This is a genomic window from Nocardia ninae NBRC 108245, assembly GCF_007990755.1.
GTDB lineage: Bacteria > Actinomycetota > Actinomycetes > Mycobacteriales > Mycobacteriaceae > Nocardia > Nocardia ninae.
On record NZ_BJXA01000016.1, the window covers coordinates 57,361 to 140,531 of the forward strand.

The following is an 83,171-nucleotide window of genomic DNA, read 5'->3' on the forward strand; positions in this document are numbered from 1 at the left end:
GTGTCCGAAGGCGTCGACCCGGCAGCGGCCGCGGTGGTGTCCATTCGTAATGGACGCAGGCGCGCGGTGCTCTCCGGCACGCCCGCCCAGCTGGAGCGAGTGCGCCAGCGCTGCGCGCAGATTCACGACGAGCAGTCCCGCGAACGCGACGCCAAGGTGCGCGGTGGCGCCATCTTCGCGCCGGTCTTCGAGGACGTGTCCGTCGATGTCGCGTTCCACCACCCGGCGCTGGCCGACACCGTGGACCTGGTCACCGGATGGGCCAACCAGTGTGGCCTGGATGCCGCGCTGGCCGGTTCGCTCGCGCAGGAGATTCTGGTCGACCCGATCGACTGGGTGGAGATCGTCGACGGCATGGTTGCCGCTGGCGCGCAATGGATTCTGGATCTGGGCCCCGGCGACCTGCTGTCCAGGCTGACCGGCGGTTCGCTCAAGGGCACCGGCGTCGGCATGGTCGCCGCCGCGACCCGGGCCGGGCAGCGCAGCCTGCTCACCCCGGGTGCCGCGCCGGAGCGCTCCACGCCGTGGACGGCGTTCGCGCCCAAGCCGGTCCGGCTGCCGAACGGCCGGATCGTGGTGGAGACCGCGTTCACCCGGCTGACCGGTCGTTCGCCGATTCTGCTGGCGGGCATGACGCCGACCACCGTCGACGCGAAAATCGTTGCGGCAGCGGCGAACGCGGGCCACTGGGCCGAGCTGGCCGGTGGCGGCCAGGTGACCGAGCAGATCTTCGCCGATCGCGTCGCGGAGCTGAAGACGTTGTTGCAGCCGGGCCGCGCGGTCCAGTTCAACTCGCTGTTCCTCGACCCCTACCTGTGGAAGCTGCAGCTGGGCGGCAAGCGACTGGTGCAGAAGGCTCGTACCGCGGGCGCTCCGTTCGACGGAGTCATTGTCACGGCGGGCATTCCGGAGCTCGAAGAGTCCGTCGCGCTCATCAACGAACTCACCGAGGTCGGCATCTCGCATGTCGCGTTCAAGCCGGGCACCGTCGCGCAGATCCGCGCGGTGCTGCGGATCGCCACCGAGGTGCCGGACTACCCGGTGATCATGCACATCGAGGGCGGCAAGGCCGGCGGGCATCACTCCTGGGAAGACCTGGACGACCTGCTGCTGGAGACCTACGCCGAGCTGCGCAACCACGAGAACGTGGTGGTCTGCGTCGGCGGCGGCATCGGAACCCCCGAGCGCGCAACGGAATACCTGACCGGTGAGTGGGCCACCGCGCACGGCTACCCGGTGATGCCGCTGGACGGCGTGCTGGTCGGCACGGCCGCCATGGCGACGCTGGAGGCCACCACCGCGGCCGAGGTCAAGCAGCTGCTGGTGGACACCCCCGGCACCCCCGACTGGGTCGGCGCGGGCACCGCGTCCGGCGGAATGGCCTCGGGCCGTAGCCAATTGGGCGCCGATATCCACGAGATCGACAACGCCGCCTCGCGCACCGGCCGCCTGCTCGACGAGGTCGCCGGCGACGCCGAGGCGGTCGCCGCGCGGCGCGCGGAGATCATCGAGGCGCTGAACGCCACGGCCAAGCCGTATTTCGGTGACGTCGCGACGATGACCTACCTGGACTGGCTGGAGCGCTACATCGAGCTCGCGGTCGGCCTGGACCGCCGCAAGGACTTCGACTGCGGCAGCGACATCGGCGATGCGATCACCGACGCCACCCGCTCGGTCTGGCTCGACATCACCTGGCGCGACCGTTTCGCGGAAATGATGCGCCGCACCGAATCTCGGCTGCACCCGGCCGACCGCGGCGAGATCCCGACGCTGTTCGCCTCGGACGAGGACTTCGAGAACCCGGTCAACGCGCTCTGCGCGCTGAAGGCGCAGTACCCGGCCGCCGAGCAGACCCTGCTGCACCCGGCCGACGTCCCGTTCTTCGTGACCCTGTGCAAGACCCCGGGCAAGCCGGTGAACTTCGTGCCGGTCGTCGACGGCGACGTGCGCCGCTGGTGGCGCTCGGATTCGCTGTGGCAGGCCCATGATCCGCGCTACTCGGCCGACCAGGTCTGCGTCATCCCCGGCACCGTCTCCGTCGCGGGCATCACCCGCGTCGATGAGCCCGTCGGCGAACTGCTCGATCGCTTCGAGCAGGACACCGCGTACTCGCTGGTGCGTGCGGGCGTCGTGCCGGTGGCGATCGACGCGCGCCGGGTGGCGGGCGTGACCACCGGCCCGATCGACACGGTGCTCGCCGCGCCGGACATCGAATGGTCCGGCCGTACCACCGTCAATCCGGTACACCGGCTCGGCGACGTGTCCGACTGGACGGTGGACGGCAAGGGCGCCGTGCACCCGCCCAGTGGTGCCACACTCACCGAGACCACCGGCCCGGACGCCGACGACTCCTACGTCGAGCTGACCGTTCCGCTGTTGGGCAGCAACGTCGTCCGCATCCGCATCACCGTGCCGACCACCACCTACAACGGTGGCGCTCCGGTGGTCACCGAGGCCGACGCGCACGACGCCATGACCGCGATGCTCGCCGTCGCCGCCGGGCAGGCGCTGCCCGAGGTGAAGGGCAAGGTCGCGCACCTGAACATCGCGTGGTCGCCGGATCTCGTGGCCGACCACGCGGGCGTGACCGGCTCGGGTCTGCCTTCGGCACTGAGCACGCTCGGCCGCACCGTCCCCGACGTGCTGGTCGGCGCCTGCTGGCCCGCCGTGTTCGCCGTGCTGGGTGCGGCCAGGGCCGCCGACGGCGCGAGCGTCATCGAGGGCATGCTCGACCTGGTCCACCTGGACCACCAGATCGAGCTGGCGGGCGAACTGCCCACCAGCCCAAGCGTTCTCGCGGTGCGGGCGGAGGCGGGCGAGACGCTCGACACCGACCTCGGCCGCGTCGTCGAGGTGCGGGTGCGCATCGCGGGCATGCTGGACCGTCCGGAGACCGGGCTGTCCATGCCGACCGTCGCCACCCTCACCGAACGGTTCGCCATCCGCGGCCGCAACGGCGCGGGCGAGCTCACCGATCCGCCGCGCGCGGCGGGCACGGTGTCCGACGCGGCCAGCGACACCCCGCGGCGTCGTCGTCGCGACGTCACGATCGTCGCGCCGCGCACCATGCACGCGTTCGCCGCTGTCTCCGGTGACCACAACCCGATCCACACCAGCGATTCCGCCGCCAAGCTGGCCGGTCTCGGCAGCCCGATCGTGCACGGCATGTGGCTCTCGGCCGCGGCCCAGCACGCGGTCTCGGCGATCGATCCGGAAAGCGCGATTCCGGCCCGGACCGTGACGGCATGGACCACCCGTTTCCTCGGCATGGTTCGCCCCGGCGCGGAGATCGACGTGCGCGTCGAGCGGATCGCGGTCGACGCGGGCAGCGAGATCGTCGAGGTGTCCTGCCGGACCGCGGGCGATCTGGTGATGACCGCGACCGGACGGACCGCGGCACCCAGGACGGTCTACGCCTTCCCCGGCCAGGGTATTCAGCGCAAGGGCATGGGCCTGGACGCGCGCACCCGTTCCAAGGCCGCCAAGGCGATCTGGGACCGCGCCGACAAGCACACCCGCGACGCGCTCGGCTTCTCCATCCTCGCGGTGGTCCGGGACAACCCGACCTACCTCAAGGCACGCGGTGTGGAACACCGGCACCCCGACGGCGTGCTGCACCTGACCCAGTTCACCCAGGTCGCGATGGCCGTCCTCGGCGTCGCCCAGGTGGCCGAGCTGCGCGAGGCCGGTGCGTTCGTCGAGGGCGCGATGCTGGCCGGGCACTCGGTCGGTGAGTACAACGCGCTCGCCGCGGTGGCCGGGGTGCTGCCGTTGGAGGCGGTGCTGGAGGTCGTGTTCCAGCGCGGCTCCGCGATGCACGAGCTGGTGCCGCGGGATGCGCAGGGCCGCAGCGACTACCGGATGGCCGCGATCCGGCCCTCGCAGATCGGTCTGCCCGACGACGAGGTGATCGACTTCGTCACCGGGATCGGCGCGCAGAACGGGGAGTTCCTCGAGGTCGTCAACCTGAACCTGCGCGGCTCGCAGTACGCCATCGCGGGCACGGTCGCCGGGCTGGAGGCGTTGGAGACCGAGATCGACCGGCGCCGTGCGGAATTCGGCGGCAAGCGGGCGTTCATTCTGGTGCCCGGCATCGACGTGCCGTTCCACTCCACGGTGCTGCGCAAGGGTGTGCCGGAGTTCCGGCACAAACTCGAGCAGCTGCTGCCCGCCGACCTGCACCCGGAAATCCTGATCGGCCGCTACATCCCGAACCTGGTGTCGCGCCCGTTCTCGCTGGAACGCGAATTCATCCAGGAGATCGCGGATCTGGTGCCGTCCGAGCCCTTGGCCGCAGTGCTCGCCGACTTCGACAGCTGGGCGGCGCGCCCCGTCGAGTTGTGCCGTGTCGTGCTGGTCGAGCTGCTGGCTTGGCAGTTCGCCAGCCCGGTGCGCTGGATCGAGACCCAGGACCTGCTGTTCACCGACACCGCGCACGGCGGCCTCGGGGTGGAGCGGTTCGTCGAAATCGGTTTGGGCGCAACGCCGACCGTGGCGAACCTGGCCAGTCAGACGCTGAAGCTGCCCGCGTTCAGCGGCGCGACGGTCGAGGTGCTCAACATCGAGCGCGAGGCGGGCATCGTCTACTCGACCGACACCGATCCCGCCCCCGTCGACGAGCCCATCGAGGAATCCGTCGAAACCGCCTCTGCCGCAACAACTGCCGCACCGGTGGTGGCCGCCGCGCCGGTGGCCAGCTCGGGTGGACCGCGCCCGGACGACATCGCGTTCACCGCGGCCGACGCCACCCGCGTGCTCATCGCGCTGTGGACCAAGCTGCGGCTGGACCAGATCGGCCCGGTCGACACCATCGAGGGCCTGTGCGACGGCGTCTCCTCCCGTCGCAACCAGCTGCTCGTCGACCTCGGCACGGAGCTCTCGCTCGGCGCCATCGACGGTGCCGCCGACGCGGACATGGGTGCGCTCTCGGTCACCGTCGAGCGCCTCGCCCGTACCTACAAGCCCTTCGGCTCGGTGCTGTCCGATTCGATCGGTGACCACTTGCGCAAGGTGTTCGGTCCGTCCGGCAAGCGCCCGGCCGCGATCGGCGAGCGGGTGAAGAAGGTCTGGGAGCTCGGCGACGGCTGGGCCAGCCACGTCACCGCCGAGGTCTCCCTCGGCACCAGGGAAGGCGCCAGCGTCCGCGGTGGCGACCTCGGCGGGTTGGTCAACGGCTCGCTGGGCGACGCCGCCTCGGTCGACGCGGCCATCGACGCCGCCGTGCAGGCGGTCGCCGCCCGCCGCGGTGTCGCGGTTTCGCTGCCGTCCACCGGTGGTGGTGGCGGAGCCACCGTCGACGCGGCCGCCCTCGGCGAATTCACCGAGCAGATCACCGGCCGCGACGGCGTGCTCGCTACCGCCGCCCGGGTGGTGCTCGAACAGCTCGGCCTGACTGAGCAGGTGTCCGCGCCAGAGGCGACCGACACCTCGCTGGTCGACCTGGTCTCGGCCGAATTGGGTTCGGACTGGCCGCGTTTGGTCGCTCCCGCGTTCGATGCCCGCAAGGCCGTGCTGCTCGACGACCGCTGGGCCACGGCCCGTGAGGACCTGGCCAAGCTGTGGCTCGGCGACGACGCCGAGTCCGCGCAGCTGCCGGTCGACGGCTACCTCGGCGCGGGTGAAGCCGTTGCCACGCAGGCGAACTGGTGGCGCGAACGGGCCAAGCACGAGGCCCGCTCGGTGCTGGCCGGCGTGTACGAGCGGATCGCCACGGCGGCGCTGACCGCCGACGATCGCGGGATCTGGTCCGCGGACATCGCGGTGATCACCGGCGCCAGCAAGGGTTCCATCGCGGCGGCCGTCACCGGGCAGCTGCTCGGCGGTGGCGCGACCGTGGTGGTCACCACGTCGAGCCTCAACGACGACCGGCTGAGCTTCTACCGGAAGCTGTACCGGGACAACGCCCGCCACGGTGCCGCCCTCTGGGTGGTGCCCGCGAACATGGCCTCCTACCAGGACATCGACGCGCTGATCGAGTGGGTCGGCACCGAACAGGTCGACAACGCCGGCGGCGCGAAGGTCAAGACCAAGGACGCGATGACGCCGACCATGCTGCTGCCGTTCGCGGCGCCGCGGGTGGCCGGTGACCTCGCCGACGCGGGCGCCCGCGCGGAGATGGAAATGCGCGTGCTGCTCTGGTCGGTGGAACGGCTGATCGGTGGCCTGTCCACCCTCGGTGCCGACCACGACGTGGACGCGAAACTGCATGTGGTGCTGCCGGGTTCGCCCAACCGCGGCCTCTTCGGTGGTGACGGTGCCTACGGCGAGTCGAAGGCCGCGCTCGACGCGGTGGTGGCCAAGTGGCGCGCCGAGAAGTCGTGGTCGACCCGGGTCACCCTGGTGCACGCGATGATCGGCTGGGTGCGTGGCACCGGGCTGATGGGCCACAACGACCCGATGGTCGAGGCCGTGGAGCAGGCTGGCGTGCAGACCTGGTCCACCGCCGAGATGGCCGACGAGCTGCTCAAGTGGTGCACCTCGCGCGCTCGCCAGGTGACCCTGGCCGGGCCGCAGCAGATCGACCTGACCGGCGGACTCGCCAAGGCCAAGCTCGATCTGCCCGCGCTGGCCAAGCAGGCCGCGGAGCAGGCAGCCGAGGAGACCGTGGAAGCCGATGCGGCAGCCACGATTTCGGCACTGCCCGCGCCGCCGACCATGTCCTCGGTGCTGCCGGTACCCGAATGGGGCACGGTCACCACCGATCTCGCCGACATGGTGGTGATCGTCGGAGCGGGCGAGCTCGGCCCGTACGGCTCCGCGCGCACCCGGTTCGAGATGGAGGTCGAGGATCAGCTCTCGGCCGCGGGCGTGCTCGAACTCGCCTGGACCACCGGCCTGGTCACCTGGGAGAACGACCCCAAGCCCGGCTGGTACGACGCCGAATCCGGTGACTACGTCCCCGAATCCGAGATCGCCGACAAGTACCACGACGTGGTCGTCGCCCGCTGCGGCGTGCGCCGCTACGGCGACGACGGCGCCATGATCGACAACAGCGCGCCGCTGATGACCTCGGTGTTCCTGGATCAGGACCTGACGTTCACCGTCGGCGGCGAGGCCGAGGCCCGCGCCTTCCACGAGGCCGATCCCGAGCACACGGTCATCGCACCGGTGCCGGACGCGGCGGACTGGACGGTGACGCGCAAGGCGGGCACCGAGATTCGGGTGCCGCGCCGGGCCAAGCTGTCGCGCACCGTCGGCGGCCAGATCCCCACCGGCTGGGATCCGACCATCTGGGGCATCTCCGCGGAGATGGCGAACTCGGTTGACCGCGTTGCCCTCTGGAACGTCGTCTGCACGGTGGACGCGTTCGTCAGCTCCGGCTTCAGTCCGGCCGAGCTGATGAGCTGGGTGCACCCGAGCCTGGTCGCCAACACCCAGGGCACCGGCATGGGTGGCATGTCCTCGATGCGCTCGCTCTACGTCGACAACCTGCTCGGCGAGTCGCGGCCCAACGACATCCTGCAGGAGGCGCTGCCGAACGTGGCCCTCGCGCACGTGGTGCAGTCCTACGTGGGCAGCTACGGCGCCATGGTGCACCCGGTGGCGGCGTGCGCCACCGCCGCGGTGTCGGTGGAAGAGGGCGTCGACAAGATCCGTCTCGGCAAGGCCGAGCTGGTGGTGGCGGGCGGCTTCGACGATCTGGGCATCGAGGGCATCGTCGGCTTCGGTGACATGTCGGCCACCGCGGACTCGGCGGCCATGAGCGCCAAGGGCATCAGCGACCGGTACTTCTCCCGCGCCAACGACCGCCGTCGCGGCGGATTCGTGGAATCGCAGGGCGGCGGCACCGTGCTGCTGGCCCGCGGTGACGTGGCGGTGGAGATGGGCCTGCCGGTGCTCGGTGTGGTCGCCTTCGCGCAGTCCTTCGCCGACGGCGTGCACACCTCCATCCCGGCGCCCGGTCTCGGTGCGCTCGGTGCGGGGCGTGGCGGGCGCGAGTCCCGGTTCGCCGCCGAGCTGCGCAAGCTCGGGGTCGGGCCGGACGACATCGCGGTGGTGTCCAAGCACGACACCTCCACCGCGGCCAACGATCCGAACGAGTCCGAGCTGCACACCCGGCTGGCCACCGCCATCGGGCGTTCCGAGGGCGCACCGCTGTTCGTCATCTCGCAGAAGAGCCTGACCGGGCACGCCAAGGGCGGCGCGGCCGCGTTCCAGCTGATCGGCCTGTGCCAGGTGCTGGAAACCGGTGTGGTGCCGCCGAACCGGAGCCTGGACTGTGTCGACGAGAAGATGCAGGCGTACCCGCACCTGGTGTGGGCGCGCGAGCCGCTGCGCTTCGGCGAGCGGTTCCCGCTCAAGGCAGGCCTGCTGACCTCGCTCGGGTTCGGGCACGTCAACGGTCTGCTCGCGGTGGTGCATCCGGAGGCGTTCATCCAGGCGATCGACCCGCAGCGGCGCGAGGCCTACCAGCGGCAGGCGCAGCAGCGTCAGCTGGCCGGGCGGCAGCGGTTCACCGAGGCCATGTGCGGCGGCGCTCCGTTGTACGAGCGTCCGGCGGACCGTCGCATGGGTGGTGACGGCACGCCTGCCAAGCAGTCGCGCCAGCTGGAGGCGGATGTGTTGCTGTCCACCGAGGCTCGCCTCAACGCCGACGGCGCCTACCGGGCCGACGGGTTCGGGTGCGGCACCGGCCACACTGCGGCCGGTTCGGGCACGGACCGCCAGAGCAGGTCGTAGGCTCCCGGCATATGACGATCCTCGGTATCGGCCTGGACTTGGTGACCATCTCCGAGTTCGCCGAACAGCTCGAACGCGCCGGAACCACCATGCTCCGGGAAAGTTTCACCGCGGGCGAGCGGCGCTACTGTCAGAGCAAGGGGACCGATCCGGCGCGTAGTTACGCGGTGCGCTGGGCGGCGAAGGAAGCGGTGATCAAGGCCTGGGCCTCATCCCGCTTCGCGCGCCGCCCACAGATCGGCGACAATCCGTACCCGCTGATCGAGGTGGTCAACGACGCGTGGGGCAGGCCGAGCATCAAGCTGCACGGCCTCGCCGCCGAATTCCTGCCTCGTGCAAGGGTTCACCTGTCGCTGACGCACGACGGCGACACCGCCGCCGCGATGGTGGTGCTGGAAGATCCGGGTGAACTGGTCGACCTGATCGAAGGCCGGGAAACCCCCGCCTGAGCGTCAAACCTGTACAGCCGCACACCAACTGATGTCCCGCAGCCGAAATCGCCTGCGGTGTAGGACATCAGGAGGTGTGCGGCTTTTCAGCGTTCCCGGCTGAGGCGGCGACGCTGCAAAGCCCACCATGCTTCGAGGGCGCGGTCGGGGTCGGTGAGATCGATACCGGTCAGGTCTTGGAAGCGGCGGAGGCGGTAGCGCACGGTGTTGGTGTGCAGGCCCATCTCCTTGGCGGTGTTGTCCACCCGCATGCCGTTGCCCAGATAGTGCGCGACGGTGTCGAGCAGCGCCGCGGCACTGTCGTTGCGGCCCAGCGGGGTCAGGTAGCGGCGGACGAGTTCGTCGCCGACCTCGGTATCGGCGAGCACCGCGGGTAGCAGCCCGAGATCGGCCAGCTCGTAGACGCCGGTGCGTTCGAAGGCCTCGGCGGTGGCCATGGCCCGGGTGGCGCTGCGAAACGACGGCTCCATCCGATCCAGCCGGGCGGGCGGGCCGATGCCGACCGCGGTCTCGATCTCCCTGGCGGGCATGTGGTCCACCACGCCGGCGATGTCGCCGTCGACGAGGGCGAGCAGGCCGTGCGGACGATCGCCGGACGGTGTGTGCTCGAGCTGCCGCGCCACCTGGTCCGCGGGCAGTTCGGGGTGCGGGCGGGCGCGGATCGCACGGTATTCGCGATCGGAATCCAAGCCGTATCGCTCGACCTGGACGCGGATCTCGGCAGGGCCGAGGGTGCCGAACAAGATGCCGCGGACCAGGTCGGCGCGGCGCTGCTGGTCGTGGCGGGTTCGTTCGAAATCGGCGTCGATATGTCCGCGGGCCACCGCGAGGATCGCGGTATCGGTGAGCGCGAGCAACTCGTTGGTCAGGCCGAGCAGCTGACTGTCGCCGATGCCGAGCCTGCGGCCCGTGGCGACCACCTGATCGATGGCGATCCGCACGGCCAGCCGCCAGCCGCGGAACATCTCGGTCACCGGAATCCCTTGGCGGCCCCGAGTTTCGCCATGCGCGGTGAACACGGCGAGTTCGTCGGCGGTCAGGTCACGCCCCTCGGCGAGCACTCGCATCAGCTGATCGATGGTGCGGCGGGTGGCCGGCGCCAGCGTCTCCGGGTCCAGCTGCGCATAGGCGGGGATTTCCGCGCGCAGTCGCTTGATGGCCAGCGCGGTCAGTTCTGCGGACCGCGCGGACATCTGAGCAAACAGCACGCGGCGATTAGTTGACGGCCCTGGGCTGGACATACTCCTGGAGGATAGCCCCTGTTTCGGATTCAGCAACTAGGCGGCTATGTGGGCTCAGCGTCCGCTGGCCGAGCGGGATTCCTTCTCCGCGACCAGCAGATACGCCACCATCAGGCGCTTGAGCTCGGAGACCGCCTCGGCGTGGCTCTGCTCGTCCTGCACCGAGAAGTTCAGCATCGAGTAGACGACGTGCACCAGCACCTCGGCCATCATGGTGCGCCGCGCCCGCGGGGTGCGCGGCGTCAGCGGCCGCAGCATCTGCGAGACGACCTCGGCGAACTCCTTCTCGTGGATCGCGCCCGTCGCCCGCGTCGAGGGCGTGGATTGCATGGCGAGCCACACCTCGCGCCGGGACGGGTCGTTCATCCACAGGTTCGCCAGATGGTCGACCAACTGGTTCATGTGCCGCAGCCAGTCCAGCGACGGGATCTCGCCGTGGAAATCGGCGAGCTCCTGCGAAACGGCCACCAGGTCTTGCCGATTCAGTTCGCAGACGATGACGTACTTGTTGGCGAAGAATTGGTACAGCGTGCCGATCGGCACCTCGGCGCGCGCCGCCACCTCTTCACAGGTGAACGATTCGAAACCGACCTCGACGAGCAGTTCGCGCGACGCCTGCAACAGCGCGTCGAACTTGCGTTTACTGCGCTCCTGCGTCGGCCGTCGCCGCGGCATGAGCTCCTGTGGGTCGTCCTGCAGCTCCAACGCAGGGTCCAGACGTTGGTGCTTCGACCTGGTCTCTGCGCGTACTTCCACGTATCCAGGCTAACGGTACGGACACACCCACGACACGCGCACGGCTTCTGCGTGTTCATCTTCTGTCCGATTTCACTACCCATCCAGATCGAATGTGGCGCCGAACACATACCGAGCGCGCGTGGCTTCTGACGCGCGAACGGACCAGGAGGGCGCGACCTGTGGTAGCTCGATCAGTGGTAACTCTCGGCGTTTCCACCGAACGTGGCGCCGTGCACGCGGTAGCTTTCGCCGACACCGGCGCACGGCTACCCGAGCGCGTGCTGCTGCATCGGGTGAAACGGACGCTCGGTGACGGCAAAGCGGACTTGGCGGAAGCGGTCGAGACGGCGTTGGACGAACTCGCCGCCGAACTCGGCCAGGACCACGAGATCGTGGGCGCGGCCGTCACCTACCGGGACGCTGCCGAGCGGCGCGCCATCGTCACCAGGCTGGCGTCCGGGCAGTGGCACACGGCGTCCCTGGTGTCGGCCAAGTCCGCGCATCTCAGCGTGGCCGGAATGATGACCTGGCTCGACGAATTCGATGATCTGCTGATCTGCGAGGTGGTGCCCGGCCACCAGGCCTTCACCCTCGTCGACCGCGGCCGCCGCCGGGTGCTCGCCTCGATCAGCCAGGCGGGCGGCGCGACGGCGGACTCGATGGGCGCCGCCGTGACGGCCGCCTGGGACCAGTTCGAGGCGGCGGCGGTGCGGCCGGATGCGGTGGTGCTGATCGGTTCGGCCGCAGGCAAACCCGCGGTCATCGCGGCCGTGGACGCCTTCGGTGCGCCGGTGATCCCGTGCAAGACTTCGGCCGCCGCGTCGGCCGCCGGTGCCGCGCTGTACGCGATGGCCGACGTGGACGGCGTCGGCGAGACGGAAGAACGGGTGCGCCGGGTGCGTGGCGGCGCCGCGGTGTTCGCCGCGGCCAGCGTGCTCGCGGGCGGGCTGGTGGTCGGCGGCGTGTACGTCGCGGGCGGCTCGTCGCGGACGTTGCCGGGTGCGGTGGTGAAGGACGCGCACGTCACCGCCGAATCGAAGGTGGTCGTCAGCGGGTCGGACGCGGACAAGCCGGACCGGATCCGGGTCGACACGCCTCGGGTCGAGGGGCCCGTGCTGGACCGGCGCGCACCCGTCGTCGCGGCCGAGCCGGAAATTACGGTCGTCACTCTCGATCCCGTCGAATCCGAGCCGCAGTACTCCGCCCAGTTGTGGGGGAGCACGCCGCAGGATCGCACGGAATCGCTGATCCCCGCCGAACCCGCGCGCGACTCCGAAGCGAAAGCCACGACGCCGCTGACGTCGGGCTCGGGCGTCCCGGCGGCCACCAACAAGGTCGGCGCCCCGAACGGGTCGCTGCTCTTCCCCGGCGAGTCACCGCCCCCGCCGGCGTTCACCGCGGAGTCGTATACGTGGTGGGACAACCACTTCCGGATGATGGTGCAGTGGGCGGCTCAGCAGATCATGTCCACCTGAGCCGAAATGACCTGCGGCGTAAGGTCCGTCCCCTCCCGATTCGGACCTTACGCCGGCCGGTCAGTTCTTGGTCCTGCGCCGGAACAGCGCGACCGCAGCGAGGTAGCCCGCCAGGCCGATGCCCGCGCACCACAGCACGGCCAGCAGCGCGCTGTTGCCGATCGGGGTGCCCATCAGCAGACCGCGCAGGGTTTCGATCACCGGCGTGACCGGCTGGTGCTCGGCGAACCAGTGCAACCCGCTCGGCATCGACTGCGGCGGGACGAACGCGCTGCTCACGTACGGCAGGAACATGAAGAAGAAGGTGGACCCGTTGGCGGCTTCCGGATTCTTCGCCAGCAACCCGAGCGCGGCCGCGACCCAGGACAGCGCGAGGACGAACATCGCGATGATGCCGTAGGCGGCGAGCCAGCGCAGCGGATCACCGGTCGGCCGGAAGCCGATCGCCACGGCCACCAGGATCACCAGCGTGGTGGTGATCAGATTGCGCAGCACGCTCTCCACCACATGCCCGGTCAGCACCGACGGCCGCGCGATGGCCATGCTGCGGAACCGATCGATGATGCCGTTGGTCAGATCGGTGGACACACTCACCGCGGTCGTGGCCGAACCGAAGCCGGCACACAGCAGGATGATGCCGGGCACCACATAGTCGATGTACGCGCCGCCGACGTTCATCGCTCCGCCGAACACGTAGGCGAACATCAGCAGGATCGCGATCGGCACCGCGACGGTCATCAGCATCGTGTCGGGACTGCGCACCGTGTGGCGCAGGTTGCGGCTCAGCATGGTGGCCGAATCCTGCACGGCCAGCCGGGTATTCATGATCGTCACAGCACTGCTGCTTTCTGCGTGGTGGGGTGCCCGGTGAGGGCGAAGAACACGTCGTCGAGGTCGGGGGTGTGGATGGTCAGCCCGTCGATGGTGATCGCCTGATCCTCGAACTGGTCGAGCAGCTGTTTGAGCATGCCGACGCTGCCGTCCGAGGGCACTTGCAGCGCCAACTGTTCGGCGTCGATCTCAGCGCCGGGCACGGCGCGGGACGCGGCGGCCAGGCCGTGCTGATCGGCGAAGCGCAGCTGGATGTGCCCGCCGGGGGCGAGCCGCTTCAAGTCGCCCGGTGTGCCCTCGGCCACGATCTTTCCGTTGTGCAGCACCGCGATTCGATCCGCCAGCTGATCGGCCTCCTCCAGGTATTGCGTGGTGAGGAAGATCGTCACGCCGTCGGCCACCAGGTTCCGGATCACCTGCCAGAGTTCACGGCGGCTGCGCGGATCCAGCCCGGTGGTTGGTTCGTCGAGGAAGATGATCCGCGGCGCACCCATCAGGCTCATGGCCAGATCGAGCCGTCGGCGCATGCCGCCGGAGTAGGTCGCGACGCGGACATCGGCGGCGCCGGTCAGCTCGAATCGGTCGAGTAGAGCGGCGGTGCGATCGGCGATCTGCTGCTTGCCCAGATGCAGCAGCCTGCCCATCAGCCGGAGATTTTCGGCGCCGGTCAGCACCTCGTCCACCGCGGAGTACTGGCCGGTGACGCCGATGAGGCGGCGCACGGTGTCGGCCTCGTGCGCGAGATCGTGGCCGCCGACCCGGATCGCACCACTGTCGGCGCCGGTCAATGTGGCCAGGATGCGCACCATCGTCGTCTTGCCCGCCCCGTTCGGGCCGAGCAGCGAAAAGACCGTGCCCGCCGCGACTTCCAGGTCGATCCCGGCGAGCACCGTTTGATCGCCGAAGGTTTTGGTCAACCCGCTGATGCTGACAGCGGGTGTAGATGGGACTGTCATGTGGTTCCTCGAGTCAAAACTGTGTATGGGTTAAACTTAGTTTAGACGGTACACAGTTTTTGGCCCGAGGGAAGAGGCGACGAGAAAAAGGGGTCGACAGTGGTGAACACGCCGGAGGCGGACAGCGGCGGGGCGGCGCGGGCCAAGTCCTTCGCCTTGATGTGGGGTCTGGACGAGCAGGGCACGCGGGGGCCGAAGCGCGGACTGAGTCTCGAGCAGGTGATCGACGCGGCGATCGAGGTGGCCGATGCCGAGGGGGTCGCGGCACTGTCGATGAGCCGGGTCGCCAAGCGGCTCGGCTTCACCACCATGTCGCTCTACCGCTACGTGGACAGCAAGGACACCCTGCTCGTCCTGATCTCGGATCGCGCGCTCGGGTTACCGCCGGAGCTGCCGGTCGGCGTCGGGTGGCGGGCCGGCATCGAGGCCTGGGCCGCGGGCGTATCCGAGTCGCTGCGACGGCACCCGTGGTTCGTCGATCTGCCGCTGGCCGCGCCGCCGACGGGGCCGTGCAATATGGCCTGGCTGGACGCCGGCCTGGGGATGTTCGCCGAAACCGCCGTGCCCGAGCCGATCAAACTGCAACTCGTCATGAATGTTTCGTTGTATCTGATCGGCCGGATGCGCGTCGCCAAGGAGCTGGCGGCGAGCGGGGACAACGCCGAGTACCCGGCCATGTTGAGCCGGGTACTCGACCCGCAGCGCTACCCGGCGCTGACCCGCGCCCTCGCCGCCCAGGTGTTCGACGATGACGACGTGGAATGGGACGACGGGGGACTGCGGTTCGGTCTGGCCCGACTGCTGGACGGATACGAGCAGTTCGTCCGATCCTTCGAGCAGCAGCCCTAGACCGACAGATCGCGGCGCAGCTTGGCGACGTGACCGGTGGCCTTCACGTTGTACTGGGCGACCTCGATCTTGCCTGCCTCGTCCACCAGGAAGGTGGAGCGGATGACCCCGGTGACGGTCTTGCCGTACATGGTCTTTTCGCCGAACGCGCCCCACGCGGTGAGCACGGCCTTGTCCGGATCGGACAGCAGCGGGAAGGTGAGCTGCTCGGCGTCGCGGAATTTGGCCAGCTTCGCGGGCTTGTCGGGCGAGACGCCGAGCACGGTGATGCCCGCGCCGTCGAGCTCGGCCAGGTTGTCGCGGAAGTCGCAGGCCTGTTTGGTGCAGCCGGGGGTGCTGGCGGCGGGGTAGAAGTACACGATCACCTTGCGGCCGCGGTAGTCGGCGAGCGACACGTCCTTGCCGTCGGCGTCGGGCAGCGTGAAATCGGGGGCGGTATCGCCGGGGGAGAGTCGTTGGTTGTCGGTCACGTCCTGCACGGTAACCGACGGCTCGGACACGCTGCCGACGGACGGAACGACACTGTGCGGACCGACAGAACCGTGCCGCGCACACCTCGGCAGCACTGTGCGGATCTATAGAACGCCGCGTGCCCCGGGTCGGCGCCGCGCGGACCGATACACTCGGCCGGGAGCTGAGGGTGACCCGCGAAGGCCGAACACGCACCGCGATTCGAGCCCCGGCGCGGCACATCAAACACAGGAGGCCTGAACGTGGCGAAGGATACCGAGCGGATCGAGCAGGAGATCGAGGCCGCGCGCACGCGGCTGGCGAGCACGCTCGACGAACTCGCCGTGCGCGCGGATCCGCAGCGGATCGCGAGCGACAGCAAGCAGATCGTGCTGCGGAAGCTGAACGAGCCCAAGGTGAAGTACAGCCTGATCGGCGCGGCCGTCGTGGTGGTCGGGCTGGTGCTGGTCAAGATCTTCCGCTGAATCGGCGCCGAACAGCAGAACACCCGGTGTGCCTGGCACACCGGGTGTTCTTATTTCACGGGTATCAGACCGTGGGGCAGGCGAACCCGTCACCGTCCGGATCCAGGTGCGGGCCGTAGCCCGGTTCACCACGAAACAGTGGTGCCCGGTTGGCGCGCTTGGCGTCTTCACAGTTGGCAAAGGCGCCGCCGGCCGAACCGGTCTGCGTCAGACCAGCCGAACCGGTTGCGGCCGAGCCGGTGTCGACGGCCGACGATCCGGTTCCGGAGGAACCTGAGGGAGGCTGAGCCAGCGCGGTCGGCGCCGCAAGGAGGGTCAGTCCCGCGACGGCAGCGCTGAGGGTAAGCCGGCGAACGTTCATGTATTCCTCTAAATAGTTGCTGCGATGGATAGGCGTCCGACCGGACGCCGCATCCACTGTTGTGACGCCTCGCCCGCTTGTCAACCGCGTCGGCCGAGAACTAGGGCATTAGGGGATGCCCTAGTCGGGACGTTCACTCGCCCAGGCGATGGCCCGCCACGTGCTCGGCGGGGATGTTTCCCATGCGTCCTGCCTGGTAGTCGTCCATGGCCTGGATGATTTCGGCGCGAGTGTTCATCACGAAGGGCCCGTATTGCACGACGGGTTCCTTGATCGGTTGGCCGCCGAGCAACAACACCTCCAAGTCGCCGGTCCGATTGTGTTGGCGTGCATCGGCACTCACCGTGATCGCGTCGCCGGGACCGAAGACGGCCAGCTGTCCCTCGCGCAGTGGCCTGCGTTCGGCGCCGACCGTGCCGCTGCCGGACAGCACGTACGCCATCGCCGTGAAGTGTTGCGGCCACGGCGTTTCCAGCTGTCCGCCGGGGCTGATCGAGGCGTGGGCGTAGGCGATCGGGGTGTAGGTCGAGCCTGGCCCGTCGAAGCCGCCGACCGAACCCGCGATGAGCCGGACCAGCGCGCCACCGTCGTGCGAGCTGACCAGGGTCAGTTCACCGGCACGCAGATCCTGGTAGCGCGGTGCGGCGAACTTGAGCGCGCGCGGCAGGTTCACCCACAGTTGGATGCCGTGGAACCAGCCGCCCGCCATGACCAGCTGCTCGGTGGGCAGCTCGTCGTGCAGGATGCCGGAGCCCGCGGTCATCCACTGCGTGTCGCCCTCGCCGATCACGCCACCGCCGCCGTTGGAGTCGTGGTGCACCATGGCGCCGTCCATGACGTAGGTGACGGTCTCGAAGCCGCGGTGCGGATGCCACGGCGCGCCCTTCGCCTCGTGCGGTTCGTAGGCGACCGGGCCCATCTGGTCGAGCAGGATGAACGGGTCGGCGGTGCGCAGGTCCACGCTCGGGAACGGCCTGCGAACCTCGAACCCCGCGCCCTCGCGCTGTTTCGGCGCGCTGACCACGGTGCGCACCGGGCGTTCGCGCATGGTCTCGGTGGGCTGGGGCAGGCGCGGCAGGATCATGAGGTCGGGGACGGTGATGGCGGGCATCGGAACCTCCTGGGAGGAAAGTTGGTGTCCATGTCAACCAAATGTGAGTAGACTTCATTCCCATGGAGTGGCTGAGTGACGACGAGCAGGCGACGTGGTCGGCCTACATCCGCCTGCGCCAGCGGCTGGACGCGGCGATGGCGGAGGGATTGACCCGGGATGGGCTGTCCGCGGCGGACTACGAACTGATGGTCGCGCTCTCGGCCGCACCGGGTGACTGTCTGCGAGCCAAGGATCTCGCGGCCGAGGTCTGCTGGGAAAAGAGCAGGTTGTCCAAGCATCTCGCCCGGATGGACGCGCGCGGGCTGGTCGACCGGCAGCCGGTGGCGGAGGACGCGCGCGGGGTGCTGGTCAAGCTCACGGCCGAAGGTCGCCGGTTACTCGAACGCGCTGCCCCGAACCACGTCCGGCTGGTCCGCGAGGTCTTCATCGACTGCATCACCCCCGACGAAGCCCGCGCCCTTCAGTCGCTCTCCGACAAAGTACTTGTCGCAGTAGAGGAATCAACCCACTCCGCGCTGGGTGCGTGAGTGCTTTCAGGATCCGGGGGAATTGAGGTCGGCATTTCCCGGGAAGCGACTTACCTCAGTTCCCCCTGATCTTGAAACGGTCGCTCAGTGGCGGCTGCTCCGCTGAGCCGGGTGGAATATTCGGCTGGCCCGGGACAGCGGCTGTGAGATCAGTTGCTGGGCGCGGCGTTGGGGTTGCGGAATAGGCGCCGCCACCATGAGGTGGTGTCCGGGGCTGGTTTGGGGGCGACCACAGATGTGTCCGGCGATCGCTTCGGCCTGCGCTCGGCACGCCATTGCTCGACGATCTCCTCGGTATCGACCGGGGCGATGCGGACGTAAGGCCCGTGCGGCAGGCGCAGCCAGTCGACCACCCGCTTGTTGAGCTCGCGCACGGTCTCGCGGACCGCGCGCTCGGAGGTCAATTCGCGCACAGTCTCGGGCAGTCGCTCGATATCCCGGCGCAGCAGCAGCGACGGTGGCAGGAGCGCGTCACCGCTCACTCCTTCTTTCCGGAGGTAGCCCTTCAGCCACCAGTTCTCGTCGTCGCTGCCGCGCGGAATCGGTTTGCCCGCACCGGGCAGATTCTCGAATTCACCGCGTGCTGTTGCCTCGCGGATCTGCTTGTCGATCCACGATTCGAAGTCCAGTTTCGCTGGTTTGCGCTCGGTCATCGCGTCACCTTTGACGGCGGGTGCATTGCCACCATGCTACCGAATGGGCCCGTGTGGGCGCCGAAGCCGGTGTCCGGCAAGGGATCACGACCAGGGCGTGATCGGCGGCTTCACCCACATCAGCTTGTCGTCGGTGTGCTCGCGCCGCGCCGCCGGATGGCCGGGATGCCGGGCGGCCCAGTCGTCCTTCTCGGTCAGCAACTGCGCCACCGTCGCCCAGGTCTCCTCGGTGCTCGGTGGGTTCGTGTCGGCCGCCCTGGCGAGCTTGCGCCGGGTCGTCGCGGGCATCGCCAGCAGTTCGGGTCCGGTGATGCCCAGGTGCCAGACGTAGCCCGCGAGGCGCCGGGCCTTCTCGGCGCGGCTCTTGGCCGCCGTGTCGCTGTGCGCGTAATCGGTCATCGCGGAATTCCAAAGGTCGGTGGTGCACGACCCTATCCCGGAGGCGGGGCGAGATGCGACGACGCCTCCCCGCGGTCGGGCGGGGAGGCATCGTCGTTGCGTGGCCAGGCGTCGTTGCGTGGCCGGACGGGGCGGCGTCGTGGCCGCGTGGGTCAGTACGCGCCGTTGACGTTGTCCATCGAGCCGTACGTGCGCGCGGCGTAGTTGCAGGCGGCGACGATGTTGGCGACCGGGTCGTAGATGTCCCAGGAGGTGCCCTCGACGTGGTACGCGCTGAAGGTCGGGTCGATCACCTGGAGCAGGCCCTTGGACGGGATGCCCGCGGCGGCGTTGGAGTCCCACAGGTTGATCGCCTGCGGGTTACCGGTCGACTCGCGCATCACGTTGCGGAAGATGCCGTCGTAGCTGCCGGGGATGTTGTTGGCCGCCATGACGTCGAGGGCCTGGCGGATCCAGCCGTCGAGGTTGTCCGGGTAGCTGGGGGCCGGTGCGGGCAGCGGCGCCGGGATCGGCTCGGGCACGGGGATCGGGATCGGCAGCGGCGCGGGCATGGGTGCGGGGGCGGCGACGGGCTCGGCGGCCGGGTGCTGCTCGGCGACCATCGCGATGCGAGACGGGACGCTGTCGTCGGCCACCGAGACCGCGGACGAGGCGGCAACGGCCACGACGCCTGCGGCGGCGATGGCAAAGGTCATGCCCTCGCGAAGCGTCGAGCGGCGGAGCGGGAAAAAGCGTCTGTCAGGCATGACGAAATCGGTTCCTTTGTCGGGGACTGGTTTCGATCCGGGCGCGCGCAGGCAGCACGGATCCAAGGCGGGCACGCGGTGGGCGCTCGCCGGTACGGCTGTGTGCTGTTGTCGGGTTTTGTTGTGGGGGACGCGGTGGTCCCCGGAACGCGACGGTTCAGTGGTGCGGTGCCGGGGCGCTCACTGCGAGCCCGGCCGCGATGTCGCGCGGGACTCCGCATCCTCGATGCGGAGAGAAAGACGGCCTCTCGGCGCGCCCATTCGGCGGAAGGTTGGGGTTAGCGGGTCCATTGCCGGATCCCGATCCGCCGACCGCGGCTGGCATGGGGCCTGCCGTTGCGGTCGTTTTCCGAATGCGTGTGAACAACTCCTCGGTGTAACCAAACTCCAGGTCGCTTTATGACCTGATCGCAGAATGGTCACGCTAGGTGAACGCACGGTAAACGAATAGCAAATGAAAGGGGCTACCGATCTTGGAACACCTCCCTGGTAGTTGCCGAACCGTTACCTACGCAGGGAGTTTGCTGCTAAACCGAATGTGCGACACGTCACAGAAATTTTCGGCTGACAAACCGGACTTCTGCTGCCGGACCGGGATGTTCGTCCGGATTGAGACCGGTGAGACGGCGGCCAAAACGTCTCGATCACGGCGTTTCCGTCGGAAGATCCGATCCGGTCGGTCTGCGGGACCGAATACAGGGGAGCCGCTAGCCGCCGACCCCCCGCGACCGGGGAGACAGGGAACCGCCGTCCATGAAATCGAACAGCCTGGCGTGCCGCACCGGCGTCCTTGCCGCCGGGACCGTGCTCGCAGTGCTGCCACCCCTCGGCGTCGCAGCCATGACACTCGGCACCATGACGGCGGTGGATATGCCCGAGGGGACCGGGCGCGATATCGCCGCCCGGCAGTACGCGGTGGTGCCGATCGAGGCGCGCTCGGACTTCTGCGACGGCAAGAGTGCGGGACATTACGTCGATCCGGCCGACCGAGCCGTGTTCTATCGGTGCGTGAGTTCCCGAACTCAACCCATGACGACGTATCAGTTCCGCTGTGCGGAGGGCGGGTGGTACGACGAGCGGCGACTGGTCTGTGTGGGCCGAACTCCCCGCTGAAATCCCCGGCGCTGAAGTGTTGCGCCGAACACCATGTGCGAAGCCGACATTCGAGAGGACAACTGGTTGTCCTGCGAATTCTCGGCACGTCACCAGATCGCCGCTGCGACACTGGCGGTGCCGGACCTGTTCAGCGTTTCCGGGTCGCGGTGTGGGTGCCGTTCGGGTGGACAGGAGCGTGATCGCATGTCGCAGAGGTCGAATCAGCGCGGATCCCGGGGTGAGGACGCGGTACTCCTGGCGGCGGGGCTGGCGGATCTGGCGCTCAGCCGGGTAGGCCCGGTGGTGAACCGGGCACTGGGATTTCTACGGCGGTCCGACTTACCCGGCATGGCCGGCGAGGCGGAGAGCGATCTGAAAGCGCGTGGACGGTTAGCGCTGGACCGGACCTCGCTGCTGCCGCCCGCCCACCTCGAGATCCTCGCGCAGCATGTCGTCGCGCGCGAAACCGGTTCCGGTGCGCCCTGATCGACACGACGCCTGCGCTTTCAAGGCACGCGTCGACGACATCCTGGAGGAGTTCGTCGGACAGGAACGCGACCAGCTGCTCGCCATCGATCCGCGACTACGTCCGGTGGCCGATCAGCTGGTAGCGGCTAGCGCGCAGGGGAAACGGCTGCGGGCGGCGTTCTGCTACTGGGGTTGGCGCGCGGCCGGGCAACCGGACAGTAGTGCCTTCGTCCGGGCCGCGGCCGCACTGGAATTGGTGCACGCGGCGGCGAGTGTGCACGACGACATCATCGATGACAGTCCGTTGCGGCACGGCTTACCCACCGCGCAGATCGCCCTGCACGAACCACTGCGCAGCGCACCGGAGTTCGCGCAGACCGGTAAGGCGCTCGCCATGCTGGTCGGGGATCTGCTGATGGCGTTGGCCGGGCAATTGTTCGTGACCAGTGGTCTGCCCGCGGCCTACCTGTCGCGGGCACGCCCGCTGTGGGCGGTGCTGGCCCGGGAACTGATCGCCGGTGAGTGCCTCGAAATCCTTTGCACCGGTGCGGTTCCGGATGTGGCCGAGTCGCTGAAGGTGGTTCGGTACAAGACGGCCAAATACACCGTCGAACAACCGTTGCTCATCGGCGGCGCGCTCGGCGGCGCGAGTGACGCGCTGCGGAAAGCGTTCTCCGCGTATGGCTTACCGCTGGGCGAAGCCTTTCAGCTGCGCGACGACCTGCTCGGACTCTTCGGCGACCAGGACCGTACCGGAAAGGCGAATCTCGATGATCTGCGCGCCCGCCGCCCCACCGCTCTGCTCGCCGAAACCTGGCAGGCGGTCGACCGCCCGCAGCGCGAACAGCTGACCCGGCTACTGGAGCAGGGCGAACCCGACGAGGCCGTCCTGTGCGAGGTGCGCGACCTGATGACGAGGGTCGGCGCACCGGCACGCATCGAGCAGATGATCACCGACCGAGTCGAGGAGGCCACGCACGCCCTGGCCGACGTGCCCGCACCCGCCGCCCGCGCGCTGACCGAACTGGCCACCGCGGCTACCGCGCGCCGCTACTGACCAACGCCATTTCGCCACCGACACAAGGAGTCTCGATGACCCGGACACAAACGTCGATGGACGCGCTGCGCCTGCACGGTGACGAACTCGCCGATGCCACCGTGGCCACCCTGTTCGAGCGCGGGGAGGTGGGCAAGTTCAACACCCTCATGCGCTACGTCTCCACCGCCGGTTCGCCGCTGCCCGACGACCTGCCCGAGGTCGCCCGCGAATACCTGCACACGACCGCAGCCCCGCCCGCCTGGGTGGACTGGGACGAAATGGAGAAGGCCAGGCTGTTCTTCATCGACAACAACGTGCACATCTCCACCGCGCTGTCCTTCGCCGCCATGCCCGCCTGTTACGTCATCCCACAGGTCGCAAAGCTGTTGTCGGCCACCCACTCCCTGGAGTACCCATCCAAGCGGATGGCCGAGACCGGACAGTTCACCGTCTACCTGATGCAGCCCGACGCCTTCGAGGCCGGTAGTCGTTTCATCCCCGCCGTGCAGAAGGTGCGGCTGCTGCACGCCGCGATCCGCCACCACCTCTCCCGCGAAAACCGTTGGGACACAGCCAAATGGGGGACACCGATCTGCCAGGAGGACATGATCGGCGGCCAGCTCCTGTTCTCGATGCTGGTCCTGGACAGCCTGCACCGCTTGAACATCCACATGAGCGTCGACGGCGCCGAAGCCTACTTCTACGCCTGGCGCGTGGTCGGCGCGATGCTCGGCGTCGACCAGGAACACGCGCCGAAAGACATCGACTCCGCCCGAGAATTCCTCGACCTCTACATGATTCGCCACATGGGGCCTAGCCAGGAAGGTGTGAACCTCACCCGCCAGCTCATCGACCTCTACGAAGAGGTCGTCCCCGGCACGCTCTTCGACCCCGTCGTCTCCGCCCTCATCCGCTACCTCATCGGCGACACCTGCGCCGACTGGCTCGAGGTGCCGCGCACCGCCTGGGACACCGCCATCAAAACCGTCCCCGCATTACTCGGCATCCTCGAAACCATCGAAGACAGTTCCCCTTTGGGCGAATGGGCCCTCGACCGCCTCGGCCACCTCACCACCTGGTTCGAACTCAGCTCCCTCACCCGAGGTCGTGTCATGCAATACGCCATCCCCGAAGAGCTCAAACACGACTTCGGATTCGCGTCATCGGCTGCACGCAGCAGCCGCTGGATTCCCCCGGACCCCACCTTCACCACCGAATAGCGGGGACCGGGCAATTCGCCCTTCCCGTCGGCTGCGCTTTCATGGCGCGGAGTGGCATTTGTACTCGGCGAAACACCGCGGCCGCGCCGAGGTCGGCGAGGTGCCGCCCAGCGGCTTGGCGCCGGTCGGGTAGTTGCGGGCAGTTGCGGTCCATCCACAGGGGTCGCCGCACCGAATCATCTCTGTTCGAACAACGAGGCACCGGCCGCGCGTCGGCTTCGCTGTCGTCGGAGGGTCTCGGGATCGGCCGCAACTAGGAGGACAAGCTGTGCTCGCTGCGTGGATAGGTGCACGCTCACCGCTGATTGCTGGACTGCACGCGGGGACGAAGGGCCGGGCAGCGTGACGTCGATGGCTGACTCCGCGGAAGCGACAGGTCTCACTACACCCGGATTCTCGCGTCGCTCGCTGATCCGTGGGGCGGGCAGCCTCGTGGCAGCCGCGGCCGCGGGAACGCTGTACTCGGGGACGGCGGCGGCAACCGTGGACTCCACCGCGTGGACCGACTTGCGCAGTCGATTGCGTGGCAAGCTCGTGCTGCCCGAGGACAGCGAATACGGCGAGGTCAAAGCACTTTTCGACCGGCGGTTCGACGGCAACGCACCACTCGGGGTGGTCGAGGTGGCGCAGCCACAGGATGTACAGGCGGCGGTGTCCTTCGCGCGCGACCACGGCCTGCCCATCGCCGCCAGATCGGGCGGCCACTCGTTTGTCGGCGCGTCCGCCTCCACCGGAGCACTGGTGATCGATGTACGCGGACTCGACCACATCAATGTCGACGCCGACCAGGTCACCGTCGGTGCCGGGGTGACCAGTCTCGCGGCGGTGACCCGGCTGGCCGAGTCGGACCTGGCACTCCCGATCGGCGTCTGCGCCAGCGTCGGGCTCACCGGTCTGACGGTCGGCGGCGGTCTCGGGGCCGATGCGCGCCGCTACGGAATGACCTGCGACCGGCTGGTCGCGGCCGAACTCGTGCTGCCGAACGGCGACACGATACGAGCCGACGCGACCACCGCGCCGGACCTGTTCTGGGCACTGCGCGGTGCGGGCGGCACGACCGGCATCCTCACCTCCTCGACCTACCGCACCATCCGTGCAACGGCGAAAGACATGGTGCGACTGACCTTTCCGGGTGACAAGGCAGCCCGCGTGCTCAACGGCTGGGCGCAGTGGATGCCTACGGCCGATCGTGGCGTGTATGCCAGCGTCCTTATCTCGGCGGACGACGGCCTGCGATGTCTGGTCCGGATGGTGTGCCCGGCAGGTACCGGAGCGGCTGCCGCCGCCGACCTGAGCGCCGCGGCTGGAGTCGAGCCGTCCGCCGCGGACCATCGCACGCTCGACCACTTGGCCGCCGTACACGATCTCGACAGTGGGCGGCCGCGGCCGGGATCGATCAGGGTCGCCGGCTCCGACGTCGTCGCCCAGCTTTCACCGGCCGCTGTCGACACCATCGTCGATGTCATCACCGCCCGTTCGCACAGTGGCGGATCGGGTCTGGTTGTGGCCGAACCCCTCGACGGCGCCATCCAGGAGACCGCTCCCGACGCCACGGCTTTCCCCTGGCGTGCGCACGCCGCGGCATTGGAGTGGGTAGTCCGGACCCCCAACCCGGTCGACGAAGCCCATGACTGGATCCTCAGCGCAAACCGCGCCGTAGCTGCCTTCTCCTCCGGCGCGTACCTCAATCACGTGCAACCCACCGACACGATGCTGCGCTGCTTTGCCCACAACTTCCCCCGATTGCAGCTCGTCCGCCAGACCACAGACCCGGACCGTCGACTGCGGTGGGGGATCAACGGGTAGTCGCCGGCCGCTATGGCACAGCCACGCGATCGGCGCGCCAGTTCACCCGGTCGCTGATCGCCTGGACCGCGGGACCAGGCTTCGGACTTACTCGTCCAGGTGGAAAGCCCGGCTCACTTGCCGAATCGTCGCTGACGACTTGCATACGATCGCAGTGCACGCAAAAAGTCGATACGGCGGAAGGCCGGCCAGTAGCAGTCCAGCCAGTGCATCTCGGCATAGGCCGACTGCCACAGCAGAAACCCTGATAGCCGCTGCTCCCCTGAGGTGCGGATGATGAAGTCGGTGTTCTCGCCATTGGGTGAGTAGAGGTGCTGTGAGATGTCATCGACATCGAATTGCTCGATCAGCTCGAGCAGGTCGCCGCCGTCCGCGACGCGTTGCCGGAACGCGCGCTTCACTGCGTCCACAATCTCGCGGCGGCCGCCGTACCCGACCGCGACGTCGACCCTGGGGCCGCCACGTCCGACCGTTTCGGCGACCGCTTCCTTGAGCACTCGAGCGGTGTCGCCGGGAAGTAGGTCGAGTGATCCGATCACCTGGACGTCCCAATCCCTGTTGGTGGCGGTGATGTCTCGTATGGTTGCTTCGATGATCTCGATCAGCGGCTCGAGCTCCGCTGCCGGGCGGCTGAGGTTGTCGTCGGACAGCATGAAGAGGGTCACGTGCGCGATGCCGGCGGCGGTGCTCCATTCGAGGAACTCCGTGACCTTGGCGCCGCCGGCACGATATCCCTCCCGGACATCGTCGTGGCCGGCTTCTCTCGCCCAGCGGCGATTACCGTCGAGCACGATGCCGATGTGCTGCGGTCTCGGCAGTCCGCTCAGCGTCGTAGCCAGCCGACGCTCGTAGATGGCCTCCAGCGGCTGACGCAAGAACAAGGGCAGAAGTCTCATCAACTCTTCTTAGGTGAGGGTTCGTCACGGCACCTGGAACCGAGGCAGTATATCGGGCCGCCCGCTCAGGCGGCGAGATTCGGTTGAGGCCGGCGTCAGAATCCGCCGAGGTGCCGCTGCAGCGCGGCCCGGATGGGTGACAACATAGGCAGGGCGGCCAGCTGCGAGGTGGCTATCCAGGCCGAGGCGTCTACCCCGCCGTCCCCGGTGTGGGTGAGCTCGCCCCCGATGACTTTCACCTCGAAGAGAGCAAAGACAGCGTGGAGGTCGATGCCGGTACTCAGTAATCGATGTTCGGCATCGATATCGAGCAGTCGGACTACCGCTACATCGAACCCTGTTTCTTCCTTGAACTCCCGGACCACGGTTTCCCGCGGGTGTTCGCCGTGCTCTATCCGGCCACCTGGCAGCATCCACCGTCCGTGGTCATCCTTCGACGAGGAACCGAGTCGGACCATGAGCACGCGGTCCGAATCCAGCACGAGTCCGTAGGAAGCGAATCTTTGCATGGCACTTCCGGACTCAGCCAATCCAGGTACTCCAGTTCGTTGCGGGCCGCACTAGGTCCAATGAACGCGCTCTCGGTTCATGGGGAAGCGCCACAAGGCCATGGCGAGGAAGAACGCGGTGAAGGCGAGGAGCGCCGCCAGCTGCGGGAGGACACCCACGAGGCTGGAGCCGTCCAGCACGACTCGTCGGAACCCGCTGACGGCCCAGTAGACCGGGGTCGATTTTGCGATCCATTCGACCCATGTTGGCAGGAAGTCGGTCGGCACCAAAGCGCCGCCTACCAATGTCCAGCTCAAGGTGGTTACTCGTTCCATCGCGAATGCTTGCCGCCTGGAAGCTGATATCGCGCAAAGGAACAGTGCGAACGATGAGACACAGGCGGAGAGGACGCACATCATCGCGACAAGCGCGACTCCTGAACCCTCCACCCGCAGGTCGAGGACTGCCCAGCCCAGCGCGAACAGAAACAAGGTCTGGGTCAGCGCGAGAACCGCGCACAAAGCCGACTTGCCCAGGAGAACCTCCCAGGTACGCACCGGCGACATCCGCAAGCGTTGCCAGGTCTGCAGGCCGTGCTCACGGAAATACGAGTCGGTGACCAAGCCGGTCAGGAAGAACGAGAACATCGCCGCGATTCCCGGCACGGCCAGCTGTACACCGTCGCCCTGGTGGTATCCGAGCCGGGTCACGGCGTCGGCGTACATCGGTTTGATGAAAAGAACGAGCATTGCGGGCGTGATCAAGATGGTGATCAACGGTGCCGGCTCTCGGCTCAGCCAGACGGCATCATGCCGAAACAGGAGCAGTGCGCGAATCACGAGTGTTCTCCTCGGCGAGGATATTGAAATAGGCACGTTCCAGGTCGGCCTGGATGATCTCCAGTCCACGAAGCCGATCTCGGTGCTCGGCAACAGCTTCGAGCGCTTTGACAAGATCGACGGCGGGATTCGTCGTGGGCAGGAGAAGGGTGTCGGTGCGAATCCGAGCACCCGGCCAGTCGATCGGGGGTAGCTCCCCATCGAAGCGAAGCGCGAGTTCGCTTCTGGCATGAGCGGTGATCAGCTTGTCGACGGGTCCATCGACAGCGATCCGACCCCGGGCGAGAACCGCCACCCGAGCACGCAACTCCTCGACCTCGGCAAGATAGTGGGTGGTGTAGACGACGAGGGCGCCACGGGCCGCCTGCTGCCGCACAATGTGCAGCAACTGCAGCCGAGTCTCTGGATCTGCCCCGGCTGTCGGCTCGTCCAGCAGCAAGACGTCCGGTCGGTACACGAGGGTGCAGCCGACGTGGAGGCGTCGACGCTGGCCACCGGAGAGCTTTCCGGCGCGGGTCCGGCGTTGGTCGCCGAGATCCAGGAGCCCGAGCAACTCGTCGACAGAGTGTGTGAGCTCCCGGCTCCGCAGTCCGTTGAGCGAGCCGAAGAACCGAAGATTCTCCTCCGCGGTATGGGCGGGATAGACCGCGATATCTTGGCCGGCCAGCCCAACTCGTCCGTGGTGGATCTTGTGCCGGCGGATCGAATCCACGCCGAGAACCCGTGCGGTGCCACCATCGGGCGGTAGCAGCCCGGCGATGATCGACATGAGTGTCGTCTTCCCCGCACCATTCGGCCCGAGGATGGTCAGCACCTCGCCGCGATCAGCGGTCAGCGCTACCCGAGAAAGGACCTCATTCCCGTCGAAGGACTTCCGCAGATTGTCGAGTTCGAGTGCGAATCCCACGCGTAGGTAATCCTCTGATCGTCCGATGCCACCTGCTACCGGCCGTGCACGACCTACAGCGGCCTGGTCCAGTCGGACGGCAGTAATGCGGGAAGCTGTAGTGGATTGATGAGTTCGTCCCATGCGCGGACCAGCCGGATCGCGCCGAACATCCCTTCCGGTGAACGCAGTTCCGGAAGGAAATCCGGCAGCCCGAAACTGCTTTCGACGCCGGAGACCCACGTGCGCACCTGCTCGAGCCAGGCCTGTGCTTCCGCCGGTTCGGGGGCGGTGCGAGAAAATTCTTCGGCCTGGTGCAGCAGGTGCTGCCCGCCCTGCCACACGTCCGGGGGCACATGGGTATACGGGTCGAGCGCCCCGCCGTCTTCAGCGACGTACGGTTCGGCGCCGAACTCCAATCCGCGTGCCTGGCAACAGATGAGTACCAGATAGCGAGTCTGCGCCAATACCAGCATCCACTGGCCGCAGTCCACGCCGCCCGCCACGTCCTGGAGCGCCGATTGAGCGCCGACCACCAGCATCACCGAACCATGGCTGACATGAGTGACATGTCGTCGTAGGTCGGGCCTCGAATGGACACTCATGACTTCTCCACTCCCATCCATAGGACGTCTTCAGCGAACAACCCAGCGATCTCGTCGTCCCAGGTATCCGTTATCCCGTAGGTCCATTCCGCTCTCCCGCTCGTCGGCCCGTCCGCGGGAACGGAAACCGTGCGTAGCCCCCAGCGGCTGAAGAGCTCGGTGCCGCCGAAGGCATACCGGTCGGTGCCGTACGCGGGCTTCACTGTGATACGCCACTGATCGCTGTCGACTCCGGTGAGGTAGTGGTCGACCAGTGCGCCGACTTCTTCCAGGTACGCAGGCACGCCATCGGGTGACAGGGGAGGGCACGAAGCCAGCCGGAATGCGTCGAGGCCCGCACGATCGTCGAGCCTTCGCAGCTTTTCACCCAACCACTTGGGCTTGAAGTACCACTCGCCGTGGAGCGCGGCATGTCGCTCGAGCGCCGCCCAGAGCGCTTCGCCCATGCGCAGCGCCGCGACGATAGGCTTCCGCGGCGCGAAAGTACGTGCGGAAACCTGCTTTCGGACAGCTTCGACGGCGTACCACGAGGTTATCCACTGAACGACCTCACCACCGAGCTGCTGTTTCCAGGCCAGCCATTCGGGGGTGCCCGCCAAGGCCAAGCCGAGCGCGAACCTGCTGAGGCTATCCAGGTGCAAACGTCTGGACGCGAGGTCGCCAGGGCCGACTTCAGCGGGCGGCCACTCGTCTGCGGTGAGTTCGCGATGACGAGTCATGACCGGATCGGCTCCGTGCAGCACGACTTCGATCAGCGCGCCATTGACGTACGCGGTCAGGGGAAGGGTGCTGGACACGGTCTCGGGTACTACTGAATAGACGTCGAGGTCGCTACCCGAATTCCCGAACCCGGCCATGACGGAGCCGGTGGCCACCGTGAGCAGCGGCTCTCCGAACGAGGTATCGACCTGCTGGACGACTTGGCTTCTGGTCAAGCTCCGTGCAGCCAGGTGTGCATCCAGGCGGCGATCCAGTGTGGCCGATAACTCGGTATCGGATGCCGTAGCAGTCATTCCTGGAAATCCCCTCGTAGTCGGGCCGAATGGAAAGTTTGCGTGATATTCACCAGCGAGTTTGTGTCGGTCGTGCGCACATCGGCAATTCTTCCTCGGCTGATCACGGCAACCTCGACTGGATAGTCACGACCCCCGTCGTGCCGGATCGCAGTTAATTTTGGTAGCTCGACCGTGCCACCGCAGACCCCCTGACGATTGCGCTCCAAAGTAGCAGAGGCTGCGGGTGCTGACAACAAGAAGATCAGCCGTTCTATCGGGCAAGTCTGTTGCGCGAACCAGGCCTGTCCGGTAGCGTGGCGGCAGCAGCGCAATATTCGCTGCAGGGGATGTGCAAAGCGTTGACGAGACGGCATTCGGCCGGTTGAAATCGGCTACGGTCTATTGTCCGCAATCGCATTCGGGGACAATCGAGGTGGGATATTGAATGACGTCGATATCGGGGACGCCGGGGGCTTGCGAGCGGTCCAGTCGGAACCTTCTGTAGATTATATTGAATTGGAGCTCGTCGACTCGGTCGGGAATGCTGTAGGTACCGCTGAGAAACTCGCCGCACATCAGCCTCCTGGCCGCCTTCATCGTGCGTTCTCGGTATTCTTGCTCGATGTCGACGGGCGATTGATCCTGCAGCGCAGGGCATTGACCAAATATCATTTCCCCGGAGTATGGTCGAATTCTTGTTGCGGCCATCCGCGGCCCGGCGAACAGCCTTTTCTCGCCGCCGCGCGACGCGTTCGAGAAGAGCTGGGCACCTGCCCGGCGCTCCTGATGGAGGCGGGCACAGTGACCTATCGCCATCGTGACCCGCAATCGGGCCTGGTCGAGCACGAGTACAACCACCTCTTCGCCGGCGTTCTCACCGCAGAGCTGCGACCGGACCCCGAGGAGGTCGCCGAAACCGCTCGGGTGCATCCGGGTGAACTCCGCCGCAGGCGAGAAATAGATCAATTTTCCGGATGGTTCGGCGATGTCTTCGATGCGGTGTTGCCGGTATTGGGAAGATTGGATGTGGCGGATGCGTGGCGAATTCTGGCATCGGATGGTCTGCAGCGTGACGCAAAGGCGGAGATCACATGACCCGGGATAGCGAAGTGCAGAACTGGGTCAGCAGTGAAGTATTCATTGATTGGACTGATCTTCGGTCTGCACATGCGCAATGCAGGTCGGTGCTGACGAGGCTGGCCGCGGATCGAGATCTGCTGACCCTGCTGGTCGATCGTATCGCCGATGACGAAGATCTTTTCCGGGATGCGGACCACCATCCGGTCATGGACCGGCTCACCCTCTGGCGCGATATGGAACGGGGAATCTACCTGCGGCTGCACGTATCGCCCGGGAACAACGAACTGATTCCGCATGATCACAAGTATTCTTTCACCACCTACATTCTGCGCGGATCCTATACGCACGTTTGGCGGCGCCGTACCGCCCCATATCGAGGGAAATTCAGTTCGGAGCACGTGCCATTGGGCTTGGTCACCTGTGAACGTGTCGGATCCTGCTATACGCTCGGGTATTCGCTCGTACATCAGACAATGATGGAAGCGGATACTGTCACGCTATTCATGCGGGGCCCTGGGGAACAAGGAAGTTCATACGCTGCCCAGGACATGTTGGACCGGGTCGACGGGGGGAATCGTGCGGACGGCGATCAGAGTGCACCCGCCACCACGGCGGCGCGGAAGCACACCGACGGACAACGTCCTCTGGAACTCAACGAATATCGCCGACTCCGGCATCGACTGATGACGCTGGGAGCTCTAGGCCCTGTGTCGAAGTCCCGTCCGGCGCCTCCGGGGGCGGGATCCGGCCTGACGTCCACGCAGGGCCGGGGACCGGCGCCTCGGCCGGATCAACGCGCGAGATAGGTCTCCACAATGTCAGTACTGAACGATGTCGATGGCATCACCCGTGAACTGCAGGACAGAATTTCGGGATACCAGGATAGCTTCGCGCGAATATTCGAACGCTATTTCGAAGAACTCCGGGAAAACTTCGACGGCCCGGCTGACAGCCGATTCACCGCGCGCTCCCTCGAACTCCTCGGCGACCTATCGCTCAGAGGAGGCAAACGCCAGCGAGTGGCGTTCATGTACGAGGCGGCGCGGCTGGTGACCGACCAACCTGTCGCGGGCCTCGATGAAGCGGCCCTGAGCATCGAGCTGTTGCAGACCCACCTCCTCGTGCACGACGACATCATCGATGATGCGCCGACCCGACGTGGTGGCCCCTCAACGTACTTCGCGTATCGGGCGGAGTTTCCTGGACATCCGCAGACGGCGCTGGGTCTGGCGTTGCTGGCCGGCGACCTCGCCGCATTCCTGTCCCTTCGGGTCCTCATCGATTCGGGCCTGCCGGTTCCGCTCAAACACGCGCTTGTCGATGTTCAGACACGGGCCGCCGAAGCAACTTTCGTCGGACAGATGTTCGATCTCGAACGCGACTTTCCGGAGATACCGAGCATCGAGCTGTTGAACTCGGTCTCCGATTTCAAGGCCTCGCGCTCATCGGCGCTGGCGCCGATGCAGCTCGGGCTCTTGGTAGCGGGAGAAGATCCTGCCGAGCACGCGGTGACACTCCGTCGCTACGCGCTGATGTTCGGCATCTCCGGGCAGATGTGCGACGACTACCTGAGCCTCTTCGGGGATGAGCGTGTCACGGGCAAGCCGAATACCGCCGACGTCCGAGACGGCCGGCGTACCTACCTGATCTCGGCGCTATTGACCGCGGCAACGCGGACGGAGCGAACGCGCATCGAGTCGATCCTGGGCCGGCCGGACTGCACCGCCGCGGATGTGGACAGCTTGCGTGAAATTGCCTGCCGACACGGTGTGGACCGCACTCTCCGGGCGGAAATGCACCGATACGCGGGCCTGGCCTCGAAGGAAGCCTCCGAATGGCGGGATCGATGGCGGGCAGACGCAGTGACCTTCTTCGAGAGGGTGCCGATCTGGGGTGTGGAGCGGACGCTTTGAATCCGGGAAATCGGTCCGTGTCGGACTATTCCGTCGATGGACAGTCGGCCGATGTCTCGATCGTGCCGACACACGTGGGATTCATCCTCGACGGGAATCGCCGGTGGGCGCACTCTCGCGGCATGAAGGCATCTGCCGGTCACTTGGCGGGCTTTTCCCGGATACCGGAGGTCTTGACCTGGTGCAGGGCCGTGGGGATCCAAGCGGTGACCCTATGGATGCTGTCTACGGACAATCTGAAGCGCAGCCCGGTCGAGGTCGACTCTCTCGTGAAGATCATCGAAGCAACGGTGAAGACTGTCAGTGCCTCGGAAATCGGGCAAATTCGTCATATCGGGTCGCGTTCGGCGGTTCGCAAACCACTCCTCGATATCATCGACCGGGCGGTCGAGCAAACTGCCGAGACCCAGGGAATGCGTATCAATTTGGGGGTATGTTACGGCGGGCGAGAAGAAATAATCGATGCGTGCCGGAGCATTTTGGCACGATGCGTTGCGGATGGGATGTCGATCCCAGAGGCTATCGACAGAGTCACCGTTTCGTCGATATCGCAAGAAATACTGGCGGGCTCGATCGCACCGGAGTTGATCGTCAGAACGTCCGGTGAGCAGCGTTCGTCCGGTTTCATGCTGTGGTCGGGCATGTATTCCACGATGTGCATCGTCCCCGCTTACTGGCCCGACTTCCGCTTCGCGGACTTCCGTGAGGTTTTGCTCGCATACCGGGAGGCAGACCGGGAGACCCGATATGCCGACAGCGGCGAGCCGTGCGAGGTGAGTGTCCGGTGAGCGCGGGGCAGCCGTTGCGAGGATGCGCCGTAGGGCTGATCGGCATCGATGGTGCCGGCAAGACAACTCTCGCCGGAGAACTCGAGCGGCGATTGTCCGATCAGGGCGTGGATGCGGTACGGGTATCTCGCCGTGGGTATCTCAAATCCAGTCCGCCGGATTTCGCCGGGAGTACGATCACCGCGCTGTACGAAGGCGCTCTGCGGACACTCTACGGCTTCGCCGGGCTCGCCGATGGCAGAGTGCTGGGCGAGGACTTTCCACCGCTCGCAGGCGAGATCATGTCAGACGAATTCGAGAAACTCTTGAACACGTCGGAGATCGTCGGGAACAATCCTTCCGCACTGGTCGCATCGATGCTGTCGGAGATCGCCGGATCTCTGGCGTTCCGTGAATCAATAATTCGACCGCATCTTGCCGCAGGTCGGGTTGTCATCGAAGACACCCACGCTATCAAGATGGTGATCAAGCTCTATCTGCTCGGATCGTCGGTGAGTGGGGATGAAACTCAACTGCAAGGCGAGCTCGACGCAGCCCTGCGAGCCGGGATCGATATCCTCCGGCCGGCGGACAGGACATTTTTACCGGTCTTCGTCCGGACCGATCCGGAAGTCGCATATCGGCGAAGGTTACTGCAGCACGGCCAAGTGGGCGGGATGGAACACTATGGTCCGGTCGGCCGGGCGATCGGGGCTGATTCATACCTCGAGCTCCAGACCCGTAGTCAACAGATCTTCGAGGACATCGCGGATCGCTGGGCATGCGTGCGGATCGATCTTTCTGCCGACGATCGGGAATACGCGCTGACAACTGCCGCGGAACATATTTCCTCGGCTCTGCACGACCGCGGGAAGTGGTGAGCACACATGACGAAAAGTCGAGCACTGGATTCCGAACTGCACTGGATCGATCACTTGCCCCCGCTGGATTGGTCCGACCTGCGGTCCGGCCACCGTCAAGCGCGCCTCGTGCTCTCGCGGCTGGCCGAAGACAAGGACCTGCTCACCAGGCTGGTGCACGAGATCGAGTTCGATCACGAGCGGTTGTCGAAGAGCGAAGTCCATCCACTGATCAACCGGCTGATCTTGTACCAAGACGATTCGCGTGCGTTTCAAATTCGTTTACACATGTCGCCCGGCTCGCGCGAGCTCGTCCCGCACGACCACAAGTATTCGTTCACCGCGTACGTGCTTCGCGGCGCCTACCTGCACGTATGGCGGAGGCGCGTCGACCGGAGAGAGGGTGAGTTCACCGGGGCGGACATCTTGCCCGGCATCGTGACCATTGAACGTCCCGGCACGTGTTACACGTTCGGGCACCCGTTGATCCATCAAACGATCATGGTGCCGGGAACAGTGACGTTGTTCATGCGAGGCCCGCGCGTCAAGGGCCGGTCGCACGCGGCGTTGGACATGCTCCCACAGGCCGAGCAATGGCCGCCGCCCGCCGAAGCGGGAAAGCCGACACATGCCAACGGGCAACGCCCCGTGACAATGGCCGAGTATCAGGCGATGCGTGCGCGTCTCGTGGCCGAGGGCTTGATCGACGACATTTCCGCTGCGCACGGAGCAACACCGTGACTCCCGGACATGTCGGAGTGGTTCTCGGCGGGAGTGCTCGGTGGGCCGAGTCCTCCGGAAGGTCGGTCGTCGAGGCCTACCAGCGGACCTGCGCCAAGCAACTGGAGATTGTGGAATGGTGCTGGGCTGCCGGCGTTGCCGAACTCACGCTGCAGGTCGTATCACCGGAGCCGGCTCATGGCGACGGCACGGCCCGGGAGGCCTGGGGCAATGTACTCGACCGATTGTTTCGGGGTTGGCCGGCCGTTCCGGTCGCCGCACTGAATCTTGTCGGTAATTCAGATATTGTCCCCGAAAATCTGGCTTCTGAATTTGGTGCGCCGGCGAGTGCGAGTTCTCGCAGCGGCGACGGAATTGTCCTAAACCTGGTTCTCGGTTACGAGGGGCGCCAGGAAATCGTGGACGGGGTCCGAACCATGTTGGCGACGGCGCACCGGGCCGGTGCCGGCCTCTCCGAGGTGGTTGCGCGATTGGACAGCGAATATCTGGACGGATTTCTTGCCACCGGCACCTTGTCGCCCATAGATTTCGTGATCAGGACGTCGGCGGACAAACATGTTCTGGGCTTCTTGCCGTGGAAATCAGCGTACGCAGAATTCTATGTCACCGGGGTATCGGCACCGGACCTCTCTGTCGGAGATTTCACGGCAGCTTTGAAAGACTACTCACACAGGAAGCGGAGGTTCGGTCGATGATCTCTGGCAAACCGGAAAAATCCCCCAATGCTCCGTTCGACCTGGGTGCCGCCTGTTCGGCTGTCGAATGGGAGGATCCACGCCGCGCGTGCCGACAAGCCCGGACAATCCTTGGTCGCCTGGTATCCGATCGAGCACTTTTCTCGGAAACGGTGTTCGGAATCGAAGCGGATCCAGCGCGGCTCGCGCGATCGGAAAGTCATCCGCTGCTACACAGACTGTCGCTGTACGAAGACCCGCAGCGGCGCTGTCAGTTACGCCTGCACGTCTTTTCCGGCCGTGAAAGAGACCTGGTTCCGCACGATCACAAATACCCCTTCAGTGTTTACGTAGTGGCCGGAGGATATCTGCACGTGTGGAACCGAAGGGTAGGTGAAAGTCAATCCGGCGAGTTCCTATCGACCGATATTTCACCCGGTATCGTCTCGGTGGAGCGTCCGGGTTCCTGCTATACGTTTCAAAATTCGCTCGTGCACCAGACCATCGTGATGCCCGGTACGGTTTCGCTGTTTCTGCGTGGCCCGAAGCGTCAGGATCGCTGGCATGCGGCGGGCGACATGCTTCATCTTCTCGAAGGCTATGAAGCGCCGCGTTCGGACAGAGCCGAGCACCAGGGAGCGCAGCCGATGACCCTGGAAGATCTCCATCGTATTCGGCGTGGCTTGGTACGTAGTGGAATTATTGCCGATCAGAGGTCATCACATGTCATTGCCTGAATTCTTTATTCATCCCGTCGTCAAACTGCTGGGCCAGACCCAGTCGCCCTATGATGTGCCTGCCGATCCGGCGATCTTCGATGGCGATTGGCTGACGCCCACGAGATCACGAGTCCTCGACCTCCTGCGAGACATCGACCCGGAGACTCAGGCACAGAATTCGGTAACCGGTCTCGGCTTGACGTATCTGTTCATCGCCGCAGACCTGGAACGGGATTACTCCGTGTATCTCAGGTTGGCGGGAGATGGGACGGTGGCCCCTCGCAGCCCTGAGGAGAAGGCGGTGGTGCTCACCCTCGCCGGCGTCATGGAGCTGGAGGCATATCGACACGAGGGTGACGTGTCCGCGGACACGCCGTGGTACGTCCGGCAGTTTTCGGCAGGACAGATCTACGCCGGCCATCCGGGAACTATTCACTCGGTTGCGCAGTCCCCGGACGCGGTGCAACTGGTTGTTTCGCGGGGAGCCGTCCCGGCGATCGGACGGCAGCTGGGTAGCGACGATGTCGCAGCGCAGGTGGCACGGGCACGGGAACTGCTGCAGAACGCCGTCGCACGCGATGCGGCGCTACTGGATGTCACGGCAGCGACGGCACTGGCCGAGCCGCCCGCCCGGTGAACAGCAGGCCGAATACAAATCGACCCCCAACGAAAGGTAGCTCCGTATGCCAGTGGTCACCGTCTGCGAGCGACTGAACTCGTCGCAGGCCGCGATATGGAAACAGCTTTGCGATGTCGAATCCTATCCGGAATACATGGAGTCGATCGTCGACATAAAGATCGTTTCCAGAAAAACTCTACCGGACAATTCTATAGAGACAGTAGTGTCTTGGGAGGCGACGGTAAAAGGATCAATACTGAGATGGACCGAACGGGAATTGCGGTATGACCACGCTTATCGGCTGACGTTCGAACAGGTGTCCGGTGACCTGGAGGTCTACCGAGGATACTGGGAGGTTCGTGCGATCGACGACGATTCCGCCGAGGCCACGCTCGAGGTCGAGTTCCAGATCGGCGTGGCTGAGTTGCATCCGATGCTGGAGCCGCTGGTTATTCAGGCGATCAGGACCAATTCGACAGACATGCTGCGCGCCTTGGGCAGCCGGGCTTCCTCGGCACTCTGATGCGGCGTTGATCAGGAAACTGTGAGGATTCGAATGGCATTGGAGAGATGATGGTGCTGCACGACAGCGGCGAACGCGTTGTCCCAGAATGGGTCCGGCCGACCGACAAGATGGGGTCGATGTTGTTGGAACAGCATCGACGGCGGTACGGCATCGCGTCGGCGGACGTTCGCGGAAAGAAGGTCCTCGACCTCGGTTGTGGAGCCGGATACGGGGCCCACCTGCTGGCGGAGGCGGGGGCGGCCGAGGTGACAGCGGTGGACATCGACTCGGCCGCGCTTTCCTACGCGGCCGAGACGTACGCGCATCCAGTTGTCGAGTACATCCAGCAGGATGCTACGGAATTCGCGCCAGCGGCACAGGATTACGACTTGGTGACCTGTTTCGAAGTGCTGGAGCACGTCGGTGATCCTGCGGAGCTACTGCGAGTGATCCGCTCCGCGTTGAAGCCCGACGGGCTACTGATGATTTCCGGGTGTGTCTACCCGACTCGAGACTTCTACCGCTTCCATCTGCGTGACTACTCCAAGCTGAGTTTTCGCGATGAGTTGGCGGCTGGTGGATTCGTGGTACTGGATCAACTCGATCAGGTAGCGGTCATGTCCGCCGCCGAGGTCCGAGGAACCATACGGCGACATTGGCGGAGTTTCCCACTGGAACGGTTCAGAACCAACCCCGTCAAAGTGCTACGTGCGATCGTCTCGACTCAACTGATCAACGGCGTAACGCACGAGGAAGCGATGTTCACCTGTGCGGTCAAGCCTGACTCCGGCTAGACCTGGCCCGACGAAACGTTGAACGAGTGTCCCCGCGTGAGTACCCGACGGGTAGCGATGCGCTTAATTGAGTAGGTATATTGTGCAGTTCGAGTCCTCGACCCAGCTCTCCGACGAGGTGGACGGGCGCCGGAACAACCCGCCTGGCCCCCATTGCTCGCGCACTCGCCAAACGGTGAATTGGATGTTGCGTCCTTATCCGTATCTGCACGAGTGCCACCAGAAGTACGGTGATGTATTCACCCTTCGGCTGCACGCTCTCGGCGACGTCGTCATGCTGGCGGACCCCCGAGATGTCGACGCGGTATTCCGGATGAATCCCGATCACGGACGAACCGGCGAAGCCAATGCGTTGATGACTCCGATTGTCGGCGAGGATTCACTGTTCGTGCTCGACGGCGAGCGCCATCGAAGTCGCCGGGCGGAGATGCGGTCAGCAATCCATACTCGACCGCCGATCGACCCGGGCATCGTCGAACGGCTCACGCTCGAGGAATTGCCGGACAACGGTGGTGTTGTCGAAGTGACCGCACTCTTCCGTTGGCTCGCGATGCGGCTCATCGGCCACCGCGTTCTCGGCACCGACGACCCAGCGATTCTGCGTTCCTTCTGCACGCAGCTGCACTGGGTGGTCGGGCCACTTATTTCCCTGGGGGCGTTCTTCCCGATTCTGCAACGCAACTACGGAATCGCCTCGCCGGGCTACTGGCTCGACCGCCGGATCGCGGCGCTGGATTCGGCACTGGCGGATTCGGTCAGGGCCGCGGCGCTGAAGCCGAGCACGTCGTGTGTCGGCGAGCGAATGTCTGCGGCGCGGGGGGAGCCCTGGCCCCCCGCACACAGCGGTCCGCTCAGAGACGATCTGATCACGCTGGTCGCCGCGGGTGACGACACCGTGGCCAGCGCGCTGTCGTGGGCATTGTTCTGGGTGGCCCGGACTCCGCGCGTCGCTGGAAAGCTGCAGTCCGGGGCCGATGCGGTATTCCCGGATACCAACCGAGCCGATATTGCCGAATCGCGTTTCCTGGATGCCGTTTGTATGGAGGCATTGAGAATTGCACCCGTCGTGGATATCGTCTCCCGAAAGACTTCGGTCCCGATGGTGGTCCGCGGGTTCGACGTTCCGGTGGGTTCCTTGTTGTCACCTGCGATTTATCTGGTACACCGGCGTCCCGACGTGTTCGACGACCCGCATAGTTTCCGGCCCGAGCGATTCTTGGAGCGAAAGTTCAAGCCTTCCGAGTACTTTCCATTCGGCGGCGGGAACCGGAGATGTATCGGGGCGTCCTTGGCGCTCGCAGAGATGAAGGTAGTGCTCGGCACGATACTCGCGCACTTCGAGGTGAGCCCGGCTTCGGTCGCCGACACCGCGATCCGATATTCGAGAAGGAACGTGACGGTGGCGCCGGCGAAGTTTCGAGTCCGACTGGTACGCCGGCGGTAGGTCCTGTGTTCGGCGGGGCGGCGGCGGCCGCTGTGGTATTTCAATCTCGGCTGGCACAGCCGAGATCGTGAGAAAGTGATTGGCGGATATGGTCCATACCCTGATTAGACGACTTGCCGAGAAGGACGGGCCCAGACTGTTCGTCGAGCTCCGGAATCGAGGTATCTCTCCATTTTATCGGACGGCCGAGTCGGCGATCGGTTCGTCGGTCCATCTCGAGGGCCGGGATGTGCTCATGTTCGGTTCGAACAACTATCTCGGCCTGGCAGGTGATGAGCGGGTCAAGAATGCGGCGACCGCCGGGATTCGTCGGTACGGCAGCGCGTCGACCGGTAGCCGGCTGCTGAACGGATCGAACGAGCTGCACGTCGAGATCGAGAGCCGCATCGCGGCGTGGTTTCAAACAGCCGACGCTCTCGTCTTCACCTCCGGCTATACCGCCAATATCGGCGTGATCTCCGCCCTGGTCGGAACAGGTGACACTATTGTTGCCGATGAGTACGCGCACGCGTCGATCATCGACGGGGCTCGGCTGTCGGGCGCGCGAATGCTTCGGTTCAGCCACAACGATGTGCACAGCCTCCAAAACGTGCTTGCTTCGGTGGAACCGTCCACTGGCGAGATCTTGGTCATCGTCGACGGCTTGTACTCGATGGAGGGCAGCCTGGCACCGCTGCGCTCCATCGCGACGATGTGTAAGGACCGTGGCGCGGCGTTGATGGTGGACGAAGCTCACTCACTCGGTCTCTACGGGGCCACGCTGCGGGGATGGGCGGAGGAGTGCGGCGTTCTGGACGATATCGACGTATTGATGGGTTCGATGTCCAAGGGGCTCGGCAGCACCGGCGGTTTCATCGCCGGATCGGCCGAGTTGATCGCGGGATTGAAAGGTATGGCTCGGAGTAATTTGTTCACTACGTCAGCTACGCCGGCCAGTCTGAATGCCGCTATCGAATCGCTTCGGATCGTCGGGAGCCCCGAGGGCCGAGATATCGCCGAACGTGTGCGAGCGTCGTCTGTACGACTGGCCGGCCTGCTCCGGGATGCCGGCGTCCCGCTCAACCCGTCCGGCGAGAGCTGGTCTCCCATCCTCCCGGTGCTGATCGGCTCCGACGTGATGGCCATCGAGATCTGGAACAAGATCTTGGCCGGCGGGGTATACGTCGGTGTGGCCTTGCATCCGGCCGTCCCCCGGGGGCGCGCGCTGTTGCGTGTGTGTGTAACAGCGGACCACGGTCCCGACGACTTGGCACGCGCGGCCGAGGTCATCAGTGCCGCTGCGGTCGGCGTGCCGGCGCTATGACCACAGTTGCCGTGACCGGCGCCTCCGGCGACTTGGCGACGGTACTCGTCCGAGCGCTGGCAGGATCCGCTGCGGTCGATTCGGTGAAAGCGTTTTCGCGGCACCCGCTCCGAGTCCGGCACAAGAAAGTGACCTTCGTGCCGTACGGGGCGATCTCGGAATTGTCGGTCGAGCAACTTCGCGGAGTCGAATGCCTTGTTCATACCGCCTATGTCGTCGAGGAGCCGCGCGATAAGCGGCAGGCTCGAAAGATAAATGTCGAGGCAGTCGAATCGATCGTCGAGCTCGCGGTCGAAGCAGGTGTCGGTCACGTCATCGTGCTCTCGAGTATCAACGCCTATGGTGACACCTACCGTGCGGGGCAGTGTCTGGACGAGTCGGTTCCCGTGCAGCGGACACCCGGCAAGTTCTATTTTGACCACAAAGCAGAGATGGAGCTCCGGCTCGCGGACAGATCGCGCCGCGACGAAGCGATAGCGGAGCGGCTCTGTGTGGTGCGGCCCACGTATGTCGTGGGACCGGATATCGACAATTCAGGTATTCGAATGTTCCGGCAGCGGGTGATCGTCTATCCCGAAGCCGCAACGGCGGCGTATCAATTTCTCCATCAGGATGACTTTGCTTCCGCGATCATGAGCATCATCGAACAGAGGTGCTGCGGCATATTCAACCTCGGGCCTCGGGGATACATGACGGTCCGCGATATCGCCGAGCGCGGCGGGCACCTCTGTGTGTCCGTACCACTACCGTTCGCCGAACGAGCAGCTGATCTGCTGTACCGATTCAGGATCTCGACCTATTCCTCCGAGTGGGTGACGATCGGCGAGGCAACTGTGACATCGGAACGGCTGGAGCGGCGCACCGGCTGGCAACCGATGTGGTCCTGTGCGGAGGCAGCGTCGATCATGCTCGGTGTTGCGTGACACCAGACCGTTCGCCGCGCCGACCGTGTGGTTGCGTCGAATCATGGCGAGTATGCATTCGTAGCCGGTGGTCGCGGCCACCCGAGCTATCTCGGTGAGCTGCTCGAGCGGTATGCCCCGCCTCGTGGACGGGATGCGCGCGGGGAGCACTTCGCCGGGGTGACACCGAAGACGTTCCGCAAGACGGTGGCGTCGGTGATCACCCGCGAGTACGGCATCGGCCAGGCAGGGCTTGCAGCTGGGGCACCGGCGCGGTTAGAAGCCGACCGAGGAGCATGGCGTGGAGCGTGGATTGCTGATGCCTGACTCGTCGGCGGCGTCGGAGCGCGTCGCCGGTGAGCGCCGAACTGCGGGATGCCGCCGAGACTACGGCTGCGTCGGAACAAGCGAAGGACACCTGACATGAGGAAAGCCCTGGTAATCGATCTGCCAGGGCTTTGGATATGTGCGCTTCCTGAGGTCTCACTCCAATCTGAACAGCGCTGGTGAGGCGCTTTTAGCCCTGTTGGCGGAGGCGCGGGCCGAGGCAGATGGTGGTGTAGATCGCCCATCAGTGACTTTGCCAGCCCGAGCTCGACGGCTGACGAACCAGGAGAAAGCGGAGCTAGCGCGGGACTACCTGGGTGGCATGACGGTGTACGAAGTGGCCGAGAAGTTCTCTATCCAGCGGCAGACGGTCAGCGCTCACCTGAAGCGTATGGGTGTGCCGATGCGGCAGCAGGGATTGAGCGACGAGCAGGTGGACCAGGCCACCGAGCTATACGCCGAGGGGCTGACCCTGAAGCAGGTTGGATTGAAGCTCGGAGTGGACGCCGGCACAGTGCGCTTGGCGCTCCTGCGGCGAGGGGTGCGGATGCGGGAACCTGTGGCGAGACGCGGAGGTACACGCTGATCCCAGCGTGGTGCGCCAGCGAAGCCGATCGCGGTATCTTGATCTGTGCCACACCTCTCCCGGACAACGTTGCCGTTCATCTACGCCGTCGCGCATATTTGTCCGTCATTTGTGTTACCGGATGCGTCGACGAAGACATTCGGTTGGGGCACAGGATTTTTCGTAGGCGACGGTACTGATCCAAACTGTGCATACTTGATGACCGCCGCCCACGTTTTCGATCCCGCACGATCAAACAGCCGTTACATCGGGTTCAAACTCGACTCCGTCTACGTTCGGCAGTGGTTCAAGCGTATGGATGAAACCGATGCGCCGCTTGTCCTAAACGAATCTCGCTTTACCTCACCACAAGTCAAGTACGCACCATCACATGATGTTGCTGTCATGCGCCTAGCAACCGAAATGGCCGTGATTACTGGCAACGGGAAAATCAACTGGCTGGAAACCTCCATCCTTGCAACTGGCGCAGATTTCGAAAGCGGCCGTATCTGGCCTGGTCAGGACGTACTCATCCCGGGATACCCAGGTGCAGCGGCGAATACTCCACCGGCCAGGCCCTTTCTCTTCTCTGGCACCATCGTGACAGATCCAGCCCAGCCCGCGCATATCGATAACGGGGACCAGGACCGAACTATCGTTTGCCAAGCATTCAGCTGGGGTGGCTCGTCAGGAGCACCTGTGTTGTGTCCATTGGCCCCAGAACCCAAGATCATCGGTATCAATACGGGTCACTTCAATCTCGGTGGTGACAGCGCCGGAGTCCTAACAACTGCAGTACGTTCGGACGTCCTGATAGAACTGATTGAGTAATCGTAGTTAAAGTTGATGATGTCGATCCGGCAGAGAAACTTATAGACCGAGCTGTGGCTGCACGTAGAGGGCTCGACCGCCGAAGCGCGGTGCGCCCGGCACAGTGCGGTTGGCGCTGCAACGGCCGGGGCCGCCACATACGCGTCGATGGCGAGACGAAGATGGTCTGGATCGAGCACGCCCAACTCCAGCTTCAGGCTCGCCCAGCGCTGGCCGATCGCTGACACTGCTGATGTCGTTGACCCGGCGGGGGCTCACGATTCGGCTAATAGTCAGAACTGGCCCGCTCGCTCTGCAAGTTACCGCCAAGTAGCTGTAACGACAGCGATGCTGCGGCGGATTTATACTTCAAGTACGTTCCATGACGCACGTCCCTGTCGCTGAATGTTATACTGCCCAGAGGGGTATAAACATTAATGTCCGAAGATTTCGATAAACCAGAGTTCGATGATCTTCTCATATCAAGTGATGAGAAAGAATTTGACGTCGCAACCGGCGATCTCTCAAAACTGGAGATACGGCGCAGCTGGTCGATGGATGGTTACACTTACTTCATAGAGAAGCCGACAGGGCGTGTCGTACGAGATTTCGTACTTAACAACGGCCTACGCGTCGCGACTATCTGCTCGGTGAAAATCATCTACACCGACGGCAAGTACACTCCCCGGCTGCGGTTCTGGAAGAAAGACAAAACGAAGGCGGGCAAAGAAATACTGGAATTGCCGCTGGAGGACTTGCCGCAGTATCGCATGATCAAGGCGGCAGTCGATACGGATGATGGACACGAGAATCTTTGGAAGCTCGTCAACTATCTCCAAGCCTGCCGAGATCTCGATGTGCCGCACGATCGGTTTCGTGCGATCAGCGATGACAGCGCTGAGCTTGTTGAAGTACTGAAGGGCAAGGACAAGGCGACGGTTCTTGGGGCGATGCGCCAGTTGTTCGGCGGCAGCGTTACACAGGCAGACCTGGATCTCATCGCTGGTCGGAAGACTCAGCTCGATGTCTTTGAGCGTTTGCTAACGGACGAAGCATACTTCGCCGAGCAGATGGAACTTCGAAACAAAAAGATCGAGGGCGTATGGCAAGACTTCTTTGAGGAGAACCCATGGATCTTCGGCTATGGCCTTACTCTCATTTCATGCGAATCCTACGACAAAGAGAAGCTTGAGAGGGCGACGACGGGTAGGAGTATCTTTGGCGGGGCCGGCAAGCGTGTCGATGCGCTGCTGCGGACTCGCGGTGCGGTTAGTAGCTTGGTGTTCTGTGAAATTAAGCAGCATGGTCAGCGTTTGCTCGTTCCATACCGTACCGATGTCTACCGACCGGATATAGAGGTCGTTGGCGCTGTAAGTCAGGTTCAGAAGACTGCCGATAAGGCGATCCGTGCAATGGGTGACTACCTTCACCGCCAGTATGGACGCGATGGAACACCGGAAGGATTCGAAGTAGCCACTATCCGACCTCGGCAAGTAGTAGTTATTGGCTCGACGACGGAATTTCAAACCGAGCAGGGGTTAAATCCAGAGATGGTCTCGTCATTCGAACACTATCGGCGGTCGGTGAACGATGTTGAGATAATTACGTTTGACGAACTGCTGGCGCGGGCAAAGTTTATTGTGGCGGATGCGTAGGTCGAAAGATGGATTTAGAGAAGGCTCTGGAACATTTTGACGTCACCGAGGCCAACCTCAGGCGGCTCGAAAAGGTATGGTCGGAAATCGCTAGCTTGATTCCGCAGGGGATAGTCTTCGGAGGTGAAGAACGTTATACCGAGCTCTGCCGGGCCTATGCTGCAATAATGAAAGGGCTCCCGGCCATCGGAGGATTTAGATTGACCGAAGAGCCATGGGAGCTAAATGAGATTGCGCAGAACCGGCTCGACGCTCAGGAAGTCGGCGAAGCGCACGTAATCTTCGGGGTCGAAGAGGGTATCGAGGCTCCGGGTCGCGAGATCGATGAGTACCGATCGCGACTGGCTGCAATGCGCCGTGAACTCGTGCGTGATCACCTTATTCGTATGACGACAGAGGTTGACAGCCTCCTAGCTCAGATGACAGCGCGGATTGAAGCGAATAAGACGCCCATCGCGGACGAATTATGGGTCAACTTCTGTGAGCTTATTGCTCAGATTGAACGCCTAGGTGGTAGCCAGATTCCCCGCACCGGTCGATGGTCAGAGCTTTACCGGCACATGCGATTCGCTCAGGGCCACGATCTGCACGATATCGCGAATATGGACTGGCCGTCGGTCCGCGAAGACATTCAGGCGGGGCTGTACTCCGAACTTGAGCCTCTTCCAATGGAACTGGAAGACCTATCAGAGCTTGTGCGAGCGAAACCGACCGGCGCGGTGACAACGAAACTTAATTGGTCGGCAATCTCTGCCGATGATTTCGAGCGCCTGCTGTTCAATATCGTAGCTGATGCCCAAGACTATGTGAACCCGCTTTGGCTGATGAAAACCAATGCGCCGGATCGTGGTCGGGATATCTCGGTTGAGCGGGTAAGCCAAGATAGTTTGAGCGGCACAAAGAACCAGCGGGTTATCATCCAGGCGAAGCACTGGCAATCTAAGTCAGTTGGACCGCACGATGTTGCAGAGGCGATGAATCTGATGAAGCTATGGGAGCCGCCGCTCGTGAACATTCTGATAGTTGCAACAAGCGGGCGTTTCACGACGGACGCGGTCGCATGGATTGAGAAACACAATATCGACGGCGGGCGTCCACATATTGACATGTGGCCGGACAGCCATCTTGAGCTAATACTCGCCCAACGGCCGCACCTCGTCGCTGGATTCGAACTTCGATGATTTATTTGTGCTACCAACCTGCGTGTGGCAGCCTCTGTCTTAAAGCTTCGGAGAAGGCCGCGCGCCTCAATCAACGGCCAGTTGCGCCGTGCGTATGGCTGCGGCGAGGAGTTCAAGCAGGCTCTTGGCTGTCTTCTTGTCGGTAATCACGTATAAGATCAGCCCGTTATCCTCGCCATAGAAGCCGATAGCCCAGCCGGTTTGATCCTTTCGCATATCGCAGAGCGGTCCTTCGGGGTCGGTAATGAGGAGCTGGCTGTTAGCGATAGGGCCCACTTCAATGGCCAGGCAGCCACCACCGGTGTCGGTGATGCATGCGTCGTAGCCGTGCGCGGCGAGTAGCTGGAGCGCGTCGGCGTACTGGTCCCTTACGTATTCGAGTGGGTGGAAGGTTACGGTACTCTGTTCTCGCTTTTGCAGGCTATTCATTCGATGTTCTCCGTTTACTTATATTACTGTTCTAACTCTCTTCAGGTACTCCGATCAACCGTTTCGGCGAATAATGAGATGTAGTTATTACCTCAGCGGTGGCCTGGTGCAGATTCAGGACGCTCCTCAAACACCCATACCCCACCGCCCTCGGCCGGGACCGCGGCAATGTCGCCTTCGTGCAGCATTTCCTCCCCGATCGCCGCATAGTCGACAGAAACGAACTCCTCAAGCACTGCCGGAACTACACGTTTCAGCATGTCCTCGATATTGAGCGGTTCGAACAGCTGTCGAACATAGGCGGTCATGCTCTCGTAGTGGCCCTTGTATGCGCTGGTGAAGTGGTCGAATAGGAGTGGATCGTCCTCGTGAGCATCTGCCCATGCCGCGTATGCCGGACCGTGTTTCTCGATCCCGCGCGCCACCTGCGCCAGCAACTCAATGCTGTCGACGCCCTCTAGGTCGATCGCGCCGGTCGTCACTTCGAACGCGCCAAAACCGTCGTAGTCCCAGATGTACAGCGGGGCACCTTCGGTGGCCTCGTCTGTGGTGAGGACGGCATAGATCTCGGCGCGGATAGTTTGTGGGTCGCGGGCCATATCCACCCACGTACCGTCAGTTAGTTCGGCTCGTAGCGGTAGTCCGCGGGTGACGTAGATACGCGGATTGAGCTTCTTGTCCTGCTCGTGGCTAGCTTCTTGCTCCGTGGGCGTGGGTTCGTCTGCGAACGCTTCCGGCTCGCAGTCTTTGCGGTATTCGTTGGGTGCCTGAGGTTTTGGGAAGCGTTCATTCATGATCACCCCCTTCGAGCTCGCGTGGTTCGGCCGTCCCGATGATGAGTTGATGGCGAACCAGCTGGAGCGCGAGTGCCTCGGCGCCGCTTTGCAAATCGCTGGTGGTCAGGTCATCGTGGGCATCGGCGAGCTCGACGATCCGATCGTTGACGGTCGTTATCAGCACCGCCAGTGCCCGCTGCTGTTGGTCGCTGGTCGCGACGCCGTAGACGTGCTCGACGAGGTTGCGTGCGAGCGTGGCGGTTGCCGCGAGGGCTGGAGGGCCGGGGTGCTGGGCCAGGTCGTACACCGCCGTCAGGATGGCGTCACTGATCGCCCATCTCAGTTCCCAGTCTTGATCACTGTCAGCTTCTGCGGTCGCAGCAGAAATGGTTTCCGCTTCGTGCGGCGCCGGATTCGGTTGTTCTAGCGGCGACTGTTCATCTGGATTGTGTTGTGGGCCTGGATATTTCTCGTTCATGGTTACCTCTCTTTCGTAATAGTTGGATGTTGGCCGGTCGGATAGCGAAGAGGATCGCTCCTCGATTCGCTGTCCGCCGGCCTCTTACACCGGGACCTGAGCGAGGCTCAGCTGTCCGCCTGCTCACCTCCTGCCTTCGACCCACCACGACGGGTTCGGGACCGCGGGTTGCCTTGCGGTGGGTCGCTTTCCGCACCGCCCGCATCGTCGGCCATCACCTCGATTTCGGGGGTCTCGGATGCATCCTCCTGTTCGGGCGGAGGCGGCGGGGTGGCTGTGAACAGGTTGTCGATGGCGGCCTGCCGGGCGCGTGCCTCTTCTTCGATGGCGGCGCGTGCGGCGTTAGCCCTGGCCATCAGCTCGGGATCCTGCTTAGCGGCTTCGATGTAGGCGTCGACAGCCTTGAAGCATTCAGCCTTGAGACTGGTGCGCCGCAGTTCGGCGATCCAGGTGAGCTGGGCGTGCCTGGCAGTGTCGATACGGATGGCAAGGGTGATTTCCTTGCCTTCGGGTGTGGACATGTTCGCTCCTCCTCGGTGCGAGCGGCCGGTAAGCGCTTGGTGCGCTTACGGTTTGCGGACCGCAGGGCATCGACGAGCGGCACTCCGCGCTGACCAGCCGATGGGTGAAGTCGAGCTGGCCAAACTGCGGAGGCGTTTGGCTCCGAAAGCGGACCCGTTCCCAGTTAATGACGGTGGACCGCTGGTCTCAATCGTCCGATCGGGCGACGAGTCGAACGCTAGGACGCTCGGTCTGACACCGCTTGCTAGCGGTGCGTAGGTCCCGTTGATAGCCGCCGATGGCAACGTTTCTCACGTTGTGGAACGCACAGCAGCGGGGGATCAGCCGCCCAACAAGAAAAGCCGCCAAATTGGCGGCTAGGCGGCGAAGTATGCGTGATCAGATCAGACTGGCGTTGATATCGTCCGCCATCTGCTCGGACAGCTCCAGTGCTTTGCCTTGGTAGGCCGGATCACGGATTCCCATGAGGCCCAGCCGGAGGATCAGGAGCGGCCACAGGTATACGCCAGTCCGAACCCGGTCGCAGTGTCGACAATGAAGCGTTGCTCTGAACCCATACCCCAGGACAGGCACGGCGGCAACAAGTTCGACGTCTTCGACGTACCACGACCGCGGATGCGGATGGAACAGCAAGATCACGTCGTAGCCTCCGTCGAGGTGGCCGATCCAACTTGGTCGCTGTTCACCACCTGCTCCAGCCAAGCCACGATCCGGCGGGGCTGGTGGTTGGTGCGGAGCCCTTGATACAGACGGTAAAACATTCCGGAACGTTGGTAGTAACGATAGCTTTGATAGATCGAAAAGACATGGCCGTAGCGGGCTGGCACCTGCGTCCATTGAACATCATGGGACATCTTGAACCGGATACCGTTGAGCGTGCGCCGTTTGGCGTCGAGTTCGGCCTGTGACCGCTGAAACTCGCCTCTGCGGCTTCGTCGTAATCCGAAGTGCGGCAGGATCAGTCGCCACTCTTCGTCGGTCAAATCGGATTCGGACGGCCCGAAGAAAACTTCCCAGGCATCCAGTAATTCACCTGGTTTCAGTATGTGGACCAGGTCGTAGGGTTCGAGCGGACGCTGTGGCCAGGTGGTTGTCCAAGCTGGAATTCGCTCGAAGTACTTACTGGAGAGGATCTCGTGCCAGCTGACGTCTTCGCCGTGGACGAGCAACCAAGTTTCGGTGTCAGAACGTTCGTCTTCGGATGGCCAATCGTCGAGGTGGCCGATGAGTTCGTGCAGAGTAGGAACAGCGGCGACAGCGGCATTGTGGACAGCCAAGGCCACTTCCCAGGGTTCGAACTCAACCAGTTTGTTTACCAGCGATTCCATGCCGGTAGCCGTGAGCGACTCACCATTGCCAATATTCAGCAACCGGTCGCCGACGTCGGCCGGAAGCTCATGCAACAGGTAGTTGCGCACGACCTTACGGAGCTCATCGGTCCACCCCTGCACGTCATAACCGACGATGCCACCCTCGGGGATGTTGTACTCATAGATATTCCCAAAGCGGGGAGCGAGATGGATTGCAAGTAGTTCGAATTTATTGTATTGCTCTTCCATGTATCTCTGATTTTGGCTCGATTTGGTGATTGAGTCAAGCACTTCGATGTCGATTATTATGTAGTACGTGAAATAGCAACTGGACGCGGCCACCTGTTATTCTTGGGGTATGAATCCAACAACTTCACAGTGTCACTATCGTAGAGGCAGAAACCTGAACACTTGCGATGACGCCATCGCAAGTTTTACGCCGGATAAATGGCTGGCATGTACCGGGCAGGTCGGTCATCTGTTTGATGGCCTCTCCTATCTGTTGCAGGCCGCCCAGGAGTGGCAGTTGCAGACAGATCTTAAGCTGGAAGTTGTGGGTTATCCGGCACAAACTTACGCGATGGATTCGGTATTCCTGCGCGCTCGGTCTCTGTTTGAATTCTTCATTGGCCGAGGCGCTATGAATTATTGCCATGCTCACTGCCTTTTCGGCCTAACGAACCAATTCGGATACGCCAAGTATCAACCCGCCCAAGGCGTCGTCAGCACTACCACTGACTGGGCGGATGTGCTACACGTCGGCTCAATACATCTCAAGGATAGGGGTCGCCCCGTTCAGCTAGTCGGCCATGACGGGACTTTGAAGGATTTGAACCAGATGCCAGGTGACTTCGCCAAGGGCATATTAGATGTATGGGTCGATTTCGAGACAGAACTGCAAGCGCAGGGCCACGCGCAGCTGCACGGTATGGCAGAAGCGTGCAGGGTTAAGGCGGTAGAGGACGCCGGAAATATTTTCGACAGTGTCATGCAACGTGCGGGTGCCTACCAGATTGCATCAACGAAGAAGGTGACGAAACTATTTTAGCTGCCTACGCGGGCTAACGAAGGTGCTTGACGTCATCGCGGTTGTAACCCCAAGGACGCCAACCTCGGGTGTCCTGGCTTCCTGGCCGATTCGGCTACGATAACCACCCATACGTACCACTCATCCACCACGGAGGAAATTTCATATGGCACGCCAAGTTGTTGTCACCCTTGTCGATGACTACGACGGCAAGTCGCCAGCCGTAGAGACGGTGATCTTCGGGCTGGATGGTGTGTCCTACGAGATCGACCTGTCTTTGCTCAACGCCAGCACCCTGCGGGGCATCTTTGAGCAGTGGACGCCCCACGCCCGCAAGGTCGGTCGTGTACCGCGGGGCAAGCAGATCAACACCCGGCCGGCGACCGACCGGGATCGGAGTGCCGCCATCCGTGAGTGGGCGCGCAAGAAGGGCCATGAGGTGTCGAGCCGGGGACGGATTTCTGCCGAAGTTGTTGAGGCATATGAGAAGGCGAACTCGTAGGACCGCCGCACAATTCGAGACGCGGCGCCCGCTCACCGAATCCGCGCGGGAGCTTCCGAACGGTGAAGTAGCGGGCCTCGCATCACTTACTCGAAATCATCGTCTCGTCGGCCATCGCAACAATCTTTCGCGCTACCGGCGTCAGCACCTCGACTGGGATTGGTGGCGCGAAGCAGCGAACACCCGCCACGTCATCGTCATTGCCGTTCCAGACGGGCGTCCCGCTCGCTGCTGCCCGAAAGTAATGGCGCTTCGACTCCCACCCTGTTTCTGACCAAATGTCGAAGTAGTACTCGATGAACTCACAGACTTTGACCGGTTTGCCGACAAGCTGGAGCCCCGTCTCCTCGTGTACCTCACGCCCGAGCGCCTCGGTCAGCTCCTCGCCTGGTTCGACACCGCCGCCAGGCAGGTCCCAGAGTTCGTCGGGTCGAGAGCCGCCGCGGACCAGCACGATGCCGCTGTCATCCTGAAGCAAGGCGTATACCGACGTCCGCCTGACCAGCTCATCTTGGTGAACGATATGCGCCTCGCCGTGGATATCTCGGCAGAGGTAATGATCGACCGCCAACTGATCGCTCATTCCAGTGCCTGCCATCCCGACCACGGGCGTGCCCCGCGCTCGCCTCGGATACATGCCAGCCGGTGCTCGGCCTGTTCCCGGAGCGCCGGCTTGGTCGATGCTGCCTGCACCGCCATCGTCGTCATCCGGAACTCCCGAATGTCGCGCAGCAGTTCGAACCCGGCCCAGTTTGTGACGTCGTGGCCGTACACCTGGCAGAACTCGCCGTACTGCTCGGCGGTGATCCAGTCGAACGAACTGTGCTTGATTGCTGTGTGCACCAGATCCCATTCGGGCGGCCCGATCGAAGTGCGCTCCAGGTCGAGTAGCACGACGTGTCCGTCATCCGTGGCAGCCACATTGCCGACCCAGGCGTCACCGTGAATCACGCACCACAGCAAGCCTTTCGGTAGTTCTTTCCACCGCTGCTGCAACTCGACGAGGCGTGTACGCAGCCACTGCCGATCCTCGTCACTCCAGCCATGGGCCGCCCCGATTCGCTCCTCCAGTCGCACGAACGGCGCCACTTCGCCGAGATCGAAATCGGCCGGCGGCGGCAGGCGGTGCAGCTGCTTCAGGACCGCGGCCACCTGCGTCGGCGTGCCGTGGTGATGCGGCGGGAGCTCGCGCCAAAAGGTGACTGCACGGCCATCGATATCTACCGGCTGGTCGACATCCGGAACAACCTGAACGGCTGGGACACCGGACGCTTCAAGCCAGCGAGCGACGTTCACTTCACGCCGGGCTGCGGCCAGTTGGCCTTGTCGGCTCGCCCGAGCGACAACGCATCCCGGCAGCCGGTAGATGGCGTTCTCGCTCAACTGAATTGGCTCGGCCTGGTCGGCGTCGAGGCCAACCGCGGCGGCAGCCCTGCGGACGATCGCGAGCCAGTCCGTCTCGGCCGCCTCGCTCATGCGGGAACCAGCGTGCGGTCGATCTGGACGCGCAGCTCCTCGACCTCGGTGGAACGGATATGCGGTTCCGCGAACATTCGAAGCTCGCGGAGGTCATCGGCGGCCCGGCGGGAACGCAGATGTCCAGCATCAACCAGGGCCGCTTGGCCAAACGATGCCGCCTCGACCGGATCGCCGGTGGTCATGGTGAGCGACGCTAGCTTAATTCCTGAAATCGCCCGCGAGCGAACGAAATTGGCTGTGTGCCCAGCGACAGCTGCTTCCAATCGGTGCCTTGCTTCGCCGACGAATCGCCCGTCGAGCGCGACGTCAAACAGGGCGTGGCCGGTGTCGCCCGAGTGTTGGGCCGCGTCGTAATAGGCCATCCACGGTGGATCGTTAGCGGGCGAGGCGCCCGCGAACTCCTCATCCGCTTGCCCGACCGATCGAACTGCCTCTTCGGTCCGATGCAATTTGGCGAGCGCCCGCGCTCTGGCCGCGTGCAGCATGGCGCGTTCGGTGGCGGTCAGCCGATCGGCGCGCACCATCGCAAGCTCGATGAACGTCAAACCATCATCAGGTTGGCCGCACCAGATGGCTTGCCGGGCCATTGACGACAGCACCTTGCCGCGGAGGTGCCAGTCGCCAACCTCTTCCGCGCAGGTAAGGCCCAGTTGGAACATGCTGCGGGCATCGTTGTGGGCATAGGCGTCGAAGGCCATGAACCCGGCCGTGTGGCCAAGAAACCCGACGGCGCTATGAAGGTCCATCCGGTGCTTGTCCGCGCAACTAGCGCCAAGGAGGTTCACGGCGTAGCGCAGTTGCGCTGCCACGGCTTCGCGGACCAATCCGCCGCCGTAGGTGTGATCCCATGAGCTGAACTCCCGGGCAGCCGTCCGTACCTGTTCGATCTCGGTCAGGCCGACCATCGACGGAATCGGGGTCGGTTCGATCTTGCCCAGCAGATCGAGCAGTGGCTGCTTAGTAGCCGCCGCCATGACGCCGAGTGCCGCCCGCATGAATTCCTGGCGTTTCACAATATCGAGCGTAGCGCCGGAACCTGCTGGCAGCTTGAACCACAGCAGCTCCGGCGGGATGGCCAACGTCTCGGCCCAGCGGATGAGTTTCGAAAGTTGTTCCGGTGCTGGACCTTTTTCAATGCGGCTGAGCTGAGCCTGCGTCAACCCGAGCCAGTTGGCGACAAGTTCCTGCGGCAGCGGTCGACTGTGAAACGGATGGGTTCGGTAGGCAAAGATCACCCGACCCATGTGCCAGGTGGCGAGCGCATCCCGCATCTGGTCGGTTTGCCAGAAGGTCGGCGGCAGGAGCGGCGGTTGCTGTAGCTGATCGCGGGAAGCGGATTCGCAAGGAGCACAAAGCGATTCAAGGTTGTAGTTGTTCAACCTGGTCCCACAGCGTGCGCAGTAGCGCTGCATATGGGGTACCCGCGTCATGATGGCCGCTCCCGGTTGCCTGGGGATTGTCGCCTTCTGCCTTTGGTCGCGTGACCCTACCAGGGCTTGACACCGCCAACTATACGTTTCATACATACCCCCTATTCGCCCCTGTCGTGGCCGTTTTCGGCCCTCCGGGCCACCCTTGGCCAGTCTCGAAAAATGGCCGCTAGGAAAGGGGTAGGCCGTGGCATTGTCCCTAGTAGTCCCCATATTTGGCCCGCCAGCCGCTGGCAAAACAACCCTGACGCTGCGACTCGGATGCGATCCCGGACGCCGGATCTTTCGGTTGCGGGAGCACATATCCAAAGAAGCGCTCGCCGCGACGGCCGCCAGCAGCGAGCGGCTGGGCTGGATCGATGAGTTCACGGTGAGCGAAGCGGTGCGCTCGTACTTCGCAGGCGCCGCGTCCAACCCCGGTATCCACACCGTGCTGCTGGACAACTTCCCCGGTTCGGCGAACCAGGTCGACCAGCTGCTGGCCGCCGTCAGAGCGGCGGCACCGGCCTGCCACGTCGAGGCGATCGAACTCCTGACCGACGCCAAAACCCTGAAGCAGCGATCACGGAGCCGGAAGGTCTGCCATCGCTGTGAGCGCGATCCGATCTCCGATCCTCGGTTGCCGGCTATTCCGAGCGACGACGACCCCTGGCAGTGCGCGCATTGCCGCGGAGTGCTGCATCCGAGACGCGGGGATTCGCCTCGCCTGTTCAAGGCGCGGATGCAGCGCTATCACCAGGCGGCAGCCGGTATCCGCGCCGGATTTACCGATTCCGGTGTCGCCGTCACCCAACTCGACACCACCAACACCATTGACGGGGCGGCGAATCTGCTTGCTCCGCTGCTTATCTCCCGGAGTGTCTCGCTATGACCACTGTTGATCTGCCCGCCCCCAGCTTGAGAACGAATAGCGACGGCTACGGCCATGGCCGAATGCCACGCGGCGGCAATCTCCCCGAACCGGATCGCATCGACCGTGTGGCCTATGGCCGGTTCCGCAACGTCTACCTCTACATCACCGAAGCCTGCCAACTGCGCTGCGAGCACTGCTACATGGGGGAACGGCTGGACCGTGCGCTCAAGATGCCGCTGCCGCAGATCGTGGACACGCTCACCACCTGGCGGCGGATGGGCGGCGACAAATTGACCATCCTCGGTGGTGAACCGACCCTGCACCCGCACTACTGCGAGGTGATCCGCCTGAGTCGCAAGCTCGGCTACGGGCACGTCATCACCACCACCAATGCCCAGAAGCCGGCCCTGCGACGGTTCCGCCAACTCGAACCTGACGACTTCGCCTACATCCAGGTCAGTCTGGACGGCGGCAGCGGCGAGAGCCATGACGCGATTCGCGGTGCGGGCACCTTTACTCAGGCGCTGGAAACCACAGCCGAAGTCACCCGGCGCGGCTTCGACGCCCGCATCATCTGCACAGTCAGCAAGGCGAATGAGCGAGACGTGCTGCAACTGCTCGACATCGCCGATCACCTGGGCGTCAGTCTGGTGAAGTTCCATGTCTTTTCGACCATCGGCACGGGGCACGGCAACGCGGATATGGCGATGAATCCGCTGGAGTGGGTCACATTCTGCGACCGCCTGAATGAGGTTGCGCCGCAATACAAGACGCGCGTGTGGTACCAGCCGACCTACGCCCGGCGCGATCAGATGGAGCGTTACGCGGCCGAAGGCTACCAAGGATGCATCGGCCGGACGCTGGATCGGATTTCAATCTTTCCGGACGGCCGCTGCTATGTCTGCTCGTTCCTGTTCGACACCGAGCTGCACTTCGCCCAGATGGTCGACGGCCAGGTGCAGCTGAACCACGGCACCAATGAGTTCGATTTGTTTACGAGCGCCTTGGCCGAAAGTTCCTGCGGCGGTTGCAAAGCCAGTGCATGCCAGGGCGGCTGCCCGGCCGAGGAACTGGTGATGGGCAGCGCCTCGTGCACGGCCTACGACGACATCGTGCCGATCTGCCGGTTGTGGAAATCCAGCGCCAAGCCCGAGGAATGAGGAACCGACGTGGACGAGATGGACCGCATCGCGGAGAACCTGTGTTGGATCGACTGGAACGACATCGACGATGTTGAACTCAACTGCCGCGAAGCCTTGAATGAACTCGCTGCCGAGCCCGGAATCGTCCGTGCACGGCTGGACGATCTGCCCAACCGGCCGGACCTGATGGCTATGTGCGAGCACTACGACATCCTGGACAAGATCGTGCTGCACAGCGGCGACAATCCCGACATCCGCATCCGGCTGCACATCTTCTTGCCCGGCTACTTCGACCGGCCACACAACCACCGCTGGTCGTACGCCAGCCGCATCCTGCGCGGCCAGTACCGGCACTTTCTGTTCGGGAATGCCGAGGTGGATGAGCAGGTGGAGCCGAACAAGCTGCCAGTACTGCATGTCCGGGAGGAACCGGTCGGCACCGCCTACGCCCTGCACCACTCGATGGTCCACGCGGTAGTGGCCGAGCCCTACACCGTGAGCCTGGTGATCCGCGGCCCCGCCGTGAAGGACCGCTTCTTGGTGATGGACCGAAAGACCGGCGAGGCGTGGTGGCAGTACGGCCAGAAGGACGAGTCGGCGGAGGAGACGGCGCGCAAGCGAATGGGAGCGGAACGGCTACGGGAGGTGAGCGACCAGCTCACCGAGTGGAAGTTGTTCTAGCGCCACCAATCTCGATGCGCAGCGGCTGCTGACAGCGCGCGGCGCTCACCAGCCTGACACTGCCCTGCCACTTGGTCAGGGCCGACATGAAGGGAGGTGACACTATGGGCGGCAACGGCTTCACTGGCGGAAACGGCTAGTGCGACGTGAGTGATCGTAGAAATGGCGAGGACCCACTCGGGTCCTCGCCATTTCTTCGCTCTATGCCCGCGCGCCGCGACTTGATACAATAGTTGCGACATATATGAACGACACTCTGCACCGCTTCCAACGAACCAAGAAGATCCTCGCCGGTCTGGTGCTGGTGGTCGCTGGAGCCTCGTTCATAGCGGTCGGCAAGTCCATCCCGACAATGCGAGAGTTGGCATGGCTTGGCGTCATCCCGTGGAGTGAACTGGGCGCCGTACTGATCGGCGCCGGAGTCTTCTCCATCTGGCTCGATGCGTACTTCGAACGTGAAAAACGGGAAGCCGACGACGAACGCCTCCGGCGGTTATTCGTGGAGCAAGCGCCCGCGATGAAGGCGGCCGTGATCAAGGGGTTCGCCTTCGAAGATGAGGACTTGCGCCGCGTCGCAACGCCCGAACTGCTCGACAGCATCATCGGCAATAGCTTGGCAATGCGCCTCCAGGACAAGGACTTTGCGCGCGAGCTCTACGCCGACATTCGCGACCAAGCAGTGAAGTCTGTGGAGCGCTGGCACGATGTCAAGATTTCGATCCGGTTGAGCACCTTTGGGCCATCACCTGACGGGCCCGCGGTCGGGAAGCAGTCGACTGCTGCTCCATCGCCGATGGTCATCACTGTGCGCCACGAGTACACCACCGTGCCCTCAAGTCGGGTCAGGCGATTCGTATCCGTGTCGGACATTGATGAATACCGGGAGCTGGCGCAGGATCCCGCTTCCACCTTCGCGTGGTACTACCGTCCAACGAGCACGCTGGACGCTGGCTCGAAGGAGGCGTTCGAACTGGTGCAGTTCACGGTCGACGGTGAAGAACGGCCGATTCGCCGCAGCGCACGCAAGGGATCTCAGACGTACACGGTCAACCTCGATATCCCTGAGGATGAGCGACGGCAACCGCGAACGATCTCTTACACCTACCGTCTCCAACCAGCGCCGCAGAACCGCCTACTGCACCTCGACGTGGAGCAACCGTCCCGCGGCATCGACATCGAGCTCGACTACACCGACGCGGACGTCGCCTACGTCAATATGGTCGACTTCATCGCGAGCAGCCAAAAGGGCATCGTTACAAGGACACCGGATACGGTGCCCGGCAGAGTGGTGGGCTTGCACTTCGACGGGTGGGCGATGCCGCGCAGCGGAGTTGCCTTCGTTTGGGTGATGAACGATGACCTCGTAGAAGAACGCCAGCGCCCATGAGCAAGCCTCAAATTATTGCAGTTTCTCTACAATCTGAAACAGCTCATCCCAGGCAGCTTGGTCGTCGTCAACGTCAAGTTTGCATGCGAGGTCGAGAGCACGTGATAGCTCTGGTTCTGATTTCTCAGTAAGCCAGCCTATCTCATCATCCGCTACAACAGATGGCCATATAAGAGCACCGCATATATTCGCGGATACATCGCCACCCTTCCCGGACAGCAACTCCCGGTTCGTAAGAGCTCGTGCACGATCCATTTCTCGACGCATATATTCGATGAGGTATGGGCGCACATCCGGGGTTGACGGCTTGGCCCATACCTTTTGGCGAAGCTCAGACATATCTAAATGTTTTGGGTTGATGTGTACGGTCATGATAAATAATTCCTTGATACAAACTATTATTACAAATGTAGTGGCCGCGTGGCCCGACCAGTTACGGTCGGGCCAGCGGTTTTCACCAGCGGTGGGTACGGTCGTCGCGATGCTCGTCGTAGGTGTGAGCATCATCGATGGCCGCGGAGCCGATGGTGCTGTGCGGCGAACGATCGAAGTTGTCGCCGCGGTGGCCGTGCTTGTTGCCCGGCCGTTTGTCCATGCCCTCCGGTCCGTAGAGCGTGGTGCCGTCCGGCCGCTTCTTCTGGAAGGTGTTGGGCTGGCGATTCGTGGAACGCCGGGCCTCCTTCATCCGAGCATCGAGCGCTCGGGCTGCGTCCGGGAACTGCCGGCGGCATTTGCCGCAGAGGTAGTTGCCGGAGTCACAGCGGGGGTTCTTGCAAGCCATTGCTTTCCCTTTCGGGTTTTGGCAGAGCGCAAAGAGCGATGCCGTGGATTGCTGGCGAGATGCATAGCTTTCTCATTGCTTCGACATTGGGCCGAAACGGAAAGGATATTACGGCGAAAATTTATTGCCGCTCACGCCAGCGGTGGATTATGAGACAAGGTTGCATAAATTGCAAGCATGAGCAGAATTGGAAGCCTTATATGCAGCAGCTCAATTTTCAAGCGGAAATGATGTAACGGCTCGGCAGGCGGACCGTACATACGTTGTAGGCGGTATCGCGCCGGACCTGCTTCAACGCCGCGCTCCAGCCCGGGCTACGGGCCGGGGGAGAAGGGATAGTGCCATGTCGCACGCCGACGAGCTGGCCAACGCACTGCTCTACCTCAGTACCCGGCAGCTTCGCGACTTTGGCCCGCCTCAGGCGGGCTTGGACAAGACCGGGCTCCGCAAGACTGACCATTCCTTGGACTTCAATTTCGCGGTGATGAGCGAGCTGCTACACCTCTCGCTGCTCACCCGGGGAGCAGTGCAGGTACCAGTCGGGGAGAAGGTTAATTGGGAGCTCGAATTCTCGTGCGCTTCGGTTCCGTGCGCCATCAGACTCGCGCAGTCGGGCATCAAGCTTGCGATATGGCTACCGGAGGATTCTGGCGAGGCCGACACCGTGGCGACTGACATCGCGGCGAAGCTCGGTAGTGCTGTCAAAAATATTCAGACTCAAGTGGTCGAACCGCGGATCGAACGGAAGCGGCAGATGAACGATGTACGCGTCGTGAACCAGCACGGCCGCTACGCCGGGTTCGTGTCCTACTTCCGGGAGAAGCTTGACCAAGCACTGGACGATCGCGAAGGGCCGAAAGATGCTGCTCCGGCAGGCAAATCCGCAGCCGGTGGCGATGACCTCGAAGCTGCATTGCTCGACCTCTTCCAGCCGATTCATGGAGACAACGAGGTTGCCTACCTGACGACCGCGCTGCTGGCTGGATACTTCTCTCTCGTCCACCATCGCCTCATCCTGTTGACCGCCTTCTCGCCGGCTGCGCTGGAGCCCGGATTCTCGGTCAACGCTCTCTTCCGCGATGAGTGGGCCAACCAGTTTGCGTCCGCAACGGCGGGACGGCAATCGAGTGAGGATGCTGTCGCGAAGAGCGACCTACGCTACTTGGCCCGCGAGTACCGAAACACGCTCCTCCATGGAGGTGGCGGACGATTGGCTGACGGCATGATGGTCGAGTGGGCAGACGGTCGCCATTCGATGGTGACGGAACGCGGTAAATTCAATGGCCAGCTCATAGCATGGCTGCCTGCTCTCACACGGGCGGATGCGCGGGACGCCTTGTCAAGGATAGATCGCATCGAAGAGTGGTTCCGCTCGCTTCCCTACTACCCCTGGCTCGAAGAGGGATTGCCGGTCAACTTCAGCAAGAAGTCTGTCGAGCTGGCGCTGGAGCATCTGCGAAAGGGAACCGTCGCCGAGTACATTGAGCACGAGAGCATGATGTTTGATCGCGCGGTCAATGGCGAGTTCTGACCGCGATCCTAAATTCGCTAAATGTGCTTACCCTTCTAAAGTCCGGGCTGCCTTGATCTTATCGGCAGTCACTTTGTGTATTGGGCCGTAAAGCTTCGCATAATCCGACCATGCGTAGAGACCTTCTTCGCCGTTGTGCCACAGGGCATCAGGTAGTTGCTCGTAGCGTTCGCCGAGCTCATAGACTTCGTCGGGTGTCATCCGAATGATGTGTGTGACATCGTCACCGGGCTGGTATGCCTGGTCGCCGATAGTAGCTCCAAAGACGACAGTTTCGTTGTAGTACTCATTGCCGTCCTCATCCGTTGCCGAGGTTTCAAAGAGGACGAGCGGAGTCAAGCTGCCTGCTTCCAGCTTCACGCCAAGTTCTTCCTCCAGCTCGCGTAGAGCCGCTTGCACAAACGACTCGCCGCCATCGACGCCACCGCCAAGCAGGCGAGAAATGGTCGGCGGGTAGAAGCGCGGCTTTGCGCCAATGAGGATGTGCCCTTCGCTGTCCTGTGCCGCGATAAGGACGCACTTCCTGCGAAACAGGTTTCCAAATGGCCTCTTTACATCGAGCTTCAATACACGCTCTTCCATAGCAGCTCATGCTCCAATTCGATGCTGATCTGACGAGGTCGAAGCAATTGCCACCTGGAGATCTGCCAGGTTGGGCAGCGGCTCGGCCTGCCGCCGTGCGCACCGTAGCGCCCCGCTCGCTGATCCCAGCGTCATGCTGCGCTCCATCGGCCAACCAGCTCGCAGGCCGTAGAGCAATCCGGCCGAGAAGGCCGCACCCGCGCAGTGGGTATGAAGCACGTTGACCGGAAAGGCTGGCATGGCAACCTCTTCGGAGGAACTGACCGCCACGGCACCGAAGGACCCGGCCGTCACGATCACCCACCGCGCATCTGTCGCTGCCAGTAGGGATTTGGCTATGCCGGGTGCTTCGAGGTGATCGGCATCGTCCACGTTGGTCTGGATCAGGAGGTGCGGGTAGCCGGCGACGGCCACAGTGACGGCTTCCGAGAGATCGGAGCCACCCAGGTTGAGCAGCATGGGCACTTCGGCAGTTCGGCCGGCGTCGATCACGCGAAGCGCTGCCTGCTCGATGATCTCGTAGCAGTCGACGTAAAGGACCGAAGCCTCAACGACCGGCGCCAGATCCGCCTCCTCCAGGCTGGCAACCACGCCGGGCAGATGCGCGAACCAGGTGCGGGTGTGATCGTCATCAGCGGCCACGACGATCCGCGGTGTGACGACATCGGGACTCACGGAATCGAGCGTCACGTGACGCCCGCTCAGCCAGCGGCGGACAAACTGGCCACGCTCGTCATCACCGATGTTGTTGGCAATGAGGCGCGTTGGCGCTCCCATCGAGGCAAGCGCCGCCGCAGTCATCGGTCCGTCAGCCGCGACGGACTGCTCAATGCTTCTGATCGGTGCCCCATGGTTCACGCGCGGAAACTGAGGCACCGTCCAGAGTTCCGCATAGGCCAAGTAGCTGACGCACACCACCGGGCCGGGCGGATTGTTCATGATTACCAGCCGTAAATCGAAAAGGGCTTGCTCTCGGTGATGTGCTGCATGGCCTCGCGGCAGTAGCCGATCATGTGTTCTGGCAAGGCATCTGGAGCGAACCACTCCAGGCCGCCACACTTGTCCGGCTCCATATTGGTTGGTTCATCCTGCCAGGTGCGCACGGTGAAGAAGAACGCCATCCGGCCGCCCGATGACGCGTTGTGCATGATGTGGCTAAAGGCCACGTCGGCGGGCGCGATCACAACGCCGATCTCTTCCTCTGCCTCGCGGACCAGGGCGTCGATGACGGACTCGTCAGCTTCCAGATGACCGCTCGGCAGGTGCCAGGCTCCATCCTCAAAGCCGGTGTTTTTGCGCTGACCAAAGAGCACCTCGTTGCCGCGGCGGAGCAGCAGGTGAACGTCGCCAGTGACTTTGTGGCGTTGGGGCTTGGATTGCTGTGGGGACTCGACGGTCACGCTCATGGAGCGAATGTTCCTTTCACCTCAATTATATCGTTTACCAGGGCTTTTCCGAAGAACGGATGAAACGAACCGAGCCTACTGCGCGTGTGTGGGGTGGGCTATACGCCGAACGCATAGCGGCGCGGGTGAACGCGGTATACCCCCTTCCGCCCACCTGGCCAAAGCTGGACTTGGGCACCGGTACCGGATAACGCCGTACCGCACGACTATGCACCGCGCATCGGTATCGAATGCCGCTCACGAACGACCGCCACGAAAGGTGTGCTCCGACATGGATTCTCTCGCCATATACCGGCTCCTCGCACTGTGCGGTGAGGAAGCCCACCAGGCACCGACTGCGCCCCTCACCGTTGCCCAGGCCCACGATGCTATGCAGATCCATGTGGACTGCCGAGCAAAACATTGCCCGAGAAAGGCTGCCGCACTCCAAGTTCTGATCGCCGCCGGCCGGGTGAGGCCCTCCCTGAGCAAACCGCGGTGATGCAGGATGGAACCGCCTCGGCGTATCCGGCACATCCACATCGAGTCGGGTGCGCTTTGTCTGGACTACAAGGCGAGTGCTGAACAGGCACAGAACGTGGCTGATGAACTGGCGCAGGGGGTTCCGGAGTTCACGGTTACCATCGACGATGACGTACGGGCGGATCTTCAGGTGCTGCCGTGCGGCGGGTTGTGGGAGTGATGGACTCAGAGGTCGATTAGATCCACAACAACATCGGAGATTTCTCGCGACTCGCGGCCACTGCATTAGCCAACTCGAATCTATCTGTACGGCCGATCTGCATTAGCGCCGAGCGCGCGGTCGAACGAGCTTCATGGATGGTCTCCTCGGGAACGTTGGCAATTAGTGACGCCGCGTAAATTGTATTCAGAGCGTCTGCATGCCAATAGTTAGAACTGAATTGTTTGAAGAGAGATACTAGCTGAATCAACTCTTCGATGCAGACCAGTAAATCACGGCTATCCGCGACGGCAAGCTTCATCTTTATCACCGAAAGTCTACATATTGCTGCGCCAACCTGAACTTGCATATCTACGAGATCCTGATGGATATTCATTATCGCGTTACAAATCTGCTCCTGCGGTATACCCCCATATGCGCCAGCCTTGATCCTCATGAACTTAGTCTCCAGGGTTTGTAAACCCATGCCCAGTTCCTCAAATGTGGACACCGTGTCAGAAAAGTCATCGATCACAGTTTGCAAATCTGCTCTGTCTGCTGGATCTGTTGCTGTCGGGTGATAATCCAGCTCCAAAGTCGCAAGCATTCCTACTCGCTCGAACCTATGGAGTAGCACTCGATCGAAAAAGACGTCTTCATTCAGATCGGGATCATCAACTAGCTTCATGCCACTTACGATGAAATCACGACATAGCTGATAGTTGCCTGAATAGATACCGAGTTCGATGAGCCTCTCATGGCAGGCCAGTCGGAGGCTAATAGCCTCCGGCCATTCATTCTCTAGGTCATGACACATGGCCAAGCATTTCCTAAACCAGTCTTCGGCGTACTGCCAATGAGCCTGTTCGAGATTGTAGACGCCAGCGTAGAATGCTGCGTGCAATCTCATTCCGGGGCCTGTGGCATGCGCGAGACGAGAGATCGCGACCACTTGCTCAATATTGGGTGCTCTGCTTCCCAGAGCAGTGATTAACTCACCGATTGGTCGAAATTCACTGATCATGACGGCCCGGAGTGCCATTAATTCCGGCTGGTGCCCAGTGGCGATCATTAATTCGTCGGCGAGAATGCTCTTTTCTGGACTTTGAGGCATGATATTGACATCCTCGAAGTAGCCGAGGTCGATTAGTTCGCGCATCAGGACTAGCGTGGTTGACGTAACTACTTCTGGGTCCCGCTCGTGAATAATGTCAGCCAGACTCTTTATCAGCTCTACCTTCAGCCCAATCGACAATTGACCGATTTCCCTGAGCTGACGAATGTGGACGGCAGTCAAATATCGGTGGACGTGGCGCAGATTAACAGCCTCGCCATCACTCGCAGATGCTGCTCTATCCAACCAATTGATCACCCTTCTGATCACGGCAATCGGCGCTACAAAGCGACGCCACTGTGTTGGAGCTGGCCAGCCCCCCAGCCATCGCGGCACACTGGAATCGTCCAGCGACACGTCCAGGCGGAACAGGAGTGTCTGAATATGAGTGGCAATAGTGGCCTGCAAATCCGCCTTGCGTATTGACCGAAGCATCTGGACTGTTAGGTCATGCATGACGACAAACTCGCCCGGCTGAATCAGGCTCCGGTCTTGAAGAATCCGTACTGCTTTATCAAACTTCACTTGGTCATATGGAATTATTTTTGTCGGATCACCGGCGCGCGAGGGCGGATACAGTAACGAGCCGACAATGTCGAATTCATGGAAACGACCACCAAACACTAGTAGTATATCGATTACCGACAGCAGTGAATAACTGTCCTGGTGTTGGCTAAGTTGATCGACGGTTACGGAATAAATGCGATGAAGAGTTGTATCGTCTTCATTTCCATATCCGCCCAGTATCTCGGGTGCGCGCAGCAGCTCAGCCTTGAACTCGGAAATGTTGTTGTTGAATGGGCGTCTCGACAAGCATGCGCATCCATGGACGATAGCAAGCGGTCGATTGTCCAGCATTTCCGCGACTTCCGCGACTTGTTGACTGTCAAGCGTGGGTGCATGTGCTGCTACGAGTTCCTGAGCCTCCTCGTCTTCCATATTGCCAACAAAGACGGAGGCGGCAGTCGGATCAGCTATAAGCTTGCGCCGGCTTGTGACAATGACCCGATGTCGAGGTTCTACGGGGAGGACCCGTCGAAGTGTGTTTGAGTCTTGGATGTTGTCAAGGATTGTAACCTGGGGAGCGTCGTCGCTGGCCAATAATGTTCGAAGTGCAGCCCAAGGGCGGATGCTCGTTGGCAGGTCAACCGATCGCGCATGCTCTTCGATGAATCTCTCGACGGTATCGATAAGCGCTTCTTCTGACTGTCCGTCAATTATCAACGTATTGACATCTGGCGCACCTCGCACCAACTGCTTCCCGATGGCTACTGCGAGAGACGATTTGCCTGTGCCTGCGTCTCCATGAAGAAATACGATTTTGTCGCCACGCCGGACAGCGTTGAGTATTTCTTTCTGCGGGCTGGGCCGTGACACGTAGCCAGGATCAGGTAGTTCTTCGGCAGGGGTGAGATGAAATTCCTCCATCTCACGCAGGCGCAGAGCAATTTCTGTGCGGATTGACGCTGTAACTCGCTCAAATTGGCGTTCACTCTTGGTGTACGCCGCGATATTTTGAAGATGGCGAATCCGTTTGTTGTAGTCACCGCCTATGCCTTCTAGCTGACGTTCGACAGTTGGCCCTAGCGCGGTGAATCCGAAAATGATCGAGGCTGCGTCGTGCCATGAGACATCAGTATCGGGAATCTTTCGACGCTTCGGCAGCATCCCGATTGCTTTAATCATCCTAGCCTTGATGGCGTGAGTTTTTCGACTATCCGTGGTCCAGTCAGCGGGATGAAGCGTCTCAACAATTCGGAAAAGAGTGTTGAGAAACAATGGCTCCGTTTTGTTGCCCGACTCAAAGGTCTTATCGATCGTCCGCCGGGCAAGCTTCCGCAATTCCTCTTCAAGGCGTGCTTGATCGTCTGTGGGATTCGGGTGCGCAGCTTCGCCGTCTGTGTGCTCTGACACACGTAGAGTATGCCATCTACTCGGTGTCTTCGTGGGCCCAATCGATCGCGCGGCAGAAGAGCTGTTCAATATCTGCCGGTAGCTGTCCCTCATGTAGAAGGTTGCTTATGGCTTCCGTTGCGGGAGGAATCTCGTGGTATGAGTACCTGAATTCTTCCTCTACTTCAACGCGGAATAGCCGTTCGAGATGTTCAGCTGACATTCGCATATGAGGATCATTTGTCTCGATCTCATATGTCAATAACTTCTTAAGGTAGTCGCCCGCAAGTCCTTGTTGGGTGACTGAATCGCTTGATGCCATTGCCTCGAAGAGCGCCTGTGCCTTCGCAGTATCTTCATGAATAAGCCGTTCAATACTTTTCTGCATTGCCGTATCAAGCTCGCCCACAATTGCAAAGTGCTCGGAGTTCTGACGCTCGTCGACCGCCCAATACTGATCCAACAGTATTTCGTCTAGCGCAGCGATATCTGCGATGTCGAGCGCGCCGAGGTCTATCACGAGTTTGTCGTCGTTGCCGCGTTCCGGCTCAGGTGGGACTGGAGGCAAAGCCAAATGGGCGACGGTCAGCCCGTCGTCTCCTGGTGTCTGCCGATCATGTTCGAGGAGCATTGGCAATAATAGCGTTGCAGCGGTTCGGCGGGTCGCAGGGTTAACAGACATTGCACTGAGTAATTCTCTTGCTTGATAAGCATCCTCGTTGACGGCTCGCAGCAAACTAAACTCGATGATTTCATTCAGGCGAGCTACGCGTTGCGCTCTCATGTAATTATTTCCCACAGCGCCCATCTGTGCCACGACTGCTTCAGTAAGGCCGACGATTTCTTTTAGCTGGAATTGACCAAAATCAAGCGAGTGGGGCAGTTGTTCACGATGCTCTAGATCTATTCCCGACTGATTTGGTAGGCGCTGCTCTGACATATATAGGTAAGTGTTTTGTATATAGATAAACATACTTTACGCAGATTTGCAATACCTACGTTTGGCGAAGTGCTATCGCGGATCATTTATATATTGGGTCAAATGCTGTCGGGTCAGGGACCATTCCGGCTTCACCGTCATACTTGACCGCCATCTGCGGGGACTAGTCAGCGGTCAAGTATGGCGGTCAACGTATAGGAATCATTCGGCACTTTTGAGAGATTTGGTTCATCGCTTCCCGTCCGGGGCGCGATGCATAACTTTGGAATTCAATTCCACCCAAACCACTCACAAGGAGCCCTCATGGCCCTCAAGATCACCCGCAAGCTTCCTCCGGCCACCGACCGTGTCCTCGACGTCCCCGAAGGGGACTACCCGGACGTCGCCAGCGAGATCATCTACTTCGTCCGCAGGCGGATGGAGCAGTTCCGGGACGAACTCAATGAGTTCGTGGAACTGCGCGAGGAAGCCGCGCCCACGACCGTTCTTCAGGCTCGCGTGCTGAACGGCCTCCTCGATCACGAGTTTCGGCAGTGGCTCAAGTACTGCGAACGGTGATCTCACCAACAGGCGCGGTGCCAGGTAGCAGCTCGGCACCACGCCCTACCACTCGAAATCTCTCCCACATCCAGAACTTCCACATTCAGACAAGGAGCACCCAGTGGGATCCACAACCCTACTCGCGACAGGCCGGTCCAGGCTGTCGCTCGTCACACGTCATGCACAGCTCGGGCTAGTTGCTGCGCTGCTGGCCGCGACCGCGGCTGGTTGTTCATCCGGTAGCGCACCGCGCAACCTGACCGAGGCCAAGCAGATCGCGGCCAGCTGCCCGGAAGGACGACAAATTGCCGGGCGAGCAGCAATCGACGTGAGCGGCAGCCGCCGCGCCGTCGCAGACGAAGACGGTCGCCTCGATCCGGTCCGCGATCTCGTTCGCATGGTCGCGATCTGCGGCGGAGACCTTCGAGTCGATGCGTTCTCCGGATCGTCCGCCTCGACCGCGGCGGTTTACGACGGCGAGCCGCGCCTGCACGGTGCAACGGACAATGCACGGTTTCGGCGCGAACCCGCCGTGACAGACTCGGTGATGGCCGAGGTCAAGAAGAACCTGCCGGTCGTGAGCGCGAAGCTGCCGGCGGGCGGCACGGATATTAGTGCGCAACTTGGCCTGAGCGGCGAATACAAACGACAGCTCGATCCGAACGGTTCGCGCTACGACTTGCACCTGGTCATCACCACGGACGGCGTTCAGACCGAAGGAGTATCGCTCACCGATCCGGCGCTCACGCCGGACCGGGCTGCGCAGTTGGCGAAACAGGTTTCGGCGCCCGACCTTTCGGGAGCCGATGTGCGGCTGACGGATATCGGGAAGGTGGCGGGCTCACCGCCGTCGACCCAGTACATCGACGCGCTGAAGGCGTTCTATACCGCGCTTTGTGCCCAGACCAAGGCAGCAGGCTGTGTGGTCGTGACTGATGGGGCGGGGCGTTAGCGATGCGACACATCTCATTCGTCGAGCGCATGAAGCGCTTCGTCGGGGTGGACAGTTCGGCCTTGCTGGAAGCGAAAGCGAAGCAGGCCCGAATCACTCCGGTGCAGGAGGCCACCGCGGTCCCGCGACCGACCACCGTGTCGGAGTTCTACGTGGAGAAGGAGTTTGACGATCTTGGGATCGAGCAGCTCCGCGGCCACACCGCCACCGGAGAAGCAGCAGCCGCCAAGCCAGCGGCCACCGCCGCAGGACTGGATCCCGCCCGTCAGACGGGTCACAGCCTGATCGGTGCGAACTGGCCAATCGTGACCGCAGCTCGGGATCGATCCTCCAGGTTGGAGGCGGTGCTAGGGCCATTTGCGAAGCGCCGAAGGGGATCTCGCTGGGGGTACTTCGTATGCCTCCTGTTGCTGCTCCTCGGTGACATTGCGGGCCTGGGCGGTGCAGCCATCTCGTACGGCGAAGTACCCGCCTTGGCCTTGATGCAGGCGACGTCAGCCAGTGTGGCAACCGTTCTGGCCGGGATGGTGGGCACTGAGTTCAAGTATCTGAAGCAGGCTCAAGAACGTCGGAACGACAACGGCACACTGCCTGCGGAACTTGAGCCGTATCGGGCGCTGCTGCTCGGGCCGCTGGCCGGGCGGAAGTACGTGATGGCGGCGTCTATCGTCGCCGCCCTCATCGCGCTGTTCGTCGCGGTCGGCATCTTCGCCCTGCGCGCTGCCATCGAAGGCCAGACGTCGGGATACGTCTTCGGCGCCTTGGCTATCGGTATCGCACTTGGCAGTTGGATCAACAGCTTCCGCTACGCCGATGCCGTCGCCGACAAGATCGAAGCGGCACGGCAGGACTACCGGCGGGAACTACGTGCCCACGCCCGGCTGGCCCGGTCACTCCCGCTGGCGCTGGCCGAGCGCTTCTTGGAACAAGCTCGCCTTATCCGCCTGCACCACAAGTTCGAAGGCGAAGCCGCGCACGCCCAGGTGATGGCCGCGAAATACCTCGCGCTGCAACAGAGTCCAACGGTTGTCGGTCACGGTCCGGCCCCAAGCGAGATCGGCCGCAAGCCCCGATTCACCCTCATCAACCCTTCCCATCAAGATTCCTAGGACACAGTCATGAACGACCCGTACGACCACAACGAACCGACCAGCAAGCCAAGCGACTTCATCGTCAATGTTCCGCCGGGTGACCATCCGATCACCGCCGAGCACATGGCCAACAAGGCCATCGCGCTCATCTCCGGAGCGTTGTCCGAGATTGTGGATGTCGTCGACGTCCATCAGGACATGGCCCCGAGTTCGGCCTGCTACGTGCTGCAACTCGCCGGCACGCTCGCGGATTCCACCATCGAGTGGATGCATCGGTGGCCGGAGTAGTTGACGCGCAAATTCGCTCTGCCCGTTGCTCATTGCACAACGCGCAAACAGCTACCACATTTAAATCAGAACTACCGACGAGCACTACGTATAGGGCGCAGACGCACACGGTCGCTCCGCGCGACGCGTCGCCCGATCGGATGATTGAGCCCCGCAGCGTCGCCGTAATTAACTAGGGACATTCCCGCGCATCGCAATAGCGAAAAGCGCAGCAGCAGATAACCACTGCTGGATTCGTGCGCCCAAAATCAGAAAGAAGGAGATCAACAAAATGAGTACCAAATATCCTCTCCCACCCGCACCTCCGCGCTACAGATGCGTGCTCGCCGACCCACCGTGGGATACGCACCAAAAGGGCCAACGAGGCGCGATTCAGCATTACAACCTGATGACTCTTCGCGAGATCAAGTCCATGCCGGTTGCCGATCTGGTTGAGGACGATAGTCATTGCTGGATCTGGGTCACCAACGCCACGCTGCGCGACGGCTACGACGTACTCGAATCCTGGGGCTTCGAGCCACGGTCGCCGCTCACCTGGGTAAAGACCCGGCTGGGCCTCGGCCAGTACCTGCGCAACATGACCGAGCACCTGATCCTCGGCACGCGTGGCAACGCGCCGGTCAACTTCCGGGGGCAACCGACCTGGACCTTCGCGCCAGTGCAAGATCACTCGCACAAGCCCGAAGAGCAGTACGCAATCATCGAAAGGGTCAGCAGCGGACCATATTTGGAGCTGTTCGCCCGCCGCTCACACCCAGGGTGGCAGGCCTGGGGAAACGAGATCGATTCCTCAATCAGGATCCCGGGTTATCCGGTGCCGTCCGACAGCAAGCATCTGCGCGGCGGAGGTTCGCGATGAGCGGCTCGGAGCATAAGGATCCTGTTCAGTGGTTCTTCAAAGCCTGCCTGATGATTCTGTTCGGCATCGTCGCCTTGTCGATCGCTGTCGATCTGCTGATCCAAATATGGCCGTGGGTCGTGGGTGTCGGCATTGTTGTCGGCACGGTCGTTGTCGGCGCCCAGCTGTGGCGAGAGCGGAGGCAACCGTGGTGATGAACAGTTCATTAACTGCAAATCGGAAAGTGTTGTGCAATACACAATCCGTGTTGAAACAGCGCCGAGTTTCCGTCATACATAAGTATTCACTTCCTCCGGCTCCGGAGTGTGTGACGGGTGGCAAACGCCATGCGCCACGCCAGAAAGGAGGTAGTGATGAGTAATTCCAAACGTCGATACCGCAAGAACTCCGAACGTCGGATCTACGTCCGCGGCGAACGCCACGACCCACCCGACACCTACCTGCTGGCCCGAGCGTTGCTCGATCTCGCCGGGGAGTTGGGGGCGGCGAAGCAAGACAACCAGGCCACTGCCGACGACACCGATACCACCGCAGAGCGGCAGGCTCGTCAATCGGAGGAGCGAACATGACTGGCCCACTGGTGTTTTCGCAGCTCTATCTTCCTCGGCCACTCAGCCTGAACGACATCGTGCAGCCATTCGCACGGTTGGCCGCTGATCCGTCCACACCGCTGCTCGTTCTGGAAAGCCGCGCCGATCAGGAGGGCACCCGGCAACTGCTCGGTGTGGCACCTGAACACGTCGTCTGGGTGCACCGCACCTTGAGTGACCTATTGCCTGGGCTCGGGCTCCTTCCTCTCACTGCAGACCACCGACGAATCGACGTTGCTACCGCCGCCACGATCACGTTTCAGCCGGCACCGCTGGGCCTGCTCGACGCAACAGCGGAGAGCACCACGGCAGCACTGCTGTCAGCCCTCAACGCACGGCTGCTGGCGGGTGAGCACCTTGTCGTGCAGCTCCTCCTCGGCCCATCGTCTCCGGGCCGAACCGTTCGCGGCCATATTCCGGATCCTGGTATTTCGTTGTGGCGGGCACTGTCACAAGGCCAACATCCGGCCCCGTCTGCGGTGGCGCGGCAGATCGAACAGCGTCTGGCGCTCAACGGCTTTCGGGCAGAAATCCGCATTGGCATGAACGCCTCGTCGCGACAACGCACGAAGCGACTCGGTAGCGGCCTGATCGGGGCGCTGTCCAACGCGAAGCCGCCCGGTTCCCGGGTGGTCGCCCGCCGTAGCCGCTCCGCACACATCAACAAGGCGAAGCCGACTGGACGATGGTCGCTCCGGCTGACACCTTCTGAACTGCCATGTGTGCTTGGTTGGCCACTCGGTGATGGCGAATTGCCCGGCGTCGCACCAATCCATCCGAAACTGATACTGCCAAAACGTGTTCCGAGGGAGGCCCAGCGCCTGATTGGGCACACGGCACTTCCCGGCACCGGCGTGCCTATCGGGATCAGCGCTGCCGACGCCTTGATGCACCAAGTAATTCTCGGTCCCACCGGATCCGGAAAGAGCACGACCGTCCTGGTCCAGTGCGAGGCCGATGCCCGCGCGGGGTATCCGTTGCTGGTCATCGACCCCAAGAAGCAATTGATCGATGACATCGTGGCGCGCTGCATTCCGGCTGACCGCATCGGCGACGTGGTGATCATCGATCCAGCTGACCCGTTCGCGCCAGGGTTCAATCCGCTCGATGTGGGCGACCGTGATCCTGACGTCGTGGTCGACGGGCTGCTGGCCGTGTTCAAAGCGGTGTTTTCCGAGGGATGGGGGCCGCGCACTGAAGACATCTTCCTTGCTGGATTGCTCACTCTGGCGAGAGCAGGGCACCGCCGCGGTGCGCCCTTTACTCTTCTCGATCTGCCACCGCTGCTGGCTGATGACCGATTCCGACGATCGGTCATCGGTCAGGTTTCGGATGACCCAGTGCTGGAGGGCTTTTGGGCGACATACAACGAACTCACGCCAAACGCTCAAGCCGCCATGATCGCCGCGCCCATGAACAAATTGCGCCGCTATCTGCTCCGACCATCGGTCGCGCGGATGCTTGGCCAACCGCGGCCACGGTTCCGTCTGCGAGATATCTTCCGCGACAACAAAATTGTGCTGCTGGCGCTCAACGACGGTTTGATCGGCCCAATCACCGCAGCGCTCATCGGCTCCCTGGTTGTCAACGAGGCATGGATGGCAACGCTGGAACGCGCCGGTGAGAACCAGCCGATGCTGCGTCCCGGGTTCGTTGTTGTCGATGAGTGTCAGAAGTTCGTCAACCTGCCAACCTCGTTCGGCGATGCGCTCAGCCAGAGCCGCTCGTACGGCGTCGGCTGGGTCCTCAGCCATCAGAGCCGGAAACAGATGCCGGCCGATCTCCTCGAATCGATCGATTCGAACGCCCGGAACAAAGTGATCTATCGACTGGAGAGCGCCAAGGACGCCGCCGACATCGCCAAGCTCGCACCGGAACTCGACGCCGTCGACTTCCAGAAGCTACCCATGCATCACGCCTACACCCGCGTGGTTACCGGCGGTGAGTCCAGCGGCTGGGCTGCCGTAAGAACGCTGCCACCGCCGCCGAAGACAGGACTCGCCGCCCAGATCCGCAGCCTCAGCCGCGAGCGTTACGGCAACAGCGGCCCTTCTGGTGACCGATCCGCCGCGCCGTCAGGCACCCAGGACCCGGCGACTGACGCACCAGTTGGCCGCAGGCGACGTACTTCAAGACGCGGACAAGAGGGAGCTCGGTGATGAAGAAGACCCGTCCTGCCGACCTTCCAGCCGCATGGCTCTCAGTTTCTCGTTCAACGGGGTCATTCGGCCTTCATCTCCCCTATAGGGATGTGACTGACCGCTGGTTCAGCGGTCTCGGAAGGCGTACCAGCCCGGCTCACGCTCTGCCTGCCAGGGGGCCGACATGATGGCTCATGACAGGAACGCCAGCACACGTCGCCGCACTGGCGCGCGCCAGCTCGCAGCGCTCCACGAGCGGCTATCCGCTCGTGACATCGCAATCCTTCGAGACATCGAACGCTTCCGCTTGCTCACGACTCGCCAGATTCAACGGCTGCACTTCGCAACCGGCCACGCTTCCATCGGAGCAGCAACCAGAGCATGCACACGGGTCCTCAGTCGGCTGAGTGCGGACAATCTTATTGCAGCACTGAACGATCAGAAGCGCCGCAGAGGCGGCGCCCGCCGAGGCTCGGACCAGTTGGTGTGGCAACTGGCTGCTCGTGGAGATCTGTTGCTGCGCCACACCCGCGCTGGCGGCTACCGCAAGCGCTACACCGCACCCTCCTCGGAGTTCGTCCACCACACCCTGATGGTCAGTGAACTCGGCGTCGTCCTCCACGAAGCCGCCGCGCGTGGCGAGATCGAGTTGATCAAGCTCGCAGTCGAGGGTGCGGCGCACCAGTACTACGTCGGCCGCCACGGAGCGAAGTCGGCGTTGAAGCCGGATCTTCACGCTATTACCGCAGGACCAGAATTTGAGCACCATTGGTTTATCGAAGCGGACCGAGGGACGGAACGAGGGCCACATCTCCTCCGCAAGCTAACCGCCTACAGTCAGTATTTCAATACTGGTCGCTACCAGGCGGAGCATGGCCTATTCCCTTCGGTGCTATGGGTAGTTCCGGATGTCGGCCGTGGTCGGCAATTGGCTCGACTCATCGAAGCCACACCATCAATCCAAGCCGAAATCTTTCAGGTATGCACCCGCGACGGATTTATTGAGCATGTTGTGAGGAAAACGCTCTCAGAAGAACGGGAGCCGCCGAACGCTCTTCTGAACCCGGACCGCCTATCGGCGCCGACGACTGAGCTTGCATCCATAAATGAGAGCGACGGGGCAGCCGATGGATGCAATTAGAGATATTATCAATTTCGGCATCGCGCGAGCGATAAGCGAGCGGCGACCGATCGATGTCATTACAGCGCGACTGATCGCCGTCGAACTCGACCGCGTACGCACGCAGGGATCTGCGGTGTCAGATTTCGTTCACGATGGCCGAATCGTGGACGCTATGGAGGACGAGCTTCTTCGCCTCGATTTTCGCACTTGCCAGAACGCAGACGACCTCCAACGGTGGGCCTGCTGGTTGTCCGCGTACGTCGCCTCGCTGCGGCGGCCCAGCGCTGATGGGGATGCCTTCTGCGCGTTCTTGTCGCTCCAACCTGCGCCTGCACCCCACGGCCTCCATCGCCGCTTCGCGGGTGTGTACCTCGGGAGTTTCGCGAGCGAGGCCGAGCTATACGCCAACGTGTCGAATGACCCCGAGCTGCAACGACACGACGTTGCTCCGTTGTTTGGCCGTTATCACCTTTTCGTTCGTTGATGTTCAGGAGATGTAAATTCCGCTTCAATATGCCTATCCACAAAAGCGGGAAAGAGAGCTATCGTTCGGACAGTGGCCCGAAAAGCCAACCAAAATAGAGAAATGGAGAGGGAGGGAGATGCAAAAATGGATAAACGAGATGAACCCAGGGCTCGTCACACTATTCCGCGACCAGCCGTACTACTGATTTCATTTGCGGCGATGCCGAGCAACGTTGATGACGCAACGGCCCGCCAGCATGAAAGGGCGCAACATCAAGCCGATGAACTACAGCTTCGCATTGTTCATGAGGTGGTAGAAATGGGGGTGTCGGCGACGAAATTCAAGAATCGGCTCGCTTTCAAGGCGCTCCTCAACTACTTGGATGATCACCCTGAAGTCCGCCACGTCATGGTTCCCAGCATCGGACGGGTCTCAAGGAGTTGGCGGAACCTGCAAGCCATCATGGCCGAGTTCGAAGCTCGGAATGTATGCGTCGTCACCTTCGATGGCCAGGTCGTACCGAGTAGTGACGCTGCGGGGCATCGGAAGATCGCGCTCTTTCTCGGGCATTCAGCGAGTGAAGAGGCAGCCGCAGGGAGCGCACGATGAACGACGATCGGAACCAGCTCTCGGCTCCGTACCGCAGTGCCTTCCTGGACACCGGCGATAACTTGCTGACGCCGACTAGCACCATGGAGATCGTTACCGACGAGGAGGACGAGGAAGTCGGATTTATCAGCCACGATGACGCGCCGCCGGGTACCAGAGCGCTGCTGTACCTGCGCGTGTCCACTCCAGGTCAGGTCAACACCGACTACGACCCGGAAGGCATCTCGCTCCCAGCACAGCGCGCCTCCTGTCTTCGCAAAGCCGAGCAGCTCGGCCTCAACGTCGTTGCCGAGTACGTTGAGCCGGGCAAGTCCGCCACCGAGATGACCAAGCGCGTTGCTTTCCAGCAGATGCTCGAACGCATACGCCGCGAGCGCGATGTTGACTATGTCGTCGTGTACGAGCTGGCGCGATTTGCCCGCAACCGGCTGGACGATGCCATCGTCATGGCCGACCTCAAGAAACGCGGCGTGACGCTGATCAGCGCAACCGAGTCCATTGACGACACCCCGGTCGGGCAGCTCATGCACGGCATCCTGGCCGCGTTCAACGAGTACCGCTCGCGCAAAGACGGCGCAGACGTTTCGTTCAAGATGGGGGAGAAGGCACGGAAGGGCGGCACTCTCGGGCAAGCGCCGATCGGGTATCTGAACGTGCTCGTGCAGACCGAGGATGGTCGCAAGATCAGGACTGTGGAGACGGATACCGAACGTGGTCCGCTCGTCGAACAGGCTTGGAAGCTCTACGCCACTGGCGACTACAGCCTGATCGAGATCGAACAGATCATGCGGGACCGCGGGTTGCGTACTCGTCGTACGCCGAAGCGAACTCCGAAGCCAGTCACGGCCAAGGAGTGGGCACGGTTCTTTCGCAACAACTACTACGTCGGCATCGTGACGTACAAGGGCGAGGAAGTTCCTGGACGTCATCAGGCGCTGGTCGATGAGGAGACATTCAACCGGGTGCAGCAAGTGCTCGACGAGCATGGCGTAGCCGGCGAACGACGGCGAGTCCACCACCACTATCTCAAGGGCAGCTTGTTCTGTGGGAAGGATCGGTTGGAGGGGGTCGTGCGGCGCATGATCATCCAACGGGCACCAGGTCGGCATGGCGGGGAGTACTGGTACTTCTTCTGTATCGGCAACCAGAAGAACGCCGGGTGTCACTCGCCATATCTGAACGTCGACCGAGTCGAGGAAGCGGTGGTGGAGTACTACAAGAAGATCGCCTTCTCGCCAGAGTTCATCGCTGCCATGCAGGCCGCGCTTGAAGCCATGCTGAACGAGACAGAAGTGACGCAGCGGCTCTACCGGAAGCAACTTCAGGACAGGCTCAAGGATCTGGAGACCAGGGAAACCAACCTGATCGAACTGGCTGCCGATGGCGAGCTGCCGCAGGCCAAGATTCGCTCCAAGCTGACCGAGATCGCCCGGGAACGAGAAGTGGTTCAGGCGGAGCTGGGCAAGGTGCAGTTGGATCTGTCCGCATGCGCCGAGTTCTTGACTAACTGCCTGGAGCTGCTGCGCGATCCATACCGCCTGTACAAGGGTGCCAGCGACAAGGTCAGGCGGCGGCTGAACCAGGCGATTTTCAAGCGGCTCTACGTCTTCGAAGACAAGGTGACCGGACACGAGTTCCAGCCCGTGATCGCCGAGCTCCATGCGGTACAAGCAGGATTCTTGGCGTTGGAACGGGGCCACGATGAGGCGACGGCCGCCGACATGGCGGAGAGGGTACTACGGCAACATCTGCCAGAAATGCAGTTCGCCACCCGGTCGGGTGGCGAATGTGTGAAGCGTGTCACAGCCCTGGCTTGCGCCGTTCATTCGGGCCATGTTTCTAGTAACGGTCATATGGTGCGCCATCAGGGACTTGGACGCACTTTCGGTACCTCTGGACACTGTGAAAGTGTCCATGTGAGGGAGGTTAGCTCTCAGCGCTCGGCCTCGTCAAATACGCGGGCCCGCCTCGAAACCTGCCCAATAAGCTAGCCGGGCCAGATTTCGCCATCACGGCCAGGCGATCACCCGGGAACGAACGGGATCGCCGAAGAGTGGAACGGCAATCGCCCTGATGGGGTTGGTGTGGAAGAACTTCTCCGACACCGTCAGTGAGGTGCTTCCCAGGTCAGTCCAGCGGCTTCCGCCGCCTCGCCGAGGCGTTTGTCGTATGCGACCACCGCGGTGAGGTCCGCGGCCATCTCAAGGGCTGTGGCGAGATGGATCGCATCCAGGCTGCGCACTGATGCTGGTGATACAGCGGCTGCGTTCGCCCGGACGATGCCATCGATTTCGAGCATGTCTATCCGGGCGAGCACTCCGGGTATGTGGACGAGATCAGCTGGTTCGGCGGCCCGCACGGCACGGACCAGTTCGACCTCGACGAGAGAGGATGCGACCCAGGGCAAGTCGGGTCGTTCATCGAGCCACCGGACGAGCGCTGCCGTCTCGGCTTCCGGATGGACCAACTTGACCAGGGCGCTGGTATCGAGATAGAGCATCAGTACCGCTCGTCATCGCGCAGATCCTGCAGGGCGGCGCCCACTCGGTTCGCGTTATCGGCGGGTGCCCGATCGAGCCGGCGACGAATATCAGCGAGTAGGTCTGCGCGTCCCCTCGAGGCCGGACGCATTCTGCCTTCGGCCGTCAATCGGGCCCGCGCATCACGCGTCGGATCGACCGGGACGATTCGGCCGACGATCGTGCCCCGCTCGGTGATGTCTACGGTCTCTCCCGCCTTGACCAGAGCCAAGGTCCGCGCGGTGTGGTGTGAGAGTTCGCGGATTGGGATGGCGGTCATATACCGATTGTGGCACAAAAATGTGTAACAGAGATGGAAAGGAGGCACGGATCGCGCGCGGGACAGGACTGGTCGAAAGCCGGCTGATGCCTCCATCGACCAGGCATGCCGGATGTTGCGGTTGCCCACGATCCGTCAGCAGTTCGGCGAGATCGCCGACACCGCCGAACGCGAGCAGATGTCGTATCGGGCGTTCATCGCCGAGCTGCTGCTGGCCGAGTGCGACGACCGCGCGCGGCGCCGGTCCGAGCGGCGCATCCGCGCGGCCGGATTCCCCCGTGATAAATCATTGCGCGCGTTCGACTTCGACGCCAACCCCAGCATCGACTCCGCGCTCATCCACACCCTCGCTACCTGTCAATGGGTCGAGAAAGGTCTGCCGCTGTGTCTGATCGGGGACTCCGGCACCGGCAAGAGCCACCTGCTGATCTCACTGGGCACCGAAGCCGCGATGAAGGGCTACCGCGTGAAATACACCTTGGCCACGAAACTGGTCAACGAGCTGGTCGAGGCCGCCGACGACAAAGTCCTGACCAAAACCACGCCCGCTACGGACGCGTCGACCTGCTCTGCATCGATGAACTCGGCTGTGCGCCACGAGGCGCTGATGAATCTCGCGAGAGGAGGTACTCGACGCCGGCCATCGCAGTGGCCGGTTGAAGCTGGAGGCAGGTCGAACCCCGGGTCAGGGGTGAGACCGGGAGCAGCCTCGACAACGTAGGGGCGGACCGACACCACCAGGCGGTTCGTGCCCGCAAGCGAAGACGGAATGGGTGCAAGGAAACTGAGCCAGTGGTTGACGTCCCGTGAGTCGTCAGCGGCCTGCCGAATCTGGTGGATGGGCCGCGCTGTGGTGCTGGAAAGCCTTGAGCCTATGGGCTTTCCTCTCTTGTCGTCTTTATCCGATGGGCGGCGAGAGGCCCGGAACCAAGACTGCGATGTGCGGTCCGGGCGATGCCACCGGGATATAGCTGGGCGCCGAAGCCGTCAAAGAGATCATCAGTGAACGTGGGAAGCGTTCTGGGAACGCCCTTCTCGACCCGGCAACCGGCCGGGCGACGGGCAGGCGTGACGCCCGCTGATGGGCCCAGAACGTGGCGGAGTCGCCGTAGTACTCCGAGGCCGGGAAAGCCGGTCACATGGGGAAGGGCGACAGTGTGATGGCAGCGGGGCTGCTGTCGGGAAGGATCGTTGTTGAATAACGACGCGCCGACCGTTTGGCCGGAGAGTTTCATGGCCGAGCGGCGGGTACTCGATCATCAGCGCAAGCTGCACCGATGGGCACGGGCCGATCCGGATCGCCGGTTCGGGGACGTGTTCAACTTGATTAGCGATCGGGCCACGCTGTTGGTGGCCTGGGAGCGGGTGTCCGGCAACCGGGGTGCCCGGACAGCAGGCGTGGACGCGGTCACCCGCTACCACGTCGAGGACCGGATGGGAGTGATCCCGTTCCTGGAGGAACTGCGTTCCTCGTCGCGGGACGGGACCTTTCGCGCGTTGCCGGTCAAGCAGGCGGTGATTCCGAAGAAGAACGGCAAAGTCCGTTATCTCGGGATCCCGACTCTGCGTGATCGGGTGGCGCAGATGGCTCTCAAGCTGATCCTGGAACCGATCTTCGAGGTCGATTTCTATCCGTCCAGTTACGGATATCGGCCTGGTCGTCGGGCTCAGGACGCCATCGCCGAAATCCACCACTTCACCCGCAAGCCGTCGACCTATGAATGGGTCATCGAGGGAGACATCAAGGCTTGCTTCGACAACGTCGACCATCACGTCCTGATGGACTTGGTGGGCGAACGCATCACCGATCGCAAGGTGCTGCGCCTGATCTCGGGATTTCTGCGGGCCGGGGTTGTCGAGCTGCAAGGTGGGTTCGCGGAGACCCTGACGGGCACTCCGCAGGGCGGGGTCGCCTCGCCGTTGTTGGCCAATGTCTATCTGTCCGTGCTGGATCGGCACTTTGCGCGGATCTGGGACGAACAGATGAGCCCGCCTTGGCGGCGGCAGTATCGCCGCCGGACGGGCCGACCGAACTACCGGCTGATTCGCTATGCCGATGATTTCGTCGTGCTGGTGCACGGCACGAAACCCGAAGCAGAAGAACTGAAGTCGGAGATCGCGGTCCTGTTGGCCGACCGGTTGAAGATGACCCTCTCGGTCGAGAAGACCCACATCACCCACATCAACGACGGATTCGTGTTCCTCGGCTTCCACATCCAGGCGAAGAACCGAGGCGGCGGCCGTCGTGTTGTGCTCACCATCCCGTCCAAGAACGCGTTGGCGTCGGTGATGCACAAGATCAAGACACTGACGAAGCGGGGCACCACCTCGCTGTCGTTGGGGCAGGTATTGCGGACGGTCAACCCGGTCCTGCGGGGCTGGGCGGCCTACTTCCGTTACGGCGCGTCGAAGAAGACATTCGCCTACCTCGGCTGGTATGCGTGGTGGCGGATGTTGACCTGGATACGCTACAAACACCGGCATCTGACCTGGAAACAGTTGCGGCGCCGCTACTTCGGGGCCGACCGCATCCGAGACGACGGGCTGGTTCTCTACAACCCGGCAAAGATGAAGGTCGAACGCTACCGCTTCCGCGGTCAGCAGATCTCCACGCCCTACAACATCGACGAGGTCAACCCGAACGGAGCACGTTTCCGCCGGACCGACCACGACGACATGGGTTTCGTCGGCCAGGTCAGCGAACACCTCGCCTGACCCATCGGATCGCATGGAGAGCCGGATGCTCGGCCAACGGGCACGTCCGGTTCGGCGGGCGGCGGCGGGAAAACCGACACCGGAAACGGTGCACGGCGTCCCGCCGCCGACCCAACATATGGCGCTGGACCGCCGCGGCGCCGAGCTGCTGTTCCAGGTCCTGACCGAGCGGGAAGAGAAGAACAGCGTCGCTATCGCCTCCAACGAGTCGTTCGGCGGGTGGACCAAGACCTTCACCGATCCTCGGCTGTGTTCGGCCATCGTCGATCGATTGACCTTCGGCGGACAGATCATCGAGACCGGCACTCAAAGCTACCGACTGGCGCGAACCGCGCAAGCCGCAACACAGAACGCGACCTCAAAGACGCTGCACACCAACTGATGTCCGCACTCCGGTCCTGACCGCTCAGCAGCCCACCGACACAGTCCAGGTGACGTCGAAATTCGTCTGGAATCACCTGGTCAAGCAAGCAATCCCCGGGCCCGCCAGCGACATCCCGACCAGAGCAGTAGTCAGTCCAGTCGCTGATTCGTGTCGGCGGTATAGGTCACCGGCCAGCACCAGACACCGGGTGAATGCTCATGCCCGGCACCGCGTTCGATGGTGACCGGCCGCTGCCCGGTGCGAGCAAGGGCCGATTCGACATTCAAACGGATCACCGCATCAAGTGCGGCTGGCGCCATCGCCTTCGGAAGGAAGACGTTCAGCTGCCCAGTGCGCGGTTCGGTCATTGACCCATCCTGGCCCAGAGCCCGCAGTCGCGGTCGCAATTCACTACAAGCGATCCAGACTGACGTCATTTTTCGTCTGCACAGAACGCCACTCGACGCGGCAAGTGATGCTCACATTCGCCTGGAACCGGTCCCGAAATTCACCTGTCTAGCCAGCTGGTGGAACATGCATGTGGGGCCGTCGTCGTTCAA

At 63.0% G+C, this 83,171-nt stretch carries 85 protein-coding genes and 2 pseudogenes (1 of these 87 running past the window's edge); 52 read left to right on the plus strand and 35 right to left on the minus strand.

Going from position 1 to position 83,171, the window contains the following annotated elements:
- A protein-coding gene (locus tag NN4_RS14705) for a type I polyketide synthase (RefSeq protein WP_186818427.1) crosses the window boundary here: on the plus strand, positions 1-8,679 show its 3' portion. 678 nt of this gene lie to the left of the window's left edge; the window shows 8,679 of its 9,357 coding nt (coding positions 679-9,357); its start codon lies beyond the left edge, outside the window; it ends in the stop codon at positions 8,677-8,679.
- A gap of 11 nt (positions 8,680-8,690) precedes the next feature.
- A complete protein-coding gene (gene acpS, locus NN4_RS14710) occupies positions 8,691-9,128 on the plus strand; it encodes a holo-ACP synthase AcpS (RefSeq protein WP_107654668.1) in 438 nt (145 codons plus the stop codon).
- A gap of 86 nt (positions 9,129-9,214) precedes the next feature.
- Here the strand turns inward: acpS and NN4_RS14715 are convergent, their stop codons facing one another.
- Entirely contained in the window at positions 9,215-10,336 is a 1,122-nt protein-coding gene (locus NN4_RS14715) for a PucR family transcriptional regulator (protein ID WP_186818428.1), read from the minus strand.
- Between the two features lie 87 nt (positions 10,337-10,423).
- Positions 10,424-11,044, minus strand: a complete 621-nt coding sequence (locus NN4_RS14720; RefSeq protein WP_228542308.1) for a TetR/AcrR family transcriptional regulator — start codon at positions 11,042-11,044, stop codon at positions 10,424-10,426.
- A 242-nt stretch (positions 11,045-11,286) separates the two neighbouring features.
- Here NN4_RS14720 and NN4_RS14725 point away from each other — a divergent pair, with 242 nt between their 5' ends.
- Positions 11,287-12,582 (plus strand): DUF7159 family protein, encoded by a 1,296-nt coding sequence (locus NN4_RS14725; protein WP_147130809.1) that lies wholly within the window; start codon positions 11,287-11,289, stop codon positions 12,580-12,582.
- 60 nt (positions 12,583-12,642) lie between these two features.
- Here the strand turns inward: NN4_RS14725 and NN4_RS14730 are convergent, their stop codons facing one another.
- Both NN4_RS14730 and NN4_RS14735 read right to left on the minus strand, forming a co-directional pair.
- Positions 12,643-13,407, minus strand: coding sequence for an ABC transporter permease (locus NN4_RS14730; RefSeq protein ID WP_147130964.1), 765 nt, complete (start codon positions 13,405-13,407; stop codon positions 12,643-12,645).
- Between the two features lie 5 nt (positions 13,408-13,412).
- Positions 13,413-14,369: an ATP-binding cassette domain-containing protein gene (locus NN4_RS14735; RefSeq protein WP_147130811.1), complete on the minus strand. Its 957-nt coding sequence runs from the start codon at positions 14,367-14,369 to the stop codon at positions 13,413-13,415.
- A gap of 99 nt (positions 14,370-14,468) precedes the next feature.
- Here NN4_RS14735 and NN4_RS14740 point away from each other — a divergent pair, with 99 nt between their 5' ends.
- Positions 14,469-15,218, plus strand: coding sequence for a TetR/AcrR family transcriptional regulator (locus NN4_RS14740; RefSeq protein ID WP_308633322.1), 750 nt, complete (start codon positions 14,469-14,471; stop codon positions 15,216-15,218).
- Here the strand turns inward: NN4_RS14740 and bcp are convergent.
- Entirely contained in the window at positions 15,215-15,688 is a 474-nt protein-coding gene (bcp, locus tag NN4_RS14745) for a thioredoxin-dependent thiol peroxidase (protein ID WP_147130813.1), read from the minus strand. The two genes, NN4_RS14740 and bcp, sit on opposite strands and share 4 nt — an antisense overlap.
- 243 nt (positions 15,689-15,931) lie before the next feature.
- On the opposite strand from bcp, the gene NN4_RS14750 reads away from it, so the two are divergent.
- Entirely contained in the window at positions 15,932-16,153 is a 222-nt protein-coding gene (locus NN4_RS14750) for a DUF3618 domain-containing protein (RefSeq protein ID WP_107654672.1), read from the plus strand.
- 64 nt (positions 16,154-16,217) lie between these two features.
- Here the strand turns inward: NN4_RS14750 and NN4_RS14755 are convergent, their stop codons facing one another.
- Positions 16,218-16,514, minus strand: coding sequence for an excalibur calcium-binding domain-containing protein (locus NN4_RS14755; protein ID WP_107654673.1), 297 nt, complete (start codon positions 16,512-16,514; stop codon positions 16,218-16,220).
- Between the two features lie 133 nt (positions 16,515-16,647).
- Positions 16,648-17,625 (minus strand): pirin family protein, encoded by a 978-nt coding sequence (locus NN4_RS14760; RefSeq protein WP_147130815.1) that lies wholly within the window; start codon positions 17,623-17,625, stop codon positions 16,648-16,650.
- A gap of 62 nt (positions 17,626-17,687) precedes the next feature.
- Between NN4_RS14760 and NN4_RS14765 the strand changes: the two genes are divergently transcribed.
- Positions 17,688-18,155, plus strand: a complete 468-nt coding sequence (locus NN4_RS14765; RefSeq protein WP_147130817.1) for a MarR family winged helix-turn-helix transcriptional regulator — start codon at positions 17,688-17,690, stop codon at positions 18,153-18,155.
- 149 nt (positions 18,156-18,304) lie between these two features.
- On the opposite strand, the gene NN4_RS14770 is transcribed toward NN4_RS14765, so the two are convergent.
- The 3 genes from NN4_RS14770 to NN4_RS14780 all read right to left on the minus strand — a co-directional run bounded on the left by NN4_RS14770 (position 18,305) and on the right by NN4_RS14780 (position 19,953).
- Positions 18,305-18,808 (minus strand): DnaJ family domain-containing protein, encoded by a 504-nt coding sequence (locus NN4_RS14770; RefSeq protein WP_147130818.1) that lies wholly within the window; start codon positions 18,806-18,808, stop codon positions 18,305-18,307.
- Positions 18,809-18,892: 84 nt separating this feature from the next.
- On the minus strand, positions 18,893-19,207 hold the full coding sequence (locus NN4_RS14775; protein ID WP_147130819.1) for a hypothetical protein: 315 nt from the start codon (positions 19,205-19,207) through the stop codon (positions 18,893-18,895).
- A gap of 152 nt (positions 19,208-19,359) precedes the next feature.
- Positions 19,360-19,953: a transglycosylase SLT domain-containing protein gene (locus tag NN4_RS14780; RefSeq protein ID WP_107654677.1), complete on the minus strand. Its 594-nt coding sequence runs from the start codon at positions 19,951-19,953 to the stop codon at positions 19,360-19,362.
- A gap of 753 nt (positions 19,954-20,706) precedes the next feature.
- On the opposite strand from NN4_RS14780, the gene NN4_RS14785 reads away from it, so the two are divergent.
- The 5 genes from NN4_RS14785 (at position 20,707) to NN4_RS14805 (ending at position 25,581) form a co-directional block, all read left to right on the plus strand.
- Positions 20,707-21,066: a chitin binding peritrophin-A domain-containing protein gene (locus tag NN4_RS14785; protein WP_147130821.1), complete on the plus strand. Its 360-nt coding sequence runs from the start codon at positions 20,707-20,709 to the stop codon at positions 21,064-21,066.
- A gap of 186 nt (positions 21,067-21,252) precedes the next feature.
- On the plus strand, positions 21,253-21,534 hold the full coding sequence (locus NN4_RS14790) for a polyprenyl synthetase (RefSeq protein ID WP_147130823.1): 282 nt from the start codon (positions 21,253-21,255) through the stop codon (positions 21,532-21,534).
- Positions 21,497-22,573 carry a polyprenyl synthetase family protein gene (locus NN4_RS14795; RefSeq protein WP_222595064.1) on the plus strand — a complete coding sequence of 359 codons (1,077 nt, stop codon included), beginning with the start codon at positions 21,497-21,499 and terminating at the stop codon, positions 22,571-22,573. Before NN4_RS14790 ends, NN4_RS14795 begins: the two co-directional genes overlap by 38 nt.
- A 35-nt stretch (positions 22,574-22,608) precedes the next feature.
- A complete protein-coding gene (locus tag NN4_RS14800) occupies positions 22,609-23,775 on the plus strand; it encodes an oxygenase MpaB family protein (RefSeq protein WP_147130828.1) in 1,167 nt (388 codons plus the stop codon).
- Between the two features lie 351 nt (positions 23,776-24,126).
- Complete coding sequence (locus tag NN4_RS14805; protein ID WP_147130829.1) at positions 24,127-25,581, plus strand: FAD-binding oxidoreductase; 1,455 nt, start codon at positions 24,127-24,129, stop codon at positions 25,579-25,581.
- Positions 25,582-25,694: 113 nt separating this feature from the next.
- Here NN4_RS14805 and NN4_RS14810 read toward each other — a convergent pair whose 3' ends face one another.
- From NN4_RS14810 to NN4_RS14835, 6 genes are all read right to left on the minus strand, one after another.
- Complete coding sequence (locus tag NN4_RS14810) at positions 25,695-26,477, minus strand: isoprenyl transferase (protein ID WP_147130831.1); 783 nt, start codon at positions 26,475-26,477, stop codon at positions 25,695-25,697.
- Positions 26,478-26,572: 95 nt separating this feature from the next.
- Positions 26,573-26,986, minus strand: a complete 414-nt coding sequence (locus NN4_RS14815; protein ID WP_147130834.1) for an NUDIX hydrolase — start codon at positions 26,984-26,986, stop codon at positions 26,573-26,575.
- A 51-nt stretch (positions 26,987-27,037) separates the two neighbouring features.
- The gene (locus tag NN4_RS14820; RefSeq protein WP_186818429.1) at positions 27,038-27,805 is read right to left on the minus strand and encodes an ABC transporter permease; all 768 of its coding nucleotides are present in this window, start codon (positions 27,803-27,805) and stop codon (positions 27,038-27,040) included.
- Positions 27,774-28,712: an ABC transporter ATP-binding protein gene (locus tag NN4_RS14825; protein WP_186818430.1), complete on the minus strand. Its 939-nt coding sequence runs from the start codon at positions 28,710-28,712 to the stop codon at positions 27,774-27,776. Before NN4_RS14825 ends, NN4_RS14820 begins: the two co-directional genes overlap by 32 nt.
- Positions 28,713-28,765: 53 nt before the next feature.
- On the minus strand, positions 28,766-29,233 hold the full coding sequence (locus tag NN4_RS14830; RefSeq protein ID WP_222595065.1) for a hypothetical protein: 468 nt from the start codon (positions 29,231-29,233) through the stop codon (positions 28,766-28,768).
- 59 nt (positions 29,234-29,292) lie between these two features.
- Positions 29,293-30,231, minus strand: coding sequence for a hypothetical protein (locus NN4_RS14835; protein WP_222595066.1), 939 nt, complete (start codon positions 30,229-30,231; stop codon positions 29,293-29,295).
- A gap of 501 nt (positions 30,232-30,732) precedes the next feature.
- Here NN4_RS14835 and idi point away from each other — a divergent pair.
- The 18 genes from idi (at position 30,733) to NN4_RS14925 (ending at position 47,150) form a co-directional block, all read left to right on the plus strand.
- Positions 30,733-31,386, plus strand: a complete 654-nt coding sequence (idi, locus tag NN4_RS14840) for an isopentenyl-diphosphate Delta-isomerase (protein WP_246180883.1) — start codon at positions 30,733-30,735, stop codon at positions 31,384-31,386.
- A complete protein-coding gene (locus NN4_RS14845; RefSeq protein ID WP_186818431.1) occupies positions 31,383-32,177 on the plus strand; it encodes a hypothetical protein in 795 nt (264 codons plus the stop codon). The genes idi and NN4_RS14845 overlap by 4 nt, the downstream gene beginning before the upstream one ends.
- A 9-nt stretch (positions 32,178-32,186) precedes the next feature.
- A complete protein-coding gene (locus NN4_RS14850; protein ID WP_186818432.1) occupies positions 32,187-33,284 on the plus strand; it encodes a polyprenyl synthetase family protein in 1,098 nt (365 codons plus the stop codon).
- Positions 33,285-33,301: 17 nt separating this feature from the next.
- Positions 33,302-34,072 carry a polyprenyl diphosphate synthase gene (gene uppS / locus NN4_RS14855; RefSeq protein ID WP_186818433.1) on the plus strand — a complete coding sequence of 257 codons (771 nt, stop codon included), beginning with the start codon at positions 33,302-33,304 and terminating at the stop codon, positions 34,070-34,072.
- Complete coding sequence (locus tag NN4_RS14860; RefSeq protein WP_147130844.1) at positions 34,069-34,932, plus strand: hypothetical protein; 864 nt, start codon at positions 34,069-34,071, stop codon at positions 34,930-34,932. Before uppS ends, NN4_RS14860 begins: the two co-directional genes overlap by 4 nt.
- A gap of 108 nt (positions 34,933-35,040) precedes the next feature.
- Positions 35,041-35,652, plus strand: coding sequence for a hypothetical protein (locus NN4_RS14865; protein ID WP_222595068.1), 612 nt, complete (start codon positions 35,041-35,043; stop codon positions 35,650-35,652).
- Positions 35,649-36,347, plus strand: a complete 699-nt coding sequence (locus NN4_RS14870) for an undecaprenyl diphosphate synthase family protein (protein ID WP_147130848.1) — start codon at positions 35,649-35,651, stop codon at positions 36,345-36,347. The genes NN4_RS14865 and NN4_RS14870 overlap by 4 nt, the downstream gene beginning before the upstream one ends.
- Positions 36,344-37,063 (plus strand): hypothetical protein, encoded by a 720-nt coding sequence (locus NN4_RS14875; protein ID WP_147130849.1) that lies wholly within the window; start codon positions 36,344-36,346, stop codon positions 37,061-37,063. The genes NN4_RS14870 and NN4_RS14875 overlap by 4 nt, the downstream gene beginning before the upstream one ends.
- Positions 37,050-37,682: a hypothetical protein gene (locus NN4_RS14880; protein ID WP_147130851.1), complete on the plus strand. Its 633-nt coding sequence runs from the start codon at positions 37,050-37,052 to the stop codon at positions 37,680-37,682. Before NN4_RS14875 ends, NN4_RS14880 begins: the two co-directional genes overlap by 14 nt.
- A 46-nt stretch (positions 37,683-37,728) precedes the next feature.
- Positions 37,729-38,187, plus strand: coding sequence for a type II toxin-antitoxin system RatA family toxin (locus NN4_RS14885; protein WP_147130853.1), 459 nt, complete (start codon positions 37,729-37,731; stop codon positions 38,185-38,187).
- A 119-nt stretch (positions 38,188-38,306) separates the two neighbouring features.
- Complete coding sequence (locus NN4_RS14890; protein ID WP_186818434.1) at positions 38,307-38,963, plus strand: class I SAM-dependent methyltransferase; 657 nt, start codon at positions 38,307-38,309, stop codon at positions 38,961-38,963.
- Between the two features lie 184 nt (positions 38,964-39,147).
- Positions 39,148-40,407, plus strand: coding sequence for a cytochrome P450 (locus tag NN4_RS14895; protein ID WP_147130857.1), 1,260 nt, complete (start codon positions 39,148-39,150; stop codon positions 40,405-40,407).
- A 235-nt stretch (positions 40,408-40,642) separates the two neighbouring features.
- Positions 40,643-41,710 (plus strand): aminotransferase class I/II-fold pyridoxal phosphate-dependent enzyme, encoded by a 1,068-nt coding sequence (locus NN4_RS14900; protein WP_186818435.1) that lies wholly within the window; start codon positions 40,643-40,645, stop codon positions 41,708-41,710.
- Between the two features lie 11 nt (positions 41,711-41,721).
- Positions 41,722-42,633, plus strand: coding sequence for an NAD-dependent epimerase/dehydratase family protein (locus tag NN4_RS14905; protein WP_186818436.1), 912 nt, complete (start codon positions 41,722-41,724; stop codon positions 42,631-42,633).
- Between the two features lie 628 nt (positions 42,634-43,261).
- The gene (locus NN4_RS14910; protein WP_147130863.1) at positions 43,262-43,525 is read left to right on the plus strand and encodes a hypothetical protein; all 264 of its coding nucleotides are present in this window, start codon (positions 43,262-43,264) and stop codon (positions 43,523-43,525) included.
- A gap of 69 nt (positions 43,526-43,594) precedes the next feature.
- Positions 43,595-44,335, plus strand: a complete 741-nt coding sequence (locus NN4_RS14915; RefSeq protein WP_186818437.1) for a S1 family peptidase — start codon at positions 43,595-43,597, stop codon at positions 44,333-44,335.
- Between the two features lie 416 nt (positions 44,336-44,751).
- The gene (locus NN4_RS14920; protein ID WP_222595069.1) at positions 44,752-45,969 is read left to right on the plus strand and encodes a Shedu immune nuclease family protein; all 1,218 of its coding nucleotides are present in this window, start codon (positions 44,752-44,754) and stop codon (positions 45,967-45,969) included.
- Positions 45,970-45,977: 8 nt separating this feature from the next.
- Complete coding sequence (locus NN4_RS14925) at positions 45,978-47,150, plus strand: restriction endonuclease (protein ID WP_147130868.1); 1,173 nt, start codon at positions 45,978-45,980, stop codon at positions 47,148-47,150.
- Between the two features lie 66 nt (positions 47,151-47,216).
- Here NN4_RS14925 and NN4_RS14930 read toward each other — a convergent pair whose 3' ends face one another.
- The 6 genes from NN4_RS14930 to NN4_RS14955 all read right to left on the minus strand — a co-directional run bounded on the left by NN4_RS14930 (position 47,217) and on the right by NN4_RS14955 (position 50,914).
- On the minus strand, positions 47,217-47,579 hold the full coding sequence (locus tag NN4_RS14930; protein WP_147130870.1) for a hypothetical protein: 363 nt from the start codon (positions 47,577-47,579) through the stop codon (positions 47,217-47,219).
- Positions 47,580-47,671: 92 nt separating this feature from the next.
- The gene (locus NN4_RS14935; RefSeq protein WP_147130872.1) at positions 47,672-48,373 is read right to left on the minus strand and encodes an antirestriction protein ArdA; all 702 of its coding nucleotides are present in this window, start codon (positions 48,371-48,373) and stop codon (positions 47,672-47,674) included.
- Entirely contained in the window at positions 48,366-48,833 is a 468-nt protein-coding gene (locus tag NN4_RS14940; RefSeq protein ID WP_147130874.1) for a hypothetical protein, read from the minus strand. Before NN4_RS14940 ends, NN4_RS14935 begins: the two co-directional genes overlap by 8 nt.
- A 107-nt stretch (positions 48,834-48,940) precedes the next feature.
- Positions 48,941-49,354, minus strand: coding sequence for a hypothetical protein (locus NN4_RS14945; RefSeq protein ID WP_147130876.1), 414 nt, complete (start codon positions 49,352-49,354; stop codon positions 48,941-48,943).
- A 379-nt stretch (positions 49,355-49,733) separates the two neighbouring features.
- Positions 49,734-49,994, minus strand: coding sequence for a hypothetical protein (locus NN4_RS14950; RefSeq protein WP_147130878.1), 261 nt, complete (start codon positions 49,992-49,994; stop codon positions 49,734-49,736).
- On the minus strand, positions 49,991-50,914 hold the full coding sequence (locus NN4_RS14955) for a transposase (protein ID WP_147130880.1): 924 nt from the start codon (positions 50,912-50,914) through the stop codon (positions 49,991-49,993). Before NN4_RS14955 ends, NN4_RS14950 begins: the two co-directional genes overlap by 4 nt.
- A gap of 109 nt (positions 50,915-51,023) precedes the next feature.
- Between NN4_RS14955 and NN4_RS14960 the strand changes: the two genes are divergently transcribed.
- Positions 51,024-51,713: a hypothetical protein gene (locus tag NN4_RS14960; RefSeq protein ID WP_147130882.1), complete on the plus strand. Its 690-nt coding sequence runs from the start codon at positions 51,024-51,026 to the stop codon at positions 51,711-51,713.
- 145 nt (positions 51,714-51,858) lie between these two features.
- A complete protein-coding gene (locus tag NN4_RS14965; RefSeq protein WP_147130885.1) occupies positions 51,859-52,194 on the plus strand; it encodes a histone-like nucleoid-structuring protein Lsr2 in 336 nt (111 codons plus the stop codon).
- Positions 52,195-52,276: 82 nt separating this feature from the next.
- Here NN4_RS14965 and NN4_RS14970 read toward each other — a convergent pair whose 3' ends face one another.
- From NN4_RS14970 to NN4_RS14980, 3 genes are read right to left on the minus strand one after another with little or no spacing between them, the layout of a single operon-like run.
- The gene (locus NN4_RS14970) at positions 52,277-52,777 is read right to left on the minus strand and encodes an NUDIX hydrolase (RefSeq protein WP_147130887.1); all 501 of its coding nucleotides are present in this window, start codon (positions 52,775-52,777) and stop codon (positions 52,277-52,279) included.
- Complete coding sequence (locus NN4_RS14975) at positions 52,774-53,670, minus strand: aminoglycoside phosphotransferase family protein (RefSeq protein ID WP_147130889.1); 897 nt, start codon at positions 53,668-53,670, stop codon at positions 52,774-52,776. Before NN4_RS14975 ends, NN4_RS14970 begins: the two co-directional genes overlap by 4 nt.
- Positions 53,667-55,052 (minus strand): helix-turn-helix domain-containing protein, encoded by a 1,386-nt coding sequence (locus tag NN4_RS14980; RefSeq protein WP_246180884.1) that lies wholly within the window; start codon positions 55,050-55,052, stop codon positions 53,667-53,669. Before NN4_RS14980 ends, NN4_RS14975 begins: the two co-directional genes overlap by 4 nt.
- 340 nt (positions 55,053-55,392) lie before the next feature.
- On the opposite strand from NN4_RS14980, the gene NN4_RS14985 reads away from it, so the two are divergent.
- The 4 genes from NN4_RS14985 (at position 55,393) to NN4_RS15000 (ending at position 59,166) form a co-directional block, all read left to right on the plus strand.
- Entirely contained in the window at positions 55,393-55,974 is a 582-nt protein-coding gene (locus NN4_RS14985; RefSeq protein WP_246180885.1) for a hypothetical protein, read from the plus strand.
- A complete protein-coding gene (locus NN4_RS14990) occupies positions 55,971-57,116 on the plus strand; it encodes a radical SAM protein (protein WP_147130893.1) in 1,146 nt (381 codons plus the stop codon). The genes NN4_RS14985 and NN4_RS14990 overlap by 4 nt, the downstream gene beginning before the upstream one ends.
- Positions 57,117-57,134: 18 nt before the next feature.
- Positions 57,135-57,779, plus strand: coding sequence for a hypothetical protein (locus NN4_RS14995; RefSeq protein ID WP_147130979.1), 645 nt, complete (start codon positions 57,135-57,137; stop codon positions 57,777-57,779).
- A gap of 244 nt (positions 57,780-58,023) precedes the next feature.
- The gene (locus tag NN4_RS15000) at positions 58,024-59,166 is read left to right on the plus strand and encodes a hypothetical protein (protein WP_147130895.1); all 1,143 of its coding nucleotides are present in this window, start codon (positions 58,024-58,026) and stop codon (positions 59,164-59,166) included.
- Between the two features lie 12 nt (positions 59,167-59,178).
- On the opposite strand, the gene NN4_RS15005 is transcribed toward NN4_RS15000, so the two are convergent.
- Together NN4_RS15005 and NN4_RS15010 are read right to left on the minus strand one after the other, a co-directional pair.
- Entirely contained in the window at positions 59,179-59,538 is a 360-nt protein-coding gene (locus NN4_RS15005) for a hypothetical protein (RefSeq protein ID WP_147130897.1), read from the minus strand.
- Between the two features lie 82 nt (positions 59,539-59,620).
- A complete protein-coding gene (locus tag NN4_RS15010; RefSeq protein WP_147130899.1) occupies positions 59,621-59,947 on the minus strand; it encodes a hypothetical protein in 327 nt (108 codons plus the stop codon).
- Between the two features lie 343 nt (positions 59,948-60,290).
- Here NN4_RS15010 and NN4_RS15015 point away from each other — a divergent pair, with 343 nt between their 5' ends.
- Positions 60,291-61,478: a hypothetical protein gene (locus NN4_RS15015; protein WP_147130901.1), complete on the plus strand. Its 1,188-nt coding sequence runs from the start codon at positions 60,291-60,293 to the stop codon at positions 61,476-61,478.
- A gap of 27 nt (positions 61,479-61,505) precedes the next feature.
- Here NN4_RS15015 and NN4_RS15020 read toward each other — a convergent pair whose 3' ends face one another.
- From NN4_RS15020 to NN4_RS15030, 3 genes are read right to left on the minus strand one after another with little or no spacing between them, the layout of a single operon-like run.
- Complete coding sequence (locus NN4_RS15020; RefSeq protein WP_147130903.1) at positions 61,506-62,060, minus strand: NUDIX hydrolase; 555 nt, start codon at positions 62,058-62,060, stop codon at positions 61,506-61,508.
- A gap of 6 nt (positions 62,061-62,066) precedes the next feature.
- Complete coding sequence (locus NN4_RS15025; RefSeq protein WP_147130905.1) at positions 62,067-62,999, minus strand: carbohydrate kinase family protein; 933 nt, start codon at positions 62,997-62,999, stop codon at positions 62,067-62,069.
- 2 nt (positions 63,000-63,001) lie between these two features.
- Positions 63,002-63,466, minus strand: a complete 465-nt coding sequence (locus NN4_RS15030; protein WP_147130907.1) for an NUDIX hydrolase — start codon at positions 63,464-63,466, stop codon at positions 63,002-63,004.
- A 487-nt stretch (positions 63,467-63,953) separates the two neighbouring features.
- Between NN4_RS15030 and NN4_RS15035 the strand changes: the two genes are divergently transcribed.
- Positions 63,954-64,148: a hypothetical protein gene (locus tag NN4_RS15035; RefSeq protein ID WP_147130910.1), complete on the plus strand. Its 195-nt coding sequence runs from the start codon at positions 63,954-63,956 to the stop codon at positions 64,146-64,148.
- Between the two features lie 16 nt (positions 64,149-64,164).
- On the opposite strand, the gene NN4_RS15040 is transcribed toward NN4_RS15035, so the two are convergent.
- Together NN4_RS15040 and NN4_RS15045 are read right to left on the minus strand one after the other, a co-directional pair.
- Positions 64,165-67,155, minus strand: coding sequence for an NB-ARC domain-containing protein (locus NN4_RS15040; protein ID WP_186818438.1), 2,991 nt, complete (start codon positions 67,153-67,155; stop codon positions 64,165-64,167).
- A gap of 16 nt (positions 67,156-67,171) precedes the next feature.
- The gene (locus tag NN4_RS15045; RefSeq protein ID WP_147130915.1) at positions 67,172-68,074 is read right to left on the minus strand and encodes a hypothetical protein; all 903 of its coding nucleotides are present in this window, start codon (positions 68,072-68,074) and stop codon (positions 67,172-67,174) included.
- Between the two features lie 303 nt (positions 68,075-68,377).
- Between NN4_RS15045 and NN4_RS15050 the strand changes: the two genes are divergently transcribed.
- The 12 genes from NN4_RS15050 to NN4_RS15105 all read left to right on the plus strand — a co-directional run bounded on the left by NN4_RS15050 (position 68,378) and on the right by NN4_RS15105 (position 78,724).
- Positions 68,378-68,632, plus strand: a complete 255-nt coding sequence (locus NN4_RS15050; RefSeq protein WP_147130917.1) for a hypothetical protein — start codon at positions 68,378-68,380, stop codon at positions 68,630-68,632.
- Between the two features lie 103 nt (positions 68,633-68,735).
- The gene (locus tag NN4_RS15055; protein WP_147130919.1) at positions 68,736-69,566 is read left to right on the plus strand and encodes a hypothetical protein; all 831 of its coding nucleotides are present in this window, start codon (positions 68,736-68,738) and stop codon (positions 69,564-69,566) included.
- A gap of 2 nt (positions 69,567-69,568) precedes the next feature.
- Positions 69,569-70,675: a hypothetical protein gene (locus tag NN4_RS15060; RefSeq protein WP_186818439.1), complete on the plus strand. Its 1,107-nt coding sequence runs from the start codon at positions 69,569-69,571 to the stop codon at positions 70,673-70,675.
- A 9-nt stretch (positions 70,676-70,684) separates the two neighbouring features.
- Positions 70,685-70,945: a hypothetical protein gene (locus NN4_RS15065; protein ID WP_147130923.1), complete on the plus strand. Its 261-nt coding sequence runs from the start codon at positions 70,685-70,687 to the stop codon at positions 70,943-70,945.
- Positions 70,946-71,216: 271 nt separating this feature from the next.
- A complete protein-coding gene (locus NN4_RS15070) occupies positions 71,217-71,804 on the plus strand; it encodes an MT-A70 family methyltransferase (RefSeq protein ID WP_147130925.1) in 588 nt (195 codons plus the stop codon).
- Positions 71,801-71,998 (plus strand): hypothetical protein, encoded by a 198-nt coding sequence (locus tag NN4_RS15075; RefSeq protein WP_147130928.1) that lies wholly within the window; start codon positions 71,801-71,803, stop codon positions 71,996-71,998. The genes NN4_RS15070 and NN4_RS15075 overlap by 4 nt, the downstream gene beginning before the upstream one ends.
- A gap of 159 nt (positions 71,999-72,157) precedes the next feature.
- Positions 72,158-72,373, plus strand: coding sequence for a hypothetical protein (locus NN4_RS15080; RefSeq protein WP_147130931.1), 216 nt, complete (start codon positions 72,158-72,160; stop codon positions 72,371-72,373).
- Positions 72,370-74,553 (plus strand): type IV secretory system conjugative DNA transfer family protein, encoded by a 2,184-nt coding sequence (locus NN4_RS15085; RefSeq protein ID WP_147130933.1) that lies wholly within the window; start codon positions 72,370-72,372, stop codon positions 74,551-74,553. The genes NN4_RS15080 and NN4_RS15085 overlap by 4 nt, the downstream gene beginning before the upstream one ends.
- A 166-nt stretch (positions 74,554-74,719) precedes the next feature.
- Positions 74,720-75,676, plus strand: coding sequence for a replication-relaxation family protein (locus tag NN4_RS15090; RefSeq protein WP_147130935.1), 957 nt, complete (start codon positions 74,720-74,722; stop codon positions 75,674-75,676).
- A complete protein-coding gene (locus NN4_RS15095) occupies positions 75,663-76,142 on the plus strand; it encodes a hypothetical protein (RefSeq protein WP_147130938.1) in 480 nt (159 codons plus the stop codon). Before NN4_RS15090 ends, NN4_RS15095 begins: the two co-directional genes overlap by 14 nt.
- A 72-nt stretch (positions 76,143-76,214) precedes the next feature.
- Complete coding sequence (locus NN4_RS15100) at positions 76,215-76,733, plus strand: recombinase family protein (protein ID WP_147130940.1); 519 nt, start codon at positions 76,215-76,217, stop codon at positions 76,731-76,733.
- The gene (locus NN4_RS15105; RefSeq protein WP_147130942.1) at positions 76,730-78,724 is read left to right on the plus strand and encodes a recombinase family protein; all 1,995 of its coding nucleotides are present in this window, start codon (positions 76,730-76,732) and stop codon (positions 78,722-78,724) included. The genes NN4_RS15100 and NN4_RS15105 overlap by 4 nt, the downstream gene beginning before the upstream one ends.
- A 116-nt stretch (positions 78,725-78,840) precedes the next feature.
- Here the strand turns inward: NN4_RS15105 and NN4_RS15110 are convergent, their stop codons facing one another.
- Positions 78,841-79,233, minus strand: coding sequence for a type II toxin-antitoxin system VapC family toxin (locus tag NN4_RS15110; RefSeq protein ID WP_147130944.1), 393 nt, complete (start codon positions 79,231-79,233; stop codon positions 78,841-78,843).
- Entirely contained in the window at positions 79,233-79,532 is a 300-nt protein-coding gene (locus NN4_RS15115; RefSeq protein ID WP_147130947.1) for a type II toxin-antitoxin system Phd/YefM family antitoxin, read from the minus strand. The genes NN4_RS15110 and NN4_RS15115 overlap by 1 nt, the downstream gene beginning before the upstream one ends.
- A 94-nt stretch (positions 79,533-79,626) precedes the next feature.
- On the opposite strand from NN4_RS15115, the pseudogene NN4_RS15120 reads away from it, so the two are divergent.
- The 3 genes and pseudogenes from NN4_RS15120 to NN4_RS15130 all read left to right on the plus strand — a co-directional run.
- Positions 79,627-80,120: pseudogene (locus NN4_RS15120) on the plus strand (ATP-binding protein); the annotation flags it as partial.
- A gap of 606 nt (positions 80,121-80,726) precedes the next feature.
- Complete coding sequence (ltrA, locus tag NN4_RS15125; RefSeq protein ID WP_246180886.1) at positions 80,727-82,247, plus strand: group II intron reverse transcriptase/maturase; 1,521 nt, start codon at positions 80,727-80,729, stop codon at positions 82,245-82,247.
- 115 nt (positions 82,248-82,362) lie between these two features.
- Positions 82,363-82,629: pseudogene (locus NN4_RS15130) on the plus strand (ATP-binding protein); the annotation flags it as partial.
- A gap of 131 nt (positions 82,630-82,760) precedes the next feature.
- On the opposite strand, the gene NN4_RS15135 reads toward NN4_RS15130, so the two are convergent.
- On the minus strand, positions 82,761-82,979 hold the full coding sequence (locus NN4_RS15135) for a hypothetical protein (RefSeq protein WP_147130950.1): 219 nt from the start codon (positions 82,977-82,979) through the stop codon (positions 82,761-82,763).
- Between the last annotated feature and the right edge of the window lie 192 nt (positions 82,980-83,171).

Coding starts and splice junctions, on each gene's coding strand:
- NN4_RS15035 (WP_147130910.1), top strand. CDS start 63,954: ATGGAACCGCCTCGGCGTATCCGGCACATCCACATCGAGTCGGGTGCG.
- NN4_RS14850 (WP_186818432.1), top strand. CDS start 32,187: ATGTCAGTACTGAACGATGTCGATGGCATCACCCGTGAACTGCAGGAC.
- NN4_RS14945 (WP_147130876.1), bottom strand. CDS start 49,354: ATGTCCACACCCGAAGGCAAGGAAATCACCCTTGCCATCCGTATCGAC.
- NN4_RS15095 (WP_147130938.1), top strand. CDS start 75,663: ATGGATGCAATTAGAGATATTATCAATTTCGGCATCGCGCGAGCGATA.
- NN4_RS15090 (WP_147130935.1), top strand. CDS start 74,720: ATGATGGCTCATGACAGGAACGCCAGCACACGTCGCCGCACTGGCGCG.
- NN4_RS15015 (WP_147130901.1), top strand. CDS start 60,291: ATGTCGCACGCCGACGAGCTGGCCAACGCACTGCTCTACCTCAGTACC.
- NN4_RS14965 (WP_147130885.1), top strand. CDS start 51,859: ATGGCACGCCAAGTTGTTGTCACCCTTGTCGATGACTACGACGGCAAG.
- NN4_RS15075 (WP_147130928.1), top strand. CDS start 71,801: ATGAGCGGCTCGGAGCATAAGGATCCTGTTCAGTGGTTCTTCAAAGCC.
- NN4_RS14910 (WP_147130863.1), top strand. CDS start 43,262: ATGACGGTGTACGAAGTGGCCGAGAAGTTCTCTATCCAGCGGCAGACG.
- NN4_RS15000 (WP_147130895.1), top strand. CDS start 58,024: ATGAACGACACTCTGCACCGCTTCCAACGAACCAAGAAGATCCTCGCC.
- NN4_RS14755 (WP_107654673.1), bottom strand. CDS start 16,514: ATGAACGTTCGCCGGCTTACCCTCAGCGCTGCCGTCGCGGGACTGACC.
- NN4_RS14875 (WP_147130849.1), top strand. CDS start 36,344: ATGATCTCTGGCAAACCGGAAAAATCCCCCAATGCTCCGTTCGACCTG.
- NN4_RS15060 (WP_186818439.1), top strand. CDS start 69,569: ATGCGACACATCTCATTCGTCGAGCGCATGAAGCGCTTCGTCGGGGTG.
- NN4_RS14785 (WP_147130821.1), top strand. CDS start 20,707: ATGAAATCGAACAGCCTGGCGTGCCGCACCGGCGTCCTTGCCGCCGGG.
- NN4_RS14830 (WP_222595065.1), bottom strand. CDS start 29,233: ATGCTGGTGGTCGGCGCTCAATCGGCGCTCCAGGACGTGGCGGGCGGC.
- NN4_RS14940 (WP_147130874.1), bottom strand. CDS start 48,833: ATGAACGAGAAATATCCAGGCCCACAACACAATCCAGATGAACAGTCG.
- NN4_RS14780 (WP_107654677.1), bottom strand. CDS start 19,953: ATGCCTGACAGACGCTTTTTCCCGCTCCGCCGCTCGACGCTTCGCGAG.
- NN4_RS14935 (WP_147130872.1), bottom strand. CDS start 48,373: ATGAATGAACGCTTCCCAAAACCTCAGGCACCCAACGAATACCGCAAA.
- NN4_RS15030 (WP_147130907.1), bottom strand. CDS start 63,466: ATGAGCGTGACCGTCGAGTCCCCACAGCAATCCAAGCCCCAACGCCAC.
- NN4_RS15080 (WP_147130931.1), top strand. CDS start 72,158: ATGAGTAATTCCAAACGTCGATACCGCAAGAACTCCGAACGTCGGATC.
- NN4_RS15110 (WP_147130944.1), bottom strand. CDS start 79,233: ATGCTCTATCTCGATACCAGCGCCCTGGTCAAGTTGGTCCATCCGGAA.
- NN4_RS14880 (WP_147130851.1), top strand. CDS start 37,050: ATGTCATTGCCTGAATTCTTTATTCATCCCGTCGTCAAACTGCTGGGC.
- NN4_RS14790 (WP_147130823.1), top strand. CDS start 21,253: ATGTCGCAGAGGTCGAATCAGCGCGGATCCCGGGGTGAGGACGCGGTA.
- NN4_RS15020 (WP_147130903.1), bottom strand. CDS start 62,060: ATGGAAGAGCGTGTATTGAAGCTCGATGTAAAGAGGCCATTTGGAAAC.
- NN4_RS14800 (WP_147130828.1), top strand. CDS start 22,609: ATGACCCGGACACAAACGTCGATGGACGCGCTGCGCCTGCACGGTGAC.
- NN4_RS14920 (WP_222595069.1), top strand. CDS start 44,752: ATGTCCGAAGATTTCGATAAACCAGAGTTCGATGATCTTCTCATATCA.
- NN4_RS15105 (WP_147130942.1), top strand. CDS start 76,730: ATGAACGACGATCGGAACCAGCTCTCGGCTCCGTACCGCAGTGCCTTC.
- NN4_RS15005 (WP_147130897.1), bottom strand. CDS start 59,538: ATGACCGTACACATCAACCCAAAACATTTAGATATGTCTGAGCTTCGC.
- NN4_RS15045 (WP_147130915.1), bottom strand. CDS start 68,074: ATGTCAGAGCAGCGCCTACCAAATCAGTCGGGAATAGATCTAGAGCAT.
- NN4_RS14845 (WP_186818431.1), top strand. CDS start 31,383: ATGACCCGGGATAGCGAAGTGCAGAACTGGGTCAGCAGTGAAGTATTC.
- NN4_RS15085 (WP_147130933.1), top strand. CDS start 72,370: ATGACTGGCCCACTGGTGTTTTCGCAGCTCTATCTTCCTCGGCCACTC.
- NN4_RS14895 (WP_147130857.1), top strand. CDS start 39,148: ATGTTGCGTCCTTATCCGTATCTGCACGAGTGCCACCAGAAGTACGGT.
- NN4_RS15065 (WP_147130923.1), top strand. CDS start 70,685: ATGAACGACCCGTACGACCACAACGAACCGACCAGCAAGCCAAGCGAC.
- NN4_RS14810 (WP_147130831.1), bottom strand. CDS start 26,477: ATGAGACTTCTGCCCTTGTTCTTGCGTCAGCCGCTGGAGGCCATCTAC.
- NN4_RS14990 (WP_147130893.1), top strand. CDS start 55,971: ATGACCACTGTTGATCTGCCCGCCCCCAGCTTGAGAACGAATAGCGAC.
- NN4_RS14930 (WP_147130870.1), bottom strand. CDS start 47,579: ATGAATAGCCTGCAAAAGCGAGAACAGAGTACCGTAACCTTCCACCCA.
- NN4_RS14815 (WP_147130834.1), bottom strand. CDS start 26,986: ATGCAAAGATTCGCTTCCTACGGACTCGTGCTGGATTCGGACCGCGTG.
- NN4_RS15025 (WP_147130905.1), bottom strand. CDS start 62,999: ATGAACAATCCGCCCGGCCCGGTGGTGTGCGTCAGCTACTTGGCCTAT.
- NN4_RS14735 (WP_147130811.1), bottom strand. CDS start 14,369: ATGACAGTCCCATCTACACCCGCTGTCAGCATCAGCGGGTTGACCAAA.
- NN4_RS14900 (WP_186818435.1), top strand. CDS start 40,643: ATGTTCGGTTCGAACAACTATCTCGGCCTGGCAGGTGATGAGCGGGTC.
- acpS (WP_107654668.1), top strand. CDS start 8,691: ATGACGATCCTCGGTATCGGCCTGGACTTGGTGACCATCTCCGAGTTC.
- NN4_RS14775 (WP_147130819.1), bottom strand. CDS start 19,207: ATGACCGATTACGCGCACAGCGACACGGCGGCCAAGAGCCGCGCCGAG.
- NN4_RS14995 (WP_147130979.1), top strand. CDS start 57,135: ATGGACCGCATCGCGGAGAACCTGTGTTGGATCGACTGGAACGACATC.
- NN4_RS14730 (WP_147130964.1), bottom strand. CDS start 13,407: ATGAATACCCGGCTGGCCGTGCAGGATTCGGCCACCATGCTGAGCCGC.
- NN4_RS14975 (WP_147130889.1), bottom strand. CDS start 53,670: ATGAGCGAGGCGGCCGAGACGGACTGGCTCGCGATCGTCCGCAGGGCT.
- NN4_RS14960 (WP_147130882.1), top strand. CDS start 51,024: ATGAATCCAACAACTTCACAGTGTCACTATCGTAGAGGCAGAAACCTG.
- NN4_RS15010 (WP_147130899.1), bottom strand. CDS start 59,947: ATGGCTTGCAAGAACCCCCGCTGTGACTCCGGCAACTACCTCTGCGGC.
- NN4_RS14765 (WP_147130817.1), top strand. CDS start 17,688: ATGGAGTGGCTGAGTGACGACGAGCAGGCGACGTGGTCGGCCTACATC.
- NN4_RS14760 (WP_147130815.1), bottom strand. CDS start 17,625: ATGCCCGCCATCACCGTCCCCGACCTCATGATCCTGCCGCGCCTGCCC.
- NN4_RS14770 (WP_147130818.1), bottom strand. CDS start 18,808: ATGACCGAGCGCAAACCAGCGAAACTGGACTTCGAATCGTGGATCGAC.
- NN4_RS14720 (WP_228542308.1), bottom strand. CDS start 11,044: ATGCCGCGGCGACGGCCGACGCAGGAGCGCAGTAAACGCAAGTTCGAC.
- NN4_RS15135 (WP_147130950.1), bottom strand. CDS start 82,979: ATGACCGAACCGCGCACTGGGCAGCTGAACGTCTTCCTTCCGAAGGCG.
- NN4_RS14970 (WP_147130887.1), bottom strand. CDS start 52,777: ATGAGCGATCAGTTGGCGGTCGATCATTACCTCTGCCGAGATATCCAC.
- NN4_RS14805 (WP_147130829.1), top strand. CDS start 24,127: ATGGCTGACTCCGCGGAAGCGACAGGTCTCACTACACCCGGATTCTCG.
- NN4_RS14925 (WP_147130868.1), top strand. CDS start 45,978: ATGGATTTAGAGAAGGCTCTGGAACATTTTGACGTCACCGAGGCCAAC.
- NN4_RS14795 (WP_222595064.1), top strand. CDS start 21,497: ATGTCGTCGCGCGCGAAACCGGTTCCGGTGCGCCCTGATCGACACGAC.
- NN4_RS15070 (WP_147130925.1), top strand. CDS start 71,217: ATGAGTACCAAATATCCTCTCCCACCCGCACCTCCGCGCTACAGATGC.
- NN4_RS15115 (WP_147130947.1), bottom strand. CDS start 79,532: ATGACCGCCATCCCAATCCGCGAACTCTCACACCACACCGCGCGGACC.
- NN4_RS14955 (WP_147130880.1), bottom strand. CDS start 50,914: ATGGAAGAGCAATACAATAAATTCGAACTACTTGCAATCCATCTCGCT.
- NN4_RS14885 (WP_147130853.1), top strand. CDS start 37,729: ATGCCAGTGGTCACCGTCTGCGAGCGACTGAACTCGTCGCAGGCCGCG.
- NN4_RS14890 (WP_186818434.1), top strand. CDS start 38,307: ATGTTGTTGGAACAGCATCGACGGCGGTACGGCATCGCGTCGGCGGAC.
- NN4_RS15050 (WP_147130917.1), top strand. CDS start 68,378: ATGGCCCTCAAGATCACCCGCAAGCTTCCTCCGGCCACCGACCGTGTC.